The following is a 91,470-nucleotide window of genomic DNA, read 5'->3' as shown; positions in this document are numbered from 1 at the left end:
AGCCGTCCCGTCGCTATGGGGACCGGTGCTTTCACCTTGGACCGACCGAAAGGCGATCTGCCATGAAACGCCCGGAGCCAGTGCAGGTAATCAAATCCCGCCGCGACAGTGCCTTAGCGGCGCTGGTTGGTGCGGTGCCCTATATTCAGTTCCTCGGTATACGCTTTGACCGTCGCGGTGATGAGCTGACAGCGGTGTTGCCCTATGCCGATATGCTGATCGGCAACCCCGGCTTGCCTGCACTGCATGGCGGCGTCACGGCCTCTTTTCTTGAGGTCACGGCCCTGATCGGTCTGGCGTGGAGCAGTTTGTGGGATGATCTGGAATCCGGGCGGATTGATCCCGCGCTGGTTGCCGCTGGCCAGTTGCCACCGCTGCCGAAAACCATTGATTTCACCGTCGATTATCTGCGTGCAGGGCTGCCCCGCGATTGCTACGCCCGCGCCCGCGTCAACCGCTCAGGCCGCCGCTTTGCGTCCGTTCAGGTTGAGGCTTGGCAGGATAACCGCGACCGACCCTTCGCGCTTGGCTCGGTGCATTGCCTGATGCCAGAGGAAATCTGAAACGGTAGCCGTCTCGGGGGCCATCGAGGCCCACTCAACGGCGCTGCCGGGGACAGGTTTTACGAGCGCACGAACCGGAACGCCGCAGAGGCCGCCCAGCCCGCAACCGCCGCCATCACCAGCGAGATCACGCCGTAAAGCAGCGGTTGCTGATGCGCGAGGTTGAACAAAAACCGCTCCAGCCCCGCCTTGCGCACCCCGATCAGCCGCTCTTGCGTATCAAGCACCACGCCGCCGCGCAAAATGAACAGCCGCACCTTGTAGTTGCCTTCGGTCAGGTTGGCAGGCAGCGCCACATCGGTGCGAAACAGGGTCTCCTCAACCAGTTGCACGGTGTTTTCGGCAATCCGGTAGCGATTTTCATCCAGCCGGATGCGCTCCAATGCGGCAACGAAATCCGGCGCGTTTTCAGCTTCATCGCTGATCCCCACAGCGCGGATCACTTGCGGTATGGTGATGTGATGGCGCAGATCCTCGGTGCCGGACAGGATACGCTCCAGCGGCGCAGAGGTTGCCACCGCGTAAAAGCTGGGTGCTGCATCTACCGTTACCGAAGATCGGTTTAGCCAAATCCCAGCCACACGTTCCTTGCGGCGGATAATCAGCGGAGTGCTCGGCCCCTCAACCGTAATGATGACCGCCAACGGCGCACCTTGTGGGGCAGGGGCATCGCGCTTCACCGCGCCATAGATCAAGATCTCGGAACCGTCGAAATTCGCGGTGATCTGCACGCGGTTTTGGCTCAGGCCGGTGACGATAGCCTCGTTGGCGTAAACCGGGCCAGCGAGCGCCAGCAGCAGGATCAACGCCCGCATCATGGCAATAACCCCGGCGTCACCGAGAACAACTCGGCTGGTTGCAGCAGCAAATCGAGCGCGATTTTGAAGCTGACCGTCAGCACCAAAATCGCCAGCAGAATCCGCAACTGCTCGGCCTTCAGCTTGGTCGATACCCGCGCGCCGATTTGCGCGCCGACCACCCCGCCCATGATCAGCAAAAACGCCAGCATCATATCAACCGTCTGGCTGTTGATCGCGTGCATGATCGTGGTGAAGCCGGTCACGAAAATAATCTGGAACAGCGAGGTGCCAACCACCACCCGCGTCGGCATCCCCAGCAGATAGATCATCGCGGGCACCAGAATAAAACCGCCACCTACCCCCATGATTGCCGACAAAAATCCCACCGATGCCCCAATCGCAGCAGGCGGCAGCACCGAGATATACAGACCCGACGCGCGGAACTTCATCTTCAACGGCAGCCCATGCACCCAAGTATGGATATGTGAGCGCCGCACCGGAATCGCTGCCCCCGCGCGCCGCGCCCGGATCAGCGCCCGCAAGCTTTCCTGAAACATCATGGCACCGATCAGGCCAAGAAACAGCACATAGGAAAGTTGCACGAACAGGTCGATCTGCCCCAGCGCCGTCATCCATGCAAACACTTGTACGCCGATGAACGACCCGATGAAACCACCAGCCAGCAGCACCAGCCCCATGCGGAAATCCACCGCCTTGCGCTTCATCTGCACCAGCACGCCAGAGATCGACGAGGCCACAACTTGATTCGCCCCGGTCGCCACTGCCACACCCGGAGGCACGCCAATAAACAACAGCAGCGGCGTGATCAAAAAACCGCCACCAACCCCGAACATACCCGACAGAAACCCGACAATGCCGCCCAGTCCCAGCAAAAGGAAGGCGTTGATCGAAACCTCGGCAATGGGGAGGTAGATTTGCATTGGCCGAGGCCCAGAAAGAGAAGAATTTCCTAAGCCTTGCGCGGGTTTGCCGGCCTTGTCAAACCCTAGTGGCCGTCACGCTTGCATGCGCAGAAAATGCCGAAGCACCTGTTCCAGTTTCGCCGCACCTAAGGGGGCCATCGCCTTGGTATGCTCGTGGCTGATCTGCTCATCCGACATGCCCGCCGCCATGTTGGTGGTGCTCGCAACAGCCGCCAGCCGCAGACCAAGGAACCGTGCCAAGATCACCTCCGGCTCAGTAGCCATCCCCACTGCATCGCCACCAAGGACGTTAAACGCGCCGATTTCTGCCGTGGTTTCAAATGACGGTCTGAACGGCAACGCGCACGCACTCCATTTCATAGATCACGAGATTGGGGTTGCCGCCGGAAGCCCCGATATTCGGAAATACCGCCAGATCAGCCTAGGGATCGCCACATCGCCTACCGCTTGCGCCATATTGCCATGCCCCGAGCCGAAGATCAGGCCCAGTTTCACTGGCACAGTACCGGCGAAGGCTTGGTTTGGGCAATAAAACCGGCGGTTTGATCAGGATAGGCAGTCCGTTGTAGCAAGCGCCGGGGGTTTCACACCCCCAGACCTCGGTGGAAAATCTAAGCCTATATGAAGCCGGAAAGCCTTAGCGTTCTTTCACATAAGGCTCACCACCCGCGCGGGGTGGAATAGCCTTGCCGACAAAGCCTGCCAGCACCAGCACGGTCAGGATATAGGGCAGCGCATCGAGCATCGAGACCGGCACTTTCACATGTGCAATCTTTTCCACCACATCGGGACGCAAAGCGAGAGCTTGAAAAAACCCGAACAACATCGTCGCGCCCAAAGCCTGCCAAGGCCGCCATTTCGCGAAGATCAACGCCGCGAGCGCGATATAACCTCGCCCCGCCGTCATCTCGCGCCCAAAGCCTGCTTGCAAAGCGGTCGCCATGTAAGCCCCCGCAATGCCGCATAAAACTCCAGTGATCGTCAGCGCCGCATAGCGCAAACCCACCACCGAAACGCCTGCGGTATCCACCGCCGCCGGGTTTTCGCCCACTGCCCGCAGCCGCAAACCAAAGCGCGTCCGATACAGCACCCACCATGTCAGCGGCACGCAGGCCATTGCCGCATAAACCAAGATCGAGTGCCCCGATATCACCTCGGTATACAGCGGCCCGATCAGCGGCACATCCTTCACGATTTCCGCGAAGGGCAGGGTGATCGGGTTGAACCGCGCCGCACCCGCGAGTGGCGGCGTCCGCCCGCCTTGACCAAACAGCGCCTGCGCCACCAGCACGGTAATCCCCGACGACAGGAAATTCAGCGCCACACCCGAGATCAACTGATTGCCCCGGAAGGTGATTGAGGCCACCCCATGCAGCATCGCAAAGATCAGCGACGCGCCAATCCCCGCCACCAACCCGACCCAAGCCGAGCCTGACATTGCCGCGACAGACCCCGCCGCCATCGCCGCCGCCAGCATTTTGCCCTCTAGCCCAATGTCGAAAATCCCGGCGCGTTCCGAGAAAAGCCCCGCCAGACAGGCCAGCAAAAGCGGCGTTCCGAGCCGCACCGTCGAGCCGAAAATCTGCATCAGCGTTTCATAATCCATCACGCCACCGCCTTTCGCCCGAAGCTGAACAGCCAGACCAGCAGCATCCGCACCATCTGATCCAACGCTCCGGTGAACAGGATCACCAAGCCTTGCACCACGATCCGCATCTCAATCGGAATCGTGGTATTCAGCCCCAAAGCAGCGCCGCCTTGATACAAAAACCCGAACAAAAGCGCAGCCAGCAGCACCCCAAACGGATGATTACGCCCCATCAGCGCCACCGCTATACCGATGAACCCGGCACCCTCGGCTGAGTTCTGCAACAGCCGCTCCGCCGAGCCCATGACGTTGTTAATCGCCATCATTCCGGCCAAACCGCCCGAAATCAGCATCGCGATCATGGTAATTTTCACCGGATTTATCCCGGCATATTTCGACGCTGCCTCCGACTTGCCAAACGCCCGGATTTGATACCCCAGCCGCGTCCGCCACAGCAAAAGCCAGACCACCAAGCAGGCCGCCAACGCGATAAACAGCGTCACATTGGCGGGCACGTTGGAGTACATCGCGACACCCGCTTTGGTCAGCCGTGGCGTGCCATCTGGGTTCAGCCGCGCAAAAAACTCGCGCAAAAAGGGCATGTCGCTGAGAGCAGGCAGACTCGCCCCCACCGGAAACCGCGCCGAAGCCGGGTCCATCTGCCCCGCAGGTCGCAGCACATCGACCAGCATATAGACGATCAGTGCCGAGGCGATATAGTTGAACATGATCGTGGTGATCACGATATGACTGCCGCGTTTCGCCTGTAAATACGCAGGGATAGCCGCCCAAGCTGCCCCAAAAACCGCCGCCCCCAACGTCGCCGCCAGTAGCGCGACCGTCCAATGCGGCCACGGCAGTGCCAGACATACCAGCGCAACGCCAAGCCCGCCCAACTGCGCCTGACCCTCACCGCCGATGTTGAACAGGCCCGCATGAAACGCCACGATCACCGACAGCCCGGTGAAGATAAACGAGGTGGTGTAATACAGCGTATAGCCCCAGCCATTCGCCGAGCCAAAAGCGCCTTCGACCATGATCCCGAGCGCCTTTGTCGGGCTCTGCCCAATCGCCAGCAACACGATCGCCGCCACAATCGCCGCCAGCAAAAGCGAGATCAGCGGCACCAGCACAACATCGGCCCATTGCGGTAGTTTTCTCATCTTGAGCTGTCCCCGCTCACACCCGCCATCAACAGCCCCAACTCACGCTCATTCGTCATCTCGGGGTCCGCCGTGCCCATGATCTGCCCGTCAAACATCACCGCTATCCGGTCGGAAAGGCTCATGATTTCATCAAGTTCCACCGAGACCAACAAGATCGCCTTGCCCGCATCGCGCAGAGCAATGATCTGCTTGTGGATGAACTCAATCGCGCCAATATCCACCCCGCGCGTCGGCTGACCGATCAGCAGCAGGTCAGGATTCTGCTCCATCTCACGCGCCACCACGATTTTTTGCTGATTGCCGCCCGAAAAATTCTTCGCGGCCAAAGTCGCAATCGGCGGCCGCACATCATAGCGCGCCATCTTCGCCTCGGTATCCGCCCGCAGCGCGTCATTGTCCATGAACAGCGCGTTTTTCTGGTATTTCGGGCTGTTGTGATAGCCAAACGCCACGTTTTCCCAAGCCGAGAAATCCATGATCAGCCCAAGATGCTGGCGATCTTCCGGCACATGCGCGATCCCGGCCTCACGCCGGGTCTGCCCATTTGCGGCCAATCCCACCAGCGGCAAATCCGCCCCCTTCAGCGTGATCCGCCCGGTCGCTCGGGCAATGCCGCCCAAAGCCTGCAGAAGCTCCGACTGGCCATTGCCCGCCACCCCCGCGATACCCAGAATCTCACCCGCACGGATCTCGAAACTGACGCCTTTCAGCCGTTCAATCCCGTCATCATCTTTCACGCGCAGGTTCTCGACCGACAGCACGACAGCCCCCGGAGTGGCCTTGGCCTTCTCAACCTCAAGCAAAACCTTGCGCCCGACCATCAACTCGGCCAGCGACTCAGGGCTACTTTCCGAGGTCTTAACCGTCCCCACCATCGTGCCCCGCCGCATGACGCTGACGTTGTCCGTCGCCTCCATGATCTCACGTAGCTTGTGGGTAATCAGGATGATCGTCTTGCCCTGCTCCTTCAACCCATTCAAAATACGGAACAAATGGTCAGCCTCATCCGGAGTCAACACCCCCGTCGGCTCGTCCAAGATCAGAATATCGGCCTGCCGATACAACGCCTTTAAAATCTCCACCCGTTGCTGGTGCCCAACCGACAGGTCTTCGATCAACGCATCCGGGTCCACGTCCATCTCATATTCGCGCGACAGTTCCCCAAGAACCTTGCGCGCTTTTGCCAGCGAAGTGTTCAACATCGGGCCATCTTCCGCCCCAAGGATCACATTTTCCAACACCGTGAAATTCTGCACCAGTTTGAAGTGCTGGAACACCATGCCGATACCGGCGCGAATGGCGCTTTGGCTGTCGGGAATTGCGGTCAACTTGCCGTTGATAAAAATCTCGCCCGCATCAGCGCGGTAAAATCCATACAAGATCGACATCAGCGTCGATTTGCCCGCGCCATTCTCACCAATAATGCCGTGAATCGTGCCGCGCGGCACCGCGATATTGATATCTTTGTTCGCCTGAACCGAGCCAAAGGCTTTCGATATGCCTTTGAGTTCAATCGCATACGGAGAGGAGGCGGCAGTTGCCTGCCGCCCCCCATTATCGGCCGTAGCCGCCATTAGAACGAACCAGCCGGGCAGGTGTTGTCGGTCATGTAATCATGCACCACCAACTCGCCCGATTTGATCTTCTCAGCCGCCGCATCGACCGCCGCTTTCATTTCAGGCGTCACCAGCTTGGCGTTGTTATCATCCATCGCATAATCGACGCCGCCTGCTTTCAGGTCCATTACATTGATGCCCGTGGTCATCGCGTCGCCTTCTCTGAACGCGCCATACACCGCGTTATCGACCCGCTTCATCATCGAGGTCAGCACTTGCCCGGGATGCAGATAATTCTGGTTGCTATCGACACCGATTGACAGAATGCCCTCATCCGCAGCCGTTTGCAAAACACCAACGCCTGTGCCGCCGGCCGCCGCATAGATCACGTCCGCGCCCTGCGATTTCTGCGCTTTCGCCAATTCCGCACCCTTCACCGGGTCGTTCCAAGCCGCCGGAGTCGTCCCGGTCATGTTCAAAATAACCGTCGCGTCCGGCTTCACAGCCTTCACGCCCTGCGCATACCCGCAGCCAAAACGCCGGATCAGCGGAATATCCATGCCGCCGATAAAGCCAACGGTGTTGGTTTTCGACGCCAGACCAGCCATCATGCCGACCAGATAAGAACCCTGATCCTCGGTAAACACCACGGACTTCACATTAGGCTGCTCAACCACCATGTCGATGATCGCGAATTTGGTGTCCGGGAAATCAGGCGCCACGGTGTTCAGCACATCGCCAAATGCAAATCCGGTCATCACAATCGGGTTCGCACCATCTTCAGCGAGCGAACGCAATGCCTGCTCGCGCTGCGCCTCCGACTGCATCTCCAGCTCTTTGTAAGTGCCGCCAGTTTCCTGAGCCCATTTCTCAGCACCCGCAAAGGCCGCTTCGTTGAACGATTTGTCGAATTTGCCGCCCAGATCATAAATGATCGCGGGGTCGGCCAATGCCGCGCCAGCGGTCAGCGCGAAAGTCGCAGCTGCACCCAGCAGGTGTTTCATCACGGTCATAATATTCTCCCGGTTTAGGTTTTTGTTTTCCCATCAATGCGCGGCGAGACTGGCCAGCAACAGCGCGGGTCGTGCTCGATTTAGGCCAGCGGTTTGCGGGAGGGTCAACAGGAATCTGTGATGCCGGAAGGTCGCTTTGGTTCGTCGATGGAAAACCAGCCGTTCACCGTGTAATTTGGCCTAAGCCGCACTGGAAATCGCCCGTGTCAGCACCAGCGCATCCAGACGTTTGCCATCCGGCGTATGGTAATAGCCACTGCGTTTGCCTTTTTGCACAAAGCCCTTACGCGCATAAAGGCTCTGCGCTGGCAGATTGCTCGCCAACACTTCCAGAAAAGCCGATTCGCCGCCCCGCGCTGCGGCCTCAGCCAGAAAACCATCAACCAAACGCCCGCCGGTGCCACGTTGCCGCGCCCTCGGATCAACCGCGAGCGTCAACAATTCGGCTTCACCAGCCACCACCCGGCCGATCAAAAAGCCGTGCGGCTCGGTCAGCACGAACACAAAAGGGCTGGCCAAAGTCCCCGCGATATCCACCACAGACCAAGGCCGGGGTGTTACAAAACACGCCGCATGGATCGCTGCCATTTCGTCAACCGTCACGGGATCACCAGCGTTGGCGGCGCCAGATCGAGAATAACCGGCGGCAAATCGCTCGGCGGTGCCGCATCCGCCCCGCGCAGATAAAATGGCGCTGGCCGGGGCTGCACCGACCCCACCCGGCCCAATGCAATCCGGGCAATCGCTTCGGCAATCGGCATCGCTGCAGGCAGACCGTCGCAGCCCGAACCAGTCATCGCACCCTCAACCACGCCCAGTTCGGCAGCCGAAACCATCCGCGCCACACCCGGCCCGCCGTCATCAAACCGCTGCACATAAACCTCACCGCGCCGCGCATCCTCAATCACCGTCACCGGACGCGGCAAATCGAACGCCAACGCCTCCAATCGAGTAACCCCAATCGCAGGCACGCCCAGCCCCAAGGCCAGCCCCCGCGCCGCCGCCACCGAAATCCGCACCCCGGTGAAATTGCCCGGCCCGGTGCCCACCCCAATCGCGGTAATATCCGCCAAACCCACGCCAGCCTCAGCCAACAGCTCGGCAATCAAAGGCATCAGCCGTTCAGCCTGGCCCTTTTCCATCACCTCAAACTTAGCCCAGACGCTATCACCGCATAACAAAACGGCGGCGCAATGCGCCGCCGATGTATCGAATGCTAGAATTTTCGCAAGCTTCATAAAACCAGCTCCGCCTCAGGCTGCAACCGGACGTACCTCAAGCACCTCGGGAATGTAATGCCGTAGCAGGTTCTCAATCCCCATCTTCAGCGTCAGGGTCGAAGACGGGCAGCCCGCGCAAGCGCCCTTCATGTGCAGATAAACCACGCCACGATCAAAGCCGTGGAAGGTGATGTCGCCGCCGTCTTGAGCCACAGCAGGGCGCACACGAGTATCTAGCAACTCTTTGATTTGCTTGACGATATCTTCATCCGGGCCGTCATGCGCCGCATGCGCCGCTTGGCTTTCGCCTTCCATAACCGCCGCACCCGACTGGAAATGCTCCATAATCGCGCCGAGGATAGCAGGCTTTATATGCTGCCAATCAGCCGCTTCCGCCTTGGTCACGGTGATGAAATCGGTGCCAAGAAACACCCCCGTCACTTGACCCGTGGCGAAAATCTGCTTGGCCAACGGCGATTTGCCCGCCGTATCGGCGCTCGGGAAATCGGCAGTGCCCATCTCCAGCACGGCTTGCCCCGGCAGAAATTTCAACGTTGCTGGGTTCGGTGTGGATTCGGTCTGGATGAACATGGTCTTTTCTCCGACTATTCCAGTTGGATATGCGCCCAGCGGTGGCCAAAGTCAAGGATTGGAATGATTCTAAAACCTACGCCGCGTCATAATACGCATACATCGCCTCAATCGGCGTTAGACTGGGCGCAGGTTTCTGCTTTGGGCAAGCGGGCGCTTTGAAGTAAGCCACAGACTCTTCAGCTGCGCGCAAGGCGACAGGCGAAACAGACAGATTGCGATTCATAGCTCGTTCCTTTCGTCTTCCCGCCGCGAACATAGGGAAAAATGGGCATCTCAGACACCTGTAATGCTGCAACTGCGAAATGCACCCAGCGCAAACGTCGCGCTCACAAACTGACTAAAACTTATCTAAAATTTGCTTTCGCATTGGCTCAAATATCCCACGGGGGTCTGGGGGTGTGAAACCCCCAGCGATCAGCCCGCGCGAGGTGAATTGAAAAATACCCCCAAGCCCCGAGCTAAGCGCTAAGTAATGCTCTCCAGCCGTTCCTTGCTCATATCGCCAGGAACAATTGTAATCGGGATCGGCAAATTACCCGAAGATCGCGTCATCGCCGTCACCAATGGCCCCGGGCCGGATTTCTCGGTGCCGGCCCCGAGCACCAAAACTGCGACCGCCGGGTCTTCCTTGACCTGCGACAGTATCTCTGCCACCGGGTCGCCCTCACGGATGATAAGTTCGGGATTCACGCCCTGCTTGTCTCGCATCCATTTCGCGAACACCTCGAAATGTGCCTCAATCCGCTCGCGCGCTTCAGCCCGCATCAGATCGGCCACACCCATCCAATGCTGAAACTCCTCCGGCGGGATGATCGACAAAACCTGCACCCCACCCCCGGTATGCGCCGCCCGCAGCGCCGCAAACCGCATTGCGTTCAGACACTCTCGGCTGTCATCCAGCACGACCAGAAACTTCCGCATATTCGTCTCCCCTAACGCCGCGATCATGCAACCGAGGCGACGGGAAGGCAAGCGGGGCCGGGCAAGCGTGCGGAAGGTTTAACGCTGCCCTGCCGCCCAATCCCAATACAACTTGCGCGCTCGCGCCGTCATTGGACGATCGTTATATTCGGTGGCGTCAAACGCCTTCACCGCCGTCACTTTCGCGAAATTGCCCGACAGAAAGATCTCGTCTGCCGCATGAGCATCTTCAAACGTCAGCACCGCCTCGCGCACCTCAACCCCATCGGCGCGCAGGTTCAAGATATGCCGCGCTCGGGTGATCCCCGCCAGAAATGTACCGTTCGGTACCGGAGTGAACACCACACCGTCCTTCACCAGAAAAACATTCGCAGTCGCGCTTTCGGCCAAATTGCCCAAAGCATCCGCCACCAACGCGTTGCCGAAGCCCTTGGCCTGCGCTTCTACCAGCATCCGCGCGTTGTTGGGATAGAGACACCCGGCTTTTGCATTGCACACCGCATCCTCCAAGATCGGACGGCGAAACCGCGTGCGGGTGACGGTTGTCGCGAAATCTTTGTCCGGCATCGCCACTTCTTCCAGCGAAATCGCAAACCCCGTGGCCCCCGCCAGCGGCACAATGCCCAGCTCAGACCCATGCAGCGACCAATACATCGGTCGTATATACACCGCTTGCCCCGGCCCGAATGTCTGCAAACCCTCGCGGATAATCGCCGCCATATCTTCGGGTTCGCATGTCGGCGTGATCATCAACGCCTCGGCTGATCTGTTCAACCGCGCACAATGCAGGTCGAGATCCGGATACATGCCGTCGAAATATCGCGCGCCGTCGAACACCGAGGTGCCCTGCCACATCCCGTGATCCGCCGCTTTCATCACAGCCAAATCGCCGTCATGCCAGCGCCCGTCCCAATAGGTGCGGATGGATTTTCCGAAGGCCATGCTGATCTCCTGCCGTTGCAGGCGCAGCTTAATCACGCCCTTGAGCGGGCTGGAAGCATCGCGCGCGCGCGCAAGCGAAAGCCTGCCCAGATGAGCATAAATTTGCGCAGCCTTCGCCGGACGTGCAATGAAAAAAGCCCTCGGACCGGGGGACTAGTCCGAGGGCTTGGCCGGAAATTGCCAGCCTAGGGTGGGACAGAAGGGGAAATCCTCCCCGACCTCACCATGCAGCAGCGATGAATCGATTCTGTGACGCGATTTGTTCAGCCCGCGCTCCGCATTTTGTCATGCCAGGCGCAATCAATCAGGTGATCGTTCACCATGCCGACCGCCTGCATGAACGCATATGAAATTGTTGGACCGACGAATTTGAAACCTTCGGCTTTCAGTGCCTTGGAAAGCGCCACCGACTCCGCCGTTTGTGCAACCGCTTGGCCTACGTTACCAAGTTGACGGTCTATCGGCTGCCCGCCCACATGTTTCCACAAGAAGTTGGCAAAACCTTCGCGCGCTTCTATTGCGAGATAAGCGCGCGCTCCGGCAAACGTCGCCTCGATCTTGCCGCGATGCCGTATGATGCCGGGATCTTGCAGCAGTCGCAGGGTTTCATCTTCGCCCCATTCCGCCAACACCGCAGGATCGAACTCCGCAAAAGCCGCGCGGAAAGTTTCGCGCCGCCGCAGAATGGTGATCCAGCTCAGGCCCGCCTGAAAACCTTCCAGTATCAGACACTCAAACAGCGCACGCGGATCATGCAACGGACGGCCCCATTCGTCGTCGTGATAAGCCACGTACAGCGGATCACTGCCACACCAAGGGCAGCGGCGGTTCTCATCACTCATAGCGCCCTCATAATCGTTAAAATTGGCCTGAAATCCCAATAGTTAAGACGGCTTTTACCGTTGCCGCGCAAAGCTGTCCATTGTTGGGCAACTGCGCCCGCAAAGAAGGAAGCCCGCGATGATCCTGCCAAACCCAAGACCGCAGCTTGACGCACAGGCGGGGCTGGCGAGCCCGCTGGGGGTGGCGATTTCGGCTGGCGATGATGAAACGATGTCGATGGTGCGGCACGCTATTGATACCAAACGCCTGCGCTTGGCCTATCAACCGGTTGTGCTGGCGCGCGACACCAATTGCGTGGCGTTTCAAGAGGGGCTGATCCGGGTGCTAGACCCCACAGGCCGGGTTATCCCCGCGAAAGACTTCATGGAGGCTGTCGAAAGCCATGAAATTGGCCGGGAAATCGACTGCGCCGCGCTCGAAATTGGTCTTGCCGCCCTCGCACGGGTGCCAGATCTGCGGTTGTCGATCAATATGTCGGCGCGCTCCATTGGCTATGCCCGCTGGATGCAACTGCTTCGGAGAGGTCTGTCCGTAGCCCCCACTATTGGAGAACGGCTGATTCTTGAGATCACCGAAAGCTCGGCGATGCAGGTGCCCGAACTGGTGATTGCCTTCATGGATGATCTGAAGGCCGCAGGCGTCGCCTTCGCGCTCGACAACTTCGGCTCAGGCAATATGGCGATCCGCTATTTCAAGGATTTCTTCTTTGATATCCTGAAGCTTGATGGCCAATTCATCCGCAACATTCAGCGCGACGCAGACAATCAAGCGTTGACGGCGGCGCTTTTGTCGATCGGAAAGCATTTTCAAATGTTTACCGTGGCACAATCGGTAGAAACTCAAGCCGAGGTTCAAATCCTACAGCAGATGGGGTTCGACTGTATGCAAGGCTATATGTTTGGCGCGGCCACCCTGAAACCGTCTTTTGACCGAAACGCCGCGCGGAAATCTGCCTGAATGCGCAGCGATGCACCTGCGACAACGCCAGCATGCAGAAAACTTGCTTTTCAGCGACACCCCTTCTAGGCCATGTTGCAAGGCGGCGAAGCTTGGCTTTGCCGGGGCAGTTTCTAAGCATTTCTAAGAGAGGGCGCAATTCATGACCAATGTGGTAATCGTTTCGGCGGCACGCACCGCCGTCGGCAGCTTTAACGGTGCATTCGCGGCCACCCCTGCGCATGAATTGGGCGCTGCGGTGATAGAAGCCGTCGTCGCCCGCGCTGGTATCGACAAGGCGGAAGTGTCCGAAACCATCCTCGGCCAAGTTCTGACCGCAGGCCAAGGCCAAAACCCGGCCCGCCAAGCGCATATCCGTGCGGGTCTGCCAGCGGAATCCTCGGCGTGGTCGCTGAACCAGGTTTGCGGCTCGGGTCTGCGCGCTGTGGCTTTGGGTGCCATGCACGTGCAACTCGGTGATTCGGATATTGTTTTGGCTGGCGGTCAAGAAAGCATGTCGCTTTCGCCGCATGTTGCCCACCTACGCTCGGGTCAGAAGATGGGCGATCTTAATTTCATCGACAGCATGATCCGCGACGGTCTGTGGGATGCGTTCAACAACTATCACATGGGCCAAACCGCCGAGAACGTCGCGACGCAATGGCAGATCACCCGCGAGATGCAGGACGAATTTGCACTCGCCAGCCAAAACAAAGCCGAAGCCGCGCAGAAAGCCGGTAAGTTTAAGGACGAAATCATCGCCTTCACAATCAAGACCCGCAAGGGCGACGTGACGGTCGATCAAGACGAATACATCCGCCACGGCGCGACGCTGGAGTCGATGCAAAAGCTGCGTCCGGCGTTTACCAAGGACGGCTCGGTTACAGCAGCGAATGCCTCGGGCCTGAACGACGGCGCAGCTGCGGTTCTGCTCATGTCGGAAGAGAATGCGAACAAACGCGGGCTAAAACCGTTGGCGCGCATTGCATCCTACGCCACTGCTGGGTTGGACCCGTCGATCATGGGCGTTGGCCCAATCTACGCCAGCCGTAAAGCACTGGAGAAAGCTGGTTGGAACGCCGCCGACCTTGATCTGATCGAAGCGAATGAGGCGTTTGCGGCGCAAGCCTGCGCTGTGAACAAAGACATGGGTTGGGACACCAGCAAAGTTAACGTCAACGGCGGCGCGATTGCGATTGGCCACCCAATCGGTGCCTCGGGTGCGCGCATTTTGAATACTCTGATCTATGAGATGGGTCGTCGCGATGCCAAAAAAGGTCTCGCGACCTTGTGCATCGGTGGCGGCATGGGCGTGGCGATGTGCATCGAGCGCGCCTAAGTGGACGCTATCTCAGGGTAAATTTTCTTAGAGGGCGCAACATTGTTGCGCCCTTTTGTTCAAATCAATAACATGATTTCAATAGATCGCCTTGGAGGAGGAAACGATGGCAAAGGTTGCATTGGTCACAGGTGGTTCACGTGGTATTGGCGCGGCGATTTCGGTGGCGCTGAAAGCGGCAGGTTATACGGTTGCCGCCAATTATGCCGGTAATGTTGAGGCCGCTACGGCTTTTACCAATCTGACCGGCATCCCAACCTACAAGTGGTCGGTTGCCGATTATGACGCTTGCGTGGCGGGCATTGCACAGGTTCAGGCCGATCTTGGCCCCGTTGCGGTGCTGGTCAACAACGCTGGCATCACCCGCGATGCAATGTTTCACAAAATGACCCCCGGACAGTGGAAAGAGGTCATCGACACCAACTTGACCGGGCTTTTCAACATGACGCACCCTTTATGGACCGGAATGCGCGACCGTAAATTCGGCCGGGTGATCAGCATTTCCTCAATCAACGGGCAGAAGGGGCAGGCTGGGCAGGTGAACTACTCCGCCTCCAAAGCAGGCGATCTCGGCTTTACCAAGGCGCTGGCGGCTGAAGGCGCGCGCGCGGGCATCACGGTGAACGCTATCTGCCCCGGCTATATCGGCACCGATATGGTTAAGGCGATTGACGAAAAGGTGCTGAAAGAGCGGATCATTCCGCAAATTCCGGTCGGCCGCTTGGGTGAACCAGAAGAAATTGCCCGCATAGTGGTATTTCTCGCCTCCGATGATGCGGGGTTTATCACTGGCTCGACTATTTCGGCGAACGGCGGGCAATTCGTCGTTTAACCCGACACATAACCGAGCAAAGCCCGGCCGCAACGCTGGGCTTTTTGCTTGCCCAAAACCTCGGCTTTCGGCACAGACGTCGTAGTAAAGGGCGCAGCATGACCAAAACCAAAGCCACACTCATCGGGTTCACCGCCATTTTGATGTGGTCGCTGCTGGCGCTATTCACCATCGGCTCGGCCCCCGTGCCCCCCTTGCAGTTGAACGCGCTGTGCTTCGGCATTGGTGGGGCGATTGGCCTGGTCTGGACGGTCACTGGCACTGGGTTGGGCGTGCTGAAAACCGTGTCGTGGAAAGTCTACGCTTTCGGCACCATTGGTCTTTTCGGCTACCACCTGCTCTACTTCACGGCTTTCCGACTATCCCCCACCGCTGAAACCGGCCTGATCGCCTACCTGTGGCCGCTGTTCATCGTCATACTATCGGGCCTGCTTCCGGGTGAGCGTCTTGGCCCGCTTCACATCCTCGGCGCGCTGATCGCCTTTGCCGGGGCGGCGCTGATCGTGCTCGCGCGTGGCGGTGAAGCGCAAAGTTCCGCGCTGGGCCTCGGCCTTGCTTTCCTGTGTGCGGTGACTTGGGCGGCTTATTCTGTGCTATCGCGGCGTCTTGGCGCGGTGCCGACAGAATCGGTGACGGTATTTTGCCTCGCCACAGCTTTACTTTCAGCCGTGGCGCATCTGGCTTTGGAAACAACAACTTGGCCGCAAGGGGCGCTGGGATGGGCATCCGTCGCAGGCTTGGGCATTGGCCCGGTTGGCGCTGCCTTCTTCACCTGGGACATCGGCATGAAAAAAGGCGACATCCAATTGCTCGGGGTCGCCTCATATGCAGCACCATTGCTGTCAACGCTGGCCTTGGTTGCGGCGGGCATCACAAAACCATCAAGCGCAATTCTGATCGCAGCGGTTTTGATCACGGCAGGTGCGGCGCTGGCGGCGAGAGCAAGCTCAATCAAGCCAAGTTCTGCGGCCAGCGCCAGAAAGGCTTAAGCGCTCAGCCGACCAATTTCCTCTTTCAGTTTCAGCTTTTGCTTCTTCAGATCGGCGATGTGCAGATCATCCACGGCGGGTGCGCGTTGCGCTTGCTCGACTCTGGATGAAAGGGTTTCGTGCTTCTTTTTCAGTTCAGCGATATGGGAAGCGACGGTCATGCAAGTCCTCCTGATGCTGGTTCAACACCGCGATTGCACCACAGATTACGAGTCGTGTCACCAAATCTTCACACAACCAGAGCGTTTATTTTGCGCCGCTAGCGGAATTCTTCCGACAGCGATTCGCCGCCGCGCAAAATCGCGCTTGCCCGTGGCGTATAGCTCTCACGGTCACCGTCATGCGCCGCCCCTTGATGAATGACAAACGGTGCCAGCAGTCGAAACGCCGCGCGCCCGCTTTTGCGCGCCCGTAATAGAATGCGCAGCGCAGGCTTGCCCTCCCGCGCGGTCAGTGGCAGCACCGAGGCCGAACCCAACTTCGATCCCATCGCAGCCAGCACTTCCGGCAGCCCATCCGCACCGCAAATCAGCGTCAGCCAGCCACCCGGAGCCAACCGCCGCGTCGCCGCCTGCACCCAATCGCCGAGCGGAGTATCAACCTGTAACGCCACAGCCCGACCCAGATTAGGGCTCGGCGTGCCGCCTTTCGGATAATACGGCGGGTTGGCGATCACATGGTCAAAACCCACCCGAAGCGCCTTCGGCATATCCGCTAGATCGCCTATTTCGACCTGCATCGCGATGCCGTTCTCAGCCGCATTCCTCTGCGCCAACGCCGCATACTCCGCCTGCACTTCCAGTCCCGATAGACGCAAATCCGGCACGCGGCAGGCGAGACATAGCGCCGCAGCCCCGACGCCGCAGCCCAGATCCAGCACCGATTGACCGGGCAGGGCAGGGCAGGCCGCCGCCAGTAAAACCGGGTCAGTTGCCGCGCGATAGCCCTGCCGCGGCTGCCAAAGCTGCAGTTTTCCGCATAAAAACTTGTCTTGCGTCAGATTGTCCATCTAAAGACCGTCCGCGATGTCATTATCCGCCAGCACGGCGCGAGCCAAAAACAAATCTCGGTCCGCCACCATGATCCTGCGCGGAAACAATCCGATGCCGCCTTCCAGCGTGCTCATGTGGACGTCCATCACAAAGCTGGTTATACCCTCGCCCTCAAGGAGCACTTGAGCAAAGGCGATCACGGTGGGGTCGGTTGTGCGCAGTAAAAGCTTCATGGGATTAGGTTTACGCGGGGTTGCACACCCGTGTCGATACCTGAAGGGAATGTGATGAGCGTGATGGAACCGGCGCAAAAACCGCATGATCGGCTTGCCTATGCTTTGGCCGATGACATGGCGGCGGTGAACCACATGATCCGGGCGCGCATGGCATCCGAGCACGCGCCGCGCATTCCCGAAGTCACCGCCCATCTGATTGAGGCTGGCGGCAAACGCCTGCGTCCGATGCTTGTCTTGGCCGCCGCCCGTCTGCTCGGTTACGCGGGGCCGTTCCATGTGCATCTTGCGGCCACCGTTGAGTTCATTCACACCGCCACCCTGCTGCATGATGATGTGGTTGATGAAAGCGCGCGCCGTCGTGGCCGCCCCACCGCTAACCTCTTGTGGGACAACAAATCTTCCGTTCTGGTGGGCGACTACCTGTTCGCCCGCGCGTTTCAGTTGATGGTCGAACCCGGTAATCTGCGCGTGCTCGATATCCTCGCCAATGCGTCTGCCACCATTGCCGAGGGCGAAGTGCTCCAACTGACCGCCGCGCAAGATTTGGCGACCACCGAAGCGATCTATCTGCAAGTCGTACGCGGCAAGACCGCCGCCTTATTCTCTGCCGCCACCGAATCCGGCGCTGAAATCGCAGGCGGCACCCCTGCGCAGGTGAAGGCTTTGTTCGATTACGGCGACGCTTTGGGCATCGCCTTCCAGATCGTTGATGATCTCTTGGACTACGGCGGCTCGGCGGTGGTGATCGGCAAGAACACTGGCGACGATTTCCGCGAGCGCAAGCTGACCCTGCCTGTGATCAAAGCTGTGGCGAAAGCCAGCCCCGAAGAACGTGCCTTCTGGGTGCGGGTGATCGAAAAAGGCCAGCAATCTGATGGTGATCTGGAACATGCGCTGGCTTTGATGACGAAACATGGCGCGATGGAAGACGCCCGCGCCGATGCTTTGGATTGGGCAGCGATAGCCCAAACCGCGCTGAAGGCACTGCCCGATCACCCTTTGCGCGACATGCTGTCCGATCTCGCCGCCTATGTGGTAGAGCGGATCAACTAGGCAGCCTTTCACCACGCCGCCCCGGACCTGCGCCGGGGCCTCCTGCGTTACGGGGTAAAGCCCGGTTCAAGTCGGCTTGGCGTTGGTGGTCTTACAGCACCGCCGCTGCCGCCACCCACCACGCCGGCGCGTCCTCACGTAACGCCCCCGCTGCCGCCTTGGCCAATTCTTCGCTGGCGAACAGCCCGTAACAGGTCGCCCCAGATCCGGACATTCGCGCCAGCAAACAGCCCGGACGCACCGCAAGCGCGGCTTTCACCTCAGCAATCACCGGAGCGAGTTCAATCGCCGGGGCCTCCAGATCATTGCGCTGCTCTGCAAGCCAAGCCGCCAACTCCCCCGCCGACCGCCACACCGGCATCATAGCCATCGCAGGATTATCCTTACGTGGCAAAGCCTTGAACACCGCCCGAGTAGCCACCGCCACGCCCGGATTAACCAAAACCACGTAGCACTCTGGCAAAGCGGGCAGCGGTGTTAGCACCTCACCCACGCCTTGCATCCGCAGCGGCACACACTCCAGACAGACCGGAACATCAGCGCCCAACGCGAGCACCGCCGCCGCATCCGGCAAAGCCACGCCAGCCATAGCAGACAGCGCCCGCAGCGCCGCCGCCGCATCGGCAGAGCCGCCGCCGATCCCCGACGCTATCGGCAAATGTTTGTCCAAAGTAATCGCCGCCTTCACCCCAAGCACTCGCGCGGCGCGCAAAACAAGGTTGTCCTCGGCGGCCAACCTAGCCGCAAAAGGCCCAGTCACCGTCAGGATCAAAGCTGCGGCTGGCTCGACCGTCAACCAATCGCCAACCGCGGCGAACACCACCAAGCTGTCCAGCATATGATAACCATCCGCCCGCTGCCCGGTGACGTGCAGCGCCAGATTTATCTTTGCCGGCGCAAACGCGCGCACCGCCAACGCCCTTAACGCAATATCACTCATCGCAATCTCAAGGCGTTGCTGCGGCGGCCTCAAGCGGCTTCAAGGGCGGTGCACCTTCGGCAGCTAGAACCGCGTCCAGCCCTTTTTCCAGCTTCAACCGCAACCGCGCGGCTAACTTTTCATCCGGGCCATAAGACAGCGCCCGACGCCACTGATATTCGGCCTCGCGCTTGCGCCCCACCGCCCAATACACGTCACCAAGGTGATCAGTCACCGTCGGATCAACGGCCATCCGCAGCGAGGCGCGCTCGATCGCTGGCAACGCTTCTTTATAACGCCCAAGGCGATAATAGGCCCAGCCGAGGCTATCGAGAATTGCGCCGTTGTCGGGGCGCATAATCACCGCGCGCTTGATCAGGCCCAAAGCTTCATCCAGCTTGCGACCGTGATCAACAAGGCTGTAGCCGAGGTAATTCAGCAATTCCGGCTCGTTCGGGCTTAGCGCCATCGCACGTCGGAAATCGGCTTCGGCATCATCGTATTTGCCCATTTGATCCGAGGTCACTCCCCGGCTGTAGAATAGCACCCAATGCTCCGGCCCCGGTGTGGGCACCATTTTGAGCGCAGCATCGTATGCCTTCCACGCGTCCTCAAACCGACCCTCCCGCCGCATCGCATCGGCCAGCGCCATTTGCACCCTCAGCACGTCGCCATGCGTGCGCACCAATGCCTGCAGAATCTCTAAAGCGGCCTCTTTGCGTCCTGCCGCGAAAGTCGCATTGGCGCGACCGATTTCGGCGATATGGAAATTGGGGTCAGTTGGCGCGACCAAGGCGTAGGCTTCTGTCGCCAGCGCGTGCTGGCCAAGTTGCTCTAGCAGGCCCGCCACCAGCAGTTCGGCTTCGGTGTTATCGGGCCGCAAATATGCCGCCGACCGTGCATGCAGCAGGGTATATGATGCCTCAGCTTCACCGTTCACCGCCGTCGCCATGCTGTAGAAAACTTCACCAATACCTTCGGTCGCATTGCGCGCGATCGTATAGGGCACCGGCTCTCCGGCAGCCAAACGACGGCGCAGATCATCAACCTCGGGGTCATTTCCGGGAGCAAAGTTGCGGTCGATCATCTCAACGGCGTCAGGGTTGCGCTCCAACTGGCTTAGGATTTCAACCGAGGCGATCACGCCGCGCCGATTGATCGCAAACACGCCTGAAACCTTGCCCGACATGATCTTGTCAGCGCCCTCGTAATCACCAGCAGAAGCCAAAGCGAGCGCCTTGTGATACAGCCCAAACGACTCCAGTCCCTTGGTTTTTGCGATCTTGTCAAAGTCTTCGATGGCTTCCGACATGCGGCCAAGCCCCAGCTTCGCCCAAGCTTTCACCAGATTATCCAACACCGAGCCTGCCGAACTGCCTCCGGCCTGCAGCTTCAAAATCGCCGCAAAATCCTGCTGCTTGGCATCATCCGCGATCAAAGCCACTGTGCCGATCTGGCTTTTGGCACCGGTTTTTGCCAACGCCCGTGCCAGCCTTGCGGCTTCCTCCATATGCCCCACGCCAATGTTGGCCATGGTCGCACCTTCCAGCAACGCCGCGTTGTTGGCATCGCCCGCCAACGCGCGACCGTACCAATCCGCCGCCGCCGCGTAATCAGATTCCGACGCCGCGACACCAGCGGCGAGATAAGCCCCGGCCTCACTGACCGAAGATTGCTCTGCCGAAGTGGCCGGTGCATCCGCTTTGGGCACAGTCTCGGCCATACCTGCAAAGGGAAGCATCAAAACGACGCTGGCGAGCAGCAGTTGCGTGCGATTAGGCTTGTGGAAAGGCATCCGTGGCGGCTCCTGTAAGCATTGCCGCAAAGCTAGAGCCGCGCGGCCCAATACGCAATGCGGGCCAAGGCATCAAACCCCGGCCCGCGCATCTTCGCTGATTTGCGCAGCAATGTCAGATCACGTGTTAGAGGGGTCGCCATGCACCCCAGAGCGCGATCAGTAGTAAAATGGAGCCGACGATAAGCGGCAACACCAAAAAGTATAGCGACCCTCTATCTACCAACCGATGTTCTGGATACGCGACCTGCCATTTTCCACTCTCCGCCGCGCTCAGCAGATCGGCCAAGCTAACCGGAACAATGGCAAGTCGTTTACCATCCGTCCCGATAGCCCACGAAGTCGAAATTGATCCCTGTGGATCATTGCCGTCATAGTGCAGATAATCCCGGAACTCGGCGAAGTCTATGCCGTAGGATTTGACCAGCGCCTCGATAAACTCATCTGCGTCATCTCCGGCCAATTTCCCCGCGCCAAATACGTCGGCCCGGTCAACCTGCTCCGCCCGCCGCCCGCTATAGTCGGCCGCCAATCGCAAGATGTCCTGTTCGCGCTTCGTTCGTCACATATTCGGATAGTTCGGCCCGCCGCCACCCATCGGCGTGGTCCAGACGATGTTCATCGACGGATCTTTGATGTCGCAGGTCTTGCAATGCACGCAGTTCTGGAAGTTGATCTGGAAACGCGGCTCTTTTCCGGCCTCTGCGATCACCTCATAAACCCCCGCCGGGCAATAGCGCTGCGCCGGTTCCGCATACAGCGGCAGATTGACCGAGATCGGGATCGACGCGTCGCGCAGCTTCAAATGCGACGGCTGGTTTTCGTCATGGTTGGTCGCCGAGAACGCCACATTGGTCAGTCGATCAAACGACAACACCCCATCCGGCTTCGGATAATCAATCGGCGCGTAATCCTTGGCGAGCCCCGTCGATTCCGCATCATTCTTGCCATGCTTCATCGTGCCCAAAATCGTCAGCCCAAACGTGTTCGCCCACATATCCGCGCCACCGAGCAGCAGCGACGCCACCAGCCCATATTTCGACCACAGCGGCTTGACGTTGCGCACTTTGCGCAAATCCGCGGCAATCGGCCCGCCACGCACATCGGCTTCATAAGCCGCCAGTTCATCGCCCGCACGGCCCGCGCCAATCGCGGCAAACGCAGCCTCCGCCGCCGCAATCCCCGACAACATCGCGTTGTGATTGCCCTTGATCCGCGGCAAATTGACCAGCCCTGCCGAGCATCCCAGCAGCGCCACACCCGGAGCCACCATCTTCGGAATCGACTGCAAGCCACCCTCCGAGATCGCCCGCGCGCCGTAAGCCACCCGCTTACCACCCTTCAACAACTCCGCCACCATCGGGTGATGCTTGAAGCGTTGAAACTCCATATACGGATACAGATGTGGGTTTTTGTAATTCAGGTGAACCACGAAACCGACATAAACCTGATTGTTCTCAGCATGATAGATAAAGCTGCCGCCGCCCGCGTTCGACCCCAGCGGCCAACCCATCGTATGCGTGACGGTGCCCGGCTTGTGCTTGGCCGGATCAATCGCCCAGATTTCTTTCATGCCAAGGCCGTATTTCTGCGGCTCGTAACCCTTCGACAAATCATACTTCGCGATGACCTGTTTCGCCAAAGACCCGCGTACGCCTTCCGACAGGAACACATACTTCCCCGCCAGAATCATCCCCGGCTCATAGTTTGGCCCCGGCGTGCCATCAGCCAGCTTGCCGAACTCTCCTGCCACCACGCCGCGCACTTCGCCCGCGTCGCCATAAACCAGTTCGGAACATGACATGCCGGGGAAAATCTCGACCCCCAGACCTTCGGCCTGTTCCGCCATCCAACGGCAAACATTCGCCATGGACACGATGTAATTGCCATGGTTGTTCATCAACTTCGGCATCGGCCAGTTCGGAATCCGCGCCTGCCCGGCTGGCCCAAGGACGTAAAAATTATCCTCGACCACTGGGACTGTGATCGGCGCACCCTTGGCTTTCCAATCCGGGATCAGTCTGTCCAGCCCCACCGGGTCCAACACGGCACCCGACAGAATATGCGCGCCAACTTCCGAGCCTTTTTCCAGCACAACCACCGTGAGGTTGCTGTCCAACTGCTTCAGCCGGATCGCCGCAGACAGCCCCGCAGGCCCCGCGCCCACGATGACCACATCATAATCCATCTGCTCGCGCACGATTTCCTGCGACATTTCTCTCTCCGACTTGGCAAAATGCTGATGCGTCATTGCCCGAAGCCAAAGGCAGGGTCAACCTTGACGCAACATCCCAACCCTACTTCGCAGACCTTGCGCAACATTCTTTGCCCAGTGCGACTGATTTTCCGCCTGACGCGACCGGGTCGCCGCCGATTGCCGCCATACCCCCTTGCAATCACAGGCCCGGTCGGTTCAGGTATGGGCCAGAGTGGCGCAAGGTCATGGCTCATATGGGCTGTGACCTTGTTATTTACGTGAAGAGACCAATGGAAAAAATCCCGATGACCCGGCGCGGATTTACCGCACTGGACGAAGAATTGAAGCAGTTGAAATCGGTGGAACGTCCCGCCGTGATCCGCGCCATTTCTGAGGCGCGTGAGCATGGCGATCTGTCCGAAAACGCCGAGTATCACGCCGCCCGTGAGAAGCAGAGCTTCATCGAAGGCCGGGTAAAAGAGCTAGAGGCGCTGATTTCGCTGGCCGAAGTGATTGACGTCGCCAAGTTGACCGGTGCCATCAAATTTGGCGCTACGGTGGTCTTGGTGGATGAAGAATCCAACGAGGAAAAAACCTATCAGATCGTCGGCGAGTCCGAGGCGGATATAGAGCGCAACCTGCTCAACATTCGCTCGCCTTTGGCCCGCGCGCTGATTGGCAAAGAGGAAGGCGACTCGGTAGAGGTGAAAACCCCGGGTGGCACGCGCGGCTACGAAATCCTCTCGATCCGTTACATCTGACCCCGCTTTAGGGACAAAGACATGGCCGAATCCAACGAAACACCCCGTAATCTGGGGTCGCGTATGCGCGACGTCGCCGAACACTCGGTGTCGCCGACCGAATGGGTCGCGGCGGTGATGAGTCTGCTTTGGGTGGTCGCCGTGGGCGGTTACTTTCTGACCGGTCCGCTAGACGCGGGTATTCTAGGCTATGTGCTGACATTGCTCGCGGTGTTTTTGCCACTGGCTCTGATCTGGGCCGTGGTGACGACGTTGCGTTCGGTGCAAAGCCTGCGCGCCGAATCGACTAGACTGCATGCCACGGTAGAAGCGATGCGCGCCGCCTACATGTCCAATCAGCAGGGCGGTATGCGGCCTTCGGTGGAACGCAAACTCGACGAAATCGCGGCCGCCGCGAAACACACCGAGACCGCGCTGGCGAGTTTCAACTCCCGCCGCGACACGGGGTTAACTGTGCCGTCAGCAGACCGCAAAACCGCATTGGTCGCGCCGCAACCGCAACCCGAGGCGGAACAGCCCGGTCTGGCTTTGGGCACGCCGTCCGACACCATGCGCACACCGCTATCGGTAGAGGATTTCACCCGCGCCGTGCAATTCCCCGAAAGCCCGGACGATAAAGAAGGTTTCCGCGCTTTGCGTCTGGCGCTGGAAGATCGCAACGTCGCCAAACTGATCCGCGCCGCGCAAGACGTGCTGACCTTGCTCAGCCAAGAGGGCATTTTCATGGATGACCTCAAACCCGACCGCGCACGTCCCGAGTTGTGGCGCAAATTTGCGGGTGGCGAGCGTGGTCGTGGCATCGCAGCCTTGGGCGGCGTCCGCGACCGCTCGTCACTGGCGCTGACCGCAGGCCGGATGCGCGAAGACCCCGTTTTCCGCGACGCCGCCCACCATTTCCTGCGCACCTTCGACCGCGTATTTTCCGAGTTCGAAAAAGTCGCCAGCGATCAAGACCTAGCCGACCTAGCCGACACCCGCACCGCCCGCGCCTTCATGTTATTCGGCCGGGTAACGGGGACGTTTGACTAAAACCGGTTGCCGCCTCGGCAGGCATCGAGCCCGCCTCAGCGGCGCTGCCGGGCGATGATTGGACGCGCTGTTTTACTTGGGATCGTTGGCCTGTCCGCCCTTCGTGGTGCGAACGCAGTTCCCACCAACAACGTCTCGGGTCAACCTCTGTGCTGAAATATCCCCCCGGAGGGTCCACATCTACAATGGAAAATGTCTTCGTAAAAAATGCAGCTCCCGCTCAAAGGTTAACAAACCCATAATTTACCCTGTAACCCATTGATCTATATCAGCCGTAACCTGTCCACACGTGGACACTCAAAATCTAAACAGATTTCACCATAGTAATCGCCGCCCGAAATCCAAACGCATACCTCAGCAAACCAAGCTGCTGGGTCTTTTCCACTCGATAGCCCAGCCGCTGATAAAGCGCCCTCGCTCGCCAGTTGCTATCAATCACCTCCAGCCGCACCGCCGCATAGCCGTGCTGCCGGGCCTGAGCCTCCATCCGCGCCAGCAACGCCGAACCGATCCCCAAGCCCCGCACCGAGGCACCGACACAGATGCCGTCGAGCAGCAGCCGATCTTCGTCGGCAGCATCGCTGAGCATCCACAACAGCGGCAACCGCCACGCCGCACCCAAGCTGCCATAAACCGCACGAATGTCGGCAACCTCCCCGCCCGCAAAACTACCCGCCGAAGTTTTAAACCCCGCCATGCCCAGCAAACCGCCCTCTTCATCGAGCGCCACAATCGCGTGCTGAAGCCGCAGTACCCGGAACAGGAACTGCAGCGCTTTCGGCTCCGGCCCCATCACCCTGCCCAACTTGCCGCCAAACGCCTGCCAGTAAAGCCGCACCGCCTCGCCGCGCAAAGCTTCGGGCAATCCAAGCTGGTAAGTGATCTTCATGCCAGCGCCGCCAGCAGCGTGGCCACGTGGCCCGCCCCCAATATCCAACCTTCTTCGATGTCTGCGGGCGCATCCAACAACGGCTCGAGCCGATCTTGCTGCGACAGGACGAACAACGCCCGGGCCAGCAATCGAACCTGCAACTCATCCTTGATCACAGCAGCATCGGCACGCACGGCCGCGTTGATCAGCGAAGGGTAAACCTCGGCCAGCACGACCTGCGCGAGGGGATCAAACGGCCAAACCGCAACGCCGGGTTTGCTCGAAAGCCGCTGGATCATCGGCTGGCCCATCAAGCCTTGCCCGCCCGCAGCGCCCGTCGTGTAAAGCTTCCACACCGGCTGCGCGCGCGGAACAACGTGCTCAACGGCGCGACGCTCCGCAAGCTTGAGCGATCGGTAATCAATCGCTTTCGTTGCGGGCAAATCCGGTAAGTTCAGCGTGGCCGGGCGGCCCCAGAACGGCCCGGATGTTAGGCCGTTGCTGAAGCGACGGTTAATCTGCGCGGCGACCTGAAAGCGATTGTTGCAGTTTTGAGCGCTGTCCTCGATATGCTCGGCCAGCCACGCCCAAACCGCCCGGGCCGTAGCGGTTGCGGTGAGGCGGCTTGCGAAACCCGCCGGATAGCCCATCGGGAAATCAAAGCCGATCAGCAGTTGCTCGCGGCTGGCCAATGCCCGTTCGATAGCCTGAACCAACACCGCCTCGGCGCAGGCTCGGGTGCGATAATAGCCGGTGCTGGCGCCGTTTTGCCCAATCTCACCAAGCCAGATTGCGTCGGCCGAGGGGCGGGCGGGCGACTGCGCCGAGGCAGCGGACCAGTCGGCGATGATGACGCGGTCAAATTTTGCCAAGTCCAACCTCTGCCAGAATGAAATCTGCGATCAGCGCAGTGTTGTTCAGATCCAGCACTGGCACTCGCAATGTTCCAAGCGCCGCATCAGTAGCCACCGCGCGCACCAAAGGGTCGCTGGGTTGGATAAGATCGTGGCCCGCCTCCACACGAAAAACCTCTATCTTGGCGTGGGCGTCGCGCTTGTATCCCTCGACCAAAATCAGATCGACCGGGGCCATCCGCGACAACACTGCCGCCAAATCAGGCTCCGCCCCACGATGTTCGCGCATGATCGCGAAACGCTTGGCCGAGGCCAAAACCACCTCGGACGCACCCGCCGCGCGGTGGCGGTGGCTGTCTTTGCCGGGTTGGTCGAGATCGACATCATGGTGCACATGCTTGACAGTTGAGACGGTAAATCCGCGCCGGGTGATTTCGGCGACCAAACGCTCCATCAGACTGGTTTTGCCCGCGTTCTTCCAGCCGATCACGCCGTAGACTCTCATCGCGCGGCCTCAATCAGTGCCTGGGCTGCGGCGAGGTCGTCGCGCGTGTTCAGGTTGTAAAACGCCGCCTCATCTGGGAATTGCGCGCGGGCAGCTTGATGGGCTTCGGCAAAAGCGAGCACGCGCGGTTTGGTGCCTGAGGCGAGAAACGCGGTAAGCGGATCGGCGAGGGCCACAGGCCAGATCGCACAGGCGGGATGATCTTTGGCAGATGATGCAATGGCCAAACCCTCAGGCGCGTTCTCAGCCGCAAGGCAAAGTTGCGGCACCAGATCGCCGGGCGCAAACGGCGTGTCCACGGCAAGCGTCACCACGGCGGTAGCGCCCAAAGGTGCCGCCCATCGCAGCGCCGCAAGCACGCCTGACAATGGACCACGCGGCGTTTCATCAGACAAAATCGGCAGACCATATGCGGCAAACCGCGACAGATCACCGTTCGCCGACACCGCCAGCCGTTCCACCTGAGGCTCCAATCGGGCGATGGAGCGCGACAGCAGCGTTTGCCCCGCCAAGCGGATCAGCGCCTTGTCCGACCCCATCCGACGGCTTTCGCCACCTGCCAGAATGACTCCGAAAATCCGCACTTTACCCCCTTCAATTCTGCTGCGCAGAGGACTAAGCCGTTCTGCATCCGGCGTAAAGCCGCACCAAGCTGTCGAGGTTTTATGTCTGCGTCTCGGGAAAGCTATCTGCGCGGCGTGCGCGCGGCGGTGCCGTTTGCTGTGGTGATCGTGCCGTTTGGTATGCTGTTCGGTCTGCTCGCCTCAGAAGCTGGGCTGCAACTATTTGAAATTATGGCGTTTTCCTTTTCGGTGTTTGCTGGCGCGTCACAATTCGCCGCGCTGCATCTCTTGCAGGATCACGCGCCTCTGCTCGTAATTATTACCACTGCGCTGGCGGTCAACCTGCGGATGTTGATGTATTCGGTGACGCTTGCGCCGCATCTGGGTGCCTCGCCGTTGGGTATCCGGGCGGTGATGGCGTATTTTCTGGTGGACCAAAGCTTCGCGCTTTCGGTCGCCGAGTTTGAAGGTCGGCCCGATCTGACCCTGCCCGAAAAAATCGCCTATTTCTTTGGCGCGGTGACCCCCGTGGCCCCGCTGTGGTTCGGATCAACGGTAGCCGGAGCGGTGGCGGGCAGTGCGATCCCGCCCGAATACGCGCTGGATTTTGCGGTGCCGATTACGTTCTTGGCGATGACCGCTCCGATGATCCGCAGTTGGCCCCATGCAGTTGCAGCTGGTCTTTCAGTGGCACTCACGCTGGCTTTGGCGTTTTTGCCCTATGGTACCGGATTGTTGGTGGGCTCGGCCATCGGCATGGCGGCGGGCGCAGGCTTTGAATACTGGCGCGAGAAGGCCGCCCTATGATTGATCGGACACAATTCTGGATCGTGGTCGTGGTGCTAGGGGTTGCAACTTACCTCATCCGGTTTTCGTTTTTGGGCCTGCTGGGCAATCGTGCGCTGCCGGGTTGGTTGCTGCGCTGCTTGCGCTACACCGCTGTGGCCGTGTTGCCTGCGCTCGTTGCGCCTGCGGTGATGTGGCCTACCGCGACGAATGGCCAGCCGGACGCGGCGCGGTTGTTGGCCGCTGCGGTTACCGTGGTGGTAGGGTTGGTGACACGGCAAATGATGTTTGCCGCAGTTGCCGGGATTGGTACGCTGCTTGGCTTGCAGTTTCTGCTGTAAGCGGCAGACAAAAGCCGCGCTACGACGGCGCGGCTTCGGGTCTTACTGCGTAACTTCACCAACTTGCTTCATAATCACACCGTGATTGTTGTCGGCATCATCATCGGTGATCAGCTTGCGTGTCACACCGGGCAACTGCGCAAACTCTTTCATCAACTTGTTCGGATACCAGGTGTTGCCGATTGCCTCAAAGCCCGGGACGCCGTGCAGGATCGACGACACCGAATGCGCACATTGCGCGCTCGGCACCGAGCCATAAGCTTCCGCCCGCTGCTTGACCAATTCTGCGACTTCCGGCGTCACCACAACGGTTTGCTCGATCACGTTGAAAGTCTCACGCGCATGGTAGTCGATGTAAAAGCTGACCATTCGAGGCGTCACGCCATAATGCACATCGCCACGCTCGGGCAGATAAGGGTGATACCAAGTGCCCGCCGGATCAAACATCACCTGTTCCGAGGCGTTGATCAGCAGTCCCGAATGCGCGCCCGAGCCGTTGCGCGTGCTTTGCACCGTGAACAAGGTGATGGTACGCGGCGGTTCGGCCACAAAATGCGCTGAAGGAGCCGCCATTTGTGCATCGGTCGCCCATTTGTTGTCGCCCCCGCAGGCAGACAGCGCAAAAAGCGCCAGAACGGCAAAGGCTTTGAAGTTCATTTTACAATTCCGGTGCTGAAGCGATTTTGGGGTTTCCACGGGAGCCTAAGCATCGGAAAACTGCGTTATTGCGGTGGTAGGTAGTGGTTCATTGACACGAACCGCTCAAATCAGGCGTTGGCAAGTGCCATAAAAACCAAGACGGCGACAGCGATGATCGCTCCCCAGGTTGCCATGCGGATAAAGCCCGCGAAAGTTTTTTCCTGCACCCGAGTATCCATGCTGCCCGGTTTGTGTTCGGCCATTTGAGAGTCCCTTTCGACTTGGTGTTGTCTTGCCAATATCTCATTCATTCCCGGCTGTCACGGGGGCACGATCAGCCAATCTCATGACTGTGACTTACGCCGAGCCGTCGCCAGACTCGCCACCCATCCAGCCGGTTGCCAGCCGAAAGCCGATGCGAATGGGCGGCTGTTCTGGTGTCGCTTTCGGGATGGCGCGCAGCATCACCGAAAGTTGGCTAACGTGCTGAATTAGTTGAGTTTTCACCCCATCCTCATCGCGGCCATAAAACGTCAGCAAATCGGGATCGAAGAACCCCAGACCTTCTATCTTCAGGATACCAGCCTCTGACCCCGCGAAGCCCATCGCAATCTCCTGCTGGGCGTTGAGCTGGCTTTCAAAGTTGCGGATATAAAGGATGATCCGCTCATACGCCCATTCCGCCGGGCTTTTCTGAGCCACCGGGCGGTTTTTCAAAGCATCGGGTAGCGGCTGTTGCTCAGCAGTTGGCGGCGCGGTGGGATCGGCCTGAACTGCGTGCGCCCGCGGCTCGGTGGCAATTTTCGGCGGCGCAGCTTTGGCTTTTTTGTCCGATTTTGACATCTGCCCTCCTTATCCGGCCTGCCAGACCCAGGCCCCATCAGCATCAAGAAAACGCGAAACGCTGCCTCGCTTCAAGAGATAATTGAGATGCGCCAAAGCCTCAACCAAAGCCAATCCATGCTGCGAGCCGATGATCTCGCGCTTGAACAAGGGCACAAAACACTGCGCGGCGGTGTGCGGAGTTTTCAGGTGGGTAAGCAAGCGCAGCAGCGCGCTTTCATGGTTCTCGGCCATCTGGATCAACCGAAACGGCAACCCGGTGAACGGCAGTTTGTGACCCGGCAAAACGAGGTGATCAAGCCGCGCGAATGGCGCAAAACTGCGCGTGCTGTCCAGCCATTCGCCTAAGGGGTCGGCGTCAGGCTCGGTCGGGTAGACGCCGATATTTGCCGAAATACCGGGCAGAAGCTGATCGCCGCCGATAATCAGGTGGTCATCCATGCTCCACAACGTCGCATGATCCGGCGCATGGCCTTGCCCCAACCGCACCAGCCAACGCCGCCCGCCTGCGGTCAGAATATCGCCCTCGGCAATCCGGGTGAAACCCTGCGGCATCGCATCGACTACATCAGAAAAATTGAATGGACGCTCGGCGGCCTTCTGCGCCCGCATCTCGGCATCGACCCCAGCGCGTTGATAAAATAGCAGCGATTCCGCCGTGGGCACCGCCTGCTCATCCAACACCAACATCCGAGCGTAAAGCCAAGCGGTGCGCGTGGTGATCAGCTCGACCCCCTTCGCCTGAAACCAGCCCGCAAGGCCGATATGGTCGGGGTGGTGATGAGTAACAATCAACCGCCGCACCGGCTTGCCCGCCAAAGGCCCGGCGATCAGCTTATCCCAAATCGTCTTGGTCTTCCGGCTGGACATACCAGTATCCACCAGTGTCCAACCATCGCCATCGTCCAGCGCATAAACGTTGACGTGATCCAAGGCCATCGGCAGCGGCAGACGTATCCAGAGAATATTTATCGCTATTTCAATGGCTTCGCCTTCCGCAGGCGGCACATCCCACGGATGATGAATGGCATTGCTCACGCCGAAAGCGCCTCAGGCGTCAGCGCATAAAGCCCCGCCGCACCCTCACGCACCTGCGCCAGTAACGAAGCATATTCCGGCAGCAGCCGCTTAGTCGCAAACTCCGCCAACGCCAACCGCCCCGGATCGGCCAGCGCCGATTTCAAATGAAAATGCCCGCCCAATACCCGCGCAAACGCGCGCAGATACGGTGCAGCCCCGGCAAACCGATCTTGCAGCGGCATCGCGATCAAACCCTCGGTCGCCTCCCGCATCGCCTCAGCCGAGATCCACACCGCACCGGCCAGATCAGGATGCTTGCCGCGCGCCATCTCAGCCGCCGCCTGCACCTCATCGAACAATCGATACGCCGCCTCGCCATGATCCATCATCTTGCGCGCCACCAGATCCATCGCCTGAATACCATTGGTGCCTTCGTATATCGCCGTCACCCGCACATCACGCGAAAACTGCGCCGCACCGGTTTCCTCGATAAATCCCATGCCGCCATGCACTTGCACGCCCAAATGCGCCACCTCGCACCCCGTATCGGTGCCATAAGCCTTGGCAATCGGCGTCAGCAAAGCCGCACGCGCCTGCCACTCCGCCGAGCCGGTAGCCCGCGCCATATCAATCGCCACTGCACAAGCCAGCCCAATCGCCCGCGCGCTGAACACCTCCGCCTTCATCTCTGCCAACATCCGGCGCACATCCGCGTGGTCAATGATCGCACCCGATCCCAGCGGAGTTCTCCCCTGCTTGCGGTCCATCGCATAGCTCAACGCCTGCTGAAACGCTGCTTCGGCCACCGCCACACCCTGCATCCCGACGCCCAGCCGCGCGTTGTTCATCATGGTGAACATCGCGGCCATGCCCTTATGCGGCTCGCCGATCAGCCAACCCTGCGCCGCATCATACTGCATCACGGCGGTCGGCGATCCATGCAGGCCCAACTTATGCTCCAAACTCACCACATGCAGAGTATTGCGCGCGCCGGGGTTGCCATCCGCATCCGGGATCATCTTTGGCACCATAAACAGACTGATACCCTTGGTGCCCTCCGGCCCATCCGGCAAACGCGCCAGCACCAGATGGCAGACATTGCCCGAGAAATCGTTATCGCCCCATGAGATGAAAATCTTCTGCCCGGTGATGGCATAAGTCCCATCGCCCAAAGCCTCGGCCTTCGTCCGCACCGCCCCGACGTCAGAACCCGCTTGCGACTCCGTCAGGTTCATCGTGCCGCACCATTCGCCTGACACCAGCTTCGGAATATACATCGATTTCAACGCGTCAGACGCATGATGCTCCAACGCTTCGATCTGCCCTTGCGTCATCAGCGGGTTCAACTGCAACGCAAGACACGCCGAGCCCATCATATCGTTGACGCAAGTGGTCACCGAAATCGGCAAGCCCATGCCGCCAAATTCCGGCGATGCGCTCATGCCGACCCAACCACCCGTCGCAATCGCGCGATAGCCTTCCGCAAAACCCGGCGAGGTCCGCACCACGCCATTTTCCAGCCGCGCCGGATGCTTGTCGCCCGCACGGTTCAACGGCGTCAGGGTTTCGCACAGCTTTCCCGCTTCCGAAAGGATCGCGGCAACCGTGTCAGGGCTGGCCTCGGCAAAGCGATCCGTGGCCGCGACCTCGGCAAAGCCGACCACATCCAGCAGAAAAGTGAACTCAGACAGCGGCGCGCGGTAGGGCATAGCAAACTCCGGGCAGGCGGCTTGGCAAAGGCCGGGATCGGGCGTAAACGGGCGATCTTCACATCGTAAACCCGATCTTCACATCGTTAGCCACCCTCCAATGATTAGTCTTGCCGCCCCGAGCATCAAGCCCGACGTTACGTCATAGAACATGAACAAAACTGAGACCCTTACTGCCCTGCCCGAAGGCATAGCCCGTGCCGCTCAAATCTTGGGCGCGCAGGGGCTTGTCGCGTTTCCAACCGAGACCGTTTACGGCCTAGGCGGTGACGCTCGATCCGATCTGGCGGTCGCGCGGATTTTCGACGCCAAAGCCCGGCCAAGGTTCAACCCGTTGATCGTGCATGTGCCGGATTTGGACGCGGCGCGCGCATTCGCTGTATTTGACGTGCAAGCCGAAGCGGTGGCTGCGGCGTTTTGGCCCGGTCCGCTCACGCTGGTGCTGCCGTTGCGCGTCGATGCGGGCCTGTCACCACTGGTGACGGCTGATCTGGATTCGGTGGCGATTCGTGTGCCAGCACATCCCGTAGCGCAAGCTTTGCTGCGTGCGTTCGGTGGCCCTCTCGCAGCACCCTCCGCCAATCCCTCGGGCCGGGTCTCGCCAACCCGCGCCGCGCACGTGCTAGAGGGGTTGTCCGGGCGAATCGCTGCGGTGCTCGACGGTGGCGCTTGTGCCGTGGGGGTGGAATCGACCATCCTGGGGCTGCTTGGTGCGCCTGCCTTGCTGCGTCCGGGCGGAGTTTCTCTGGAACGGCTAGAGGCTTTGCTCGGCCCGCTTGCCATGGGCGGCAATTCTGGAAAACCCAACGCTCCGGGCCAGTTGGCGTCGCACTACGCGCCCGCTGCGTCGGTGCGACTGAATGCCGAAACCGCCAATCCGGGCGAAGTGCGCTTGGGCTTTGGCGCGGGCGTGGCCGATCTGAACCTGTCACCCAGCGCCGATCTCATCGAAGCCGCCGCAAACCTGTTCCACATGCTGCGCGAGGCTGATCATTTGGCAGGGCAGGGCGGCCGTATTTCAATAGCAGCAATCCCGGAAAATGGCCTAGGCCGCGCCATCAACGACCGCCTGCGCAGGGCCGCAGCTCCACGTGGTTTAATCCACGCCGGATAACCTGCACGGAATCGCGCCACAGATTACGACGAGACACAAGATGTTGTGCAAAATACGTCTAAACTTGCCTTAAAGCGCAACGTTCTCCCAGCGGGATAAGACTTAAAGGAAGCGCACAGTCGCAGGCTCCAGCCCGTCAATCTGCACTTCGCAAACCTGCCCGCGCCCAATCGGGCCAACCCCCGCAGGCGTCCCGGTGAAGATTAGATCACCCGCCTGCAACCTAACCAACCGCGACAGATGCGAAATAATACCAGCCACCGGCCAAATCATCTCGGCCAGATCGGCGTGCTGCGTGATTTTGCCATCGACCAAACACCGAATGCGCCCCTGCGGCACACCTTGGCTGCCAGGCCGCAGCGCCCCAACGACCGCCGAATTGTCAAAACCCTTCGCCATGTCCCACGGTCTGCGCGCGGCTTTCGCCTCGGCCTGCAAATCGCGGCGGGTCAGATCGTTGCCCGCGCCATAGCCCCAGATCAACGCCAACGCCTGATCTTCCGAGACAGCGGCCCCCGAGCCACCCAAAGCCACAACCAGTTCCGCCTCGTGATGCAGATCGGCGGTGGCAGCAGGGTAGGGCACAACTGCCCCCGAATCGATCACCGCATCTGCGGGCTTGGTAAAGAAAAACGGCGGCTCGGCGTTTGGGTCATGGCCCATTTCCCGCGCATGTTCGGCATAGTTGCGCCCGACGCAGAAAATCCGCCGCACCGCAAAACGGTCGCTACGGCCCGCCACCGCCACCGAAGGCACAGCAGCAGGCCGGAGCACGAAGGCCATTTACGACCCCATCGTAAAGCAGGTCACACCACGCGCTTGCAGCCGACGACAGGCGAGATCAGCCTCTTTCTGGCTAAGCCCAAGGAAGTTCGCATCAAACCCGCCGCTCTTTTGCACAACCTTGCGCAAAGCATCGCTCAACGTAGCATTCTCGGTCAGCAGGGTTTTCATCAGCACCCGATCCGCCTCGCCATAGCTGTTAAACCGTCCGATATTGATGCCGTAGCCCTTGCCTCCCGAGGTTGAGATATTGGTCACGACTTCCTCAGCCGCAGGCTCAACTTCGGCGACGACGGTGGCATCATCATAGATCGGCGCTTTGTGCTTAGGCTTCGCCGGGGCAGAGATCAGTTGCACCGCTTGTGGATTGGCGGCTGCGGCAGAGATCGACAGTTCCGCCGGGGCTGCAAGGCCAGCCAGTTCAACCGCCTGCGCTTCAAGCGAATCCGGTGCGGGCTCTGCGGTGGCTTCGGCCAACGCGCCAGCGATGTCGTTTGCCATCGCATTCACTGCCTGATCCGCCGCGGCAAGATCAACAGGCGCTACGACTTCACGCAACGGCCGTGCCGATGGACGCGGCGAGCTTGAAACCGCCATCACCAGACGAATGGTTTTCGCCGGACCGCCGCCGCCTTCGACTTCCATCGCGTTCGGATCGTCCGCCTGCTCAGCCGCCTGCGCAATAAGCTCTTGATCGGCGTTATAAGCCGGCGCCACTGGCGGGTTCGCCACCGCGCCATGCTTGGCTTTGCGGAAGCCGAGATCAAGCAACTCCGTCATCTTGGCATTCCGCATCGGGGTCGAAGTACCGCCAAACACCGTCGCAATGATCCGCACGCCATCGCGCTCTGCTGAAGCCGTCAGGTTAAAGCCAGCCGGGCCCGTGTAGCCGGTCTTGATGCCATCCGCACCTTTGTATGCGTCAAGGAACTTGCGGTTGGTGTTGGCGACCTTTGCCATCCCCGCATCGGTACTGCGACGCGAGAAGATGTTGTAATACTGCGGATAATCGTAGAATAGATGCCGCCCCATGATCGACATATCATGCGCCGTCGAAAGGTGCCCCTTCGCAGTCAGCCCATTGGCATTCTTGAACGTCGAGTTTTTCATGCCGAGTTGCTTAGCCGTGCGCGTCATCCGAGCGCCCCATTTCTCGGGCGTACCCTCAAAATAATCGCCAATCGCCGCCGCCGCATCATTGGCAGATTTCACCGCCGCCGCCCGGATCAGGTAGCGCAGCTGGATTTTCTGCCCCGCCTTCAACCCCAACCGCGATGGCGGCTGTGCGGCTGCAGTTTTCGACACGGTGATCATGGTATCCAGCGAGACATTGCCCGCCTCAATCTCGGAGAACGTGATGTAAAGCGTCATCATCTTGGTCAACGAAGCTGGATGCAGCCGGGTGTCGGCGTTCTCGGAATACAGCGTCTCACCCGTGCGCGCGTCCATCACATACGCGGCGTAGGGCGCTGCTTTGGATTCTTGCGGGCCGGAACAGGCCGCAACGACGCTGAGTGCTGCCAATATTAGAAAATGACGGACATACTGCCCCACTTGGCATGCTGTCGATTTGCCCATTTTACTGCCTCATCTGCCCCTCATTAAACGGAGGCTTTGTTCTGCTTGCCAAAACGCTAACACAGCCTTCGATTCTGGAAAACCCCTTATCCTTAAAGGGCTTCCGGGCTTTTTAAACTGTGGTTTATATGCCGAAATATCTGCTTGCACGCTATACATTGTGTGTCTCCCGCAGAATCTCCACAAGATCGGGCAGTTCGCCAAGGTGGTTTAGGTGGTGGAACCGGTGCTCCCCCGTTGGGGCATCGGCGTGTTCCAGCGCCCAAGTCAAACCGTGCGGGATATGCACCCCATACGCTCCCGCAGCCAGCGCAGGAATCACATCCGATTTCAGCGAGTTACCGACCATCAGCGCCTGATCCGCGCCAGTGCCATGACGGGCGAAAATCGCCGAGTAGGCTTTCGCCGTCTTATCCGACACGATCTCAACCGCGTGGAACAAATCACCCAAGCCCGATTGCGCCAGCTTGCGTTCCTGATCCAGCAAATCACCCTTGGTGATAAGCACCACCCGGTGACTAGCCGCCAAGGCTTTCACCGTCGCATAGGCATGTGGCAGCAGCTCAATCGGATGCTCCAGCATTTCACGCCCCGCCGCCATGATCTCGGCAATCACCAGCGAGGGCACCCGCCCTTCAGTAATCTCAATCGCAGTTTCGATCATCGACAGCGTGAAGCCTTTGACGCCAAAGCCGTAATGTCCCAAATTGCGCCGCTCTGCTGCGATAAGCTGATCATGCAAAGCGTCGGCTTCGGCGTAGTCGGCCAGCAGATTGGTGAAGCGATCCTGCGTCAGCCGAAAGAAACTTTCGTTCTGCCAAAGCGTGTCATCCGCGTCAAAACCTATCGTTGTCAGCATTCCATCCTCCGCCGCGCATATCATTCAAGCTCAGGGTCTTTTCGCAAGGCAGAAATGCGCTATATTGGAGCAGTGCAACCGAAATTTCGAATCTGCCAAACGGAGCTTATCCGCGTGAAACTCATTGCTGGCCCGGCTACTTCTACGATGTCCACTGATCCCACGATGTCCGATGAGCCTAGTGGCCCCGGCAATGATACCTCTATTCTGACCAAAACCAAGTCGAAGACCGAGCGACCACCGCTGTATAAGGTGATGCTTCTCAACGATGATTACACGCCGATGGAATTTGTCGTGCATATTCTCGAACGATTTTTCGGCCTGAACCATGCGCAGAGTTTTGAGATTATGTTGGCGGTTCACAAAAAAGGTCTGGCAGTGGTCGGGGTGTTCTCTTACGAGATCGCCGAGACCAAAGTAGCGCAGGTAATGGATTTCGCGCGGCGTCACCAGCACCCGCTGCAATGCACGATGGAAAAAGAATAGTCTTCGTAAAATAGATAGGCGGCTTTTATGCGCTCTGCCCGGTTGGAATTGGCGCTGCAAAGCGGCGCTTTGGTGTTGCCTGCGTCGGGCGATATTATTGTGCTGCGGCCTCGCGCCGGGGATGATCTGTCTGCGCTGCCGCACGACCGGGTTGTGGTGAAAACCGGCTTCAAACCTGATCATGATTATTTTGAGGCTCAGGGCTACCGGATGGAAGGCACAGGCAGCGTTGCCATCGTCTGCGTCCCGCGTGCCAAAGCCGAAGCCCGCGCATTGATGGCCGATGCGATTAACACCCAAATCATCGTGGTCGATGGCCAAAAGACCGATGGCGTGGAGTCTTTGCTAAAAGATTGCAAAGTTTTGGGGCTAGAGGTGGGCGAGGCATTGTCGAAAGCGCATGGCAAGCTGGCCGTGGTCAAACCGAGTGCTGCTTTGGCTGAATGGGCTGCTAAGCCATTGCTGATTGAGGGCGGCTTCCAAACCTTGCCGGCAGTATTCTCAGCCGATGGCCCTGACCGGGGCTCTATACTGTTAGCCGCAGCCTTGCCTGCCAAGCTTGGCAATCGGGTCGCCGATTTTGGTGCGGGTTGGGGCTACCTGTCACGCGCAATTCTGGAGCGGGATGGCGTGAAAGAGCTCGACCTGATCGAGGCTGAAGCCGAAGCTTTAACCTGCGCCCGCGCCAACATTACCGATCCGCGCGCAAAATTTTTCTGGGCAGATGCAACCACTTACAAAACCGCGAAGCTGTGGGACACGGTGGTGATGAACCCCCCCTTTCACAACACCCGCGAAGCCGATGCAGGGCTGGGAATGGGGTTTATTCAAGCGGCGCAAAAGGGTTTAGCACCTTCCGGTAGCCTTTGGATGGTTTCCAATCGGCATCTGCCTTACGAAAAGTTGCTCGTTACACTCTTCAAGCAAGTCGAAGAAATCGGCACCGACAAAGCCTTTCGGGTAACGCGCGCGTCTTATCCCATTCGCACCCGCTGACACTTATTCCGGGTATTGCGCCCTACACTGCTTGATCGCCGGGCTCGCAGCTTTGGCCTGCGCCGCGCGTTTGGCTTTCAGACCGGCCAGCTTTGCTGCCTCTGCCCTTAGATCAATCGCCACTGGCCGTTGCTCGGTATAATCCACATCATCGAAACACATTCTGGGGCCCATGCCATGCCTGCCGTGTCTCCCGCCCTTGTCACTCCTATCGCCTCGATAGCCATCATAGCCATCATAGCCACATTGCCGCCAAGCCGTGCGCGTTAGTGTCACAGTTTCATAGCCATAGCCGCGCTCTAGATTAGCCTCAGATTTGGCGATCAAACGATCCACCACCCGCATGTCCCGCGTCGCTCCGCTTATGCAATTCTCTTGCGGCGTGCCACAGGCGGTCAAAAGAAGCAGGGCAGGAAGGATGATGCGTTTCATGGCAGACTCTCAAATGGGATGCTGACTTTACTATAAGCTTATCGGCTTGATATGCCATATCAGGGCGCAAGATGGCGGATTTCCAAGCAAAAGGCCGGGGCATGTCAGACGATTTAACAGCAGAAGACTTCACGCATAGAAAAGCGCAAGCGGCCAAATGGTTCCGCACTTTACGCGATGAGATCGTCGCGGCCTTTGAGGATATCGAAAACCGCCGAGGCAATGGCACCCGGTTTGAAGTGACACCCACCTCCCGAGCCGATGGCGGCGGTGGCTTGATGACAGTGTTGCGTGGCGGTGCGGTGTTTGAAAAGGTTGGCGTTAACGTCTCGGAAGTCCACGGTGTGCTTGGCACTCGGGCGCAAAATGCGATGGCCGCGCGTGGTGTGCCGGGAATGGACAGCGATCCACGGTTTTGGGCCAGCGGCATCAGCCTTGTTGCCCATATGACCAACCCGCATTGCCCCGCCGTACATATGAACACACGGATGTTCTGGACGCCACATGCGTGCTGGTTTGGTGGCGGCTCCGATCTCAATCCATGCTTGGAATACCCCGAGGATACCGCGCATTTTCACGCCGCAATGCAATCTGCCTGCGACGCACATAGTCCCGACTACTATGCGAAATTCAAGGCTTGGGCGGACGAATACTTCTACATCCCGCACCGCAACCGCGCCCGTGGTGTCGGTGGGATTTTCTACGATGATCTGAATACCGGCGACTGGGCCGCCGATTTCGCGCTGACACAAGACGTCGGCCGCGCCTTCCTGCCAGCCTTCATGCCGATCACCGAACGTCGCATCGACACCTCATGGTCAGAGGCGGACCGCGAGGCTCAACTGATCCATCGTGGTCTCTACGCCGAATACAACTTGGTCTATGATCGCGGCACCAAGTTCGGCCTCGAATCCGGTCATGACGCCAATGCAGTGCTGATGAGCCTGCCGCCGATTGCGAAATGGACCTAAGCCTGCAGCCGTAACAGCAGCCCAACGCCCAGCACAATCACCGACATGCCGATGATCTGGCGTGTGCTGACAGGTTGTTTAAAGGCGTAGCGTGAAACGGCAGTGGCGAAAATCACCTCAACCAGCGCCAAGGTGCGAACGTTGGCAGCTGAGGTTAACGCAAATCCAATGAACCAGAACTGCGAGGCGAATGCGCCAAGGAAGCCTGCGAACAACGAACTGCGCCAGACCGAAAATGATCCGTAAAGTGCGGCTCGGTTGAAAATACCCATCCAGATCAACAATGTCGTGGTTTGGATGGCGAGGTTTAACGCCAGCGTCGATGTTGCACGGATCAAAAACCCGCCGCTCTCCAGATGGGTGATGCCGCCGCGAAATCCGATAGCTGATGCACCAAACAATCCGCCCGCCAAAAGCCCGATCAGCACCGGGCGGCCCAATTGCCACACCGGCATACCGGGTTTGATAGACATCAGCATCACGCCCGCGCTGGCAATAATGATGGCCGCCAGCACCGGCAGGCTGATCGGATCGCGCAAGATCAGCGCCGCCGCAATCGCGACAATAACCGGCTCGGTCTTCAGCCAAGCCGTTGTCACCGCAAAGCTTTGCGACTTCATCATCACCAGCATCAAGGCGGTGGCCGCAATCTGCGCCAAAGCCCCTGCGACGGTGAAAGCCAAACTGGTCAGACCGGGCACTGGTATAGCTTCACCTGTGGCAAGCGTCACAATCACCAAGAACAGCAGCGCGAACGGCAGGCCAAATAGAAACCGCACCTGCGTTGCGCCCACGGTGCCGATTTGCCGCGTCAGGCTCGATTGCATCGCATTGCGCGCCACCTGACCCACCGAGCCAATCAGCGCCGCAAACACCCAAAGCAAGCTCATAGCCAAGAACCACTCATACCCACAAACCTTTTACGGCCAGAATTGCTGACCTCCAATGACCGCTCATGCTTGCGCGCGGATCAACCGACCGAGTCGCTTCATGCCTTCATCAATAGCCGCTTCATTCGCACAGGAAAACGACAGCCGTATGGTATTGCCGTTGCTGCCGTCCGCAAAAAACGCGCGTCCCGGCACAAACGCCACACGCTCAGTTTCCAACGACTGCGCCAACAAGTCAGCGCCATCCATCCGCTCTGGTAGCGTCATCCAAACAAACATGCCACCCTCTGGCTTGGTCCAACTGACGCCCTCTGGCATCTCCCGCGCCAGCGCCTTCAGCAGATGGTCGCGGCGCCCCTGATATATTGTGCGCAGTCTGGCCACGTGGCTGTCAAATTGCGTGCTTGCAACATGATGCGTGACGATCTGATTGGTCGTAGCCGAATGCAAATCAGCCGCCTGCTTCATCAGGACCAGCCGCGAAATCACTTCTGACGGCCCGCAAACCCAGCCCACCCGCAAACCGGGAGCCAGTGATTTGGAGAAACTGCCACAGTAAAGCGTGCGACACTCCTCAATCGAACCTTTGCGGGCGATCTCCAGCGCCAAAATCGGCGGAATAGCCTCACCGTCAAAGCGCAGCGTTTGATACGCGGCATCCTCGACCACGGCGATGTCCATCTCATCGGCCAGATCAATCACAGCTTCGCGGGCGGAACGCAGCATGGTTTCGCCAGTCGGATTGGCGAAATCTACCGACAAATAGGCGAACTTGACCCGACCACCCGCAGCCTCTGCCTTCATCACAAAGTCAGCAGCACGGCGGTTGGTGTTGGCGTCCAGACGATCATAAGTCGGCTCATAAGCGTTAAACGCCCCCAATGCGCCAAGATAAGTCGGCCAACCCACCAGCACGGTATCATTCGGCGAGATCATCAATTTCGCTAGATAATCAAGCGCTTGCTGCGAACCAGAGGTGATCAGCACGTTATCTGCCGTGCAAGGCACCCCGATTTTGCCCATCTCTGCCACGATCCAATCTCGCAGCGGCTTGTAGCCCTCAGATACCGAATATTGCAGCGCAGCTCCGGCTTTCGGCCCACTCAAAGCCGCCGAAAACGCATCGCGAAACGCTTCGGTCGGAAACAAAGCCGGGTCAGGAATGCCGCCTGCGAAAGAGATAATGTCGGGCTGATCCAGCAGCTTCAAAAGCTCACGAATTTCCGAGGCTTTCATCCTCGCATTGCGCGTCGCCAGAACACTATTCCACTCCACACCAGTCCTCCCGATCAGTTGGCCGGACTTTTGCCGCGGAGGACGGTTAAGTCAATGTCCGTGACCTAAAATGTGATCGGCGTCAGCCCCGCACTGTTTCCACCATCAGCGCGACATTGTCCGGATTTGCATCCGATGTGATCCCATGGCCGAGATTGAAAATATGGGGCCCGGCCATGAAAGCATCCACCACCCGCCGGGTCGCATCCACCAACGCTTGCCCGCCCGTCACCATATGCGTCGGCGACAGGTTGCCCTGCACGCAGCCACCCGTTTGCACATGCGCCGCTGCCCATTCCGGGCTGACCGAGTTATCAATCGCCACGCAATCCGCCCCCGTCGCCGCCGCAAAGCCGATATATCCCGCCCCAGCTTCTCGCGGAAACGCGATCACCGGCAGCCCGGGATGCTTGGCCTTCAACGCCGAGATAATGCGGGCAGTCGGTTTCACCGCGAAATCGGTAAAATCTTCGCCTTTCAGCGACCCGGCCCAGCTGTCAAACAGCTTCACCACTTCCGCCCCCGCCTGCACCTGAGCCGACAGATAGTCGATGGTGGCCTCGGTAATCACCTCAATCAACGCCGAAAATGTCGCGCGGTCGGCGGCCTTCAACGCATGGGCAGCCCCCTGATCCTTGCTGCCTCGACCTGCGATCATATAGGTCGCCACCGTCCACGGTGCGCCCGCAAAGCCGATCAAAGTCGTTTCCGCTGGCAATTCCCGCGCCAGAATCCGCACGGTTTCATAGATCGGCGCAAGCGTGTCGTGGATCGCCTCGCGCGGTTTCAACGCCTGCACACCCGCCATCGTGGTGATCGTGGAAAGCCTTGGCCCCTCGCCAGTCTCGAACCAAAGATCCGCCCCTAACGCCTGCGGCAGCAACAAAATATCGGCAAACAAAATGGCCGCATCAAAGCCATAACGGCGGATCGGCTGTAATGTCACTTCGGCCGCAAGCTCCGGATTATAGCACAGCGACAGAAAGTCTCCCGCCTGCGCCCGCGTCGCGCGATATTCGGGTAGATAGCGCCCCGCCTGACGCATCATCCAGATCGGCGGGGTCGGCAACGTCTCGCCCGCAAGGGCGCGCAGCATCAGTTTGGTCATAGGGGCCTCCGTTAGCGCCCCTGCGTCCATCACCTGTGACCGCGTGTCAAGCGCGGCCTCGCAGGCATTGGTTGAAAGGCGTAAGTGTCGCGGGTGAGGTCTCCGTCAACGGGCCTACAACTTGGCGTCGAACGGGCATTTATGACCTGTTTGGACGGATCGTGTGAAACGCCGATTGCTGGCCTCGCTGTGCTGCAAGGTAATCAGCTTTGGCTGCGCGGTGAGACCACCACCGTTTAAGTCGGCCGCGCTTGCTTGCGGTCGACCCAAAGCAGTCCCGCTGCCCCCAGCAACGCCAGCGCAGTGCCGATGATCGCCACGGTTTCATAGCCGCCCACAGCAGTGCCAATCGCAAATGCCGCCGCTGCCAACATATCCGACACCAGCTTTTGCAGCGCCAACATCGCCCCCGCCGTGCCGGGACGGCTGTGCATCAGATCCTGATAATAGCTGATCGGCAGACTGATGATTGCCGTGCCGCCGATACCCGCAATAAGCGGCATCACCCAGATCCAAGCACTGTCGGACAAGATCGGCAACGCCAACAGATGCAGCGTATAAACCGCGGATCCCACCGCCAGCAACGTAGACCTGCGCACCCGGCTGACCAAGCGCGACAACAGCAGCAAACATGGCACTTCCCAGCCCGCAACCAGCCCGACATACAGCGCCACATCCGACGCATCCCGCACCGGTGAGTCTTCAAAGATTAGCGAAATAAGCACCATATAGAGGATGCCGCTGGCACTGATCGCCCCAAGCAACAGCAGACGCATCAGAATAGTCGGATGTGCGATTTCCTTGAACGCCTGCGCAAAGTTCAAGCCGGAACGCTGATCTGCCCAGTCCGACGCGCCATCTTTCGGCCAACTGGAATAGATCAGCAGCACCAATCCAAAACTCGCCAGCCCCGCGCTGAGATAGATCGCCATCACGTCGATATCGGCGGCAAAACCAAAGGTCCAGAACACCAACATTGCCAGAAAACTCAGCGACATCGCAGACCGCAACGCCGCTTGCACCGAGTCGCGACTTTGGCCGTTTGGAGTGGCGAGCCGCGCCAGCGCGAACAACTGTCCGTACAGGCTAGACGCGACAGGCAGCAAAACGCCGTGGCACAGGATCAGGCTGATTTTTCCGGGAAAAACAATCATCATCAGCAGCCCGATCAAGCTCGCGCTTGTAGCCAGCAAAGCAATCCGCCGCCGATTACCGCGCTGATCGCCAAGGATGCCGAGTAACACCGATGCGGTCACAGCGGTGATCGAGGCCAGCACCAACACCAGCGCAAACACGGGCTTGCTTAGTCCAATCCGCTCAATCGCGATCAGGGACTGGTAGGGATAAACCGAGGCGTTATGCGCCCCCAACAGCAACAGCGCCAGAAAGATCAGGCGCAGCGCGGGCAGGCGGTAAATCAGGGTTAGGGCGGACAAGGCAGGCTTTCCGAAGATGTCGCGCTATCGCTAACGACGCCGCGCGGCGAAGTCCATATCATCTGCAACCTGAAACGGGGGTGCCGTCTTGGGCCCATCGAGAGGCCACGCAACGGCGTTGCCACGGTAAGCCGCCAGCGCCGGCAAAATTTTCAACGTCGCAGCTCCGCGCGGGTATGCGAAACTCTCAACTCATCCCCGCGATACAGCCTTCAACGACATCGCCCTTGGCGATACCGGCACTCCACAATACCAGCCTACAACAATCATCCACCGGCAGCGCCGCCGTGTGGCCCCTCGATGGGGCCATCGGTGGCTCCCTTTACAGATCAAACTGCAGGTATAACCTTGCCCGGATTCATCCGCCCATCCGGGTCCAGCGCCGCCTTCACGCGGCGCATCACGTCCAAGGCCACCGGGTCTTTCCGCCGCCGCATTGAGGCCAGCTTCGACAACCCCACGCCATGCTCTGCCGAGAAACTGCCGCCCAACGCCTGCACTTCATCTTCCACGGCCTCCACAACGCGGTCATACAACGCAGCACTATCGTCCGTGCTGAACACCGTGAAGTGGATATTGCCGTCGCCGAGATGCGCCACCGACAACGTCTCCGCCCCCGGATCGAGACTGGGCAGCCGCGCATGGATACGCTCAAAGAACGTAGCCACCGCATCGATCGGCAGGCAAATGTCCGTGTCAATCGTCGGCTGCCGCGCCACGGTGATTTCTGCCGCCAGCTCACGACGTTGCCACATTGTACGGCGCTGCGCCTCGGATGCTGCGATCTCAGCATCGAGGATCAGCCCCTCGGCGAGCATGACCTCTAGCACGTCTTGTAGCATCGCAGCCAAGGGCAAAACCCCATCTGCATCCGCCGCCGCATCCGCAGGCCGCGTGCTGCCAAGTTCCACCAGAATGTTCACCGCCTGCCTTGGAGAGAACGGCTGGCGAATGTCTGGCCGTGCTTCAGCCAAGCGCCGCATGTAGGTTTCCGGCATGTATTCAAACGCTTCCACCAAGCCGCCCGAGACAACCTGCAAGCGGTTCAGCAGCTTCAACGCGTCCGGCAATGATCGTGCCGAAAGCGTCGCGGTCGCATAAGCGCGCGGTCTTGGAACGAGTTTCATCACTGCCGCCGTGATCACCCCCAGCGTGCCCTCGGCCCCGATGAAAAGGTTTTTCAGATCGTAGCCCGAGTTATCCTTGTGCAACTGGCTCATCAGGTTCAGGACGCGGCCATCCGGCAATACAACTTCCAACCCCAGACACAACGCCCGCGTAGAGCCATAACGCAACACGTTTGACCCGCCGGCATTGGTCGAAAGCACGCCGCCGATCATCGCCGATCCCCGCGCGCCAAACCACAGCGGGAAGTACAGCCCCTCGGCCTCTGCAGCCTCGTGCAGACGGTCCAGCACCACGCCAGCCTCGACAATCGCAATCCGCGCGCCTGCCTTCACCTCCCGAATACGGTTCAAACGCTCCACCGACAGCATCAAACCGCCGTCGGTCATATGACCGCCAACCAGCCCGGTGCGTCCCGACACCGGCACCACTGCCACACCATGCTGCGCAGCAATATGCATCACCTGCACCACCTCGGCCGTCGATCCCGGGCGCACCGCAGCGATCGGATTAGACGTGTAATGCGTCGTCCAATCCGAGCGATACCGCTCCAGATCGGTGCCGATGATTACATGGGCGGCGCCAAGCGCGGCCGTTAAGTCAGTGAGAAGTGTCATGCGCAACTCCGGCAATTTCGCCGCAGTTTCACTGAAGCGAGGCCGGGCGCAAGCGGATTAGGGCGTGACCCGCGCCAGCAACTCCTGCACCTTCGGCCCCACCGCCTCCAAAATCTTCGCCACACCCTTGGCATTTGGATGAATGCCATCGGCCTGCATATATTCCGGGTCCAGCAATCGGGTTTGCTGATTGATCACCGGAAAGAAATAGTTCTCGGCCAGTAGCGCGCCATATTTTGTCGCCAGATCAGGATACATCGCATCGAAATTGGTTTTAAAAGCCTCGCCATAATTCCCCGGCGCGCGCAAAGACACCAACAACACCGGCAACCCGCGCGCCTGAACCTTGGCCAAAATCGCATCCAGATTGGCGCGGCTGGTGGCCGGATCAATCCCGCGCAGCATGTCATTACCACCCAAATTTACGATCACCGCATCGACTTCGGGCGTCAGCGACCAATCGGTGCGCGACAGCCCGCCCGCCGTGGTATCCCCCGACACCCCAGCGTTCAAAATCTGCACATCCGTGCCCTTCGCCGCAAGCCATGCCTGTAATTGAGGCACAAAGCCCTGATCGGTTGGCAATCCATAGCCTGCCGTCAGGCTATCGCCCAGGGCCAGCACGGTCGTTTCGGCATATACCGGAGAAACCAGCAGAATTATCGCCGCCGTGACATTGCGGAACGCGCGCAGCGGCGCATATGTCAAGCGAGGCAGTAGAGAGTAAGACATGACTGAAACCGTTCTAGCGTTGCAAGACGCGTGGCTGACCTTGGCTGGCAATGCAGGCGCGGTCGATATTCTGAAAGGCATAACGCTCAGCGTAGCCCGTGGCGAGAGCCTTGGGCTGGTTGGCCCGTCGGGGTCGGGCAAATCTTCGTTACTGATGCTGATGGGTGGGCTGGAGCGGGTCACGAAGGGCCGGGTTGAGGCTTTGGGCCAAGACATCACCGGCCTTGATGAAGACGGCCTTTCGAAGTTTCGGCGTGGCCGGATGGGCGTGGTGTTCCAATCGTTCCACCTGATCCCGACGATGACTGCGCTGGAGAATGTCGCGCTGCCGATGGAAATCGCCGGACACGCCGACGCCTACACCCGCGCCCGCGACGAACTTGATGCAGTCGGTCTGTCGACTCGGATGCAGCATTATCCGGCGCAGCTTTCCGGCGGTGAGCAGCAACGTGTGGCGCTTGCCCGTGCCGCAGCCCCGCGCCCTGCGATCCTGCTTGCCGATGAGCCGACCGGTAATCTCGACAGCGTCAACGGTGCCGCGATCATGGATTTGATCTTTGACCTGCGCGACCGCCACGGCGCGACGCTGGTATTGGTCACACATGCCCCAGAACTCGCCGCCCGCTGTAGCCGCATAGTGCGCTTGGTTGATGGCCGCATCTCCGACCACACCGCCGCCGACCGCATCGCCGGGGCTGTCGCATGAGCCTAAAACTTGCGGCACGCATCGCGCGCGCAGAACTACGCGGCGGCCTGCGCGGCTTCTGGGTGTTTCTCGCCTGCCTTGCGCTCGGTGTCGCCGCTATTGCGGGCGTAGGCATGGTGCGTTCCGCGATTGAGGCGGGGTTGACCGATCAAGGAGCGGTCCTGCTCGGCGGTGATGCGCAGGTTGAGTTCACCTACCGCTTCGCCACCCCGGAAGAACGCGCTTTTCTCGATCAGATCGCTGCGAAAACCTCCGAGATTGTCGATTTCCGCTCAATGGTCGTCGCGGGCGATGCGCATGTGCTGACCCAAGTGAAGGCGGTGGACGATAACTATCCGCTGCTCGGCTCCGTGCAGTTGGAAACCGGCGAACTCGCCACCGCCCTTTCCACCACCGATCTGCCCGGGGCTGTGATGGACGGCATCTTAGCCGACCAGATCGGCTTGGCGTTAGGCGACCGTTTCAAACTGGGCGAGCAAGAGTTCATCCTGCAAGGCCGCATCCTGCGCGAACCAGACAGCGCCACCGGCGGTTTCGCCTTAGCCCCCCGCACCATCGTGAAAACCAAAGCCCTTGCGCAATCCGGGCTGCTGGAACCCGGCACATTGTTCGACTCGTCATACCGCCTTCTGCTGCCCACAAACGCCGATCTCGCCGCTCTGCAAACCGAAGCCGAAACAAAATTCCGCAACTCCGGCCTGCGGTGGAGCGACAGCCGCAAAGCCGCACCCGGCGTCGCCCGGTTTGTCGAACGCATCGGCGCGTTCCTGATCCTCGTCGGACTCGCAGGGTTGGCCGTCGGTGGCGTAGGTGTCGCCGCCGCGGTCCGATCCTACCTCGAGTCCAAGATAGCCACCATCGCCACCCTTCGTACGCTCGGCGCAACCGGCGGCCTGATCTTCCAAACCTACCTCATCCAGATCGCCGTCCTCGTCACCCTAGGCGTCGCCCTCGGCCTAACCTTGGGCATCGCCACCCCCCTAGCCTTCGCCGAACAAATCCAATCCGCCCTGCCATTCCCTGCCCAAATCGCCCTCTGCCCTCGCCCCATAATCGAAGCCGCATTCTACGGCGTAACCTCCGCCTTCCTGTTCGCGCTCTGGCCGCTCGCCCGCAGCGAGCAAGTCCGCGCCGCTGCCCTCTATCGTGGCGGCCTATCCGGCGGCTGGCCCCGCGCCCGTTATGCCCTAGCCATGCTCGCCCTCGCAGCCTTGCTGATCGGTGGCGCCGTCGGGCTATCCGGCACCCGAAACCTAGCTCTCGGCACCGCAGGCGGCGTCTTCGCAGCCCTCGTCGTCCTCGCCGCAACCGCTTGGGCGCTGGTCCGCCTCGCGCGCCGCGCCGCCCGCCTAACCGCACTCCGAGGCAAAGTCGCACTCCGCGCCGCCCTAGCCTCTATCGGAGCACCCCGCGCTGAGACCATGCAAGTTGTCCTCGCCCTTGGCTTGGGCCTCACCGTCCTCGCCGCCGTCGGCCAAATCGACGCCAACCTGCGCGCCGCGATCTCCCGCGACTTGCCCACCCGCGCCCCATCTTTCTTTTTCGTTGATATCCAACCCGACCAAATCGACGACTTCCGCAGTATCCTCGCCGCCAACCCCGCCGTCAGCAAAGTCGAGTCCGCCCCCATGCTGCGCGGCATCATCACCCAGATCAACGGCCAAGACGCCCGCACAGTCGCAGGCGATCACTGGGTGCTCGCAGGCGACCGCGGCATCACCTATGCCGCCGCCCAGCCCGCCGCTACCAAACTGACCGCAGGCACATGGTGGCCCGCCTACTACCAAGGCCCGCCGCAAATCTCCTTCGCCGCCGAGGAGGCCGAGGAGCTTGGCCTCAAACTCTGCGACCAACTCACCATCAACATCCTCGGCCGCGACATCTTAGCAACCATCACCAGCTTCCGCGTGGTCGATTTCTCCAACGCAGGCATCGGTTTCGTCCTCACCCTCGACCCCGATGCCGTCGCAGGCGCACCCCATACTGACATCGCCACCGTCTACGCCGACCCCGGTGCCGAGGCCGCGATCCTGCGCGAAATAGCCACCGCTTTCCCCAACATCACCGCGATTGGCGTCAAAGCTGCTATCGGTCGCGTCACCGAAGCCCTCACCGCCATCGCAAAAGCCACCACCATCGCCGCCATGGCCACGCTCCTGACAGGCTTCGTCGTGCTGATCGGCGCAGCCGCCTCGGGTGAGCGCGCCCGCATCTATGAAGCTGCCGTGTTGAAAGTCTTAGGCGCCTCGCGCGCCCGCATCCTGCTCAGCTTCGCCCTCCGAGCCGCGATGATGGGAGCCGCCGCTGGCATTGTCGCCATCATCGCTGGCGGCTTGGCGGGCTGGGTGGTGATGCGCTTCGTGATGGACAGCCCCTATGCGTTTGAGCCCGGCTCGGCCCTCGCCATCGTGCTTGGCGGCATTGCAGCCACCTTGCTTGCCAGCTTAGTCTTCGTGCTACGCCCACTCTCCACCCGCCCGGCACAGGTTTTACGCTCTCATGAATAAAACAATAGAATATACGTTCTAAATCGACGCCTGCTTCCTGCTAAAAGTCTTGCCGAATTCTGCCGAGAGTCCGCCCCGCCTTGCCGATTCTCCACAAAATCGGATTGATCTTGGCCCAAAATGGAATATCAGTTCCGCAACTGCAAGCCCGCCGGGATTGCCGCAAGTGGAGGATGACATGACAGTAAAATTCGGGCTTTTGGGCGCAGGCCGCATCGGTAAGGTCCATGCCAAAGCGGTGACGGGCGATGCAGGCGCACAACTCGTCGCTGTGGCCGATGCTTTCCCGGCAGCGGCGCAGGCGATTGCTGATCAATACGGTTGCGAAGTCCGCTCGGTTGAGGCGATCTTGGCGTCAAAAGACATCGACGCAGTGGTGATTTGCACCCCGACCGACACCCACTCCGACCTGATCGAACAATTCGTCAAAGCGGGCAAAGCGGTGTTCTGCGAAAAGCCCATCGACCTTTCACTCGCCCGCGTCAAAGCCTGCCTCGAAGTCGTGCGCGCCCACAAAGGCACCCTGATGGTCGGCTTCAACCGTCGCTTCGATCCGCATTTCAGAGCCGTCCGCGCAGAAATTGATAAGGGAACCATTGGCACGCCTGAGATGGTCGTGATCACCTCGCGCGATCCCGGCCCGCCGCCGATTGACTATATCAAACGCTCCGGCGGCATCTTCCGCGACATGACCATCCACGATTTCGACATGGCCCGCTTTCTGTTAGGTGAAGAAATCACCGAAGTTGTCGCCACCGCCGCCGTTCTGGTCGATCCCGAAATCGGCAAGGCTGGCGATTTTGATTCTGTTCAAGTCATGCTGAAAACCAAATCCGGTCGCCAAGCGATGATCTCGAACTCGCGCCGCGCCACCTACGGCTACGATCAGCGCATCGAAGTCCACGGCTCGCTCGGTGCGGTTAGCGCCGAAAACCAGCGCCCGGTTTCGATCGAAGTCGCCACCGCCGCAGGCTACACCCGCCCGCCGCTGCACGACTTCTTTATGACCCGCTACACCGAAGCCTACGCCGCCGAAATCGCCACCTTAATCGCGGCTTTGGGTGGTAAGGGTAAAGCTGAACCATCAGGCGAAGACGGCCTGATCGCTCTCGCACTGGCCGAAGCAGCAGTAAAGTCCGTGGCCGAGGGCCGCGTGGTGAAAATGTCAGAAATCATCTAACTTTAAAACAACTACCAAAGCGCGGCAGGGGCAACTCTGCCGCGCTTTGCATTTCACATTGGCCCAAATATCCCCGCCGGAGGCATCCGACATTTGCCGCAGGAAGCCTCCGGTGAGAGTATTGATCCAAGATAAACGACCAGAGTCCGCGCAATTCTATCAAAGATCGCAGGAATTCTCGACGGGCTAAACTTTGACGGATCAGTCCACTCCTAACGCGGCACGAAGTGCTCTAAACCCAAGCTGACCTCATCCGGCGCATTGCCCGCCCATTGCAGCAACGCATCCAGCGCCGGACACAACGATTGCCCCCACGCCGTCAGGCCATACTCCACCTTCGGCGGCACCTGATGATGCACCAGCCGCGTGACGATGCCGTCAGCTTCCATCTGCCGCAACTGCTGGATCAACATCTTTTGTGAGATCGCCGGAATCGCCCGCTCAAGATCAGAAAACCGCAACAGCTTGCCGCCGAACAGCTTGAACAGGATCACCAGCTTCCAGCGACCCTCTAACATGCGGATCACCGTCTCGACGCCTACGGCGGCGGAAACTGGTTCCGACTCCAATGGCTTACCTTCAGGTAAGTACCCAACTTTTTCGTGTGTTCTTTCCATAATGTCTAGCTAATGCGATATCTCGGTCATTGCAACAGATGCGTCATGCCCGACGCGAAGGAAGCCCAATGATCGCACTCCCCACCGCTCTTGCCACCTACTTTGCTGCCAGCGCCGACAGCACGCGCCAGCCTTTTGACACCTGCTTTGCCGCCGATGCCATCGTGCACGATGAAGCCAAAATCCACCACGGACTGGCCGAAATCAAAGCTTGGCACATCGCCTCAAATGCCCCGGTGCAGGCGACCCGCATGTTATCGATCCGCGAAGACCGCGGCAAAACCATCGTAACGGCCGAGGTTTCCGGCAGCTTCAAAGGCAGCCCGGTGACGCTCGATTTCGGCTTCACGCTCAAATCAGGGCTGATCGCAGAATTGGAGATTCACTAATGTCTGGATGGATTGATCTGAATGGCCAACGCGCATTGGTGACGGGCGGCAGCAAAGGCGTTGGGCAAGCGGTTGTAGCAGCCTTGCTGGCTGCGGGGGCGAAAGTGATAACCAGCGCGCGCACAAAGCCGGATGATCTGCCCGCCGATGTCGTCTTTTGCACTGCCGACCTGATGACCGCCGAGGGCTGCGCCCTGCTTGCCAAAAGGGCGCTGGAAAGCATGGGCGGCGTCGATATTCTGGTCAACGTGGTGGGCGGTTCTGCCGCGCCGGGTGGCGGTTTTGCGGTGCTGGACGACGATCTGTGGATGCGCGAAATCAACCAAAACCTGATGGCAGCGGTGCGGTTGGATCGGGCGTTGGTCCCGGGAATGGTGGCGCAAGGGGCCGGGGTGGTGATCCATGTCACCTCAATCCAACATCAACTACCGCTGCCCGAATCCACGATCGCTTATGCCGCAGCCAAAGGCGCTCTCGCGACCTACAGCAAGGCGCTGTCGAAAGAGGTGACACCGAAAGGCGTCCGCGTCGTGCGCGTATCGCCGGGATGGGTGGAAACCGAGGCTTCTGTGGCGCTGGCCGAACGCTTGGCATTTCGAGCTGGCACCGATTACGCGGGCGGCAAAAAGATTATCATGGACAGTCTGGGCGGCATCCCTCTAGGACGCCCCGCCAAGCCGCAAGAAGTGGCCGACCTGATCGCCTTCCTCGTCTCACCCCGCGCAGCGTCGATCACTGGTACTGAATACGTCATTGATGGCGGCACAGTGCCGACGGTTTAATCGGCTCGCAACTCAACGACTGGAACGCTAGATGCGAGCGGCGATAAGGTTGCCCGCGCGCTGCTCTGCGTGTGTTATGGTAAATCAAGCCTGAATCGGCACCCGTAACCCATTGATAAGTCATAAAAGGCACCCGTGCCCACGTGTGGACACCAGTTTTTGCAGACGAAGCTTTGTGGCTTGGGCGGGCTATGCTTTAGTGTGGCGAAACGGGAGGGTTTCATGCGGGTTTTGATCACGGGTGCGGCGGGAATGATTGGCCGCAAGCTGACGGCAGCATTGCTGGCGCGAGGGCAGGTGCAGGGCAGGGCGATCAGCCAGCTGATCTTGCATGATATCGTAGCGGCGGAGGTGGAAGCTCCGCATTTAGCGCTGGTGGGGGACCTAGCGGCTGAGGGAGCGGCAAAAGGTTTGATCGCGCACCGGCCTGATGTGATTTTTCATTTGGCGGGGGTGGTGTCGGGTGAGGCTGAGGCGAATTTCGATCTGGGCTACGCGGTGAATGTCGATGGCACGCGGGCGTTGTTTGAGGCTATTCGGATGGCGGATTATGCGCCTCGACTGGTCTATGCCTCAACCATGGCGGTGTTTGGTGGGCCGTTCCCGGAGGAAATACCCGATGATTTCGCACCGACGCCGCACTCGTCTTATGGCGTGCAAAAGCTGATCGGTGAGGCGCTGCTGTCAGACTATTCGCGGCGCAGATTTTTCGATGGCATCGGGTTGCGTTTGCCAACAATCTGCGTGCGCCCCGGCAAAGCCAATCGGGCGGCGTCCAGTTTCTTTTCAAGCATCATCCGCGAACCACTGAATGGCTTGCCGGCCGCCGTGCCGGTGGCGCTGGATTGGCTGCACACCATGGCCAGCCCGCGCGCGGCGGTGGGATTTTTTCTTCACGCGGCGGAGTTGGATTTGGCGGCGGTGGGGTTGCGGCGCAATCTGACTTTGCCGGGGGTAGCCGTGACGGTAGGCGAGCAGATTGAGGCTTTGAAGCGCGCGGCGGGGGCTGATGTGGCGGCGCTGATCCGCGATGTGCCTGACCCGGCAGTTTGGGCGATCGTGCAGAATTGGCCGCGGCGGTTTGCTGCAACGCGGGCGAAGGCGTTGGGGTTTCGGGCCGAGGATAGTTTTGATGATATTGTGCAGGCGTATATTGAGGATGATTTGCGCAAGAGATGAGAAAGGGTTGCTGCAAGCCGGAGGGTAGCCTCCGGAAACAGAATATTTAGGCTAATACTAAAGCGCGTTGCCGCCGTCTGCGTGAGCGGCTGGATTTTGTCAGACGGTTGGGCGATGCGCATGAAAAAGCCCGCCGCGCGGGATGCGGGCGGGCCTGCAAAGCGGTCGGCTTAGTCTTGGACGCGACCGTAGTACGAATAATCCTCGGTGTTGATCACAATGCGCGCGCCGGGGCCGATATGTGGCGGCACCATGACGCGGACGCCGTTGGTGCAGATCGCGGGCTTGTACGACGACGAGGCTGTTTGGCCTTTTACCACAGGCTCGGTCTCGGCAATCTCAACATTGACGCGCTGCGGCAGTTCGAGCGCGATTGCAACGCCGTCATAGGTTTTCAGGTAAACCTTCAGGCCATCGGTCAGGAACGCCTTGTCGTCGCCAACCACGTCGGGATGCACGGCGAATTGTTCGTAGGTGGTAGGCTCCATGAAATGAAAGCCTTCGCCGTCTTCATAAAGGAAGTCGTATTCGCGGTCATCGACGTTGGCCTTTTCAACCATTTCCGTGGTGCGCCAACGCTCGGCGACTTTGACGCCATCCGAAATCCGGCGCATGTCTACGCTGGTGGTAGGCGTGCCTTTGCCGGGGTGGAAATTTTCGGCCTTGAGGACGGCATAAAGTTTGCCGTCCATTTCGACGACATTGCCTTTGCGCAGGCTGGAGGCGATGACTTTCACGTCAGATTCCTTGTTCTTGGGCGGCCCCAAGGGTAAGGGGGCCGCATATCGGGCAGGCTGTAGCCCATTTGATCGGAAATCTCCAGATGAAAGCCAAAAATATGGATCAGCCGTGGTGGACACCAGCGCGGCATGCCGATCGGCGCCAGATTTTGCTTGCGCGTAATCGGATTCAGGCGGCGATGCGGGTCTGGCTGGCGGAGCGCGAGTTTATCGAGGTCGACCCCTCGGCGCTGGCGATCTCGCCGGGCAATGAGGCGCATCTGCACGGATTTATGACGGAAGCTATCGGCAATGACGGCGTGGGGCGGGCAATGTATCTGCACACGTCGCCTGAATTTGCGATGAAGAAGTTGTTGGCGGCGGGAGAGCGGCGGATCGCAGCTTTCGCGCATGTCTACCGCAACCGAGAGCGCGGGGCGCTGCATTCGCCAGAGTTTACCATGTTGGAGTGGTATCGGGTCGGTGAGAGCTATGAAGTGCTGATGGCCGACGCGGTGGCATTTTGTCGGTTGGCGGCTAAGGTGGCGGGATCAGCAACGCTGCGGTTTCGCGGTAAGGTTTGCGATCCTTTTGCGGAACCCGAGCGGTTGTCGGTAGCAGACGCATTCTCACGCTATGCTGGGGTGGACTTGCTGGCCTCCATCAGACCGGATGGTGAGCCGGACGCTGTGGTGCTGGCCGCAGAGTTGACGCGGATCGGGCTGCGGGTGGCTGCGGATGATACGTGGCCGGATATGCTAAGCCGCGTGTTGGGAGAGTTGGTCGAGCCGCATCTTGGTATGGGCCGTATCACCATTTTGGATGAATACCCCAGCGCCGAGGCGGCTTTGGCGCGCAAGCACCCCGGTGATGCCCGCGTGGCGGAGCGGTTCGAGGTCTATGCCTGCGGGGTAGAACTCGCCAATGGTTTTGGTGAGTTGACCAACCCCGATGAACAGCGCCGTCGCTTTCACCTAGAGATGGATGAGAAGGCGCGGGTTTATGGCGAGCGGTATCCGCTCGACGAAGATTTCCTGCAGGCATTGGCGATTATGCCTGCGTCCAGCGGAATTGCGATGGGGTTTGACCGCGTGGTGATGCTCGCGACGGGGGCACCAAGAATTGATGATGCGATCTGGGCTCCGGTGCCGGAATGAGGGATTGCAATGCCGTTATGGCGTAGGTTTCGCCCACTTAGGTCAGAATTGCAGCTTCCCCCCGAGGGGCGACTTGGGCTACGACTTCATTTATGAAATGGTCGATCCCAAACACACTTACTGTTATGCGCCTGTTCGCGGCCCCCGGTGTGGCGCTGATGTTCCTGTATTTCCAGCGACCTTGGGCGGATTGGTTCGCGCTAACGCTGTTTGTCGGCGCCGCAATCACAGATTGGTTTGATGGTTACCTTGCGCGGCTATGGAAGCAAGAGAGTAAGTTCGGCACTATGCTGGACCCGATTGCCGACAAGGCGATGGTGGTGATCGCGATCATGGTGCTGACCGGTTATTCCGGCATGAACGCTTGGCTGATCCTGCCTGCCACGGTGATCTTGTTCCGCGAAGTTTTCGTATCGGGCCTCCGGGAGTTTTTGGGCGCGAAGGCCGGGCTTTTGAAGGTCACCAAGTTGGCAAAGTGGAAAACCACAGCGCAAATGGTGGCGATTGCGGTTTTGTTTTTGGGCACCGGGTTGGAATACCTCAACGGTGTCGCGATGCAGGGCATGACGCCTGCGCAATATGCTGACGCGGTATCGCAAGGTTTGGCTGACCCTATCCGGGCCTGTGGCAAGCGCGATTGTGCCAGTCTTGCCGGCGACGTCGGGCTGGTGCTGATGTGGGTTGCCGCGCTGCTGACTGCGATGACGGGGCTTGATTATTTCCGCAAAGCGCTGCCGTTCTTGCGAGAAGACAAATGATCGACGTGCTGTATTTCGCTTGGGTGCGCGAGCGGATCGGTGTTCCGCGCGAAAAGCTGGATACGCAGGCGGCTACGGTGATGGATTTGATCGCCGAGTTGAAGGCACGCGAAGAACGTTACGCGTGGGCATTCGGTGACCTTGCCTCGTTGAGAGTGGCGCTGGATCAGGAACTGTCTAGCTTTGACGCGCCCTTGGCCGGGGTGCGCGAGGTTGCGTTCTTTCCTCCGATGACGGGTGGTTGAGATGCAGGTGACGGTTCAAGCCGAGCCGTTTGATCTGGGCGCGCTTTCGAACGCCTTTGCGGCGCAGGTCGGTGGGGCGGGGGCGGTTGTCACCTTCACCGGATTGGTGCGCGACAATGGCGGCACATTGGCGGCTATGGAGATTGAGCATTATCCGGGGATGACCGAAAAGGCGATTTCGGGCATGGTCGAGCAAGCCATGCTGCGCTGGTCATTGATCGATGCTTTGGTGGTGCACCGGCACGGCCTTTTGGCGGGCGGAGAGGCGATTATGATGGTCGCGACTGCCGCGCGGCACCGGGCCGAAGCTTTTGCTGCAGCTGAGTTTTTGATGGATTACCTGAAATCACGCGCGCCTTTCTGGAAGAAAGAGCTGTCGACGGATGGTGCTGAATGGGTTGCGGCCCGGGATGAGGACGAAGCGGCGCTCAATCGCTGGTAGCCCCAACACTACGCCAGACAAATGCGGGTGGTGTTTGGCATGGGAGCGTGTCAGCTTCCGGCCAATCATAGATGGAGGCGAAAATGCAAAAGGTTGCGGTGATTGCAGCGGGCGGCTCTGGCATGGGAGCGGCAGCGGCACGGCGTTTGGCGGCTGATGGCTTTGCGGTGGCGATCTTGTCTTCGTCCGGCAAGGGTGAGGCTTTGGCTGCCGAATTTGGCGGCGTCGGAGTCACGGGATCGAATCAGAACAACGATGATGTGAAGCGCCTGATTGACGCCACGATGGCGAAGTTTGGCCGCATTGACGTGCTGGTGAACTCGGCCGGGCATGGGCCACGGGCGGCGCTTTTGGACATCACGGATGAGGGCTGGCATCAGGGCATCGACATTTATTTTCTGTCCGCTGTGCGCCCGATCCGGTTGGTGACTCCGATTTTTGAAGCGCAGGGCACGGGTGGCTCGATCATCAACATCACGACATTTGCGACTTTTGAACCCGATCCGGCATTTCCGACCAGTGGTGTAGCGCGTGTCGGTTTGTCTGCCTTTACAAAGCTTTACGCTGACAAATACGCACCGCAAGGCATTCGCATTAACAACCTTTTGCCGGGTTTTATCAACTCGTTGCCAGAGAAGGAAGAATTCCGCGCGCGGATTCCAATGGGCCGTTATGGCCGCGTAGAAGAGATCGCGGGTACCGTCAGCTTTTTGGCCTCGGATGCAGCGGGCTATATCACTGGGCAGAATCTGCGAGTGGATGGCGGGATCACGCGGTCCGTTTAAAACTGACGTATCTGACCTTGAGGCACGGACGCGGTAACGCAATCTTAACCAGTGATATGGCAGGCTGGCTGCATGACATATCACAGCCATCCTCCCGCCGTAGAAGCCATCTACTTCACCGTAGCCCTCAGTCGCGCGGGGGACGATTTGCTGGTGCTGGAAGTGGAGCGCCTGCGCCAAGCCGTACGGGTGACGCGGACAGAGCGGCCATTTGAAATTGCGGCTTGGGTGGTCATGCCTGATCATTTACATGCGATTTGGACCCTGCCCGTCGGGGATATTGACGTCGTGGGCCGCTGGAGGCTGATCAAAGCGCGGTTTTCCGCAAGTTTGCCGCTTTCGGCTCGAACAGCCCGTGGTAGTCAAACGTCGCAGGGCGTTTGGCAACGCGGTTTTTGGCAGCACCGAATTAGCGATGCTGCCGACATGGCGCTGCATATGCGCAGTTGCCAGATGGACCCGGTTCGCCATGGTCTGGTCGATACGCCAGAGGCTTGGCCGTATTCATCCTTCCGCAATTCCGCAGCACTTCAGCTCGCGGAATAACGTGACCCTGCCCGAATCGCCTCAGAAGGCGCGGAAATTAAAAGTCGAACAGGTCGCTCAAAAAGCCTTCGCGGCGTTTTTTCTTGCCGCGATAGCGGTCGTCATCGTCGTCATGATCATAACGCCGACGCTCGTCGTCTCGCGGCACTTGGCGCTGCGGTTCTGGCTGGTAAACTGGGGCGGCATCGCGGGGCGCTGGCTCACGCCGTACTGGGGCTGCCTCGGGGGCCGCGGCTGCGCGGTCGATGATCTTGTCTAACTCGCCTCGATCCAGCCACACACCTCGGCATTTCGGGCAATAGTCTATCTCGACGCCGCTACGATCGGCCATCACCAAAGTCTCACCGTCCACAGGACACTGCATGCATCTCTCCATTGTTGTGCACATTTGAGATGGGGGCTGTGGTTTTTTGTGCAAGCGCGGGGCATTGCCGCAAGGCGGAATTATGCTTACCTTCGGCTCCCCGGGGCAAGTCGCCCCAAAAGGATTTGCGATGACGACCTCACCATATGTTCCGCCGAAGGTCTGGACTTGGGACGCTGCCAACGGCGGTCAGTTCGCCAATATCAACCGCCCGATTGCTGGGCCGACGCATGAAAAAGAACTGTCGCGTGGCAAACACGGTTTCCAGCTTTACTCGTTGGCGACGCCGAACGGCCAAAAAGTCTCCATCATGTTTGAAGAGTTGTTGGCGGCGGGTCATGCTGCCGAATATGATGCTTGGCTGATCAATATCAGCAAGGGCGACCAGTTTGGGTCGGGCTTTGTCGGGGTCAATCCGAACTCAAAAATCCCTGCCTTGCTAGACTTGACCGGGCCCGAACCTGTGCGTTTGTTCGAATCCGGTTCGATGTTGGTGCATTTGGCGGATAAGTTTGGTGCGTTTCTGCCCGCCAGCGGTGCGGCGCGGACAGAGGTGTTGAACTGGCTGTTCTGGCAAATGGGTTCGGCTCCGTTTGTGGGCGGCGGCTTTGGCCATTTCTACGCCTATGCACCTGAAAAGTTTGAATATCCGATCAACCGCTATGCGATGGAAACAAAGCGCCAGCTTGATGTGCTGGATGGCCAGCTGGCTGAGAGTGCCTATGTGGCCGGCTCGGAATATTCTATCGCTGACATGGCGATTTGGCCTTGGTATGGCGGCTTGGTGCTTGGTCGCGCCTATAATGCAGCCGAATTTCTGGATGTGACAAGCTATAAACACCTGATGGCTTGGGCTGAGAAGATTGATGCGCGGCCGGGCGTAAAACGCGGGCGGATCGTCAACAAAAATTGGGGTGATGAAGCCGAGCAAGTGCCGGAGCGGCATAGCGCCGAGGATTTTGCTGGCAAAGCCGTTTAAGCCAAACCGAACTCCGCAGGCTTGCCAAGCAAGCCTGCGGGACATAGTCTGGGGGCCGAGCCGTGGTGATGGCGTCACCACAGGGGGAAAGCCCCATCGCTTGCGGGGAAACCTGCTTTCGTCCTGCACGCCGGGACCTTTCGGGGTTCCGGGACGCAGATCTCAGACCCCAAACATGAGGTCTGATGATGACGGAACGTCCAGAGCAATATCGTTTTCACCAAGGCGACCGGGTTTTGCCGTTTGCCGCCGAAGAATATGAGGCGCGACTCGCCGGATTACGCGATCTGATGGAGGTGCATGGGGTTGATGCCTGCGTGTTCACTTCGATGCATAACATCGCCTATTATTCGGGGTTTCTCTATTGCTCGTTTGGCCGCCCGTATGGGCTGGTTGTTACGCCGACGCAGAATGTGACCATTTCGGCGGGGATTGATGCGGGTCAGCCATGGCGGCGTTCGTACGGGGACAACATCACTTATACGGATTGGCAGCGTGACAATTACTGGCGCGCTATTTTGTCGGTGACGGGGGAAGGCCGCGCGATTGGCTGCGAGGCCGATCATCTGACTCTGGTGCAATCGGAAAAGCTGAGCCATTTCCTTAAGCCCAAGCGCGGTATTGATATTTCGCGCGGCACGATGGAGCAGCGGATGATGAAATCGCGAGCCGAGCTGGATCTGATCCGGCAAGGCGCTGGGGTGGCGGATGTCGGCGGCTTTGCCATCCGTGAGGCTGTGCGCGCGGGCGCACGTGAGATTGACATCGCCATGGCGGGCCGGGATGCGATGGAACTTGAGATCGCCAAGCGGTTTCCCGACGCAGAATTCCGCGACACTTGGGTATGGTTCCAATCCGGCATCAACACCGATGGCGCGCATAACCCGGTGACCAGCCGCAAGCTGAAAAGCGGTGACATTCTTAGCCTGAACACATTCCCGATGATTTCAGGCTATTACACCGCCTTGGAACGCACGATGTTTGTGAAAGAAGTTGATCCTGCCAGCCTGCGGATCTGGGAAATCAACATCGCCGCCCATGAGTTGGGGATGAGCCTGCTAAAACCGGGGGCATCCTGCGCTGAGGTGACGGCCAAGTTGAACACCTTCTTTGAAGAACATCAGGTGCTGCAATATCGCACCTTTGGCTACGGCCACTCGTTCGGCGTGCTCAGCCATTATTATGGTCGCGAGGCGGGGTTGGAGTTGCGCGAAGACATCGACACGGTGCTGGAGCCCGGCATGGTGATCAGCATGGAGCCGATGTTGACGATCCCTGCGGGACAACCGGGTGCTGGCGGTTACCGCGAGCATGATATTCTTTTCATCACTGAAGACGGCAATGAGGATATTACCAAATTTCCCTACGGACCCCCCTTTAACGTCGTTGGATAAAAGGAAAGGGCCGGAAGAATACTCCCGGCCCTTTTGATCGATGGCCGTTTAAGCGCGTTTGACCAGCTTGATCACGAACAGCAAGATCACTGCACCGATGGTTGCGTGAACGATTGCGGCGAGGATGCCACCACCGAAGCCGAGGCCGACACGTGGCAGAATTGCGCTGGCGATGAACGCACCGACGATGCCAATCACGATATTGCCAAGTATGCCATAACCGAAGCCCGACACGATTTGTCCCGCAAGCCAGCCTGCAACGGCACCAATCAGCAAAGCGATCAACAGACTTTCAAGTCCCATGTTCTTTTCCTTTATAAGCCATCGCAATGCGCGAGGTGCGCGCACAGGATAACTTATTCTCGGCAAATGCTATGGGGAATGTTTGAGAAATGATTCCCAGTCAAACGCACATCGGCGCTCGAAAATTGCCTTCGGTCGCGAAAGAATCAGCGCGCATTGGCAGATTCACCGGGTTTTCCATTTTCAATCATTTCGCGGGGCTTGACGGAATGCAAACAGCAGGCTCTAGGTGCAAAGATAATTTTCCTCACAGCCGAGTCTCTGCCCCGTGAACAGCTATATTATTCGCCTCATTGGCGTGTTGTCGCTCAGCGCGCTTGCCGCCTGTGGGACTCCGCAAACCCAAAACTCATCCCCAAGGGTTGTACCCGGCTACGAGGGTGTAGAGGACGAGGGTTTCTATATTGAGCCTGTCGCTGCCGAACTGCTGTCGGCTGATCGTGCGCGCGCCGAGGTAGATTATGCAGCAGATGATGCGCCGGGCACCATTGTGATAGATACGTTTGCCCGCAAGCTTTATCTGGTGCAGGAAAACGGCCGTGCAATGCGGTACGCGATTGCCGTTGGGCGTGAAGGGTTGTCATTTCGTGGCTCGGGCGTGATAGGGCGTAAAGCCAAATGGCCATCGTGGCAGCCAACTGCCAACATGATCCGCACTCGGCCTGACCTTTACGCAGAATATGCGGGTGGCCGCGCTGGCGGTCTTGATAATCCCCTGGGTGCGCGGGCGATGTATCTGTATCGCGGCGGTCGCGACTCGATGTTCCGTATTCACGGTACGATTCAGAATGAGACGATTGGTCATGCAACCTCGGCAGGCTGCATACGCCTGTTCAACCAAGACGCGATTGATCTTTATGATCGGATCGACCTCGGCACACGGGTTAAAGTACGTTCGCTTGAAGAGAGCCTTGCGATCGAAGGCCCCTATATGGACGATGCCTGGGGGCGCGCTGTGCCGGAAACGCCTGAAAACATCGCCCGCAAGCCACGCGATGCGCAAATGCTGGTTGATCAAGAAGCGGCCCAAGCCGAAGCCGCAATGAAGCAAGCTGAGTTGGATGCCAAAGAGGCTGCCAAGGCTGAGAAAAAGCGGCTTTCAACCTGCAAACGTAAAGGCATTGATGCAGCCGATTGTCCGGCCTTGCCAGAACTTGCTTTGGCTGACGGTTCAACAAGCAACGGCTGAGTTTACCGGCACGATTAATAGCAATAGACCCCGCGCGATGCGGGGTCTATTGCTTTAGCCCTTGATTACATAGTCTTTTAGCGTGGTTTCCAGCACTGTCCACGTGCCGAAATAGCCGGGTCGAATGATAAAGCTGTCACCAGCCTTCAACTCGGTTGTCGCTCCCGCGTCGTCGGTCAACACGGAATGGCCGGAATGGATGAAGACGTATTCCCACTCGACATAGTTGATCGTCCACTTACCCGGGGTTGATTGCCACAGCCCGCAATAAAGCCCGTCACGATCTTCGATGTTCCATGTGGTATGCACCGGATCGCCTTCAATGACGCGCGATGGATCGGGGCGGGTGGTTTCAGCCGGGATGCCCTCGCGGGTTACACGTTCAATGTTCGACATCAGCGCCTCGAAGTTGGAGTCCAAACGTATGGGTTTAGGTTTCGAGTAGCATAGCACCTTCAAGATGCTGCGCCGTCAAGCCGGTTTGCCGCTGCGATGCGGCGTATAATCTTGCCGTCCCCGATGGCTTGTGCCCATATGATTGGCACAAATGTATTCGCGGAGCCGATCAGATGAGTGCAACCTCCCCCGTTCGCCCAGTGCTACCGCCCGATATTCGAGCCCGCAAAGGCCAAGGGCCGCTGGTGGTTTTGACGGCTTACACCACGCCGGTGGCGCGGTTGGTGGACGCGCATTGCGATATGGCTCTGGTCGGTGATTCGGTGGGAATGGTGTTGCATGGCATGCCGAGCACAATCGGCGTGACGATGGAGATGATGATTCTACATGGCCGCTCGGTGGTGCGGGGGCTGCAAAAAGCGATGGCGGTCATCGACATGCCGTTTGGCAGCTACGAGGAAAGCCCGCAGCAAGCTTATCGCAATGCTGCCCGCTTAATTGTCGAGACCGGTGCGCCCTGCGTCAAGCTGGAGGGCGGCGCGCATATGGCGGAAACCATCGCATTCCTAACGCAGCGGGGGATTCCCGTGCAGGCGCATATCGGCCTTACGCCGCAATCGGTGAACACTTTGGGCGGCTACAAAGTGGTGGGCCGCGAGGGCGAGGCCAATGGGGTGATGGAGGATGCGCTGGCGGTTGAAGAAGCCGGCGCGTTCTCTGTCGTATTGGAAAAAGTGCCGATGGGGTTGGCTGCACGGATCACCCAACGACTGACCATTCCGACGATTGGCATCGGTGCGGGGGCGGCCTGCGATGGGCAGGTGCTGGTGGTCGATGACATGCTTGGATTTTTCACCGATTTCCGGCCGAAATTTGTCAAACGCTATGCGGATCTGGGGATGTTGGCCTCGGAAGCGATTGCAGAATATGCCGCCGAAGTGCGCGCGGGGACGTTTCCGGATGAAGAACATTCATTTGCAGATGTGCTGAAGGGCAAGCAGCCTTGACGCAAATTGTTCGGAAGATCGCCGAGCTGCGCATCTTGGTGCGGGCTTGGAAGGCGGCTGGCGAAGTGATCGGAGTGGTGCCAACGATGGGCGCGCTGCACGACGGTCATCTGTCACTGGCCCGTGCCGCGAAGGCGGAATGCCAGCGGGTGATTGTGACGATTTTCGTCAATCCCAAGCAGTTCAACAACCCGGATGATCTGAAGCAGTATCCCCGCACCGAAGAAGCCGACGCGGCCTTGCTGCAGACCGTCGGCGTCGATGTGATCTTTACCCCGGTGCCGGACGAGGTTTATCCCGCGGGCTTCACCTCAACCGTTTCGGTCGGCGGTGTGTCTGAACCGTTGGAAGGCCGGATGCGCCCGGGGCATTTTGACGGTGTGGCGACCGTGGTCACAAAACTTTTTGGCATGACGATGGCCGACAGGGGCTATTTTGGCCAAAAAGATTGGCAGCAGTTGCAGGTCGTCTTGCGGCTGGTGCGCGACTTGAATTTGCCGATTACGATCGTTGGCTGCGAGACCATCCGAGAGACGGATGGGCTTGCGATGTCTTCACGCAATAATCGCCTGACGCCGGAGGGCCGCGCGATTGCGGGCGTGCTCTATGTCGCGATCACAGCGGCGGCAGAGGATATCCGCGCTGGGCAGTCTGACCGAATGGCGATACGCGAGGCGGCCGAAAAGCTAAGACACGCGGGGTTTGATCGGGTGGAATATATCGAACTGCGCGATGCCGAGACGTTGATGCCCTCGGATGACCCTCAACGGCCGCGTCGCATGCTGGCGGCAGCTTGGTTGGACGGTGTGCGGTTGATCGACAACATTCCGGTATAGCGCGCCGGGGCGCTGCGATGCCGCGCCCAACCGATTATTGGTCGAATGCGGAGCAGATACTGCCTCAACCCAATAAGCTCTTGGCGACGGGCCGTGACTGCGGCAAGGTTAGCATGATCGGTCATCGGGGCACGGTGCTGCGCTAGAGCGCGTGGAGCAATGCGAATTCCCCGGCCGAAGTGATGTATCTAGATTTAACATGCCTATATCATGGCACGACATTCATAACGGAGGGTTCGATGGCGGATTTCGACACGCAGATCAAGGAAAGCCAAGCACAGGTTGCGGCGGCGCAGGCGAAGATTTCCGCGATCACTGGGCGGATCGAAGAAGCGCGCTCCAAGCTGGACGCAGGAACCTCGGTAGATATCGAAAACGCCTCGCTTGAGGATGTCCACAAACACACCGACCTGATGAACGCTAATATCGCCGAGCTTATCATGGGCCTCGATGATGTGACGGCGGGGTTTTCAAAAGATTTCGATGAAATGCGCTCGAAGACTGGGATGGAAAGCTTCATCGGGATGTTTTCCAACGCCAAATCGGAATCGATGCGGCAAGAACGGATGCGGACGGCGTCAATCGACAGCAAGTTGCAGGATTTGATTTCCAAGTCCGACATCATCGTCCGGTTGCTGCAGGGTCAGTTGGACATGCTGAACGCGCAGAAGGCCACGGTCGACGCGAACCTTGGCGCGACTCTGACCGAACGTGAAGCCACTGTGATGGCGCTGGAAGCCGTGCGCGCAGAGGTTGGCGCGATGGACCCGAAGATTATCGAGCTTGAGAACAAGATTTCCGTCGAGCAAGACGCCAGCGCGCGCACCAAGCTGGAAACCGAACTTGCCACACTGAACGGACGCTACAATGCGCTGGTGCAGGACGAACAGGTGCAACTGGCCAAATCGCAGACGTTGGAACGCTACATTGAAAAAGGTAAAACTTGGGTCGATAGTTTGACCAATCAGGCCGCCACGCAGCTGGTTTTGATCAATAAATTGCAAACGGACACCAAGCAGCGGGTGGTTTTGTACGATGCTTTGAGCGCTAGCTTGAAGACCGCTCAGCAGCAGGATGTCGCCCACCGTATCAACGAGATTGGCGTGAAAACCGACCAAGAGGCGCAGGTGGCGATGGCCGCCATTGGGGCTGCGACCAATCAGAAAATGGCGGATATGCTGGAGGCGCATGAGGGGCACATGGTGTTCGCTCGCGAGGTGCTAGAACAAAAAGCCAAGGCGGATGAACGTTTCGCGCGGCGGTTCGCGAAGATCGTCGAGAAGCACGACAAGAACGCATACGGGGAATAAGCGGTGGCCGAAACGGTCAAAGATCAGCTGACAACTGACCACCAAGAACTTTACGACACGCTCACGGCGCGGCGTTATTTTGCCAAGTTTGAGCGGATCACCCGCCATTTGATCAAGGTGGCGGGTGAGGTGGAGGCTGAGGGCCGTTTGACTCGCACCGAGGCCCGGGTTTTGGGGCGGTATTTGTCGGCGCTGACCGGCACCTTCAAGGCGCTGAACTACAAGTATCTGATGACGGGGCGGGCTGAAGGCTCGCCGCGGCTGACGTTTGATCGCCACGACTCCGGTTTTCCGGTGGCGCAAGAATTGATGATGATGGCGCTGGACGCGGCGCAGGTTCAAAAGCACTTGGGCGGCATGGCGTCGGAAACTGAGCTGAAGGATCGCATGGTGCGCCAGATCGTGCGGGATCTGACCGTGCCGATCCAGTTGCAATTCGCGCTAAGCCAGCGGCTTTATTATGAATCCCTTGCCGTCGGTGGCATCTTCTGGCCACGCAATGATCCCGATTGCCAATGGATCGAAGATGTCCGCCGCAGCGGCGAGGAGCGCAAGCATTTCTTGGTCCATTGGGCGGTATATGACACCCAAGCCAACTTGCCCGCCGTCTATCTGATGGATGTCGAAGACAGCGGAAAAAAGCCCCTGCCAAATGATGACCGCCGCTGGCCGATGGCGCAGGCGCATCTGATCGCGCAGTCGGCTTTGGGTCTTAAATTGCTGACCATCGCTCAGGGGTTCGACAAAGATTTCAGTGGCTTGCACCCGAAACGTCTGCGGCGGATTACAATTGGCCCGATGCACAGCCATGATTTCACCCTACAGTCCGGCCCGATTGCACAGGTTCTCGCAGATGCCAACGCGCCTGACGGCGACGATTGGGCGCTGGTATGGACGGTGGAAGACCTGATTTCTGACCGCGAAGAAGAGGTCAAAGAGGGTTGGTTTTCCAGTGCCGAACGTCAGGTCTACAAGTTGGACGCTTTCGCACCTGACAGCGGCGCGACGAAGATTGATCGCATGGTGATCCTGCCCGAGCGGCCCTACCAAGTGCTCGCAGACCTTGATCCGCTCGGCTTTCGCGAACTGCGCAAATTCGTGGTGGGTGAAGGTGATCGCATTTTGCCCGTGCGGTAGGCTTGCGTAAACGATTGAAAAGAACCGATTGGAAACAAAATGACCGGCGCGCGTGACACAATGGAACTGCGGGAAGAAACCATCCGCGCGCAGTATGACAGCGCTTTGGCGCTTTTGACCGGGTTCGACCATACGCCGCGATTGGCGAAATCAGCCGTTGTCGAGGCCAAAGCCGAGCGCTCGCCGGGCATCGGAACGCGGCCGATGTTCCGTTCAACCACCCCCGGCATGGTCACCCGCAGCACCGCGCGCCCCGGCGGTGTGCGCGTCATTGAGAGGGTGGAAGCCTTGGGCGACGGCTTGGTGTCGCCGGTGCAAGCCGCCGCCTTGCACAGCCTACGGCGCGGCGTGGCGATTGCTTTGGCCATGGCTGATACTTTTGCAGCGCAGTCTGGGCTGGCCGAACTGAAAAAAGCCAATCTTGAGGGCCGTTTGCCAGATGGGAAACGCAGCGAGTTTACCGAATTGCTCGCGGCCGAAGCGTTGTTGACGCTCTTTACTTTCGCCAACGCCACAGCGTTTTTGGTCTCGCCTTCAATGGGTGCAACGACTGTCGAAGTCGGGGCGGTCGAGGAAATCCTGACAGACAACGCGCCTTTGGCTTTGCAAGGCGCATTGTGGGAATTAGATCAGGATATTGCCCTTCTTGCCAGTGACGAAGCGAGGCTTGTCGCGGTGGTCAGTGCGTTCTGCGAGGCGTTGATGCAGCGTGTGGCCCTGCGGGCGGAGGGCGCGCCGCGCCTGCAAGCCTTTGTGGGCGGCTCGTGGCGGGTCGAAGCGGACGCTCTGTCGATTGCTGGCTTCAAACCCGCGCGTGCTGCCAAGGGCGGCGCGCTGACGATGCAGTTCAAGAAGCCTTTGGAAGTGGTGGGCAACCACATTGCCAAGTATCAAAGTCTGCGTTTGGCTAAAATGCTGATGGCCTATGATTTTGAGCGCAAGCTGAACCCTTTTGCCGAGTTGGGCGGTTTTATCTTCACCTTCATGGGCGATGGAAAACCCGGCACTGGCAAGACCACGCTTATTCAGATGATGGCTGGTTTGCTAAGCGATTACTGCAAAGCCGCAGGCTATCCTTTCCGCTATCAGAACTTTTCAATTGACCAGATCGACTCGTATCAGGGCAAATCGGGTCAGAATGCCAAAGCTTTCATTGATAACGTGCTCGATCCGGGCGTGATTGGCTTTGGCACCATTGATGATATTGACCAAGTCGCTGGCAAACGCGGTGATCGGCAATCCTCGGCGGGGCAACAGGAAGTGACGGCGGTGTTTATGGGTGCCTTTGCAGGTGCCAATACCGTGGTGCGCGGCAATTGCACCTTTGGGATGTTCTCGAATTACCCTGAAAATGTCGATGACGCTTTGCGCCAAAGGGCGGGCGCTCGATTTTTGGTTGATGGTCCGCAAAGCCGCGAGGATTACATCGACATTCTCTCGCTTTTGCTGGGTAAGAACCATTCCATTCCCGTCGGTGGCCATGATTTATTCGCCGCCCAAGAGATTAAGCGGGCGGTCACCGAAAGTTTTGCAGGCTACGCAAAACCGCACGAGGATGGCTTGCTAAGGGTCTGGGACAAGGTGCAGAGCGATCTGGGTGCGCTGGATACACTGGCGAAGTTGGGTACATATTTGAAAGCAATTCAACAAGCAGATGAACGTTTTACCGGCCGCGCGATCAAGAACATCACTGACGCTGTGAAGGTTCGAGCGATGGACTTTGAACTGCCCGATGCCTGGATGGAAAACCCAGATCTGTTCCTTTTTAAACCGTATGACGAAAAGCTGACGATGATTAAGGGGCTGACGCAACCGATCACTGTCGAAATGGTGATCCAAGAAATCAATCGCTACGCGGACAGTGAATTCCGTTATGCTGATAAGTCGGACGAAGTGGCAATTGACGGCATGGTGCGTGATTTCAAACGGCAGGAAGCAGCAAAGCGGCGGTATTCCGAGGGGAAGGCGTAAATGAAACGCCTGATCGAAAAGGGCCTAATGTTTGGCAACCTGATTGAGGTTTCGTCGCCGCAATTGGTTGAGCGATACAATCGCGCGCTAAAGCATCTGATTAACAAAGAGACGACGCTGAAGGACTTCCACATCGACATCTCGGGTTATTCGCCAGAGATCGGTGATGAATTGGGAGATGATCTTTACCTGAACCCGAACGGTTGCAATCGGCAGTTTATCCTGCTGACCACCAGTCAAAAATCGGCCCCGTTGTTGAACATGAAATTCTCGACTGCGCGGGGGATCCTGCAGCAATTTATCGAGGCCAATGAAAGCCAACTTTTTGCGCTGACCGCGCGTGATGCCGTGGCAGGAGAGTTGCAGAACTCTGTCTATGAGGTCGCAAATGCGGCCAAACTGTTGGAAATTCGTCAAATTACCGTCGAGGCAGATACCATTGGCGGCCATGTCGCCGATGCCAGCAAATTGGCCAAACTGATTGACCGTTTCCGCCAAGAGCCCGACGGTTGGCGCGATGATGTGCTAATGGCCGAGATGATCGAGCTTGCAAAAAAGACCGGCGATGTGACGCGGATGCCGATCTATCTACCCGCGATGACTTTCCAACAGCCGAGTTTCTGGACCAGTCATTTCGGCGGGCTCTATGTGTTTCGCGATGTAAAGTTCCCCGGTGTGATCAGCACAAAGCCGCGTCAAGCTCTTGGAAACATGCCGATTTCTCCCGTGATGGACCTGACGCAGCGCAATGCCGTCGCCGAGTGGTTGGAGCGTAACGGCCTTGTCGAACCCATCGTGCAGGCGCGTGGGATGGATGCCGCGGGGGTGTTGCGACAAAAAATGGATTTCGTTTTGGTTGATGCCGCTGAGGCGCTTGATCTGGAAATCGGCGATGCGCGGCGCACCGATTTGCGCAAGATCGCGTATCGTTTGGGAGGGGCGCTGCCGGAGGAATTTCTGGGATTGGCGCAGCTTTTGCGCTGGGTGGAAGGAGCGGGCGATTGGCCCCGAATCACCTCGGAAAATTTGGCGTATTTCTACACTTTGCGGGCGGCACCCGGGCCGGAGCGCGATCTGGTCAACATGCTTTTGGCCGAGTTGGCGCCGATGGATGTGCGCCAGATGTTTATTGTGCATAAGGAATTGTTTTACGCGCAATATGCAACTTGGTCGGAGCGTAAGCGCCAGTATGTCGCCGATTTTCTGGAGCGGGAGTATAAGGTGGATGCCCAAGGCGCGCGGGAAGCGTTGTTTGGGCCGGAGCCTTCTATGGACAATCGGCATCGGCCAGAACCTAAGCCTGCACGCGATTTGGCGGCTGCTGTTGGGCCTTGGGGCGCTGTTACGAGGGGGCAGAGATGATTGGCATCTTGCGGGCCGCAATTCTGGGTTTCATCATACTCTCCGTGGCTTATGTGCTTATTTCGATCTATTCCCGATCGGTTCGGCGAGAGAAGTTGGAAAAGAAATTCGATGCCGGGGGTATCGAGGGCGACCGTGAGAGCTATATCAGGGGCGGGATGCAAACCTATGAAAAGGGGCTGCGCCGTAGGCTGCTCTGGTTGGTTTATATCATCCCGGCGGTGGTCGTTACAGCGACCGTCTATTTTGTTAACTATCAGTAAGGAGCGACCAGAATGTGGACCTATGTGAAGTGGAGCATCCGAATTCTGCTGTTGCTCGTGGTGGCGGGCTTTTTGAATTACACTCTGCCGCAGCACGATGTTGTCAGGATTACAAACACTTACAATCGGCTCACAACGGTTGGGTCCGAGAATTCATGGGCCTATGCGTCGCCGGATGTAGGCACCGGTGAGAGCACTGTGACGCGGGATATTCGCTTCATCGAGGCGGCTTTTCCGGATGGCGATGTCATTGTCTACCGGAATGAGGACACTGGTTGGATCTGGCCGCCTTACTTTAAATATGACAGCTCTAACTTGCAGGCCGAGGCCGGCAATCTGAAATCGGCCGAGACCGCTCCGAAATGGGTGTCGGTGACGCATTACGGTTGGAGGTTGGCTTGGCTGTCGATTTACCCGAATGCGGTTGCTGTGAAGGCTGTGGCGGGGCCTGACGTGCGGATAATTCCCTATGTTAACATCATTGTACTGCTGGCACTGCTGTTTGGGGTGTTCATGTTGCGGCGGATGTGGCTACAATTTTGGGAGCGGATGGTGGAGCCTGCGGTGGCGGACGCGGGCGAAACTTGGGATGGAGTTGAAGCACGTGCCGGAGCTGCGCGGGCACGGGCGGGCGGATTTTTCGGTCGGATTGGGGCTTGGCTGGGCACTTGGCGGCAAAAGCGCTGAAATCTTGGTTAATGCGCTGAAATTACCCGAGTATTTTTAGCTGGAAAACACCCATAAACCGTATGGAAAGCGGCCATACTTTCGATCGGGTGCGGGGTGGTTAACGCCCCGCACCCTGTTGCTTAGCCGCGCAGGCCGCCGCCCGTCGCTTTGCTGACCTTTTCGATGATCTTGTTGGAAACCGCCTCAATATCGGCTTCGGTCAGGGTTTTGTCGATGGGCTGCAAACGCACTGTCAAAGCGATGCTCTTTTTGCCAGCGCCCATTTGAGTCTCAGCCTTGTCGCCAGTGAACTGGTCGAACACCCGCACACTTTCAATCAGCACTTTGTCGGCACCGACGGCGGCGTTCACCGCTGTCAAAGCCTCGACACCCTTATCGACGACGAAGGCGAAGTCGCGCTCGACGGCTTGCAGATCAGACAGCGCGAGCGCTGGTTTGGTCGGGGTTTTGACTTTCGGCATCGGCACGTTGGCGAGCAGGATCGTGAAGGCGACGGCGGGGCCTTTGACACCCATCTCGGCCAGAACTTTCGGGTGAACCTCTCCGAAGCTTGCCATCATATTCGGCCCAAGGCCAATCATGCCGGACCGCCCGGGATGCCACCAAGCGGCGACTTTGCGGTTGATCTGCGCGCGCGCAGGTGCGCCGATGGCGGACAAGACCGCCTCGGCATCGGCTTTGGCATCGAACACATCGACGGGACGGCGGGTGCTGTGGGGGGCACGCGGTGTGCTGAAGCCGATCAGCAGACCGGCGGCTTGCAGATGCTGCTCACCGGGTTCGCCACCTTGGAAGGCTGGGCCGACCTCAAACAGTGCCATATCGGCAAAGCCACGGGCTTGGTTGCGGGCGGCTGCACGGAGAAGACCGGGGAGCAGATCGGGACGCAGATGCGACATTTCCGACGAGATCGGATTGTCGACTTTCACCACATCTGTGCCGCCGCCGAACAGGGTCGCGGCGGTTTGGTCGATGAAACTATAGGTGACGCATTCGTTATAACCCAACGCCGCGATGGTGCGGCGGGCGGTGCGCTCGCGGGTCTGCAATGGGGTCAGGATCGGGCGCGGCACGCCGGGTATGGCGCGGGGCAACGGCTTGCCTTGCAGTTTGGAGAGCGAGGCGATGCGGGCGACTTCCTCGATCAGGTCAGCCTCACCCAGCACGTCTGGGCGCCAAGACGGCGGCGTCGCCATATCGCCGTTCAGGGTGAAGCCGAGCGCTTGCAGCGTCAGGCGTTGTTCGGCTTCGGGAATGTCCATGCCAACGAGGCTGATCACCCGCGCGGGCTTCAATTGATATGCCCGCGTGGTGTCAATCGGCGCACCGTCTTCGGCAATGTCGCTGGCTTCGCCGCCGCAGAGTTCAAGGATCATTTGCGTTGCAAGATCGAGGCCGGGCAGGGTGAACGCGGGGTCAACGCCACGCTCAAACCGATAGCGCGCGTCGGTGTTGATTTTTAGCGCGCGACCTGTGGCGGCGATGGTGATCGGATCCCACCAAGCCGATTCGACGAAAACTTCGGTGGTTTCAGGCGTACAGCCAGAGGCCTCGCCGCCCATCACTCCGGCAAGCGATTCAATGCCTTGATCGTCGGAAATTGCCATTTGGCCAGCGCGCAGGGTATAGGTTTTACCGTCGAGCGCCAAGAAATGCTCGCCACCCTCAGTGGCATGAACGCGGAGTTTGCCATGGACTTTCGCCGCATCGAACACATGCAGCGGGCGGTTCAGCCCGAAAGTGAAGTAGTTGGTGATATCGACCAGCGCCGAGATTGGACGCAGACCGATGGCTTTCAGGCGGTTCGCCAGCCATTCCGGCGAGGGGCCATTTGTCACGCCGCGAATGGTCCGGCCTGCGAAATGCGGGCAGCCCTTGGCTTTTAGATCGGCGGTAACCTCAACCTGCACCGGACTTGCGAAGCCGCCTTTGATCGTGGGGATCGGCAGCGGTTTAAGGACACCGAGACCGCGTGCGGCCAGATCGCGCGCGATGCCGCGCACACCCAAAGCATCAGGGCGGTTCGGAGTGACTTTGACATGGATCATCGGGTCAGCGAGGCCGGGGCGGTTAATGGCCAGCCAATCGGTGAATTTCTGGCCAACCTCACCCGAGGAGAGTTCGATGATGCCGTTATGTTCGTCGGACAGTTCCAATTCGCGTTCGGAGGCCATCATGCCATGTGATTCAACGCCGCGAATCTTGCCGATGCCCAGCGTGACGTCGATGCCGGGGACATAATCGCCGGGTTTGCACAGCACCACAGTGATGCCCGCGCGCGCGTTGGGTGCGCCGCAAACGATCTGCTTTTCGCCCTCATCCGTCAGCACGCGGCAGACTTGCAACTTGTCCGCATCGGGGTGCTTTTCGGCCTGCAGAACTTTGGCAATGGTAAAGGGCGCAAGCTTGGCCAACGGATTCACCACTTCTTCCACCTCTAGCCCCAGATCGGTGAGGGCGTAGAGAATGTCGTCGAGCGGCGACGCGGTTTCGAGGTGATCTTTCAACCAGGACAGTGTGAATTTCATGGCTTGGCCCTTCGGGATTTGTCGCCTGCGGGATTAGCGCATTGGGCGGGAAAGGGGAAGGCGGGAATGGGGCGGGCGCGTGGCGGTGGTTTCCTGTTGGGAAACGGGTTGTCGCTGAATCGGCGTCGTGGCCGCCATAATGTTCTGCAAATGTTCAGCTATACCGCCGGGATGGATCCGATGTTTGAAATTCCAAAGAACCGTAAGCGATTGAACGTCAGCAAGTTGTGCTTGCTGCTGGGGATGACGACGGTGCTATACATGACTGTTACGCATGAGTTTGCGGAGCTGACGGCTGCGATCGCCGGGCCAGCGCCGTAGGTCTACGCGCTTAGGCCACCAGCCAGATCGGGCATATCCAAAGCCGCAAAACCGTAGTGACGCAGCCAGCGCAGATCGCTTTCGAAGAAAGCGCGCAGGTCGGGAATGCCGTATTTCAGCATGGCAATGCGGTCGATACCCATGCCGAAGGCGAAGCCCTGCCATTCATCCGGGTTAACGCCAGCCGCTGACAACACTTTGGGGTGAACCATGCCGGAGCCTAAGATTTCCATCCATTTGTCGCCTTGGCCGATTTTCAGCTGACCACCCTCCCAAGAGCAGCGGATATCGACCTCGGCCGAGGGTTCGGTGAACGGGAAGTGGCTGGCGCGGAAGCGGAGTTCGACCGAGGGTACTTCAAAAAAGGCGCGGCAGAACTCTTCGAGCACCCATTTCAGGTTGGCCATGCTGATGTTGCGGTCGATGGCGAGGCCCTCGACTTGGTGAAACATCGGGGTATGAGTTTGATCCATATCCATGCGGTAAACACGGCCGGGGGCAATCACCCGGATCGGCGCGCCTTGGGCTGCCATCGCGCGGATTTGCACCGGGGAGGTATGGGTGCGCAGAACGTGCAGGGGGCGGGTGTCGCCCTCGGCCCGGTTCATGAAGAACGTGTCGTGTTCCTGACGCGCCGGGTGTTCGGGCGGGATGTTCAGCGCGTCGAAGTTGTACCAATCGGATTCGACCTGCGGGCCTTCGGCGACGGCAAAACCCATATCTGCAAAGATCGCGGTGAGTTCTTCCATCACTTGGCTGACAGGATGGATGCTTCCTTGGCGGCGCGGACGACCCGGAAGCGTCACGTCAAGCCATTCGGAACGCAGGCGCTCATTCAGCGCGGCATCACCTAACGCGACCTTTTTGGCGCGCAAAGCGGCATCAATCTCATCCTTCAGCACGTTTAGCATCGCGCCTGTAGCCTTGCGCTGGTCGGGCTCCATCTTGCCTAAGCCAGCCATCAGCGCCGAAATCTCACCCTTTTTGCCAAGGGCCGCTACGCGCAGATCTTCCAAGCCCGCTTCGTCCGCCACGTTGGCAACTGCGGTCAGGTATTTGGTTTTCAGCGTGTCAGCGGCGTCCATAGCAGTCTCCGGTATTCGTGCGGTTTGTGCTAGCGGCGCGGACTTGAGAATGCAAGGGTTGACGACTTAGGCGAGGGCGCTGGCGACCTGCTGAGGGGCAACATAGCGTTGATAGACGCTCTGCATTTTATCGCGCCATTTCGGATCGTTCATCCCGCTGCCAGCCGTGCAAGTGGCGCAGGGGCCGGATTTTGGACCATTATGCACCAAACCGCGACGCCAAGCGGCGGCCTTTTCGGAAAAGAAGATATCGAAAATTGAGGCAGACCGGCCAAGGTTGCCGATGACATTCTTGGCATGCTCGGGACGATCGCTGCGGATATGGCAGCAGGGAACGACATTGCCGTTGAATCCCATATGCAGGTGCGAAAACACAAAAGTGCAGGGATCGGTGCGGACTTTTTCCGGCGACAGGTCGGGCAGCAGCCCGCCGCGATCATTGCCGTGTTTGGTAAAATTGATGGCGCGAGTTTCCATCTCCAGTCGTGGCGTGGCAAATTTCGCGACGATGATCGAGCCGGGATTGACCGAGCTATACTTGACTTGCAACCGGGTGCGGTGGGCAATTTCGGAGATCCGGTTCAGCACATAGCGATCATCATAAACATCGCCGCGCTGCGTATGGATTGAGACATGCAGGTAATTCAGCCCCGCATCGGCCAGGTCGTTGACGTATTCCGGGGTCAGGTAATCGCCGTTGGTGTATATCATCAACCGAGCTTTCGGCAGAGCACGGCGCGCCTCGGCAATGCGATCTAAAATGGCGCGATCATAAAGCGGCTCGTTATAGCTGTTCAGAACGAAAGCATGTTCGAAATCAACCTCGGCCAAGCCAGACAGCAGCCGATCATAGATGGTTTGCTGAATGTGAACGTTTGGCCCCAACCTGTCGCCAATAACGTTCGGGCAGTAATCACAACGTCGGTTGCAGTAGGAATGCGTCTCAACCTCGATCCGCTTAACCGATTTTTTGAACAGGTCGCGTTGAAGGACGAGGTCCGTCTGAGCCGCATACATTTCTCGGCCAATATACACGGCAAACCCTTTCAACTACACAACTATACGATAATTTTGCCTGCTTCGGCCGATTACCACAACCGTATTCGCGTGGCAGACGCGAGATTGTCGAGTCGAGGCGTGGAAATGCCCGTTGGGTGCGCGGTTCATGATAAGGGCAGCGGCATAAATAACAAAAACCCCGCACTATGGCGGGGTTTTTGCAGTAATATCTGTGTGGCTTAGCTTACGCCAAAGCTGCCTTGGCTTGTGCTGCGATAGCGTTGAACGCTTCGGGCTCGTGCACTGCGAGGTCGGCCAGAACTTTACGGTCCACTTCGATACCGGCTTTCGCCAGACCGTTGATGAAACGCGAATAGGTGAACTCTACATCAAACAGGCGCACTGCGGCGTTGATCCGTTGGATCCACAAAGCGCGGAAGTTACGCTTGCGGTTCTTACGGTCGCGCGTTGCATACTGTTGAGCCTTATCAACGGCTTGCGTAGCGGTGCGGAAGTTCGTGGAACGGGCGGCGTAATAGCCAGCCGCCTTCTTGATCACCTTGCGGTGGCGGGCGTGCGTAACTACGCCGGATTTAACGCGGGACATCGGGTGCTCTCCTTACCGGTCGTAGGGCATGTATTTCTTGACGATTTTCGCGTCGGACGGGCTAAGCAACATAGTGCCAGTCGCGTCACGAATGAATTTCGTCGTGCGTTTGATCATGCCGTGGCGTTTGCCGGCGACGCCAGCTTTCACCCGACCGGAGGCCGTGAAGCTGAAACGCTTCTTCGCCGCCGACTTGGTCTTCATCTTGGGCATTTCCATCTCCGTGGTTTCAGGCGGGACTCGGCATGCCACGTAGGCCGGTCTCGCGGGATATTCGAGTAGGTGCTATAGGCGGGCTAAGGGCAGGGTGCAAGGGGCAATGCGCCCTAATATTGCCTAAGCCGCTATGGCAAGGTTATTTGATCACGTCTGCAAAGACCTGCACGAAGATATGCGGGATCTGGTCGAACCTGTAGCCGCCGGGCTTTTGCGTCATTGCAATCACTAGGAGTACACCGCCAATAAGCACCATGATGGCCCCAGCGCGCGGCGGGCGGCTTTCGGAAAAAGCCGCCAGCAGCGAGGGAATAGCCAAAGCGCAGATAATGATGCCAACTACAAGAAATTGATCATTGCTCATACCGACTACCTTTGAAAGCGGACCAACACAGGCCCGCGTTCAGGTTACTCTGGCTCGCTGAAAGAAATCAACCTTTCGTCGCAAGGCGCGACGCGCAAGATATTGGTAGTGCCTTTGACGTTAAACGGCACGCCAGCGGTGACGACGATCATGTCTTCGACCGCAGCGAAATCGTCTTCGCGCGCAATCTTGACTGCGGCCAAAACGGCGCCCTTGAAGCGGTCTTGCGGCGGGGTGATGGCGCAGTGAAGACCCCATGTCAGCGACATGCGGCGCGCGGTGGACATCAGCGGCGTCAGCGCCAAGATCGGCACCTGCGGGCGTTCGCGCGAAACCAGTGCGGCGGTGGTGCCGGTCTGGCTAAAACACGCAATCGCCTTGATGTTGGTGGCCTCGGCGATCTCACGCGCGGCGGCGACGATGCCGTCTGCGGTGGTTTCGCGGCGCACTTGTCGTGACGCTTCGATGACCTGACGATAGGTCGGGTCTTTTTCTACCGACATCGCGACGTTATTCATCGTGGTGACAGCTTCAATCGGATACTTGCCCGCAGCCGATTCGGCCGAAAGCATCACAGCATCCGCACCCTCATAGATCGCGGTGGCAACGTCCGAGACTTCGGCCCGCGTTGGCACCGGGGCTTCGATCATCGATTCGAGCATTTGGGTTGCAACGATCACCGGCTTCGCGGCCGCACGCGCACCACGCACGAGGCGTTTTTGGATCGGCGGCACCGACGTGACGGGCAGTTCAACGCCCAGATCGCCACGTGCAACCATGATGCCATCCGAGACCTGCAGTATCGCGTCATAGGCTTTCACGGCGGCAGGCTTTTCGATCTTCGACATAATAGCCGCACGACCGCGCGCCAGTTGCCGAGCCTCAATCACGTCTTCAGGCCGCTGCACGAACGACAATGCCAGCCAATCGACGCCAAGTTCGCAGGCAAATTCCAGATCTTCACGGTCTTTCGCGGACAGCGCGGCCAGCGGTAGCACCACGTCAGGAACGTTGACGCCCTTACGGTTGGAAATTACACCACCGACTTCAACCACACAGTTGGCGAAGTCTTTGCCGCAAGTTTTAACCCGAACGCGGATTTTGCCATCGTTGACCAGCAGGCTTGCACCTGGCTCTAATGCGGCGAAAATCTCAGGATGCGGCAGTTGCACACGCACGGCGTCACCGGGGGCGCTGCTCAGGTCCATGCGGAAATCTGCACCCTCTACCAGTGTCTCACCCGCGGGATTGGCGAATACGCCAACACGGAGTTTTGGCCCCTGAAGGTCGGCTAGAATGGCGATTGGGCGGCCAGTGTCAGACTCTACCTGCCGGATGATGGCGTGGCGAGCGGCCTGTTCGGCATGGCTGCCATGGCTCATGTTCAAGCGGAACACGTCGGCCCCTGCCTCAAACAGCGCGCGGATCATTTTATAGTCGCTGGAGGACGGGCCCAGAGTGGCCACGATCTTTACGTTCCGAAGGCGTCTCATGCCTTGTTCCTTTTCGTCGCATATATTTTTCGTGGTGGGCCGTGCGTCTTATGGAACAAACCGACGCGCGGGGCAACTGGCGGTTTTGGTAGCGGTAGCATAAACAGAAGACGTTGATGATTTGTGACGGGAATAGCATGGCTTTTTCGATTTCGGGCGAGAATAGGCCGGGGCGCTGGTTGGTCACTTGCGATCACGCAACCAATCGGGTGCCGGATGATCTGGGCGGCAGCCTGGGGATCAGTGATGCCGATATGGCGCGCCACATCGCCTATGATGTGGGCGCTGCTGGTTTGGCGCGGGCCTTGGGCGTGGCGCTGGACAGCCCGGTGATTTGCTCGGACTTCTCTCGGCTGGTGATTGATCCGAACCGTGGCGAGGATGATCCGACGCTGGTGATGAAGCTGTATGACGGCACAATCATCCCGGCCAATCGGCATGTTGGCGCGGTGGAAACAGAGCGGCGGCTGGAGACGCTGTATCGCCCCTATCACGCCGCCTATGCGCGGCTGGCGGCACGGCAGGCGGACACGGTGATTTTGGCGATCCATTCGTTCACGCCATGCCTGAAGGGACGCGCGGTGCGGCCTTGGCATGTTGGCGTGCTCTATAGTCACTTGGATGAGCGGTTTTCCAAGCCACTGATCGCGCGGCTTTTGGCTGAAACCGATCTGTGTATTGGCGACAATGAACCTTATGCGGGCCATCTTCCGGGCGATGCGATTGATATGCATGCCTTGCAACCGGGACGGCATAACACATTGATCGAGCTGCGGAATGATCTGATCGGCAGCGAGGCGGAACAGGTGGCGTGGGCAAGTCGGCTCGCACCGATTTTGACGGAAGTTTTGGCCGGGTTGTAAGCCCGGCCAAATATCAGACTGCTGCCTTGCGCATTTCGTCGAGATAAATCTCACGCAGACGGGCGACGATATGGCCGGGTTTGCCCGTGCCGATTGCCGCGCCGTCAATCTCTACCACCGGCATCACGAATGCCGAGGCCGAGGTGATGAATGCTTCGTCGGCCGCTTGGGCCTCAGCAATCGAGAACGCGCGTTCTTCGACTTCCATCTGCGCCTCAACCGCAAAACGCAGCACCGCCGAGCGGGTTATGCCGTGCAGAATGTCCGAGGAAAGCTGACGGGTGATGATCTTGTTGCCCTTGACGATATAGGCGTTGTTCGAGGTGCCTTCGGTCACCAAGCCATCTTCGACAAACCAACTGTCATCAACTCCGGCTTTCTTGGCGGCCATCTTGCCCATCGAGGGATACAGCAGCTGCACGGTTTTAATATCCCGACGCCCCCAGCGGATATCGGGGATTGAGATAACTTTGAAGCCGATCTTGGCTGCGGGATTGTCGGCCAGCCCCGGTTTGGCTTGGGTGAACAGCACCACCGTTGGAGTTATATCATCGGAAGGATAGGCGAAATCGCGGTCGCCGGGGTTGCCACGGGTGACTTGTAGATAGACCATGCCATCGCCGATTTCGTTCAAGGCGACCAACTCGCGGTGGATCGCCAGCCATTCAGTGTCGGTATGCGGGTTTTGCATTTCCAGCTCCGACAGGCTGCGGGCAAGACGGATGCAATGGCCGCCAAAGTCGATCAGCTTGCCGTCCAGCACTGAGGTGACTTCATAAACCCCATCGGCCATGAGGAAGCCACGGTCGAAGATGGAGATCTTCGCCTCAGCCTCGGGGAGATAGTCGCCGTTGAGGTAAACCGTTCTGGTCATGTCGTGTCCCCACAAATCCGCGCCGGGCGGGTGAATGCCTGCGTTCAAAGCGTGCAGGGCTGTGAGGGGTTTGAGACAGAAGCGGCGGGTCGTCAAGATCACTGTGCGATGAGGGCGGCATGATGCGGCGAAGGCGGGTTTCGGCATCGTAGTGCGATATTGCTGCGAGTGCGAATGAGGCTTGTGGGGGATTGCGCAACAATATACCTCAAAGCCAATTATTTTGGAAATATACTTGCGAGGTCGCCATGTCCTTCCGTCTGCAACCCAGCCCCCCGGCGCGGCCCAATCGCTGTCAATTGTTCGGCCCGGGTTCGCGCACCGCTCTGTTTGCCAAAATGGCGGCGTCGGCGGCGGATGTGATCAACATTGATCTGGAAGATTCGGTCGCGCCGACTGACAAAGACCAAGCTCGCGCCAATACGATTGAGGCAATCAATACGCTGGATTGGGGCAAGAAAACTCTCTCGGTGCGGATCAATGGGCTGGATACGCCCTATTGGTATCGCGACGTGGTTGATCTGTTGGAGCAATGCAGCGACCGGTTGGACATGATTATGATCCCCAAGGTCGGCTGTGCGGCGGATGTTTATGCCGTTGATGCGCTGGTCACTGCGATTGAGCGGGCCAAGGGCCGCTCCAAGCCGGTTGCGTTTGAGGTGATCATCGAATCGGCCGCAGGTATCGCGCATGTCGAGGAAATCGCGGCATCTTCGCCTCGTTTGCAGGCGATGAGCCTCGGGGCTGCGGATTTTGCTGCCAGCATGGGAATGCAGACCACCGGCATCGGCGGGACGCAGGAAAATTACTACATGTTGCACGATGGCGTGCGGCATTGGTCCGATCCTTGGCATTGGGCGCAAGTGGCTATTGTGGCTGCTTGTCGTACGCATGGCATTCTGCCAGTGGACGGGCCGTTTGGCGATTTCAGCGACGATGAGGGTTTCCGGGCCCAAGCCCGCCGAGCAGCAACTTTGGGCATGGTGGGCAAGTGGGCCATACACCCCAAGCAAGTGGCGCTGGCGAACGAAGTGTTCACTCCATCAGACGCCGCGGTGGCAGAGGCGCGTGAGATTCTTGCAGCGATGGCGGATGCGAAGGCACGCGGGGAGGGTGCTGCGGTTTTTAAGGGGCGTTTGGTCGATATTGCTTCGATTAAGCAGGCGGAAGTGATCGTAAAGCAGGCGGAAATGATCGCTACCGCCTAATATATTTGCGCCAAAAAGATTTGTTGACTCGTTGTAAATGTGTCGCCAGTGTGACCCAACGGCATGCGACAGTATGCCCCAAGCTACCCGCGCGGCAAAGGGAGAGGAGGCCCGATGCCGCATCAACGGGAGGATGCACGCCCCGTGGTAAACCCACGGGGCTGTGCTGTTTTTGACAGAGTGTTACGCCTGGATCTAAGCCAGCGGTAGGCAGATATCGGTCAACAATTCTTCCGGCGCTGTGTCCATCGGGGTATTGAGATAAACCTCAAACACCGGGCTATCTGCGGGGGTTTCGCCTGATTGCGGCAGCCAGTTGCGGTAGAGCTGATCGTAAGCAGCGGGCAGGCCGGAATAGGGGCCCTTGAAGCGCAGCACTGCATGGCGACCGTTTGGTAGATGAACCTCCTCTAGCGGGTCTTCGATTGCACCTGACGCAATTTCAAAGCCCGCATGGCTGGACAGATCGGCCACGGCCACCGCCGAAGGGTCGTCGTAATATACACCCACCATGCCGCCACAAGCGCCGAGCAATTTGCGCGCGGCAAGCACAGCGCCGCCCTTTTCAAAGGCACGGCCAATGTCGGTGTAAGCGCCCCTATGCGGCATTGCGGCCAGTCTGCGGGTGGGTTCTTGGCGGATTTCAACATCATACATCAAAGGCTCTCCTGTTCTGAATAAAGGCAGTAAGGGTCGCAACTCGCCTTTGGCGCGGAAGGTGGCCGGGGGCACACCATAGCTGTCGGCAAAGCTGCGGGTGAAGGAAGCAAGGTTCGGATAGCCGACGGCGCGGGCAATCTTGGCCAAAGGCGCTTTTGTCTGCACCAAAGCCACAGCGGCGCGATACATCCGCATCCGCCGCACGGCTTGCGAGGCGGTCTCACCCATCAGCGCATGAAACACGCGGTGAAAGTGAAACCGCGACAACGCGGCGACATCGGCCATCGCATCCAAGCTGAGATCCCCGGCGGGGTTGTCGTGGATGTAATCCAACACGCGGATCATTCTGGTCTCGTAGTTGTTGGCCATTCTATCCGTCCTTGCTTGCATCGCCCTGATGCCATGCCAGACTATCGCAAATCTTGCGAATGTGCGGGGCTGCGCTTGGATGTGCCTCGTCGGTTGCATTTTCTGCGTTGCCCGGCCATATAGGAAGCCTTGCCCGAGATGGAGTGCTCGATGAACTACCTCGAATTCGAGAAGCCTTTGGCCGAAATTGAAGGCAAGGCGGAGGAGCTTCGCGCGATGGCGCGGACTAATACGGGAATGGATGTCACCAGAGAGGCCGAGCAGTTGGACCGCAAGGCGGATCAGTTGCTGAAGGATCTGTATAAGGATCTGACGCCTTGGCGGAAATGTCAGGTGGCACGGCATCCCGAGCGGCCTCATTCCAAAGACTACATTGAGGTATTGTTTCAAGAATATACCCCGCTGGCGGGCGACCGGGGGTTCTCGGATGATCACGCGGTGATGGGCGGGCTTGCACGGTTCAACGACACACCGGTGATGGTGATCGGGCACGAGAAGGGCAACGACACCAAGTCGCGGATTGAGCGCAACTTTGGCATGGCGCGGCCTGAGGGCTACCGCAAAGCTGTCCGGTTGATGGATATGGCGCATCGGTTTCGTCTGCCGGTCATCACGCTGATCGACACTCCCGGCGCTTATCCGGGCAAGGGTGCGGAAGAACGTGGGCAGGCTGAGGCGATTGCGCGATCAACCGCGAAATGTCTGGAGATTGGCGTGCCGTTGATCTCGGTTATCATCGGTGAGGGTGGGTCTGGCGGGGCGGTGGCGTTTGCTACGGCGAACCGGATCGCGATGCTGGAGCATTCGGTTTACTCGGTGATCAGCCCGGAAGGCTGCGCGTCGATTCTTTGGAAAGATGCCGAGAAGATGCGGGAGGCGGCAGAGGCTTTGCGGCTGACGGCGCAGGATTTGCAGAAACTGGGCGTGATTGACCGCATCGTGAAAGAGCCGCTGGGCGGGGCGCAGCGCGGCAAGAAAGAGACCATCGAGGCGGTCGGCAAGGCGATTGAAACCATGCTGAAAGAGCTGTCGGGTAAGAAACCTGAGGCTTTGATCAGGGATCGGCGGCAGAAGTTTCTTGATATGGGCACTAAGGGTTTGGCGGCCTAATTTAGGTGTCCACGTGTGGGCACTGATGGCGATTAAATAGAATCAATGGCTTACGGTCGCAGGTTAACGATGCATTAACACTTGCTGCACCATGCATTAACGGAGCCAGCAAGGTCACCACCATGAGCCGCAAACGCACCGGAACCAGTCTGCCGCCGCCGTTCCTGAAACGTATCAGCCTGTTGCCCGAGCGGATGGCAGGGCGAACGCAATATCCGTTCAACCTGCCCTGGCTGACCGATCCGGGGTTTGAGCTAAATTTCACGGCCGCCATCACCATCATCGTCGGCGAAAACGGCACTGGAAAATCCACGCTTATCGAGGCGATTGCGGCGTTGAGCGGGTATGACGAGGCGGGCGGCGGTAAGGGCTATCGCCCCGTCGATCACTCGGATGCGATTGATACCAGTGGCGGCGCGCTGGGCGAGGCGTTGCGGGCGGCTTGGTTGCCGAAAGTCACCAACGGTTGGTTTTTCAAGGCGGAGTCTTTCTTTAGTGTGGCGCGCTATCTCGACGAAGCGGCCCGGGATGACGGTGGCCCGCCGCCGGATTATCTGTCGGAAAGCCATGGTGAGGGGTTCCTGCGTTTTTTTGAGGAACGGTTGTCGCGGCAGGGCATCTATTTTCTCGACGAACCGGAATCTGCGCTGTCGCCGAAGCGGCAGTTACAGCTTTTGCGTATTTTGAGCCGCATTCAGGCCGAGGGTCGCGCTCAGGTGATAATGGCAACCCATTCGCCGCTGCTGATGGCGCTGCCGGAAGCGCAGGTGTTGGAAATCAGCAAAGCCGGTATCGCCCCAACCGACTATCGGCAGACGCGTCATTTCAAGTTGTATCAAGCTTTCACAGCTGATCCCGCAGGCTTTATTGACGACGCCATTGCGGAACACGACTCGGGCCCGTTTTAGCGCGGGCTTCGGCCGCTGTGCCGCCAAAATGCGATCTGACGCGGCGGGCTGGATTTTTCATCTGATCTCTGCAAGAGTAACAGCGTCATGACAGCCGATGCGTCCCGCAGAGCCATCGGCATGAAGGCAGGCGGCAGTTATGGACCCTAACGCGACGCAGACCCATCCGTTCTGGCAAAGCGCCCGCAAAGCTCGTGCGAAGTTTTTGCAGATGTTCACTTCGGAAATGCCTGCGTGGGCGTTTTTTCTGGATTTTTTGGTGTATCCGCCACTGATTTTGCTCTGCCTGTTTTGGGCATTTGCGCCCGGCGGTGGAGCGGAATCTTTCATCTTAATTGCGCTGGGCCTATTGGTCTGGAGCCTTTCAGAATATCTGATCCACCGCTTTGCCTTCCACCATGCGCCGTTATTGCAGCCGATCCATATGGCGCATCACCAAGCGCCGCGTGATTTGCACGGTACGCCGACTCTGGTGACGGTACTGGTGTTTTATGTGCTGCTGTATTGGCCGCTGACCTTGCTGATGCGCACTGCGTGGGCGGCGGCGCTGACAGCGGGGGTGCTGATCGGATATCTGGCCTATGTCGGCGTGCATTACATCGTGCACAATAAGGGCAGCGGCGGGCGGGCTTGGTTGCGCCGTCTCATCCGGCTACATGCGGTGCATCACCGTGATCTTCAACACAATTTTGGCGTGACTACGCCACTGTGGGATTGGGTTTTTGGCACGCTTGCCAAGCGCTAGCGAGACGGATTATTTGGCCGTTTTCGCGGCTTTATTCGCCTTCACCGCTTTTGGCTTTTTCGGTTTTGGCGGCGGTGCGTCAGCGGCCACGGCGCGCAGAGCGCGGGCGCAGAGGTCAGGATCATCAAGGGCTTCGGAGCCGATGATATAATCTTTGCTGCCGGGGTAGGCGGGGCCACGCTCGGCTTCGGGCAGAATGGCGTTTGCGCCGGGGGTGGGTTTGATGAACAACGTGTCATCGCAGATGAAGGCGACGACGATGCCGTCGAGGTAAAGCGCGTATTCGCCGAACATTTTCTTGACGGTAAGCGTCAGCGGGATGGTGTCGAGCATATGCTCTATCGTGGCGGTCGAGGTGCTCATGGATAGCCAGCCTCTTGCATCAGGGCGTTTGACGAGGCTTCCACCTGCGCCTCTAGCAGCGACATGAACGCGGTGTTGGACAGACCCGGCGGGATGGCTGGCAGAAAATCGACCACGCCTAGACCTCGGTGCCGCAGAATACCGCGCTTTGGCCAGAACAGGCCGACATTGGTGCCAACCGGCACGCAGGGTTGACCCAACTGGCTGTAAAGTGCTGCGGTGCCGATTTTATAGGGCAGCGCTTCGCCGGGTGCGACGCGGGTGCCTTGGGGATAGATGATCAACTGGCCGGGACGGGCGAGGCCAGATTTCACCTCCGCCATCATTTGGGTGATTGCAACGCCGCGTTTGCCGCGATTGACCGGAACGCAGCCGATGCGCAAGGCGTACCAACCAAGGATCGGCGCGAAGCGGAGTTCGGCTTTCATGATGAATTTGGCGCGGGGCAGGGCACCGTAGATCAGGATGATGTCGAGAAAACTTTGGTGCTTGGGCGCGATCAGCACCTCGCCCTGAGGCACCTCGCCGCGAATTTCGGTGCGCAGGCCGCAGATGATGCGCAGGCTAAACCGCACCCAAGCGCAGAAGGCATGGCAGGCGGCGACAGCGCCGTCGCGATTAAGCAGGGCGTAGGGCAAATAGACGATGCCGAGCACCAGCATTGACAGATACATCTGCACGATGAAGATCAGCGACAGCAGCCATTGGATCGGGCCTGATGTGATCGGTCTGGGCATCAGGTGAGCTCCCTCAGTTTGCGAAACGCGGCGGCGCGGGTGGCGATAAACGCTACCACGGCCATCAGCGGCGGCAGCACCAAGGGATAAAGCCAGCTTAGGCCCTGAAAGCCAAGTCCGGTCAGGAAACCGCCTGCCGTATCGGTCGAAGGCAGCAGGGCCACGCCGATCATGCCGACTAAGGTGCCCGCAGCAGCTCCGGTCAGGGCGCGCAAAGTGAAACGGCGCACGAAGGCGCGGGCGATATAGGCGTCGCGCGCACCGACTTGGCGCAGCACCCGCACCACCTGCGCATTGGCGGCGAGGGCTGCACTGGCAGCAAGGGTGATCATCGCGGCGGTGGCGGTGCCGATCAGACCGATTGAGAGGAGACCCAACAGGCGGAGCCGTCCCGCAGCCACGGCGAGCGGTCTGCGCCAACGGGTGTGATCATCGAGCACCGCTCCGGGGGCTTCGGCGGCTAGACGTTGGCGCAGACCTTCGCCGTCATAGCCTGAGCCGGTTTCGGTGAGTTCGATCAAACGCGGCAAGGGCAGCGCGTCGATCGGCAGGTCAGGGCCAAACCACGGTTCCAACAATGCGCGCTGCTCGGCATCGGTCATGGCGCGGGCGGTGGCGATACCGGGAGTCGTGGACAGGATCGCCAACACCGCATCGGTTTGCAGTTGCATCTGATCTTCGGGCGCAGAGAGCCGCACGGTGGCGGTGCGTTCCAGCGCATCTGACCAGCGATCTGCCAAGCGTCCTGCCGCCAGCGATAATGCCAGCGCGAACACCGCGAGAAACGCCATAGCGCCCGCTGTGAACGAGGTCAGCCATGCGGTGTGGCCAGACGGCGGCACCACACGGTCGGCTTGCCGGTCTGCGCGCCGGTCTGGCACGATCAGCGACATCAGGCTCATAGATCGGCCCCGGCGAGTTGCACCCGGCGCTTGGAAATCCGCAGCACGCGCGCGGCGACTTGGGCTTTGGCCTGCCGGATCAGGTTCAGATCATGCGTGGCGATCAGCACGGTCTTACCCATCCGGTTCAACTCGACCAGCAGGGTCAGCAGCCGCAGCGACATTTCCCAATCAAGGTTACCCGTGGGCTCGTCTGCCAGCACAACATCTGGCCCAATGATAATGGCCCGCGCCAAAGCCGCGCGTTGACGCTCACCCCCCGACAGCGCAGGCGGTTTGGCATCGGCCAACTGCCCCAAGCCAACCCAACCGAGCAGATCGGTCAAATCCTGCGGGGTTGAGGTTTTGCCCGCAACCGTCAGCGGCAAAGCCACGTTGGCGGCCAACGGCAGATGATCGAGGAATTGGCAATCTTGCTGCACCATGCCGATGCGGCGCCGGGTCAGCGCAATGTCATCGCGGCTTAGCGAGCGCACCTCACGGTCGAACAAGCTGATGCGACCGGCGCTGGGCAGCAGTTCTCCATAGCAGAGTTTCAGAAACGTCGATTTGCCAGCCCCTGATGGGCCGGTCAAAAAGTGGAAGGAACCGGGGGTAAGCCGCAGCGAAATATCGGACAGTAATTCGCCCCCACCGTAGCTGTAGGCCACATTGTCGAAGGCGATCACCGGGTTTCATCCTGTTTGGGTCGTATTGCGTTGCACCATTGCCCAAGGTGGCAACGGATTCAATCACTTCGGTCCAAGTTTTGCCACAAAGGCTTCCAGAATGTCGGCTTCATTGCTACAAGTTCTCAGCCTGCCAATCAGAAATGACTCCGGACCCCAAAAATGCGTCTAGTTTGCCCAAATTGCGATGCGGAATATGAGGTAGATGCGACAGCCATTCCGGATGGCGGGCGCGATGTGCAATGCTCGAACTGCGGCCATGCGTGGTTTCAGTTGCCACCCGAGCAAGAGGCCGAGATGGCAGCGGAAGAAGCGCTGTTTGATGCGCCACCGCCAGTTGCGGCCTTGGATGTACCCGATAGTGACGCGGAGCCGGACCTATCAGATAGCCCGCCGCCGCCCGAAACCGACAATGAGGCGGTAGCGCCGCCGCCCGGCCGTGAACCCATGCAGCGCAGCATTGACGAGAGCGTGCTGGCGGTGTTGCGCGAAGAAGCCGAGCGTGAGGTTCAGGCGCGCAAGTCCGAAGCTCCGCTGCGGGAGACGCCAGTGATCGAAAGCCAACCGGATTTGGGCTTAGACTCTCCGGGCCTCGCGGGGGCTGCGGCGCGGCGACTGGCTCGGTTAAAGGGTGAGCCAGAGGTCGCAAGCAAACCGCAGACCCGGCGTGAAATGCTGCCGGAGATCGAAGAAATCAACTCGACCCTGCGCGCCAGCAGCGAAAAACGAGCGGGCGGAGCTGGCGTCGTTTCGCAAACCATCGGGGATGATGCGGCAAAGAGATCCAGTTTCCGTTCGGGGTTCGCGCTGGTGCTGGTGCTCGCAGTGATTATTTTGGTGACCTATGTGATGGCCCCGAAATTGGCACTGCAATTTCCAGCGGCGGCAGGCGCATTGCAGGTCTATGTGGCGTCGGTGGATGCGGCCCGGCTGTGGATGGACAGCATGTTGAAATCGGCAATCAGCTTCCTGCACGGGCTTGCGGGCGGTCGATCCTAAGCCTTGGCGTTGTGTTGCGCTAAGCCTTGCGAATCCGATTGCGCAGCCTTATATCGTGAGTTGAGAGGTTGGCGCGGGTAAGCGCCTCGCCAACCCGGTCAGGTCCGGAAGGAAGCAGCCGTAACGAGCCCCGCTTGGGTCGTTGTCAGCCTCTCACCTTTATCCCCTTCATCATCTGTAGTTTTGGTTGTTCGCTCGCGCTGAAATATGCGTTTGCGCCGGCTTGATTTGGTCGATGGTTTAAGCCGTCAGGACGCCCAATTTCAGCGTAAGCGGAGGGACTGGGTTGATGCGTAGTCAGGCTGCGGGTAGAAAGCGAGAAACACCGCATTGCAGTTGAGCCTGACCAAGCGGGTCTTGCTGAACTGCTTTGCCACGCTTGGCGCAGCCACACTCGGAATTGGAAGTCTTAGACCATGAGCACACAAAACGTCGCGTTGATCGTGGGGGCGACCGGGCTTTCCGGCAGCTATACAG

The 91,470-nt window shown here is 59.1% G+C and carries 102 protein-coding genes, 1 other RNA gene and 3 pseudogenes; 46 read left to right on the top strand and 60 right to left on the bottom strand.

The features are described from left to right. Window positions 1-62: 62 nt before the first annotated feature. On the top strand, window positions 63-563 hold the full coding sequence (locus JWS10_RS11375; protein WP_299507423.1) for a PaaI family thioesterase: 501 nt from the start codon (window positions 63-65) through the stop codon (window positions 561-563). A gap of 59 nt (window positions 564-622) precedes the next feature. Here the strand turns inward: JWS10_RS11375 and JWS10_RS11370 are convergent, their stop codons facing one another. From JWS10_RS11370 to JWS10_RS11300, 15 genes and pseudogenes are all read right to left on the bottom strand, one after another. Next, window positions 623-1,381 (bottom strand): TIGR02186 family protein, encoded by a 759-nt coding sequence (locus tag JWS10_RS11370; protein ID WP_299507420.1) that lies wholly within the window; start codon window positions 1,379-1,381, stop codon window positions 623-625. Continuing rightward, window positions 1,378-2,304 (bottom strand): sulfite exporter TauE/SafE family protein, encoded by a 927-nt coding sequence (locus JWS10_RS11365; protein ID WP_299507417.1) that lies wholly within the window; start codon window positions 2,302-2,304, stop codon window positions 1,378-1,380. Before JWS10_RS11365 ends, JWS10_RS11370 begins: the two co-directional genes overlap by 4 nt. 75 nt (window positions 2,305-2,379) lie before the next feature. Continuing rightward, window positions 2,380-2,634 (bottom strand): annotated as a pseudogene (locus JWS10_RS11360) (purine-nucleoside phosphorylase); the annotation flags it as partial. 36 nt (window positions 2,635-2,670) lie between these two features. Further along, window positions 2,671-2,808, bottom strand: a complete 138-nt coding sequence (locus JWS10_RS11355; protein ID WP_299482861.1) for a hypothetical protein — start codon at window positions 2,806-2,808, stop codon at window positions 2,671-2,673. A gap of 136 nt (window positions 2,809-2,944) precedes the next feature. Beyond that, a complete protein-coding gene (locus JWS10_RS11350) occupies window positions 2,945-3,913 on the bottom strand; it encodes an ABC transporter permease (protein WP_299482945.1) in 969 nt (322 codons plus the stop codon). Then, the gene (locus tag JWS10_RS11345; RefSeq protein ID WP_299507415.1) at window positions 3,913-5,058 is read right to left on the bottom strand and encodes an ABC transporter permease; all 1,146 of its coding nucleotides are present in this window, start codon (window positions 5,056-5,058) and stop codon (window positions 3,913-3,915) included. The genes JWS10_RS11350 and JWS10_RS11345 overlap by 1 nt, the downstream gene beginning before the upstream one ends. Then, complete coding sequence (locus JWS10_RS11340) at window positions 5,055-6,635, bottom strand: ABC transporter ATP-binding protein (RefSeq protein WP_299507413.1); 1,581 nt, start codon at window positions 6,633-6,635, stop codon at window positions 5,055-5,057. The genes JWS10_RS11345 and JWS10_RS11340 overlap by 4 nt, the downstream gene beginning before the upstream one ends. Beyond that, on the bottom strand, window positions 6,635-7,630 hold the full coding sequence (locus JWS10_RS11335; protein WP_299507411.1) for a BMP family ABC transporter substrate-binding protein: 996 nt from the start codon (window positions 7,628-7,630) through the stop codon (window positions 6,635-6,637). The genes JWS10_RS11340 and JWS10_RS11335 overlap by 1 nt, the downstream gene beginning before the upstream one ends. 180 nt (window positions 7,631-7,810) lie before the next feature. Next, window positions 7,811-8,233 (bottom strand): GNAT family N-acetyltransferase, encoded by a 423-nt coding sequence (locus tag JWS10_RS11330; protein WP_299479049.1) that lies wholly within the window; start codon window positions 8,231-8,233, stop codon window positions 7,811-7,813. Further along, complete coding sequence (tsaB, locus tag JWS10_RS11325; protein WP_299507409.1) at window positions 8,230-8,868, bottom strand: tRNA (adenosine(37)-N6)-threonylcarbamoyltransferase complex dimerization subunit type 1 TsaB; 639 nt, start codon at window positions 8,866-8,868, stop codon at window positions 8,230-8,232. The genes JWS10_RS11330 and tsaB overlap by 4 nt, the downstream gene beginning before the upstream one ends. Window positions 8,869-8,883: 15 nt before the next feature. Continuing rightward, window positions 8,884-9,441, bottom strand: a complete 558-nt coding sequence (locus tag JWS10_RS11320) for a NifU family protein (RefSeq protein WP_299479055.1) — start codon at window positions 9,439-9,441, stop codon at window positions 8,884-8,886. A 76-nt stretch (window positions 9,442-9,517) separates the two neighbouring features. Beyond that, complete coding sequence (locus tag JWS10_RS11315) at window positions 9,518-9,667, bottom strand: hypothetical protein (RefSeq protein ID WP_299479058.1); 150 nt, start codon at window positions 9,665-9,667, stop codon at window positions 9,518-9,520. 242 nt (window positions 9,668-9,909) lie between these two features. Then, window positions 9,910-10,365, bottom strand: coding sequence for a universal stress protein (locus JWS10_RS11310; RefSeq protein WP_299479061.1), 456 nt, complete (start codon window positions 10,363-10,365; stop codon window positions 9,910-9,912). Between the two features lie 78 nt (window positions 10,366-10,443). Further along, a complete protein-coding gene (locus tag JWS10_RS11305) occupies window positions 10,444-11,307 on the bottom strand; it encodes a branched-chain amino acid aminotransferase (RefSeq protein ID WP_299507406.1) in 864 nt (287 codons plus the stop codon). Between the two features lie 263 nt (window positions 11,308-11,570). Continuing rightward, complete coding sequence (locus tag JWS10_RS11300; protein WP_299507404.1) at window positions 11,571-12,149, bottom strand: DNA-3-methyladenine glycosylase I; 579 nt, start codon at window positions 12,147-12,149, stop codon at window positions 11,571-11,573. 118 nt (window positions 12,150-12,267) lie between these two features. On the opposite strand from JWS10_RS11300, the gene JWS10_RS11295 reads away from it, so the two are divergent. The 4 genes from JWS10_RS11295 (at window position 12,268) to JWS10_RS11280 (ending at window position 16,246) form a co-directional block, all read left to right on the top strand. Further along, the gene (locus JWS10_RS11295) at window positions 12,268-13,107 is read left to right on the top strand and encodes an EAL domain-containing protein (RefSeq protein ID WP_299507402.1); all 840 of its coding nucleotides are present in this window, start codon (window positions 12,268-12,270) and stop codon (window positions 13,105-13,107) included. A gap of 142 nt (window positions 13,108-13,249) precedes the next feature. Further along, a complete protein-coding gene (locus JWS10_RS11290) occupies window positions 13,250-14,425 on the top strand; it encodes an acetyl-CoA C-acetyltransferase (protein WP_299507400.1) in 1,176 nt (391 codons plus the stop codon). A 106-nt stretch (window positions 14,426-14,531) separates the two neighbouring features. After that, window positions 14,532-15,257, top strand: coding sequence for an acetoacetyl-CoA reductase (phbB, locus tag JWS10_RS11285; protein ID WP_299507398.1), 726 nt, complete (start codon window positions 14,532-14,534; stop codon window positions 15,255-15,257). Window positions 15,258-15,355: 98 nt separating this feature from the next. Next, window positions 15,356-16,246 carry an EamA family transporter gene (locus JWS10_RS11280; protein WP_299507396.1) on the top strand — a complete coding sequence of 297 codons (891 nt, stop codon included), beginning with the start codon at window positions 15,356-15,358 and terminating at the stop codon, window positions 16,244-16,246. On the opposite strand, the gene JWS10_RS11275 is transcribed toward JWS10_RS11280, so the two are convergent. The 3 genes from JWS10_RS11275 to JWS10_RS11265 form a co-directional block, all read right to left on the bottom strand. Further along, window positions 16,243-16,407 (bottom strand): DUF465 domain-containing protein, encoded by a 165-nt coding sequence (locus JWS10_RS11275; protein WP_299482265.1) that lies wholly within the window; start codon window positions 16,405-16,407, stop codon window positions 16,243-16,245. The genes JWS10_RS11280 and JWS10_RS11275 overlap by 4 nt on opposite strands. 98 nt (window positions 16,408-16,505) lie before the next feature. Beyond that, complete coding sequence (locus JWS10_RS11270) at window positions 16,506-17,255, bottom strand: methyltransferase (RefSeq protein ID WP_299507394.1); 750 nt, start codon at window positions 17,253-17,255, stop codon at window positions 16,506-16,508. Continuing rightward, window positions 17,256-17,471, bottom strand: coding sequence for a DUF2007 domain-containing protein (locus tag JWS10_RS11265; protein ID WP_299482259.1), 216 nt, complete (start codon window positions 17,469-17,471; stop codon window positions 17,256-17,258). A 54-nt stretch (window positions 17,472-17,525) separates the two neighbouring features. Between JWS10_RS11265 and JWS10_RS11260 the strand changes: the two genes are divergently transcribed. Next, window positions 17,526-18,527: a polyprenyl synthetase family protein gene (locus tag JWS10_RS11260; RefSeq protein WP_299507392.1), complete on the top strand. Its 1,002-nt coding sequence runs from the start codon at window positions 17,526-17,528 to the stop codon at window positions 18,525-18,527. Window positions 18,528-18,618: 91 nt separating this feature from the next. On the opposite strand, the gene JWS10_RS11255 is transcribed toward JWS10_RS11260, so the two are convergent. The 4 genes from JWS10_RS11255 to JWS10_RS11240 all read right to left on the bottom strand — a co-directional run bounded on the left by JWS10_RS11255 (window position 18,619) and on the right by JWS10_RS11240 (window position 23,456). Beyond that, window positions 18,619-19,467 (bottom strand): 4-(cytidine 5'-diphospho)-2-C-methyl-D-erythritol kinase, encoded by an 849-nt coding sequence (locus JWS10_RS11255; protein ID WP_299507390.1) that lies wholly within the window; start codon window positions 19,465-19,467, stop codon window positions 18,619-18,621. A 7-nt stretch (window positions 19,468-19,474) separates the two neighbouring features. Then, complete coding sequence (locus JWS10_RS11250; RefSeq protein ID WP_299507388.1) at window positions 19,475-21,241, bottom strand: tetratricopeptide repeat protein; 1,767 nt, start codon at window positions 21,239-21,241, stop codon at window positions 19,475-19,477. A 127-nt stretch (window positions 21,242-21,368) separates the two neighbouring features. Continuing rightward, window positions 21,369-21,773, bottom strand: coding sequence for a hypothetical protein (locus JWS10_RS11245; RefSeq protein ID WP_299507386.1), 405 nt, complete (start codon window positions 21,771-21,773; stop codon window positions 21,369-21,371). 30 nt (window positions 21,774-21,803) lie between these two features. After that, window positions 21,804-23,456, bottom strand: coding sequence for an electron transfer flavoprotein-ubiquinone oxidoreductase (locus JWS10_RS11240; RefSeq protein ID WP_299507384.1), 1,653 nt, complete (start codon window positions 23,454-23,456; stop codon window positions 21,804-21,806). 272 nt (window positions 23,457-23,728) lie between these two features. On the opposite strand from JWS10_RS11240, the gene greA reads away from it, so the two are divergent. Next, a complete protein-coding gene (greA, locus tag JWS10_RS11235; RefSeq protein ID WP_299507382.1) occupies window positions 23,729-24,199 on the top strand; it encodes a transcription elongation factor GreA in 471 nt (156 codons plus the stop codon). 21 nt (window positions 24,200-24,220) lie between these two features. Continuing rightward, a complete protein-coding gene (locus JWS10_RS11230) occupies window positions 24,221-25,228 on the top strand; it encodes a hypothetical protein (RefSeq protein ID WP_299478680.1) in 1,008 nt (335 codons plus the stop codon). 304 nt (window positions 25,229-25,532) lie between these two features. Here JWS10_RS11230 and JWS10_RS11225 read toward each other — a convergent pair whose 3' ends face one another. From JWS10_RS11225 to mobA, 4 genes are read right to left on the bottom strand one after another with little or no spacing between them, the layout of a single operon-like run. Next, window positions 25,533-26,117, bottom strand: a complete 585-nt coding sequence (locus JWS10_RS11225) for an N-acetyltransferase (RefSeq protein WP_299507380.1) — start codon at window positions 26,115-26,117, stop codon at window positions 25,533-25,535. Further along, complete coding sequence (locus tag JWS10_RS11220) at window positions 26,114-26,971, bottom strand: molybdopterin guanine dinucleotide synthesis (RefSeq protein WP_299507379.1); 858 nt, start codon at window positions 26,969-26,971, stop codon at window positions 26,114-26,116. The genes JWS10_RS11225 and JWS10_RS11220 overlap by 4 nt, the downstream gene beginning before the upstream one ends. Then, window positions 26,958-27,458: a molybdopterin-guanine dinucleotide biosynthesis protein B gene (gene mobB, locus JWS10_RS11215; RefSeq protein WP_299507378.1), complete on the bottom strand. Its 501-nt coding sequence runs from the start codon at window positions 27,456-27,458 to the stop codon at window positions 26,958-26,960. The genes JWS10_RS11220 and mobB overlap by 14 nt, the downstream gene beginning before the upstream one ends. Beyond that, window positions 27,455-28,042 carry a molybdenum cofactor guanylyltransferase MobA gene (gene mobA, locus JWS10_RS11210; protein ID WP_299507376.1) on the bottom strand — a complete coding sequence of 196 codons (588 nt, stop codon included), beginning with the start codon at window positions 28,040-28,042 and terminating at the stop codon, window positions 27,455-27,457. Before mobA ends, mobB begins: the two co-directional genes overlap by 4 nt. An 81-nt stretch (window positions 28,043-28,123) precedes the next feature. On the opposite strand from mobA, the gene JWS10_RS11205 reads away from it, so the two are divergent. Then, window positions 28,124-28,828, top strand: a complete 705-nt coding sequence (locus JWS10_RS11205) for an AzlC family ABC transporter permease (RefSeq protein WP_299507374.1) — start codon at window positions 28,124-28,126, stop codon at window positions 28,826-28,828. Beyond that, complete coding sequence (locus JWS10_RS11200) at window positions 28,825-29,148, top strand: AzlD domain-containing protein (RefSeq protein WP_299507371.1); 324 nt, start codon at window positions 28,825-28,827, stop codon at window positions 29,146-29,148. The genes JWS10_RS11205 and JWS10_RS11200 overlap by 4 nt, the downstream gene beginning before the upstream one ends. Window positions 29,149-29,190: 42 nt before the next feature. Here JWS10_RS11200 and JWS10_RS11195 read toward each other — a convergent pair whose 3' ends face one another. The 5 genes from JWS10_RS11195 to JWS10_RS11175 all read right to left on the bottom strand — a co-directional run bounded on the left by JWS10_RS11195 (window position 29,191) and on the right by JWS10_RS11175 (window position 33,359). After that, window positions 29,191-29,805 (bottom strand): hypothetical protein, encoded by a 615-nt coding sequence (locus JWS10_RS11195; RefSeq protein WP_299478660.1) that lies wholly within the window; start codon window positions 29,803-29,805, stop codon window positions 29,191-29,193. Window positions 29,806-29,915: 110 nt separating this feature from the next. Beyond that, window positions 29,916-30,050, bottom strand: coding sequence for an aa3-type cytochrome c oxidase subunit IV (locus tag JWS10_RS11190; protein WP_299507369.1), 135 nt, complete (start codon window positions 30,048-30,050; stop codon window positions 29,916-29,918). Between the two features lie 94 nt (window positions 30,051-30,144). Continuing rightward, on the bottom strand, window positions 30,145-30,630 hold the full coding sequence (locus JWS10_RS11185) for a DUF6173 family protein (protein ID WP_299478654.1): 486 nt from the start codon (window positions 30,628-30,630) through the stop codon (window positions 30,145-30,147). A 9-nt stretch (window positions 30,631-30,639) separates the two neighbouring features. Beyond that, window positions 30,640-31,668 (bottom strand): MBL fold metallo-hydrolase, encoded by a 1,029-nt coding sequence (locus tag JWS10_RS11180; protein WP_299507367.1) that lies wholly within the window; start codon window positions 31,666-31,668, stop codon window positions 30,640-30,642. Continuing rightward, the gene (locus JWS10_RS11175) at window positions 31,665-33,359 is read right to left on the bottom strand and encodes an acyl-CoA dehydrogenase (RefSeq protein WP_299507365.1); all 1,695 of its coding nucleotides are present in this window, start codon (window positions 33,357-33,359) and stop codon (window positions 31,665-31,667) included. The genes JWS10_RS11180 and JWS10_RS11175 overlap by 4 nt, the downstream gene beginning before the upstream one ends. Window positions 33,360-33,510: 151 nt before the next feature. On the opposite strand from JWS10_RS11175, the gene JWS10_RS11170 reads away from it, so the two are divergent. Further along, window positions 33,511-34,473 (top strand): L-threonylcarbamoyladenylate synthase, encoded by a 963-nt coding sequence (locus JWS10_RS11170; RefSeq protein ID WP_299507362.1) that lies wholly within the window; start codon window positions 33,511-33,513, stop codon window positions 34,471-34,473. Window positions 34,474-34,575: 102 nt separating this feature from the next. Here JWS10_RS11170 and JWS10_RS11165 read toward each other — a convergent pair whose 3' ends face one another. The 3 genes from JWS10_RS11165 to JWS10_RS11155 all read right to left on the bottom strand — a co-directional run bounded on the left by JWS10_RS11165 (window position 34,576) and on the right by JWS10_RS11155 (window position 37,693). Continuing rightward, entirely contained in the window at window positions 34,576-35,256 is a 681-nt protein-coding gene (locus JWS10_RS11165) for a fumarylacetoacetate hydrolase family protein (RefSeq protein ID WP_299507360.1), read from the bottom strand. Beyond that, window positions 35,257-36,834: a serine hydrolase gene (locus tag JWS10_RS11160; RefSeq protein WP_299507358.1), complete on the bottom strand. Its 1,578-nt coding sequence runs from the start codon at window positions 36,832-36,834 to the stop codon at window positions 35,257-35,259. A gap of 151 nt (window positions 36,835-36,985) precedes the next feature. Beyond that, entirely contained in the window at window positions 36,986-37,693 is a 708-nt protein-coding gene (locus JWS10_RS11155) for an HAD family hydrolase (RefSeq protein ID WP_299507356.1), read from the bottom strand. 165 nt (window positions 37,694-37,858) lie between these two features. Here JWS10_RS11155 and clpS point away from each other — a divergent pair, with 165 nt between their 5' ends. Together clpS and JWS10_RS11145 are read left to right on the top strand one after the other, a co-directional pair. After that, window positions 37,859-38,179 (top strand): ATP-dependent Clp protease adapter ClpS, encoded by a 321-nt coding sequence (gene clpS, locus JWS10_RS11150; RefSeq protein WP_299507427.1) that lies wholly within the window; start codon window positions 37,859-37,861, stop codon window positions 38,177-38,179. A gap of 27 nt (window positions 38,180-38,206) precedes the next feature. Next, window positions 38,207-39,175 carry a methyltransferase gene (locus tag JWS10_RS11145; RefSeq protein WP_299507354.1) on the top strand — a complete coding sequence of 323 codons (969 nt, stop codon included), beginning with the start codon at window positions 38,207-38,209 and terminating at the stop codon, window positions 39,173-39,175. Window positions 39,176-39,178: 3 nt separating this feature from the next. Here the strand turns inward: JWS10_RS11145 and JWS10_RS11140 are convergent, their stop codons facing one another. Next, window positions 39,179-39,607 (bottom strand): hypothetical protein, encoded by a 429-nt coding sequence (locus JWS10_RS11140; protein WP_299507352.1) that lies wholly within the window; start codon window positions 39,605-39,607, stop codon window positions 39,179-39,181. Between the two features lie 101 nt (window positions 39,608-39,708). On the opposite strand from JWS10_RS11140, the gene hemF reads away from it, so the two are divergent. After that, window positions 39,709-40,578: an oxygen-dependent coproporphyrinogen oxidase gene (gene hemF, locus JWS10_RS11135; protein WP_299507350.1), complete on the top strand. Its 870-nt coding sequence runs from the start codon at window positions 39,709-39,711 to the stop codon at window positions 40,576-40,578. Here hemF and JWS10_RS11130 read toward each other — a convergent pair. The 3 genes from JWS10_RS11130 to hemE all read right to left on the bottom strand — a co-directional run bounded on the left by JWS10_RS11130 (window position 40,575) and on the right by hemE (window position 43,851). After that, window positions 40,575-41,468, bottom strand: coding sequence for a DMT family transporter (locus JWS10_RS11130; protein ID WP_299478629.1), 894 nt, complete (start codon window positions 41,466-41,468; stop codon window positions 40,575-40,577). The two genes, hemF and JWS10_RS11130, sit on opposite strands and share 4 nt — an antisense overlap. Window positions 41,469-41,531: 63 nt before the next feature. Further along, window positions 41,532-42,743, bottom strand: coding sequence for a PLP-dependent aminotransferase family protein (locus JWS10_RS11125; RefSeq protein WP_299507348.1), 1,212 nt, complete (start codon window positions 42,741-42,743; stop codon window positions 41,532-41,534). Window positions 42,744-42,825: 82 nt separating this feature from the next. After that, window positions 42,826-43,851 carry a uroporphyrinogen decarboxylase gene (hemE, locus tag JWS10_RS11120; RefSeq protein WP_299507345.1) on the bottom strand — a complete coding sequence of 342 codons (1,026 nt, stop codon included), beginning with the start codon at window positions 43,849-43,851 and terminating at the stop codon, window positions 42,826-42,828. 108 nt (window positions 43,852-43,959) lie between these two features. On the opposite strand from hemE, the pseudogene JWS10_RS11115 reads away from it, so the two are divergent. Further along, a pseudogene (locus tag JWS10_RS11115) lies at window positions 43,960-44,076 on the top strand (hydroxymethylbilane synthase); the annotation flags it as partial. An 11-nt stretch (window positions 44,077-44,087) separates the two neighbouring features. Here JWS10_RS11115 and JWS10_RS11110 read toward each other — a convergent pair. The 4 genes from JWS10_RS11110 to JWS10_RS11095 all read right to left on the bottom strand — a co-directional run bounded on the left by JWS10_RS11110 (window position 44,088) and on the right by JWS10_RS11095 (window position 47,761). Further along, window positions 44,088-45,287 (bottom strand): MFS transporter, encoded by a 1,200-nt coding sequence (locus JWS10_RS11110; RefSeq protein WP_299507342.1) that lies wholly within the window; start codon window positions 45,285-45,287, stop codon window positions 44,088-44,090. A 187-nt stretch (window positions 45,288-45,474) separates the two neighbouring features. Beyond that, window positions 45,475-45,597: a hypothetical protein gene (locus JWS10_RS11105; RefSeq protein ID WP_299507340.1), complete on the bottom strand. Its 123-nt coding sequence runs from the start codon at window positions 45,595-45,597 to the stop codon at window positions 45,475-45,477. Between the two features lie 19 nt (window positions 45,598-45,616). Further along, on the bottom strand, window positions 45,617-47,029 hold the full coding sequence (locus JWS10_RS11100; RefSeq protein ID WP_299507338.1) for an FAD-binding oxidoreductase: 1,413 nt from the start codon (window positions 47,027-47,029) through the stop codon (window positions 45,617-45,619). Window positions 47,030-47,086: 57 nt separating this feature from the next. Continuing rightward, window positions 47,087-47,761, bottom strand: coding sequence for an arylesterase (locus JWS10_RS11095; protein ID WP_299507336.1), 675 nt, complete (start codon window positions 47,759-47,761; stop codon window positions 47,087-47,089). On the opposite strand from JWS10_RS11095, the gene JWS10_RS11090 reads away from it, so the two are divergent. The 3 genes from JWS10_RS11090 to iolG all read left to right on the top strand — a co-directional run bounded on the left by JWS10_RS11090 (window position 47,760) and on the right by iolG (window position 52,154). Continuing rightward, complete coding sequence (locus JWS10_RS11090) at window positions 47,760-48,467, top strand: ATP-binding cassette domain-containing protein (RefSeq protein ID WP_299477033.1); 708 nt, start codon at window positions 47,760-47,762, stop codon at window positions 48,465-48,467. The two genes, JWS10_RS11095 and JWS10_RS11090, sit on opposite strands and share 2 nt — an antisense overlap. Then, the gene (locus JWS10_RS11085) at window positions 48,464-50,974 is read left to right on the top strand and encodes an FtsX-like permease family protein (protein ID WP_299507333.1); all 2,511 of its coding nucleotides are present in this window, start codon (window positions 48,464-48,466) and stop codon (window positions 50,972-50,974) included. The genes JWS10_RS11090 and JWS10_RS11085 overlap by 4 nt, the downstream gene beginning before the upstream one ends. A gap of 178 nt (window positions 50,975-51,152) precedes the next feature. After that, complete coding sequence (gene iolG, locus JWS10_RS11080) at window positions 51,153-52,154, top strand: inositol 2-dehydrogenase (RefSeq protein WP_299507331.1); 1,002 nt, start codon at window positions 51,153-51,155, stop codon at window positions 52,152-52,154. 212 nt (window positions 52,155-52,366) lie between these two features. On the opposite strand, the gene JWS10_RS11075 is transcribed toward iolG, so the two are convergent. Beyond that, window positions 52,367-52,723, bottom strand: coding sequence for a helix-turn-helix domain-containing protein (locus tag JWS10_RS11075; protein ID WP_299507328.1), 357 nt, complete (start codon window positions 52,721-52,723; stop codon window positions 52,367-52,369). A 116-nt stretch (window positions 52,724-52,839) separates the two neighbouring features. On the opposite strand from JWS10_RS11075, the gene JWS10_RS11070 reads away from it, so the two are divergent. From JWS10_RS11070 to denD, 3 genes are all read left to right on the top strand, one after another. Next, on the top strand, window positions 52,840-53,160 hold the full coding sequence (locus JWS10_RS11070) for a nuclear transport factor 2 family protein (RefSeq protein ID WP_299507326.1): 321 nt from the start codon (window positions 52,840-52,842) through the stop codon (window positions 53,158-53,160). Continuing rightward, entirely contained in the window at window positions 53,160-53,942 is a 783-nt protein-coding gene (locus JWS10_RS11065; protein ID WP_299507324.1) for an SDR family oxidoreductase, read from the top strand. The genes JWS10_RS11070 and JWS10_RS11065 overlap by 1 nt, the downstream gene beginning before the upstream one ends. Window positions 53,943-54,164: 222 nt before the next feature. Further along, window positions 54,165-55,121 carry a D-erythronate dehydrogenase gene (gene denD / locus JWS10_RS11060; RefSeq protein ID WP_299507322.1) on the top strand — a complete coding sequence of 319 codons (957 nt, stop codon included), beginning with the start codon at window positions 54,165-54,167 and terminating at the stop codon, window positions 55,119-55,121. 170 nt (window positions 55,122-55,291) lie between these two features. Here denD and efp read toward each other — a convergent pair whose 3' ends face one another. Further along, window positions 55,292-55,858 carry an elongation factor P gene (gene efp / locus JWS10_RS11055; protein WP_299479158.1) on the bottom strand — a complete coding sequence of 189 codons (567 nt, stop codon included), beginning with the start codon at window positions 55,856-55,858 and terminating at the stop codon, window positions 55,292-55,294. Between the two features lie 86 nt (window positions 55,859-55,944). Here efp and epmA point away from each other — a divergent pair, with 86 nt between their 5' ends. The 6 genes from epmA (at window position 55,945) to JWS10_RS11025 (ending at window position 59,773) form a co-directional block, all read left to right on the top strand. Then, on the top strand, window positions 55,945-56,997 hold the full coding sequence (gene epmA, locus JWS10_RS11050; protein ID WP_299507319.1) for an EF-P lysine aminoacylase EpmA: 1,053 nt from the start codon (window positions 55,945-55,947) through the stop codon (window positions 56,995-56,997). A gap of 92 nt (window positions 56,998-57,089) precedes the next feature. Beyond that, on the top strand, window positions 57,090-57,755 hold the full coding sequence (gene pgsA, locus JWS10_RS11045; RefSeq protein WP_299479152.1) for a CDP-diacylglycerol--glycerol-3-phosphate 3-phosphatidyltransferase: 666 nt from the start codon (window positions 57,090-57,092) through the stop codon (window positions 57,753-57,755). Then, entirely contained in the window at window positions 57,752-58,000 is a 249-nt protein-coding gene (gene moaD, locus JWS10_RS11040) for a molybdopterin converting factor subunit 1 (RefSeq protein ID WP_299479149.1), read from the top strand. Before pgsA ends, moaD begins: the two co-directional genes overlap by 4 nt. Window position 58,001: 1 nt before the next feature. Next, on the top strand, window positions 58,002-58,442 hold the full coding sequence (locus JWS10_RS11035; RefSeq protein WP_299507317.1) for a molybdenum cofactor biosynthesis protein MoaE: 441 nt from the start codon (window positions 58,002-58,004) through the stop codon (window positions 58,440-58,442). An 83-nt stretch (window positions 58,443-58,525) separates the two neighbouring features. After that, window positions 58,526-59,227, top strand: coding sequence for an SDR family oxidoreductase (locus JWS10_RS11030; protein WP_299507315.1), 702 nt, complete (start codon window positions 58,526-58,528; stop codon window positions 59,225-59,227). Between the two features lie 72 nt (window positions 59,228-59,299). Then, the gene (locus JWS10_RS11025) at window positions 59,300-59,773 is read left to right on the top strand and encodes a transposase (RefSeq protein ID WP_299507313.1); all 474 of its coding nucleotides are present in this window, start codon (window positions 59,300-59,302) and stop codon (window positions 59,771-59,773) included. A gap of 37 nt (window positions 59,774-59,810) precedes the next feature. Here the strand turns inward: JWS10_RS11025 and JWS10_RS11020 are convergent, their stop codons facing one another. Beyond that, window positions 59,811-60,137, bottom strand: coding sequence for a zf-TFIIB domain-containing protein (locus tag JWS10_RS11020; RefSeq protein WP_299479138.1), 327 nt, complete (start codon window positions 60,135-60,137; stop codon window positions 59,811-59,813). Window positions 60,138-60,267: 130 nt separating this feature from the next. Here JWS10_RS11020 and yghU point away from each other — a divergent pair, with 130 nt between their 5' ends. Both yghU and JWS10_RS11010 read left to right on the top strand, forming a co-directional pair. Further along, window positions 60,268-61,116, top strand: coding sequence for a glutathione-dependent disulfide-bond oxidoreductase (gene yghU, locus JWS10_RS11015; protein WP_299507311.1), 849 nt, complete (start codon window positions 60,268-60,270; stop codon window positions 61,114-61,116). 188 nt (window positions 61,117-61,304) lie between these two features. Continuing rightward, window positions 61,305-62,510 carry an aminopeptidase P family protein gene (locus JWS10_RS11010; protein ID WP_299507425.1) on the top strand — a complete coding sequence of 402 codons (1,206 nt, stop codon included), beginning with the start codon at window positions 61,305-61,307 and terminating at the stop codon, window positions 62,508-62,510. 48 nt (window positions 62,511-62,558) lie between these two features. On the opposite strand, the gene JWS10_RS11005 is transcribed toward JWS10_RS11010, so the two are convergent. Next, entirely contained in the window at window positions 62,559-62,813 is a 255-nt protein-coding gene (locus JWS10_RS11005; protein WP_299478695.1) for a GlsB/YeaQ/YmgE family stress response membrane protein, read from the bottom strand. A 298-nt stretch (window positions 62,814-63,111) separates the two neighbouring features. Between JWS10_RS11005 and JWS10_RS11000 the strand changes: the two are divergent. Continuing rightward, a pseudogene (locus JWS10_RS11000) lies at window positions 63,112-63,765 on the top strand (L,D-transpeptidase); the annotation flags it as partial. A 291-nt stretch (window positions 63,766-64,056) separates the two neighbouring features. Here the strand turns inward: JWS10_RS11000 and JWS10_RS10995 are convergent. Continuing rightward, the gene (locus JWS10_RS10995) at window positions 64,057-64,398 is read right to left on the bottom strand and encodes a cupin domain-containing protein (RefSeq protein ID WP_299507309.1); all 342 of its coding nucleotides are present in this window, start codon (window positions 64,396-64,398) and stop codon (window positions 64,057-64,059) included. Between the two features lie 173 nt (window positions 64,399-64,571). Here JWS10_RS10995 and panB point away from each other — a divergent pair, with 173 nt between their 5' ends. From panB to JWS10_RS10955, 8 genes are all read left to right on the top strand, one after another. After that, entirely contained in the window at window positions 64,572-65,405 is an 834-nt protein-coding gene (gene panB / locus JWS10_RS10990; RefSeq protein WP_299507307.1) for a 3-methyl-2-oxobutanoate hydroxymethyltransferase, read from the top strand. Continuing rightward, window positions 65,402-66,241 carry a pantoate--beta-alanine ligase gene (gene panC / locus JWS10_RS10985; protein ID WP_299507306.1) on the top strand — a complete coding sequence of 280 codons (840 nt, stop codon included), beginning with the start codon at window positions 65,402-65,404 and terminating at the stop codon, window positions 66,239-66,241. Before panB ends, panC begins: the two co-directional genes overlap by 4 nt. A 239-nt stretch (window positions 66,242-66,480) precedes the next feature. Beyond that, window positions 66,481-67,551, top strand: coding sequence for a hypothetical protein (locus tag JWS10_RS10980; protein WP_299507304.1), 1,071 nt, complete (start codon window positions 66,481-66,483; stop codon window positions 67,549-67,551). A 3-nt stretch (window positions 67,552-67,554) separates the two neighbouring features. Then, a complete protein-coding gene (locus JWS10_RS10975; protein WP_299507302.1) occupies window positions 67,555-68,688 on the top strand; it encodes a hypothetical protein in 1,134 nt (377 codons plus the stop codon). A gap of 39 nt (window positions 68,689-68,727) precedes the next feature. Next, the gene (locus tag JWS10_RS10970) at window positions 68,728-70,659 is read left to right on the top strand and encodes an ATP-binding protein (protein WP_299507300.1); all 1,932 of its coding nucleotides are present in this window, start codon (window positions 68,728-68,730) and stop codon (window positions 70,657-70,659) included. Beyond that, a complete protein-coding gene (locus tag JWS10_RS10965; protein ID WP_299507298.1) occupies window positions 70,660-72,021 on the top strand; it encodes a DUF6638 family protein in 1,362 nt (453 codons plus the stop codon). Then, complete coding sequence (locus tag JWS10_RS10960; protein ID WP_299478720.1) at window positions 72,018-72,284, top strand: hypothetical protein; 267 nt, start codon at window positions 72,018-72,020, stop codon at window positions 72,282-72,284. The genes JWS10_RS10965 and JWS10_RS10960 overlap by 4 nt, the downstream gene beginning before the upstream one ends. A gap of 12 nt (window positions 72,285-72,296) precedes the next feature. Next, a complete protein-coding gene (locus JWS10_RS10955) occupies window positions 72,297-72,971 on the top strand; it encodes a DUF1523 family protein (protein ID WP_299478723.1) in 675 nt (224 codons plus the stop codon). Window positions 72,972-73,093: 122 nt separating this feature from the next. On the opposite strand, the gene pheT is transcribed toward JWS10_RS10955, so the two are convergent. Next, window positions 73,094-75,502, bottom strand: coding sequence for a phenylalanine--tRNA ligase subunit beta (pheT, locus tag JWS10_RS10950; protein WP_299507296.1), 2,409 nt, complete (start codon window positions 75,500-75,502; stop codon window positions 73,094-73,096). A gap of 66 nt (window positions 75,503-75,568) precedes the next feature. Between pheT and JWS10_RS10945 the strand changes: the two genes are divergently transcribed. Next, a complete protein-coding gene (locus JWS10_RS10945; RefSeq protein WP_299507294.1) occupies window positions 75,569-75,823 on the top strand; it encodes a hypothetical protein in 255 nt (84 codons plus the stop codon). Window positions 75,824-75,825: 2 nt separating this feature from the next. Here the strand turns inward: JWS10_RS10945 and pheS are convergent, their stop codons facing one another. The 6 genes from pheS to pyk all read right to left on the bottom strand — a co-directional run bounded on the left by pheS (window position 75,826) and on the right by pyk (window position 80,587). Then, window positions 75,826-76,908, bottom strand: coding sequence for a phenylalanine--tRNA ligase subunit alpha (gene pheS, locus JWS10_RS10940; RefSeq protein ID WP_299507292.1), 1,083 nt, complete (start codon window positions 76,906-76,908; stop codon window positions 75,826-75,828). 66 nt (window positions 76,909-76,974) lie between these two features. Then, window positions 76,975-77,943 carry a radical SAM/SPASM domain-containing protein gene (locus tag JWS10_RS10935; protein WP_299507290.1) on the bottom strand — a complete coding sequence of 323 codons (969 nt, stop codon included), beginning with the start codon at window positions 77,941-77,943 and terminating at the stop codon, window positions 76,975-76,977. A 208-nt stretch (window positions 77,944-78,151) separates the two neighbouring features. Next, window positions 78,152-78,514: a 50S ribosomal protein L20 gene (gene rplT / locus JWS10_RS10930; protein WP_299478738.1), complete on the bottom strand. Its 363-nt coding sequence runs from the start codon at window positions 78,512-78,514 to the stop codon at window positions 78,152-78,154. Between the two features lie 12 nt (window positions 78,515-78,526). After that, a complete protein-coding gene (gene rpmI, locus JWS10_RS10925; protein WP_299478741.1) occupies window positions 78,527-78,727 on the bottom strand; it encodes a 50S ribosomal protein L35 in 201 nt (66 codons plus the stop codon). 142 nt (window positions 78,728-78,869) lie between these two features. Further along, window positions 78,870-79,094, bottom strand: a complete 225-nt coding sequence (locus tag JWS10_RS10920) for a hypothetical protein (protein ID WP_299478744.1) — start codon at window positions 79,092-79,094, stop codon at window positions 78,870-78,872. A 44-nt stretch (window positions 79,095-79,138) separates the two neighbouring features. Continuing rightward, the gene (pyk, locus tag JWS10_RS10915) at window positions 79,139-80,587 is read right to left on the bottom strand and encodes a pyruvate kinase (RefSeq protein ID WP_299507287.1); all 1,449 of its coding nucleotides are present in this window, start codon (window positions 80,585-80,587) and stop codon (window positions 79,139-79,141) included. A 137-nt stretch (window positions 80,588-80,724) separates the two neighbouring features. Here pyk and JWS10_RS10910 point away from each other — a divergent pair, with 137 nt between their 5' ends. Next, window positions 80,725-81,450: an N-formylglutamate amidohydrolase gene (locus JWS10_RS10910; protein WP_299507285.1), complete on the top strand. Its 726-nt coding sequence runs from the start codon at window positions 80,725-80,727 to the stop codon at window positions 81,448-81,450. A 13-nt stretch (window positions 81,451-81,463) separates the two neighbouring features. Here JWS10_RS10910 and JWS10_RS10905 read toward each other — a convergent pair whose 3' ends face one another. Further along, entirely contained in the window at window positions 81,464-82,324 is an 861-nt protein-coding gene (locus tag JWS10_RS10905; protein WP_299507282.1) for a D-amino-acid transaminase, read from the bottom strand. Between the two features lie 248 nt (window positions 82,325-82,572). Between JWS10_RS10905 and JWS10_RS10900 the strand changes: the two genes are divergently transcribed. Beyond that, window positions 82,573-83,532: an L-malyl-CoA/beta-methylmalyl-CoA lyase gene (locus JWS10_RS10900; protein ID WP_299507280.1), complete on the top strand. Its 960-nt coding sequence runs from the start codon at window positions 82,573-82,575 to the stop codon at window positions 83,530-83,532. Window positions 83,533-83,727: 195 nt separating this feature from the next. Here the strand turns inward: JWS10_RS10900 and JWS10_RS10895 are convergent, their stop codons facing one another. Continuing rightward, complete coding sequence (locus JWS10_RS10895; RefSeq protein ID WP_299507278.1) at window positions 83,728-84,561, bottom strand: GyrI-like domain-containing protein; 834 nt, start codon at window positions 84,559-84,561, stop codon at window positions 83,728-83,730. 150 nt (window positions 84,562-84,711) lie between these two features. Between JWS10_RS10895 and JWS10_RS10890 the strand changes: the two genes are divergently transcribed. The 3 genes from JWS10_RS10890 (at window position 84,712) to JWS10_RS10880 (ending at window position 87,324) form a co-directional block, all read left to right on the top strand. Further along, complete coding sequence (locus JWS10_RS10890; protein WP_299481505.1) at window positions 84,712-85,671, top strand: acetyl-CoA carboxylase carboxyltransferase subunit alpha; 960 nt, start codon at window positions 84,712-84,714, stop codon at window positions 85,669-85,671. 122 nt (window positions 85,672-85,793) lie between these two features. Next, entirely contained in the window at window positions 85,794-86,579 is a 786-nt protein-coding gene (locus JWS10_RS10885) for an AAA family ATPase (protein WP_299507276.1), read from the top strand. A gap of 139 nt (window positions 86,580-86,718) precedes the next feature. After that, on the top strand, window positions 86,719-87,324 hold the full coding sequence (locus tag JWS10_RS10880) for a sterol desaturase family protein (RefSeq protein WP_299507273.1): 606 nt from the start codon (window positions 86,719-86,721) through the stop codon (window positions 87,322-87,324). 9 nt (window positions 87,325-87,333) lie between these two features. Here the strand turns inward: JWS10_RS10880 and JWS10_RS10875 are convergent, their stop codons facing one another. From JWS10_RS10875 to JWS10_RS10860, 4 genes are read right to left on the bottom strand one after another with little or no spacing between them, the layout of a single operon-like run. Further along, entirely contained in the window at window positions 87,334-87,687 is a 354-nt protein-coding gene (locus tag JWS10_RS10875) for a TfoX/Sxy family protein (RefSeq protein ID WP_299481512.1), read from the bottom strand. Then, a complete protein-coding gene (locus JWS10_RS10870) occupies window positions 87,684-88,424 on the bottom strand; it encodes a 1-acyl-sn-glycerol-3-phosphate acyltransferase (protein ID WP_299507272.1) in 741 nt (246 codons plus the stop codon). The genes JWS10_RS10875 and JWS10_RS10870 overlap by 4 nt, the downstream gene beginning before the upstream one ends. Beyond that, window positions 88,424-89,326, bottom strand: coding sequence for a cell division protein FtsX (locus JWS10_RS10865; RefSeq protein WP_299507270.1), 903 nt, complete (start codon window positions 89,324-89,326; stop codon window positions 88,424-88,426). Before JWS10_RS10865 ends, JWS10_RS10870 begins: the two co-directional genes overlap by 1 nt. Continuing rightward, the gene (locus JWS10_RS10860; protein WP_299481521.1) at window positions 89,323-89,994 is read right to left on the bottom strand and encodes an ATP-binding cassette domain-containing protein; all 672 of its coding nucleotides are present in this window, start codon (window positions 89,992-89,994) and stop codon (window positions 89,323-89,325) included. The genes JWS10_RS10865 and JWS10_RS10860 overlap by 4 nt, the downstream gene beginning before the upstream one ends. 162 nt (window positions 89,995-90,156) lie before the next feature. On the opposite strand from JWS10_RS10860, the gene JWS10_RS10855 reads away from it, so the two are divergent. Further along, a complete protein-coding gene (locus JWS10_RS10855; protein WP_299507268.1) occupies window positions 90,157-90,993 on the top strand; it encodes a zinc-ribbon domain-containing protein in 837 nt (278 codons plus the stop codon). A gap of 61 nt (window positions 90,994-91,054) precedes the next feature. Beyond that, an RNA gene (ffs, locus tag JWS10_RS10850) (signal recognition particle sRNA small type) lies at window positions 91,055-91,152 on the top strand. Window positions 91,153-91,470: the final 318 nt, after the last annotated feature.

The sequence above is a fragment of the Cypionkella sp. genome, from assembly GCF_028290025.1.
Classification (GTDB): domain Bacteria; phylum Pseudomonadota; class Alphaproteobacteria; order Rhodobacterales; family Rhodobacteraceae; genus Cypionkella.
The sequence above is the reverse complement of the archived record's forward strand: the minus strand, read 5'-3'. Positions and strand labels throughout refer to the sequence as shown.

Bases quoted from the DNA above. Each gene is read 5' to 3' on its own strand.
- greA (WP_299507382.1), top strand. From the start codon at position 23,729: ATGGAAAAAATCCCGATGACCCGGCGCGGATTTACCGCACTGGACGAA.
- denD (WP_299507322.1), top strand. From the start codon at position 54,165: ATGCGGGTTTTGATCACGGGTGCGGCGGGAATGATTGGCCGCAAGCTG.
- hemF (WP_299507350.1), top strand. From the start codon at position 39,709: ATGTCAGACGATTTAACAGCAGAAGACTTCACGCATAGAAAAGCGCAA.
- JWS10_RS11070 (WP_299507326.1), top strand. From the start codon at position 52,840: ATGATCGCACTCCCCACCGCTCTTGCCACCTACTTTGCTGCCAGCGCC.
- JWS10_RS11030 (WP_299507315.1), top strand. From the start codon at position 58,526: ATGCAAAAGGTTGCGGTGATTGCAGCGGGCGGCTCTGGCATGGGAGCG.
- JWS10_RS10995 (WP_299507309.1), bottom strand. From the start codon at position 64,398: ATGTCGAACATTGAACGTGTAACCCGCGAGGGCATCCCGGCTGAAACC.
- phbB (WP_299507398.1), top strand. From the start codon at position 14,532: ATGGCAAAGGTTGCATTGGTCACAGGTGGTTCACGTGGTATTGGCGCG.
- JWS10_RS11370 (WP_299507420.1), bottom strand. From the start codon at position 1,381: ATGATGCGGGCGTTGATCCTGCTGCTGGCGCTCGCTGGCCCGGTTTAC.
- JWS10_RS10980 (WP_299507304.1), top strand. From the start codon at position 66,481: ATGGCGGATTTCGACACGCAGATCAAGGAAAGCCAAGCACAGGTTGCG.
- JWS10_RS11205 (WP_299507374.1), top strand. From the start codon at position 28,124: ATGTCTGCGTCTCGGGAAAGCTATCTGCGCGGCGTGCGCGCGGCGGTG.
- JWS10_RS11010 (WP_299507425.1), top strand. From the start codon at position 61,305: ATGACGGAACGTCCAGAGCAATATCGTTTTCACCAAGGCGACCGGGTT.
- pyk (WP_299507287.1), bottom strand. From the start codon at position 80,587: ATGAGACGCCTTCGGAACGTAAAGATCGTGGCCACTCTGGGCCCGTCC.
- JWS10_RS11145 (WP_299507354.1), top strand. From the start codon at position 38,207: ATGCGCTCTGCCCGGTTGGAATTGGCGCTGCAAAGCGGCGCTTTGGTG.
- JWS10_RS11315 (WP_299479058.1), bottom strand. From the start codon at position 9,667: ATGAATCGCAATCTGTCTGTTTCGCCTGTCGCCTTGCGCGCAGCTGAA.
- JWS10_RS10885 (WP_299507276.1), top strand. From the start codon at position 85,794: ATGAGCCGCAAACGCACCGGAACCAGTCTGCCGCCGCCGTTCCTGAAA.
- JWS10_RS11065 (WP_299507324.1), top strand. From the start codon at position 53,160: ATGTCTGGATGGATTGATCTGAATGGCCAACGCGCATTGGTGACGGGC.
- JWS10_RS11230 (WP_299478680.1), top strand. From the start codon at position 24,221: ATGGCCGAATCCAACGAAACACCCCGTAATCTGGGGTCGCGTATGCGC.
- JWS10_RS11275 (WP_299482265.1), bottom strand. From the start codon at position 16,407: ATGACCGTCGCTTCCCATATCGCTGAACTGAAAAAGAAGCACGAAACC.
- iolG (WP_299507331.1), top strand. From the start codon at position 51,153: ATGACAGTAAAATTCGGGCTTTTGGGCGCAGGCCGCATCGGTAAGGTC.
- JWS10_RS10945 (WP_299507294.1), top strand. From the start codon at position 75,569: ATGGGGCGGGCGCGTGGCGGTGGTTTCCTGTTGGGAAACGGGTTGTCG.
- JWS10_RS11175 (WP_299507365.1), bottom strand. From the start codon at position 33,359: ATGCCCTACCGCGCGCCGCTGTCTGAGTTCACTTTTCTGCTGGATGTG.
- clpS (WP_299507427.1), top strand. From the start codon at position 37,859: ATGTCCGATGAGCCTAGTGGCCCCGGCAATGATACCTCTATTCTGACC.
- rplT (WP_299478738.1), bottom strand. From the start codon at position 78,514: ATGTCCCGCGTTAAATCCGGCGTAGTTACGCACGCCCGCCACCGCAAG.
- JWS10_RS11035 (WP_299507317.1), top strand. From the start codon at position 58,002: ATGCAGGTGACGGTTCAAGCCGAGCCGTTTGATCTGGGCGCGCTTTCG.
- JWS10_RS11105 (WP_299507340.1), bottom strand. From the start codon at position 45,597: ATGGCCCCATCGAGGGGCCACACGGCGGCGCTGCCGGTGGATGATTGT.
- JWS10_RS10855 (WP_299507268.1), top strand. From the start codon at position 90,157: ATGCGTCTAGTTTGCCCAAATTGCGATGCGGAATATGAGGTAGATGCG.
- JWS10_RS11300 (WP_299507404.1), bottom strand. From the start codon at position 12,149: ATGAGTGATGAGAACCGCCGCTGCCCTTGGTGTGGCAGTGATCCGCTG.
- pheS (WP_299507292.1), bottom strand. From the start codon at position 76,908: ATGGACGCCGCTGACACGCTGAAAACCAAATACCTGACCGCAGTTGCC.
- JWS10_RS10920 (WP_299478744.1), bottom strand. From the start codon at position 79,094: ATGAGCAATGATCAATTTCTTGTAGTTGGCATCATTATCTGCGCTTTG.
- JWS10_RS10910 (WP_299507285.1), top strand. From the start codon at position 80,725: ATGGCTTTTTCGATTTCGGGCGAGAATAGGCCGGGGCGCTGGTTGGTC.
- JWS10_RS10955 (WP_299478723.1), top strand. From the start codon at position 72,297: ATGTGGACCTATGTGAAGTGGAGCATCCGAATTCTGCTGTTGCTCGTG.
- JWS10_RS11280 (WP_299507396.1), top strand. From the start codon at position 15,356: ATGACCAAAACCAAAGCCACACTCATCGGGTTCACCGCCATTTTGATG.
- JWS10_RS11140 (WP_299507352.1), bottom strand. From the start codon at position 39,607: ATGAAACGCATCATCCTTCCTGCCCTGCTTCTTTTGACCGCCTGTGGC.
- JWS10_RS11260 (WP_299507392.1), top strand. From the start codon at position 17,526: ATGAGCGTGATGGAACCGGCGCAAAAACCGCATGATCGGCTTGCCTAT.
- pheT (WP_299507296.1), bottom strand. From the start codon at position 75,502: ATGAAATTCACACTGTCCTGGTTGAAAGATCACCTCGAAACCGCGTCG.
- JWS10_RS11005 (WP_299478695.1), bottom strand. From the start codon at position 62,813: ATGGGACTTGAAAGTCTGTTGATCGCTTTGCTGATTGGTGCCGTTGCA.
- tsaB (WP_299507409.1), bottom strand. From the start codon at position 8,868: ATGAAGCTTGCGAAAATTCTAGCATTCGATACATCGGCGGCGCATTGC.
- moaD (WP_299479149.1), top strand. From the start codon at position 57,752: ATGATCGACGTGCTGTATTTCGCTTGGGTGCGCGAGCGGATCGGTGTT.
- JWS10_RS11295 (WP_299507402.1), top strand. From the start codon at position 12,268: ATGATCCTGCCAAACCCAAGACCGCAGCTTGACGCACAGGCGGGGCTG.
- JWS10_RS11365 (WP_299507417.1), bottom strand. From the start codon at position 2,304: ATGCAAATCTACCTCCCCATTGCCGAGGTTTCGATCAACGCCTTCCTT.
- JWS10_RS11085 (WP_299507333.1), top strand. From the start codon at position 48,464: ATGAGCCTAAAACTTGCGGCACGCATCGCGCGCGCAGAACTACGCGGC.
- JWS10_RS10970 (WP_299507300.1), top strand. From the start codon at position 68,728: ATGACCGGCGCGCGTGACACAATGGAACTGCGGGAAGAAACCATCCGC.
- JWS10_RS11335 (WP_299507411.1), bottom strand. From the start codon at position 7,630: ATGACCGTGATGAAACACCTGCTGGGTGCAGCTGCGACTTTCGCGCTG.
- JWS10_RS11020 (WP_299479138.1), bottom strand. From the start codon at position 60,137: ATGCAGTGTCCTGTGGACGGTGAGACTTTGGTGATGGCCGATCGTAGC.
- JWS10_RS10880 (WP_299507273.1), top strand. From the start codon at position 86,719: ATGGACCCTAACGCGACGCAGACCCATCCGTTCTGGCAAAGCGCCCGC.
- JWS10_RS11375 (WP_299507423.1), top strand. From the start codon at position 63: ATGAAACGCCCGGAGCCAGTGCAGGTAATCAAATCCCGCCGCGACAGT.
- JWS10_RS11170 (WP_299507362.1), top strand. From the start codon at position 33,511: ATGAACAAAACTGAGACCCTTACTGCCCTGCCCGAAGGCATAGCCCGT.
- JWS10_RS11310 (WP_299479061.1), bottom strand. From the start codon at position 10,365: ATGCGGAAGTTTCTGGTCGTGCTGGATGACAGCCGAGAGTGTCTGAAC.
- mobB (WP_299507378.1), bottom strand. From the start codon at position 27,458: ATGAGAGTCTACGGCGTGATCGGCTGGAAGAACGCGGGCAAAACCAGT.
- rpmI (WP_299478741.1), bottom strand. From the start codon at position 78,727: ATGCCCAAGATGAAGACCAAGTCGGCGGCGAAGAAGCGTTTCAGCTTC.
- JWS10_RS11160 (WP_299507358.1), bottom strand. From the start codon at position 36,834: ATGGGCAAATCGACAGCATGCCAAGTGGGGCAGTATGTCCGTCATTTT.
- JWS10_RS11225 (WP_299507380.1), bottom strand. From the start codon at position 26,117: ATGAAGATCACTTACCAGCTTGGATTGCCCGAAGCTTTGCGCGGCGAG.
- panB (WP_299507307.1), top strand. From the start codon at position 64,572: ATGAGTGCAACCTCCCCCGTTCGCCCAGTGCTACCGCCCGATATTCGA.
- JWS10_RS10965 (WP_299507298.1), top strand. From the start codon at position 70,660: ATGAAACGCCTGATCGAAAAGGGCCTAATGTTTGGCAACCTGATTGAG.
- JWS10_RS11130 (WP_299478629.1), bottom strand. From the start codon at position 41,468: ATGAGCTTGCTTTGGGTGTTTGCGGCGCTGATTGGCTCGGTGGGTCAG.
- JWS10_RS11350 (WP_299482945.1), bottom strand. From the start codon at position 3,913: ATGGATTATGAAACGCTGATGCAGATTTTCGGCTCGACGGTGCGGCTC.
- hemE (WP_299507345.1), bottom strand. From the start codon at position 43,851: ATGACCAAACTGATGCTGCGCGCCCTTGCGGGCGAGACGTTGCCGACC.
- JWS10_RS10895 (WP_299507278.1), bottom strand. From the start codon at position 84,561: ATGGCCAACAACTACGAGACCAGAATGATCCGCGTGTTGGATTACATC.
- pgsA (WP_299479152.1), top strand. From the start codon at position 57,090: ATGAAATGGTCGATCCCAAACACACTTACTGTTATGCGCCTGTTCGCG.
- yghU (WP_299507311.1), top strand. From the start codon at position 60,268: ATGACGACCTCACCATATGTTCCGCCGAAGGTCTGGACTTGGGACGCT.
- JWS10_RS11345 (WP_299507415.1), bottom strand. From the start codon at position 5,058: ATGAGAAAACTACCGCAATGGGCCGATGTTGTGCTGGTGCCGCTGATC.
- JWS10_RS11095 (WP_299507336.1), bottom strand. From the start codon at position 47,761: ATGTCTTACTCTCTACTGCCTCGCTTGACATATGCGCCGCTGCGCGCG.
- JWS10_RS11090 (WP_299477033.1), top strand. From the start codon at position 47,760: ATGACTGAAACCGTTCTAGCGTTGCAAGACGCGTGGCTGACCTTGGCT.
- JWS10_RS11290 (WP_299507400.1), top strand. From the start codon at position 13,250: ATGACCAATGTGGTAATCGTTTCGGCGGCACGCACCGCCGTCGGCAGC.
- JWS10_RS11190 (WP_299507369.1), bottom strand. From the start codon at position 30,050: ATGGCCGAACACAAACCGGGCAGCATGGATACTCGGGTGCAGGAAAAA.
- JWS10_RS10870 (WP_299507272.1), bottom strand. From the start codon at position 88,424: ATGCCCAGACCGATCACATCAGGCCCGATCCAATGGCTGCTGTCGCTG.
- JWS10_RS11200 (WP_299507371.1), top strand. From the start codon at position 28,825: ATGATTGATCGGACACAATTCTGGATCGTGGTCGTGGTGCTAGGGGTT.
- JWS10_RS10875 (WP_299481512.1), bottom strand. From the start codon at position 87,687: ATGAGCACCTCGACCGCCACGATAGAGCATATGCTCGACACCATCCCG.
- JWS10_RS11270 (WP_299507394.1), bottom strand. From the start codon at position 17,255: ATGGACAATCTGACGCAAGACAAGTTTTTATGCGGAAAACTGCAGCTT.
- JWS10_RS11340 (WP_299507413.1), bottom strand. From the start codon at position 6,635: ATGGCGGCTACGGCCGATAATGGGGGGCGGCAGGCAACTGCCGCCTCC.
- epmA (WP_299507319.1), top strand. From the start codon at position 55,945: ATGAAAGCCAAAAATATGGATCAGCCGTGGTGGACACCAGCGCGGCAT.
- JWS10_RS11305 (WP_299507406.1), bottom strand. From the start codon at position 11,307: ATGGCCTTCGGAAAATCCATCCGCACCTATTGGGACGGGCGCTGGCAT.
- JWS10_RS11025 (WP_299507313.1), top strand. From the start codon at position 59,300: ATGACATATCACAGCCATCCTCCCGCCGTAGAAGCCATCTACTTCACC.
- JWS10_RS11185 (WP_299478654.1), bottom strand. From the start codon at position 30,630: ATGTCAAAATCGGACAAAAAAGCCAAAGCTGCGCCGCCGAAAATTGCC.
- JWS10_RS10890 (WP_299481505.1), top strand. From the start codon at position 84,712: ATGAACTACCTCGAATTCGAGAAGCCTTTGGCCGAAATTGAAGGCAAG.
- JWS10_RS11195 (WP_299478660.1), bottom strand. From the start codon at position 29,805: ATGAACTTCAAAGCCTTTGCCGTTCTGGCGCTTTTTGCGCTGTCTGCC.
- JWS10_RS10865 (WP_299507270.1), bottom strand. From the start codon at position 89,326: ATGAGCCTGATGTCGCTGATCGTGCCAGACCGGCGCGCAGACCGGCAA.
- JWS10_RS11320 (WP_299479055.1), bottom strand. From the start codon at position 9,441: ATGTTCATCCAGACCGAATCCACACCGAACCCAGCAACGTTGAAATTT.
- JWS10_RS11250 (WP_299507388.1), bottom strand. From the start codon at position 21,241: ATGCCTTTCCACAAGCCTAATCGCACGCAACTGCTGCTCGCCAGCGTC.
- JWS10_RS11165 (WP_299507360.1), bottom strand. From the start codon at position 35,256: ATGGCCTTCGTGCTCCGGCCTGCTGCTGTGCCTTCGGTGGCGGTGGCG.
- JWS10_RS10960 (WP_299478720.1), top strand. From the start codon at position 72,018: ATGATTGGCATCTTGCGGGCCGCAATTCTGGGTTTCATCATACTCTCC.
- JWS10_RS11240 (WP_299507384.1), bottom strand. From the start codon at position 23,456: ATGTCGCAGGAAATCGTGCGCGAGCAGATGGATTATGATGTGGTCATC.
- JWS10_RS11155 (WP_299507356.1), bottom strand. From the start codon at position 37,693: ATGCTGACAACGATAGGTTTTGACGCGGATGACACGCTTTGGCAGAAC.
- JWS10_RS11265 (WP_299482259.1), bottom strand. From the start codon at position 17,471: ATGAAGCTTTTACTGCGCACAACCGACCCCACCGTGATCGCCTTTGCT.
- JWS10_RS11255 (WP_299507390.1), bottom strand. From the start codon at position 19,467: ATGAGTGATATTGCGTTAAGGGCGTTGGCGGTGCGCGCGTTTGCGCCG.
- JWS10_RS10905 (WP_299507282.1), bottom strand. From the start codon at position 82,324: ATGACCAGAACGGTTTACCTCAACGGCGACTATCTCCCCGAGGCTGAG.
- JWS10_RS10900 (WP_299507280.1), top strand. From the start codon at position 82,573: ATGTCCTTCCGTCTGCAACCCAGCCCCCCGGCGCGGCCCAATCGCTGT.
- JWS10_RS11100 (WP_299507338.1), bottom strand. From the start codon at position 47,029: ATGACACTTCTCACTGACTTAACGGCCGCGCTTGGCGCCGCCCATGTA.